The 111,558-nt window shown below is 62.0% G+C and carries 110 protein-coding genes, 5 tRNA genes and 2 pseudogenes (2 of these 117 running past the window's edge); 37 read left to right on the top strand and 80 right to left on the bottom strand.

Annotation, left to right across the window (positions count from 1 at the left end; all coding sequences use genetic code 11):
- The 9 genes from mltG to PSEMO_RS15640 form a co-directional block, all read right to left on the bottom strand.
- Window positions 1-1,012, bottom strand: the 5' portion of a protein-coding gene (mltG, locus tag PSEMO_RS15680) for an endolytic transglycosylase MltG (RefSeq protein WP_075803894.1). It extends 155 nt beyond the left edge of the window; the window shows 1,012 of its 1,167 coding nt (coding positions 1-1,012); its start codon is at window positions 1,010-1,012; the stop codon falls past the left edge of the window.
- A gap of 2 nt (window positions 1,013-1,014) precedes the next feature.
- Complete coding sequence (pabC, locus tag PSEMO_RS15675; protein ID WP_075803893.1) at window positions 1,015-1,830, bottom strand: aminodeoxychorismate lyase; 816 nt, start codon at window positions 1,828-1,830, stop codon at window positions 1,015-1,017.
- Window positions 1,830-3,074 (bottom strand): beta-ketoacyl-ACP synthase II, encoded by a 1,245-nt coding sequence (fabF, locus tag PSEMO_RS15670; protein WP_075803892.1) that lies wholly within the window; start codon window positions 3,072-3,074, stop codon window positions 1,830-1,832. Before fabF ends, pabC begins: the two co-directional genes overlap by 1 nt.
- A 106-nt stretch (window positions 3,075-3,180) precedes the next feature.
- A complete protein-coding gene (gene acpP / locus PSEMO_RS15665) occupies window positions 3,181-3,417 on the bottom strand; it encodes an acyl carrier protein (RefSeq protein WP_075803891.1) in 237 nt (78 codons plus the stop codon).
- 196 nt (window positions 3,418-3,613) lie between these two features.
- A complete protein-coding gene (fabG, locus tag PSEMO_RS15660; protein WP_075803890.1) occupies window positions 3,614-4,354 on the bottom strand; it encodes a 3-oxoacyl-ACP reductase FabG in 741 nt (246 codons plus the stop codon).
- Window positions 4,355-4,368: 14 nt separating this feature from the next.
- A complete protein-coding gene (gene fabD, locus PSEMO_RS15655) occupies window positions 4,369-5,307 on the bottom strand; it encodes an ACP S-malonyltransferase (RefSeq protein WP_075803889.1) in 939 nt (312 codons plus the stop codon).
- A gap of 127 nt (window positions 5,308-5,434) precedes the next feature.
- Window positions 5,435-6,445 carry a phosphate acyltransferase PlsX gene (gene plsX / locus PSEMO_RS15650; RefSeq protein ID WP_075803888.1) on the bottom strand — a complete coding sequence of 337 codons (1,011 nt, stop codon included), beginning with the start codon at window positions 6,443-6,445 and terminating at the stop codon, window positions 5,435-5,437.
- A gap of 3 nt (window positions 6,446-6,448) precedes the next feature.
- A complete protein-coding gene (gene rpmF, locus PSEMO_RS15645) occupies window positions 6,449-6,631 on the bottom strand; it encodes a 50S ribosomal protein L32 (RefSeq protein ID WP_009406838.1) in 183 nt (60 codons plus the stop codon).
- Window positions 6,632-6,644: 13 nt separating this feature from the next.
- A complete protein-coding gene (locus tag PSEMO_RS15640) occupies window positions 6,645-7,172 on the bottom strand; it encodes a YceD family protein (RefSeq protein ID WP_075803887.1) in 528 nt (175 codons plus the stop codon).
- Between the two features lie 96 nt (window positions 7,173-7,268).
- Here PSEMO_RS15640 and PSEMO_RS15635 point away from each other — a divergent pair, with 96 nt between their 5' ends.
- Window positions 7,269-7,847: a Maf family protein gene (locus PSEMO_RS15635; RefSeq protein WP_075803886.1), complete on the top strand. Its 579-nt coding sequence runs from the start codon at window positions 7,269-7,271 to the stop codon at window positions 7,845-7,847.
- Window positions 7,848-8,028: 181 nt separating this feature from the next.
- On the opposite strand, the gene PSEMO_RS15630 is transcribed toward PSEMO_RS15635, so the two are convergent.
- The 3 genes from PSEMO_RS15630 to rluC are packed head-to-tail and all read right to left on the bottom strand — an operon-like array spanning window position 8,029 to window position 10,643.
- Window positions 8,029-9,012, bottom strand: coding sequence for a S49 family peptidase (locus PSEMO_RS15630; protein ID WP_075803885.1), 984 nt, complete (start codon window positions 9,010-9,012; stop codon window positions 8,029-8,031).
- 7 nt (window positions 9,013-9,019) lie between these two features.
- Window positions 9,020-9,697 carry an HAD-IA family hydrolase gene (locus PSEMO_RS15625; protein ID WP_075803884.1) on the bottom strand — a complete coding sequence of 226 codons (678 nt, stop codon included), beginning with the start codon at window positions 9,695-9,697 and terminating at the stop codon, window positions 9,020-9,022.
- Window positions 9,687-10,643, bottom strand: coding sequence for a 23S rRNA pseudouridine(955/2504/2580) synthase RluC (rluC, locus tag PSEMO_RS15620; protein ID WP_075803993.1), 957 nt, complete (start codon window positions 10,641-10,643; stop codon window positions 9,687-9,689). The genes PSEMO_RS15625 and rluC overlap by 11 nt, the downstream gene beginning before the upstream one ends.
- Window positions 10,644-11,375: 732 nt before the next feature.
- Between rluC and rne the strand changes: the two genes are divergently transcribed.
- Window positions 11,376-14,555, top strand: a complete 3,180-nt coding sequence (gene rne, locus PSEMO_RS15615; protein WP_075803883.1) for a ribonuclease E — start codon at window positions 11,376-11,378, stop codon at window positions 14,553-14,555.
- A 187-nt stretch (window positions 14,556-14,742) separates the two neighbouring features.
- Here the strand turns inward: rne and murB are convergent, their stop codons facing one another.
- From murB to PSEMO_RS15575, 8 genes are all read right to left on the bottom strand, one after another.
- The gene (gene murB / locus PSEMO_RS15610; protein WP_075803882.1) at window positions 14,743-15,762 is read right to left on the bottom strand and encodes a UDP-N-acetylmuramate dehydrogenase; all 1,020 of its coding nucleotides are present in this window, start codon (window positions 15,760-15,762) and stop codon (window positions 14,743-14,745) included.
- Window positions 15,759-16,223 carry a low molecular weight protein-tyrosine-phosphatase gene (locus PSEMO_RS15605; protein ID WP_075803881.1) on the bottom strand — a complete coding sequence of 155 codons (465 nt, stop codon included), beginning with the start codon at window positions 16,221-16,223 and terminating at the stop codon, window positions 15,759-15,761. Before PSEMO_RS15605 ends, murB begins: the two co-directional genes overlap by 4 nt.
- Window positions 16,223-16,987, bottom strand: a complete 765-nt coding sequence (kdsB, locus tag PSEMO_RS15600) for a 3-deoxy-manno-octulosonate cytidylyltransferase (protein ID WP_075803880.1) — start codon at window positions 16,985-16,987, stop codon at window positions 16,223-16,225. Before kdsB ends, PSEMO_RS15605 begins: the two co-directional genes overlap by 1 nt.
- Window positions 16,984-17,169, bottom strand: coding sequence for a Trm112 family protein (locus PSEMO_RS15595; protein ID WP_045187141.1), 186 nt, complete (start codon window positions 17,167-17,169; stop codon window positions 16,984-16,986). The genes kdsB and PSEMO_RS15595 overlap by 4 nt, the downstream gene beginning before the upstream one ends.
- A 37-nt stretch (window positions 17,170-17,206) precedes the next feature.
- Window positions 17,207-18,217 carry a tetraacyldisaccharide 4'-kinase gene (lpxK, locus tag PSEMO_RS15590; protein WP_075803879.1) on the bottom strand — a complete coding sequence of 337 codons (1,011 nt, stop codon included), beginning with the start codon at window positions 18,215-18,217 and terminating at the stop codon, window positions 17,207-17,209.
- Window positions 18,217-18,648, bottom strand: coding sequence for an ExbD/TolR family protein (locus PSEMO_RS15585; protein ID WP_009406888.1), 432 nt, complete (start codon window positions 18,646-18,648; stop codon window positions 18,217-18,219). Before PSEMO_RS15585 ends, lpxK begins: the two co-directional genes overlap by 1 nt.
- Complete coding sequence (locus PSEMO_RS15580; protein WP_178392004.1) at window positions 18,645-19,280, bottom strand: MotA/TolQ/ExbB proton channel family protein; 636 nt, start codon at window positions 19,278-19,280, stop codon at window positions 18,645-18,647. The genes PSEMO_RS15585 and PSEMO_RS15580 overlap by 4 nt, the downstream gene beginning before the upstream one ends.
- Window positions 19,281-19,343: 63 nt before the next feature.
- Window positions 19,344-21,551 (bottom strand): DNA internalization-related competence protein ComEC/Rec2, encoded by a 2,208-nt coding sequence (locus PSEMO_RS15575; protein WP_075803877.1) that lies wholly within the window; start codon window positions 21,549-21,551, stop codon window positions 19,344-19,346.
- A 144-nt stretch (window positions 21,552-21,695) separates the two neighbouring features.
- On the opposite strand from PSEMO_RS15575, the gene PSEMO_RS15570 reads away from it, so the two are divergent.
- On the top strand, window positions 21,696-22,235 hold the full coding sequence (locus PSEMO_RS15570; protein WP_075803876.1) for a DUF2062 domain-containing protein: 540 nt from the start codon (window positions 21,696-21,698) through the stop codon (window positions 22,233-22,235).
- Here PSEMO_RS15570 and PSEMO_RS15565 read toward each other — a convergent pair.
- The 3 genes from PSEMO_RS15565 to PSEMO_RS15555 all read right to left on the bottom strand — a co-directional run bounded on the left by PSEMO_RS15565 (window position 22,203) and on the right by PSEMO_RS15555 (window position 24,680).
- The gene (locus PSEMO_RS15565; protein ID WP_075803875.1) at window positions 22,203-22,982 is read right to left on the bottom strand and encodes an ABC transporter permease; all 780 of its coding nucleotides are present in this window, start codon (window positions 22,980-22,982) and stop codon (window positions 22,203-22,205) included. The two genes, PSEMO_RS15570 and PSEMO_RS15565, sit on opposite strands and share 33 nt — an antisense overlap.
- The gene (locus tag PSEMO_RS15560; RefSeq protein ID WP_075803874.1) at window positions 22,979-23,911 is read right to left on the bottom strand and encodes an ABC transporter ATP-binding protein; all 933 of its coding nucleotides are present in this window, start codon (window positions 23,909-23,911) and stop codon (window positions 22,979-22,981) included. Before PSEMO_RS15560 ends, PSEMO_RS15565 begins: the two co-directional genes overlap by 4 nt.
- A 145-nt stretch (window positions 23,912-24,056) precedes the next feature.
- Complete coding sequence (locus PSEMO_RS15555; protein ID WP_075803873.1) at window positions 24,057-24,680, bottom strand: glutathione S-transferase family protein; 624 nt, start codon at window positions 24,678-24,680, stop codon at window positions 24,057-24,059.
- Between the two features lie 177 nt (window positions 24,681-24,857).
- On the opposite strand from PSEMO_RS15555, the gene PSEMO_RS15550 reads away from it, so the two are divergent.
- Entirely contained in the window at window positions 24,858-27,305 is a 2,448-nt protein-coding gene (locus PSEMO_RS15550) for an acyl-CoA dehydrogenase (RefSeq protein WP_075803872.1), read from the top strand.
- A gap of 76 nt (window positions 27,306-27,381) precedes the next feature.
- Window positions 27,382-27,792, top strand: coding sequence for a PA2817 family protein (locus PSEMO_RS15545; protein WP_075803871.1), 411 nt, complete (start codon window positions 27,382-27,384; stop codon window positions 27,790-27,792).
- A 208-nt stretch (window positions 27,793-28,000) separates the two neighbouring features.
- Here PSEMO_RS15545 and PSEMO_RS15540 read toward each other — a convergent pair.
- From PSEMO_RS15540 to PSEMO_RS15525, 4 genes are all read right to left on the bottom strand, one after another.
- Window positions 28,001-28,076, bottom strand: a tRNA-Gly gene (locus tag PSEMO_RS15540).
- Between the two features lie 4 nt (window positions 28,077-28,080).
- Window positions 28,081-28,156: transfer RNA gene (locus PSEMO_RS15535), tRNA-Glu, on the bottom strand.
- Window positions 28,157-28,260: 104 nt separating this feature from the next.
- Window positions 28,261-28,336 (bottom strand) — tRNA-Gly (locus PSEMO_RS15530).
- 2 nt (window positions 28,337-28,338) lie between these two features.
- A tRNA-Glu gene (locus PSEMO_RS15525) sits at window positions 28,339-28,414 on the bottom strand.
- A 331-nt stretch (window positions 28,415-28,745) separates the two neighbouring features.
- Here PSEMO_RS15525 and PSEMO_RS15520 point away from each other — a divergent pair.
- A complete protein-coding gene (locus PSEMO_RS15520) occupies window positions 28,746-29,513 on the top strand; it encodes a hypothetical protein (RefSeq protein ID WP_075803870.1) in 768 nt (255 codons plus the stop codon).
- 92 nt (window positions 29,514-29,605) lie between these two features.
- Here the strand turns inward: PSEMO_RS15520 and PSEMO_RS15515 are convergent, their stop codons facing one another.
- Together PSEMO_RS15515 and PSEMO_RS15510 are read right to left on the bottom strand one after the other, a co-directional pair.
- Window positions 29,606-30,094: a GAF domain-containing protein gene (locus tag PSEMO_RS15515; RefSeq protein WP_075803869.1), complete on the bottom strand. Its 489-nt coding sequence runs from the start codon at window positions 30,092-30,094 to the stop codon at window positions 29,606-29,608.
- On the bottom strand, window positions 30,091-30,981 hold the full coding sequence (locus tag PSEMO_RS15510) for an ATP-binding protein (RefSeq protein ID WP_075803992.1): 891 nt from the start codon (window positions 30,979-30,981) through the stop codon (window positions 30,091-30,093). The genes PSEMO_RS15515 and PSEMO_RS15510 overlap by 4 nt, the downstream gene beginning before the upstream one ends.
- Window positions 30,982-31,104: 123 nt before the next feature.
- Between PSEMO_RS15510 and PSEMO_RS15505 the strand changes: the two genes are divergently transcribed.
- Complete coding sequence (locus PSEMO_RS15505; protein WP_075803868.1) at window positions 31,105-33,423, top strand: hybrid sensor histidine kinase/response regulator; 2,319 nt, start codon at window positions 31,105-31,107, stop codon at window positions 33,421-33,423.
- Here the strand turns inward: PSEMO_RS15505 and PSEMO_RS15500 are convergent.
- Both PSEMO_RS15500 and msrB read right to left on the bottom strand, forming a co-directional pair.
- Window positions 33,416-33,895: a glutathione peroxidase gene (locus PSEMO_RS15500; protein WP_075803867.1), complete on the bottom strand. Its 480-nt coding sequence runs from the start codon at window positions 33,893-33,895 to the stop codon at window positions 33,416-33,418. The genes PSEMO_RS15505 and PSEMO_RS15500 overlap by 8 nt on opposite strands.
- A gap of 32 nt (window positions 33,896-33,927) precedes the next feature.
- A complete protein-coding gene (gene msrB, locus PSEMO_RS15495) occupies window positions 33,928-34,320 on the bottom strand; it encodes a peptide-methionine (R)-S-oxide reductase MsrB (RefSeq protein WP_075803866.1) in 393 nt (130 codons plus the stop codon).
- A 167-nt stretch (window positions 34,321-34,487) separates the two neighbouring features.
- Between msrB and PSEMO_RS15490 the strand changes: the two genes are divergently transcribed.
- Window positions 34,488-35,699 (top strand): pyridoxal phosphate-dependent aminotransferase, encoded by a 1,212-nt coding sequence (locus PSEMO_RS15490; protein ID WP_075803865.1) that lies wholly within the window; start codon window positions 34,488-34,490, stop codon window positions 35,697-35,699.
- A 212-nt stretch (window positions 35,700-35,911) separates the two neighbouring features.
- Window positions 35,912-36,799 carry a protease HtpX gene (gene htpX, locus PSEMO_RS15485; RefSeq protein WP_075803864.1) on the top strand — a complete coding sequence of 296 codons (888 nt, stop codon included), beginning with the start codon at window positions 35,912-35,914 and terminating at the stop codon, window positions 36,797-36,799.
- Between the two features lie 144 nt (window positions 36,800-36,943).
- On the opposite strand, the gene PSEMO_RS15480 is transcribed toward htpX, so the two are convergent.
- The gene (locus PSEMO_RS15480; protein WP_075803991.1) at window positions 36,944-37,597 is read right to left on the bottom strand and encodes a thiopurine S-methyltransferase; all 654 of its coding nucleotides are present in this window, start codon (window positions 37,595-37,597) and stop codon (window positions 36,944-36,946) included.
- 104 nt (window positions 37,598-37,701) lie between these two features.
- Between PSEMO_RS15480 and PSEMO_RS15475 the strand changes: the two genes are divergently transcribed.
- Window positions 37,702-38,469, top strand: coding sequence for a DODA-type extradiol aromatic ring-opening family dioxygenase (locus tag PSEMO_RS15475; RefSeq protein ID WP_075803863.1), 768 nt, complete (start codon window positions 37,702-37,704; stop codon window positions 38,467-38,469).
- 133 nt (window positions 38,470-38,602) lie between these two features.
- On the opposite strand, the pseudogene PSEMO_RS15470 reads toward PSEMO_RS15475, so the two are convergent.
- Window positions 38,603-40,307 (bottom strand): annotated as a pseudogene (locus tag PSEMO_RS15470) (DEAD/DEAH box helicase).
- Window positions 40,308-40,629: 322 nt separating this feature from the next.
- The gene (locus PSEMO_RS15465; protein WP_075803861.1) at window positions 40,630-41,382 is read right to left on the bottom strand and encodes a spermidine synthase; all 753 of its coding nucleotides are present in this window, start codon (window positions 41,380-41,382) and stop codon (window positions 40,630-40,632) included.
- Window positions 41,383-41,522: 140 nt separating this feature from the next.
- On the opposite strand from PSEMO_RS15465, the gene PSEMO_RS15460 reads away from it, so the two are divergent.
- Window positions 41,523-42,869 (top strand): class II 3-deoxy-7-phosphoheptulonate synthase, encoded by a 1,347-nt coding sequence (locus PSEMO_RS15460; protein ID WP_075803860.1) that lies wholly within the window; start codon window positions 41,523-41,525, stop codon window positions 42,867-42,869.
- Between the two features lie 132 nt (window positions 42,870-43,001).
- On the opposite strand, the gene PSEMO_RS15455 is transcribed toward PSEMO_RS15460, so the two are convergent.
- Window positions 43,002-43,751 carry a sulfite exporter TauE/SafE family protein gene (locus PSEMO_RS15455; RefSeq protein ID WP_075803859.1) on the bottom strand — a complete coding sequence of 250 codons (750 nt, stop codon included), beginning with the start codon at window positions 43,749-43,751 and terminating at the stop codon, window positions 43,002-43,004.
- Between the two features lie 111 nt (window positions 43,752-43,862).
- Between PSEMO_RS15455 and PSEMO_RS15450 the strand changes: the two genes are divergently transcribed.
- The 3 genes from PSEMO_RS15450 to PSEMO_RS15440 all read left to right on the top strand — a co-directional run bounded on the left by PSEMO_RS15450 (window position 43,863) and on the right by PSEMO_RS15440 (window position 45,926).
- On the top strand, window positions 43,863-44,825 hold the full coding sequence (locus PSEMO_RS15450) for a LysR family transcriptional regulator (RefSeq protein WP_075803858.1): 963 nt from the start codon (window positions 43,863-43,865) through the stop codon (window positions 44,823-44,825).
- 47 nt (window positions 44,826-44,872) lie between these two features.
- Window positions 44,873-45,334 carry a MarR family winged helix-turn-helix transcriptional regulator gene (locus PSEMO_RS15445; RefSeq protein ID WP_075803857.1) on the top strand — a complete coding sequence of 154 codons (462 nt, stop codon included), beginning with the start codon at window positions 44,873-44,875 and terminating at the stop codon, window positions 45,332-45,334.
- A gap of 172 nt (window positions 45,335-45,506) precedes the next feature.
- Window positions 45,507-45,926, top strand: coding sequence for an organic hydroperoxide resistance protein (locus PSEMO_RS15440; protein WP_075803856.1), 420 nt, complete (start codon window positions 45,507-45,509; stop codon window positions 45,924-45,926).
- A gap of 143 nt (window positions 45,927-46,069) precedes the next feature.
- On the opposite strand, the gene efp is transcribed toward PSEMO_RS15440, so the two are convergent.
- Together efp and earP are read right to left on the bottom strand one after the other, a co-directional pair.
- Window positions 46,070-46,639, bottom strand: coding sequence for an elongation factor P (gene efp / locus PSEMO_RS15435; RefSeq protein ID WP_008092676.1), 570 nt, complete (start codon window positions 46,637-46,639; stop codon window positions 46,070-46,072).
- 48 nt (window positions 46,640-46,687) lie between these two features.
- Window positions 46,688-47,806, bottom strand: coding sequence for an elongation factor P maturation arginine rhamnosyltransferase EarP (gene earP, locus PSEMO_RS15430; RefSeq protein ID WP_075803855.1), 1,119 nt, complete (start codon window positions 47,804-47,806; stop codon window positions 46,688-46,690).
- A 112-nt stretch (window positions 47,807-47,918) separates the two neighbouring features.
- On the opposite strand from earP, the gene PSEMO_RS15425 reads away from it, so the two are divergent.
- Window positions 47,919-48,347 (top strand): hypothetical protein, encoded by a 429-nt coding sequence (locus PSEMO_RS15425; RefSeq protein WP_075803854.1) that lies wholly within the window; start codon window positions 47,919-47,921, stop codon window positions 48,345-48,347.
- Entirely contained in the window at window positions 48,325-48,831 is a 507-nt protein-coding gene (locus tag PSEMO_RS15420) for a GreA/GreB family elongation factor (protein WP_075803853.1), read from the top strand. Before PSEMO_RS15425 ends, PSEMO_RS15420 begins: the two co-directional genes overlap by 23 nt.
- 132 nt (window positions 48,832-48,963) lie before the next feature.
- Here PSEMO_RS15420 and PSEMO_RS15415 read toward each other — a convergent pair whose 3' ends face one another.
- Complete coding sequence (locus PSEMO_RS15415) at window positions 48,964-49,890, bottom strand: LysR family transcriptional regulator (RefSeq protein ID WP_075803852.1); 927 nt, start codon at window positions 49,888-49,890, stop codon at window positions 48,964-48,966.
- 124 nt (window positions 49,891-50,014) lie between these two features.
- Here PSEMO_RS15415 and PSEMO_RS15410 point away from each other — a divergent pair, with 124 nt between their 5' ends.
- Window positions 50,015-50,764: a 3-oxoacyl-ACP reductase family protein gene (locus PSEMO_RS15410; RefSeq protein ID WP_075803851.1), complete on the top strand. Its 750-nt coding sequence runs from the start codon at window positions 50,015-50,017 to the stop codon at window positions 50,762-50,764.
- Between the two features lie 3 nt (window positions 50,765-50,767).
- On the opposite strand, the gene PSEMO_RS15405 is transcribed toward PSEMO_RS15410, so the two are convergent.
- A complete protein-coding gene (locus PSEMO_RS15405) occupies window positions 50,768-51,646 on the bottom strand; it encodes a LysR family transcriptional regulator (protein WP_075803850.1) in 879 nt (292 codons plus the stop codon).
- Between the two features lie 96 nt (window positions 51,647-51,742).
- On the opposite strand from PSEMO_RS15405, the gene PSEMO_RS15400 reads away from it, so the two are divergent.
- The 3 genes from PSEMO_RS15400 to PSEMO_RS15390 all read left to right on the top strand — a co-directional run bounded on the left by PSEMO_RS15400 (window position 51,743) and on the right by PSEMO_RS15390 (window position 55,764).
- Entirely contained in the window at window positions 51,743-52,930 is a 1,188-nt protein-coding gene (locus PSEMO_RS15400) for an MFS transporter (protein WP_075803849.1), read from the top strand.
- A gap of 96 nt (window positions 52,931-53,026) precedes the next feature.
- Complete coding sequence (locus PSEMO_RS15395) at window positions 53,027-53,413, top strand: hypothetical protein (RefSeq protein WP_075803848.1); 387 nt, start codon at window positions 53,027-53,029, stop codon at window positions 53,411-53,413.
- 224 nt (window positions 53,414-53,637) lie between these two features.
- The gene (locus PSEMO_RS15390) at window positions 53,638-55,764 is read left to right on the top strand and encodes a TonB-dependent siderophore receptor (protein WP_075803847.1); all 2,127 of its coding nucleotides are present in this window, start codon (window positions 53,638-53,640) and stop codon (window positions 55,762-55,764) included.
- Window positions 55,765-55,946: 182 nt separating this feature from the next.
- On the opposite strand, the gene PSEMO_RS15385 is transcribed toward PSEMO_RS15390, so the two are convergent.
- A tRNA-Ser gene (locus PSEMO_RS15385) sits at window positions 55,947-56,036 on the bottom strand.
- Between the two features lie 301 nt (window positions 56,037-56,337).
- On the opposite strand from PSEMO_RS15385, the gene PSEMO_RS15380 reads away from it, so the two are divergent.
- From PSEMO_RS15380 to PSEMO_RS15370, 3 genes are all read left to right on the top strand, one after another.
- Window positions 56,338-57,027: a crotonase/enoyl-CoA hydratase family protein gene (locus tag PSEMO_RS15380; protein ID WP_075803846.1), complete on the top strand. Its 690-nt coding sequence runs from the start codon at window positions 56,338-56,340 to the stop codon at window positions 57,025-57,027.
- Window positions 57,028-57,145: 118 nt separating this feature from the next.
- Complete coding sequence (locus PSEMO_RS15375; protein ID WP_075803845.1) at window positions 57,146-57,865, top strand: lysophospholipid acyltransferase family protein; 720 nt, start codon at window positions 57,146-57,148, stop codon at window positions 57,863-57,865.
- Window positions 57,866-57,931: 66 nt separating this feature from the next.
- The gene (locus PSEMO_RS15370) at window positions 57,932-58,903 is read left to right on the top strand and encodes a magnesium and cobalt transport protein CorA (RefSeq protein ID WP_075803844.1); all 972 of its coding nucleotides are present in this window, start codon (window positions 57,932-57,934) and stop codon (window positions 58,901-58,903) included.
- Here the strand turns inward: PSEMO_RS15370 and PSEMO_RS15365 are convergent.
- On the bottom strand, window positions 58,881-59,609 hold the full coding sequence (locus PSEMO_RS15365) for an amidotransferase (protein ID WP_075803843.1): 729 nt from the start codon (window positions 59,607-59,609) through the stop codon (window positions 58,881-58,883). The genes PSEMO_RS15370 and PSEMO_RS15365 overlap by 23 nt on opposite strands.
- Before the next feature lie 520 nt (window positions 59,610-60,129).
- Between PSEMO_RS15365 and PSEMO_RS15360 the strand changes: the two genes are divergently transcribed.
- Entirely contained in the window at window positions 60,130-60,924 is a 795-nt protein-coding gene (locus PSEMO_RS15360; RefSeq protein ID WP_075803842.1) for a c-type cytochrome, read from the top strand.
- 3 nt (window positions 60,925-60,927) lie between these two features.
- Here PSEMO_RS15360 and PSEMO_RS15355 read toward each other — a convergent pair whose 3' ends face one another.
- From PSEMO_RS15355 to PSEMO_RS15325, 7 genes are all read right to left on the bottom strand, one after another.
- Complete coding sequence (locus tag PSEMO_RS15355; protein ID WP_075803841.1) at window positions 60,928-61,716, bottom strand: transglutaminase family protein; 789 nt, start codon at window positions 61,714-61,716, stop codon at window positions 60,928-60,930.
- Window positions 61,713-62,663 (bottom strand): alpha-E domain-containing protein, encoded by a 951-nt coding sequence (locus PSEMO_RS15350; protein ID WP_075803840.1) that lies wholly within the window; start codon window positions 62,661-62,663, stop codon window positions 61,713-61,715. The genes PSEMO_RS15355 and PSEMO_RS15350 overlap by 4 nt, the downstream gene beginning before the upstream one ends.
- Window positions 62,664-62,666: 3 nt before the next feature.
- On the bottom strand, window positions 62,667-64,076 hold the full coding sequence (locus PSEMO_RS15345; protein WP_075803839.1) for a circularly permuted type 2 ATP-grasp protein: 1,410 nt from the start codon (window positions 64,074-64,076) through the stop codon (window positions 62,667-62,669).
- Window positions 64,077-64,280: 204 nt separating this feature from the next.
- The gene (locus PSEMO_RS15340; protein ID WP_075803838.1) at window positions 64,281-64,610 is read right to left on the bottom strand and encodes a ribonuclease E inhibitor RraB; all 330 of its coding nucleotides are present in this window, start codon (window positions 64,608-64,610) and stop codon (window positions 64,281-64,283) included.
- Between the two features lie 179 nt (window positions 64,611-64,789).
- Entirely contained in the window at window positions 64,790-65,026 is a 237-nt protein-coding gene (locus PSEMO_RS15335; protein WP_075803837.1) for a hypothetical protein, read from the bottom strand.
- A gap of 240 nt (window positions 65,027-65,266) precedes the next feature.
- Window positions 65,267-67,327 (bottom strand): LTA synthase family protein, encoded by a 2,061-nt coding sequence (locus tag PSEMO_RS15330; RefSeq protein WP_075803836.1) that lies wholly within the window; start codon window positions 67,325-67,327, stop codon window positions 65,267-65,269.
- A 227-nt stretch (window positions 67,328-67,554) separates the two neighbouring features.
- On the bottom strand, window positions 67,555-67,746 hold the full coding sequence (locus PSEMO_RS15325; protein ID WP_075803835.1) for a PLDc N-terminal domain-containing protein: 192 nt from the start codon (window positions 67,744-67,746) through the stop codon (window positions 67,555-67,557).
- A 161-nt stretch (window positions 67,747-67,907) separates the two neighbouring features.
- Here PSEMO_RS15325 and PSEMO_RS15320 point away from each other — a divergent pair, with 161 nt between their 5' ends.
- Window positions 67,908-68,807, top strand: a complete 900-nt coding sequence (locus tag PSEMO_RS15320; RefSeq protein ID WP_372239123.1) for a ZIP family metal transporter — start codon at window positions 67,908-67,910, stop codon at window positions 68,805-68,807.
- Here the strand turns inward: PSEMO_RS15320 and PSEMO_RS15315 are convergent.
- Entirely contained in the window at window positions 68,804-69,334 is a 531-nt protein-coding gene (locus tag PSEMO_RS15315) for a hypothetical protein (protein WP_075803833.1), read from the bottom strand. The two genes, PSEMO_RS15320 and PSEMO_RS15315, sit on opposite strands and share 4 nt — an antisense overlap.
- A 52-nt stretch (window positions 69,335-69,386) precedes the next feature.
- The gene (locus tag PSEMO_RS15310) at window positions 69,387-69,908 is read right to left on the bottom strand and encodes an ankyrin repeat domain-containing protein (RefSeq protein WP_075803832.1); all 522 of its coding nucleotides are present in this window, start codon (window positions 69,906-69,908) and stop codon (window positions 69,387-69,389) included.
- A 261-nt stretch (window positions 69,909-70,169) separates the two neighbouring features.
- Here PSEMO_RS15310 and PSEMO_RS15305 point away from each other — a divergent pair, with 261 nt between their 5' ends.
- Window positions 70,170-70,442 (top strand): DUF3509 domain-containing protein, encoded by a 273-nt coding sequence (locus PSEMO_RS15305; RefSeq protein ID WP_075803831.1) that lies wholly within the window; start codon window positions 70,170-70,172, stop codon window positions 70,440-70,442.
- Between the two features lie 80 nt (window positions 70,443-70,522).
- Here the strand turns inward: PSEMO_RS15305 and PSEMO_RS15300 are convergent, their stop codons facing one another.
- The 3 genes from PSEMO_RS15300 to aroC are packed head-to-tail and all read right to left on the bottom strand — an operon-like array spanning window position 70,523 to window position 73,384.
- Window positions 70,523-71,071, bottom strand: a complete 549-nt coding sequence (locus tag PSEMO_RS15300) for an acireductone dioxygenase (protein WP_075803830.1) — start codon at window positions 71,069-71,071, stop codon at window positions 70,523-70,525.
- Between the two features lie 38 nt (window positions 71,072-71,109).
- Window positions 71,110-72,255, bottom strand: a complete 1,146-nt coding sequence (locus PSEMO_RS15295) for an MFS transporter (RefSeq protein WP_075803829.1) — start codon at window positions 72,253-72,255, stop codon at window positions 71,110-71,112.
- Window positions 72,256-72,292: 37 nt separating this feature from the next.
- Entirely contained in the window at window positions 72,293-73,384 is a 1,092-nt protein-coding gene (gene aroC / locus PSEMO_RS15290) for a chorismate synthase (protein WP_075803828.1), read from the bottom strand.
- A 132-nt stretch (window positions 73,385-73,516) separates the two neighbouring features.
- On the opposite strand from aroC, the gene PSEMO_RS15285 reads away from it, so the two are divergent.
- Window positions 73,517-74,476 carry an alpha/beta hydrolase gene (locus PSEMO_RS15285; protein WP_075803827.1) on the top strand — a complete coding sequence of 320 codons (960 nt, stop codon included), beginning with the start codon at window positions 73,517-73,519 and terminating at the stop codon, window positions 74,474-74,476.
- A 97-nt stretch (window positions 74,477-74,573) separates the two neighbouring features.
- Window positions 74,574-75,371, top strand: coding sequence for a hypothetical protein (locus tag PSEMO_RS15280; RefSeq protein WP_075803826.1), 798 nt, complete (start codon window positions 74,574-74,576; stop codon window positions 75,369-75,371).
- Window positions 75,372-75,495: 124 nt separating this feature from the next.
- On the opposite strand, the gene prmB is transcribed toward PSEMO_RS15280, so the two are convergent.
- Window positions 75,496-76,404, bottom strand: coding sequence for a 50S ribosomal protein L3 N(5)-glutamine methyltransferase (gene prmB / locus PSEMO_RS15275; RefSeq protein WP_075803825.1), 909 nt, complete (start codon window positions 76,402-76,404; stop codon window positions 75,496-75,498).
- Between the two features lie 187 nt (window positions 76,405-76,591).
- Between prmB and PSEMO_RS15270 the strand changes: the two genes are divergently transcribed.
- The 5 genes from PSEMO_RS15270 (at window position 76,592) to PSEMO_RS15250 (ending at window position 79,212) form a co-directional block, all read left to right on the top strand.
- The gene (locus PSEMO_RS15270) at window positions 76,592-77,182 is read left to right on the top strand and encodes a cysteine hydrolase family protein (protein ID WP_075803824.1); all 591 of its coding nucleotides are present in this window, start codon (window positions 76,592-76,594) and stop codon (window positions 77,180-77,182) included.
- Between the two features lie 69 nt (window positions 77,183-77,251).
- Complete coding sequence (locus tag PSEMO_RS15265; RefSeq protein ID WP_075803823.1) at window positions 77,252-77,572, top strand: hypothetical protein; 321 nt, start codon at window positions 77,252-77,254, stop codon at window positions 77,570-77,572.
- Between the two features lie 37 nt (window positions 77,573-77,609).
- Window positions 77,610-78,167: a Smr/MutS family protein gene (locus PSEMO_RS15260; RefSeq protein ID WP_075803822.1), complete on the top strand. Its 558-nt coding sequence runs from the start codon at window positions 77,610-77,612 to the stop codon at window positions 78,165-78,167.
- A gap of 69 nt (window positions 78,168-78,236) precedes the next feature.
- Window positions 78,237-78,782 carry a GTP cyclohydrolase I FolE gene (gene folE / locus PSEMO_RS15255; RefSeq protein ID WP_075803821.1) on the top strand — a complete coding sequence of 182 codons (546 nt, stop codon included), beginning with the start codon at window positions 78,237-78,239 and terminating at the stop codon, window positions 78,780-78,782.
- 58 nt (window positions 78,783-78,840) lie between these two features.
- Window positions 78,841-79,212, top strand: a complete 372-nt coding sequence (locus PSEMO_RS15250) for a glutathione S-transferase N-terminal domain-containing protein (protein WP_075803820.1) — start codon at window positions 78,841-78,843, stop codon at window positions 79,210-79,212.
- Between the two features lie 100 nt (window positions 79,213-79,312).
- Here PSEMO_RS15250 and PSEMO_RS15245 read toward each other — a convergent pair whose 3' ends face one another.
- Entirely contained in the window at window positions 79,313-79,915 is a 603-nt protein-coding gene (locus PSEMO_RS15245) for a glutathione S-transferase family protein (RefSeq protein ID WP_075803819.1), read from the bottom strand.
- 137 nt (window positions 79,916-80,052) lie between these two features.
- Here PSEMO_RS15245 and PSEMO_RS15240 point away from each other — a divergent pair, with 137 nt between their 5' ends.
- Complete coding sequence (locus PSEMO_RS15240; protein ID WP_075803818.1) at window positions 80,053-81,246, top strand: benzoate/H(+) symporter BenE family transporter; 1,194 nt, start codon at window positions 80,053-80,055, stop codon at window positions 81,244-81,246.
- A 15-nt stretch (window positions 81,247-81,261) separates the two neighbouring features.
- On the opposite strand, the gene PSEMO_RS34295 is transcribed toward PSEMO_RS15240, so the two are convergent.
- The 3 genes and pseudogenes from PSEMO_RS34295 to PSEMO_RS15230 all read right to left on the bottom strand — a co-directional run bounded on the left by PSEMO_RS34295 (window position 81,262) and on the right by PSEMO_RS15230 (window position 84,750).
- Entirely contained in the window at window positions 81,262-81,966 is a 705-nt protein-coding gene (locus PSEMO_RS34295; RefSeq protein ID WP_372239122.1) for a methyl-accepting chemotaxis protein, read from the bottom strand.
- A gap of 207 nt (window positions 81,967-82,173) precedes the next feature.
- A pseudogene (locus tag PSEMO_RS34290) lies at window positions 82,174-82,347 on the bottom strand (HAMP domain-containing protein); the annotation flags it as partial.
- A gap of 990 nt (window positions 82,348-83,337) precedes the next feature.
- Window positions 83,338-84,750: an aminotransferase-like domain-containing protein gene (locus tag PSEMO_RS15230; RefSeq protein WP_075803816.1), complete on the bottom strand. Its 1,413-nt coding sequence runs from the start codon at window positions 84,748-84,750 to the stop codon at window positions 83,338-83,340.
- A gap of 114 nt (window positions 84,751-84,864) precedes the next feature.
- Here PSEMO_RS15230 and PSEMO_RS15225 point away from each other — a divergent pair, with 114 nt between their 5' ends.
- Window positions 84,865-86,025 (top strand): MFS transporter, encoded by a 1,161-nt coding sequence (locus PSEMO_RS15225; protein ID WP_075803815.1) that lies wholly within the window; start codon window positions 84,865-84,867, stop codon window positions 86,023-86,025.
- Here PSEMO_RS15225 and PSEMO_RS15220 read toward each other — a convergent pair.
- The gene (locus tag PSEMO_RS15220) at window positions 86,018-86,779 is read right to left on the bottom strand and encodes an SDR family oxidoreductase (protein ID WP_075803814.1); all 762 of its coding nucleotides are present in this window, start codon (window positions 86,777-86,779) and stop codon (window positions 86,018-86,020) included. The two genes, PSEMO_RS15225 and PSEMO_RS15220, sit on opposite strands and share 8 nt — an antisense overlap.
- 231 nt (window positions 86,780-87,010) lie before the next feature.
- On the opposite strand from PSEMO_RS15220, the gene PSEMO_RS15215 reads away from it, so the two are divergent.
- Complete coding sequence (locus tag PSEMO_RS15215) at window positions 87,011-88,015, top strand: NADP-dependent oxidoreductase (RefSeq protein WP_075803813.1); 1,005 nt, start codon at window positions 87,011-87,013, stop codon at window positions 88,013-88,015.
- Between the two features lie 93 nt (window positions 88,016-88,108).
- Here the strand turns inward: PSEMO_RS15215 and pyrF are convergent, their stop codons facing one another.
- Complete coding sequence (pyrF, locus tag PSEMO_RS15210) at window positions 88,109-88,810, bottom strand: orotidine-5'-phosphate decarboxylase (protein WP_075803812.1); 702 nt, start codon at window positions 88,808-88,810, stop codon at window positions 88,109-88,111.
- A gap of 175 nt (window positions 88,811-88,985) precedes the next feature.
- Between pyrF and PSEMO_RS15205 the strand changes: the two genes are divergently transcribed.
- The gene (locus tag PSEMO_RS15205; RefSeq protein WP_075803811.1) at window positions 88,986-89,153 is read left to right on the top strand and encodes a DUF2897 family protein; all 168 of its coding nucleotides are present in this window, start codon (window positions 88,986-88,988) and stop codon (window positions 89,151-89,153) included.
- Window positions 89,154-89,207: 54 nt separating this feature from the next.
- Here PSEMO_RS15205 and PSEMO_RS15200 read toward each other — a convergent pair whose 3' ends face one another.
- The 20 genes from PSEMO_RS15200 to serC form a co-directional block, all read right to left on the bottom strand.
- The gene (locus PSEMO_RS15200; RefSeq protein ID WP_075803810.1) at window positions 89,208-89,525 is read right to left on the bottom strand and encodes a ComEA family DNA-binding protein; all 318 of its coding nucleotides are present in this window, start codon (window positions 89,523-89,525) and stop codon (window positions 89,208-89,210) included.
- A 334-nt stretch (window positions 89,526-89,859) separates the two neighbouring features.
- Complete coding sequence (locus PSEMO_RS15195) at window positions 89,860-90,843, bottom strand: NAD-dependent epimerase/dehydratase family protein (RefSeq protein ID WP_256721143.1); 984 nt, start codon at window positions 90,841-90,843, stop codon at window positions 89,860-89,862.
- An 82-nt stretch (window positions 90,844-90,925) separates the two neighbouring features.
- Complete coding sequence (locus tag PSEMO_RS15190; protein ID WP_178392003.1) at window positions 90,926-92,953, bottom strand: polysaccharide biosynthesis protein; 2,028 nt, start codon at window positions 92,951-92,953, stop codon at window positions 90,926-90,928.
- 56 nt (window positions 92,954-93,009) lie between these two features.
- A complete protein-coding gene (locus tag PSEMO_RS15185) occupies window positions 93,010-94,029 on the bottom strand; it encodes an MraY family glycosyltransferase (protein WP_075803988.1) in 1,020 nt (339 codons plus the stop codon).
- A 105-nt stretch (window positions 94,030-94,134) separates the two neighbouring features.
- Window positions 94,135-95,280 (bottom strand): glycosyltransferase, encoded by a 1,146-nt coding sequence (locus PSEMO_RS15180; protein ID WP_075803809.1) that lies wholly within the window; start codon window positions 95,278-95,280, stop codon window positions 94,135-94,137.
- A gap of 12 nt (window positions 95,281-95,292) precedes the next feature.
- The gene (locus tag PSEMO_RS15175) at window positions 95,293-96,261 is read right to left on the bottom strand and encodes an NAD-dependent epimerase/dehydratase family protein (protein WP_075803808.1); all 969 of its coding nucleotides are present in this window, start codon (window positions 96,259-96,261) and stop codon (window positions 95,293-95,295) included.
- A 68-nt stretch (window positions 96,262-96,329) separates the two neighbouring features.
- The gene (locus tag PSEMO_RS15170; protein WP_075803807.1) at window positions 96,330-97,397 is read right to left on the bottom strand and encodes a hypothetical protein; all 1,068 of its coding nucleotides are present in this window, start codon (window positions 97,395-97,397) and stop codon (window positions 96,330-96,332) included.
- Window positions 97,394-98,473, bottom strand: coding sequence for a hypothetical protein (locus PSEMO_RS15165; RefSeq protein WP_075803806.1), 1,080 nt, complete (start codon window positions 98,471-98,473; stop codon window positions 97,394-97,396). The genes PSEMO_RS15170 and PSEMO_RS15165 overlap by 4 nt, the downstream gene beginning before the upstream one ends.
- A 59-nt stretch (window positions 98,474-98,532) precedes the next feature.
- Window positions 98,533-99,822, bottom strand: coding sequence for an O-antigen translocase (locus tag PSEMO_RS15160; protein ID WP_075803805.1), 1,290 nt, complete (start codon window positions 99,820-99,822; stop codon window positions 98,533-98,535).
- Window positions 99,819-100,949 (bottom strand): DegT/DnrJ/EryC1/StrS family aminotransferase, encoded by a 1,131-nt coding sequence (locus PSEMO_RS15155; protein WP_075803804.1) that lies wholly within the window; start codon window positions 100,947-100,949, stop codon window positions 99,819-99,821. The genes PSEMO_RS15160 and PSEMO_RS15155 overlap by 4 nt, the downstream gene beginning before the upstream one ends.
- Before the next feature lie 122 nt (window positions 100,950-101,071).
- On the bottom strand, window positions 101,072-101,476 hold the full coding sequence (locus tag PSEMO_RS15150) for a sugar 3,4-ketoisomerase (RefSeq protein WP_075803803.1): 405 nt from the start codon (window positions 101,474-101,476) through the stop codon (window positions 101,072-101,074).
- A 353-nt stretch (window positions 101,477-101,829) separates the two neighbouring features.
- Window positions 101,830-103,185, bottom strand: coding sequence for a Wzz/FepE/Etk N-terminal domain-containing protein (locus PSEMO_RS15145; protein WP_075803802.1), 1,356 nt, complete (start codon window positions 103,183-103,185; stop codon window positions 101,830-101,832).
- 193 nt (window positions 103,186-103,378) lie between these two features.
- A complete protein-coding gene (locus tag PSEMO_RS15140) occupies window positions 103,379-104,422 on the bottom strand; it encodes a Wzz/FepE/Etk N-terminal domain-containing protein (RefSeq protein WP_075803801.1) in 1,044 nt (347 codons plus the stop codon).
- 135 nt (window positions 104,423-104,557) lie between these two features.
- A complete protein-coding gene (locus tag PSEMO_RS15135; RefSeq protein WP_256721146.1) occupies window positions 104,558-104,749 on the bottom strand; it encodes a lipopolysaccharide assembly protein LapA domain-containing protein in 192 nt (63 codons plus the stop codon).
- 65 nt (window positions 104,750-104,814) lie between these two features.
- Entirely contained in the window at window positions 104,815-105,108 is a 294-nt protein-coding gene (gene ihfB / locus PSEMO_RS15130) for an integration host factor subunit beta (protein WP_075803799.1), read from the bottom strand.
- Window positions 105,109-105,332: 224 nt separating this feature from the next.
- The gene (rpsA, locus tag PSEMO_RS15125) at window positions 105,333-107,006 is read right to left on the bottom strand and encodes a 30S ribosomal protein S1 (protein ID WP_075803798.1); all 1,674 of its coding nucleotides are present in this window, start codon (window positions 107,004-107,006) and stop codon (window positions 105,333-105,335) included.
- Window positions 107,007-107,128: 122 nt separating this feature from the next.
- A complete protein-coding gene (cmk, locus tag PSEMO_RS15120) occupies window positions 107,129-107,818 on the bottom strand; it encodes a (d)CMP kinase (protein ID WP_178392002.1) in 690 nt (229 codons plus the stop codon).
- Window positions 107,815-110,022 carry a bifunctional prephenate dehydrogenase/3-phosphoshikimate 1-carboxyvinyltransferase gene (locus tag PSEMO_RS15115; protein WP_075803987.1) on the bottom strand — a complete coding sequence of 736 codons (2,208 nt, stop codon included), beginning with the start codon at window positions 110,020-110,022 and terminating at the stop codon, window positions 107,815-107,817. The genes cmk and PSEMO_RS15115 overlap by 4 nt, the downstream gene beginning before the upstream one ends.
- A gap of 74 nt (window positions 110,023-110,096) precedes the next feature.
- A complete protein-coding gene (pheA, locus tag PSEMO_RS15110) occupies window positions 110,097-111,191 on the bottom strand; it encodes a prephenate dehydratase (RefSeq protein WP_009407557.1) in 1,095 nt (364 codons plus the stop codon).
- Window positions 111,191-111,558, bottom strand: the end of a protein-coding gene (serC, locus tag PSEMO_RS15105) for a 3-phosphoserine/phosphohydroxythreonine transaminase (protein WP_075803986.1). Its footprint extends 718 nt past the window's final position; 368 of the gene's 1,086 nt are visible here — the last part of the coding sequence; its start codon lies off the right edge, out of view; the stop codon is at window positions 111,191-111,193. Before serC ends, pheA begins: the two co-directional genes overlap by 1 nt.

The raw sequence follows: 111,558 nt of genomic DNA, 5'->3' as shown, positions 1-111,558 counted from the left end.
AGTCGGCGCGGCGCTTCAACTGGTACTCGCGGACCGCCGAGTTGTGCGCGTCGAGATCGTCGGAGAAGACATGGCTGCCATCGCCACGGGCGACGAAGTACAGGCTGCTGCCGGGCACGGGGTTGAGCGCGGCATGGATCGCCTCACGACCGACCATGGCGATCGGCGTCGGCGGCAGGCCGCTGATCACATAGGTGTTGTAGGGCGTCGGCTCGCGCAGGTCGGCACGGGTGATCTTGCCGTTGTAGCGTTCGCCCATGCCGTAGATGACGGTGGGATCGGTCTGCAGTTGCATACCGATCTGCATGCGCCGCACGAAGACCCCGGCGATCTGCCCACGCTCCTGGGGTACGCCGGTTTCCTTCTCTACCAGCGAAGCCATGATCAGCGCCTGGTAAGGGTCACGATACGGCAGCTCGGCGGGGCGATCGGCCCACTCTTTCGCCAGCACCTCTTCAAGGCGCGCATAGGCTTGCTGCAACAGCTCGACGTCGCTCATACCACGCACGAACTTGTAGGTATCGGGGAAGAAGCGACCTTCAGGGAAGACGGTAGGGTGACCGAGCTCGTCCATCACCTCGGCATCGCTCATGCCGTCGAGGGTGTGCTTGATCTTTTCATGCTTGGCCAGCGCCGCGCGGACCTGACGGAAATTCCAGCCCTCGACCAGAGTCAGGTTGTACCGGACCACGTCGCCACGTCGCCAGGCGTCGAACAGGTCACGCACGGTCATGCCGGGGGTCATGCGGTATTCGCCGGTATGCAGGGCGGTGCCGGCCATGTTGAAGCGCCAGTAAAGGCGCAGCCAGAAGGCGTCCTTGATCAGACCCTGACCTTCCATGCGATAGAACATGCGGTTGGGATTGGTGCCGGTGGGGACATCCAGCAGTTCCACGCCACCCAGATGCAGCGACTGGTCAACCGAGGCACTGACTTTCCAGGCGGAATACCCAAGCACCAGGCCACCGAGGATCAGCACGACCTCCAGCAGCAGCAACAATTTACGTCTCAAAATCAGGCATCCAGTAGCGTACGGGCAATGGCCTGCAGTTTACGGGTGAGAGGCCCCGGCGACCAGTTCAGCGACGCAAATGAACGCACCGGCCAGACACCGTAGACACTGTTGCAGAGAAACAATTCATCAGCCTGCTCCAGGTCGTCGAGGCTCAGGTCGCGGACCTCGGCGACGATGCCTTCGCGGGCCGCAGCGTCCAGCAGCGCGGCACGCATGACGCCAGCCACGCCGCAGCGACTCAGGTCGGCAGTGAGCAGGCGCCCGCCACGCACCAGGAACAGGTTGCTGTAGACCCCTTCGATGACCCGGCCGGACATATCCAGCATCAATCCTTCAGCGTATTCAGTGCCCTGCCACTCGGCACGGGCCAGTACCTGCTCCAGGCGATTGAGGTGCTTGAGGCCGGCCAGGAGTGGCTGTTCGGCCAGGCGGGTACGGCAGGGGAAAAGGCTGACGCCCTGCTCGGCATTTTCAGCGGGATACACAGGTGCCGGATTACCCTGGAGGATTCGCCGCGGCATGGCGTCGGCGGCGGCGGCGTAGCCACGCTGGCTGTCGCCACGGGTCAGGATCAGCTTGAGCACGCCGTCGCCGAGCAAGGCGGCGTACCGACAGGACTCGTCGCGGATCAGCTGGAAATCGGCCTCGATGGCCAGGCGCCGGCAACCGGACGCCAGGCGATCAAGGTGGTAGTCAAGCAGCGAGGGCTTCCCCGCCTTGACGGCGATGGTCTCGAACAGACCATCGCCATAGGCCAGGCCGCGGCTTTGCAGCGCCAGGGTATCGGCGCTCTGCCCATCGACCCAGGCCTGCATCAGCCGGCGAACCGACGGAACACCAGCGAACCGTTGGTACCGCCAAAACCGAACGAGTTGGACAGCACCACGTCGATCGACATGTTGCGCGCTTCGTGCGGTACGAAGTTGAGGTCGCAACCGACATCCGGCTCGTCGAGGTTGATAGTTGGCGGCGCTACCTGGCTGTTGATCGCCAGAACGCTGAAGATCGCCTCTACCGCGCCCGCCGCACCCAGCAGGTGACCGGTCATGGACTTGGTGGAACTGACCGCCAGGTTGTAGGCGTGCTCGCCGAACACCGACTTGATCGCTGCCACTTCGGCCAGGTCGCCCGCAGGGGTCGAGGTGCCGTGGGCGTTGATGTAGTTGACCTGGCCCGGATCGATCTGCGCATCACGCAGGGCGTTGGCCATGCAGCGTGCAGCGCCGGCGCCATCTTCCGGTGGCGAGGTCATGTGGTAGGCGTCACCGCTCATGCCAAAGCCGACCAGCTCGGCGTGAATGGTCGCACCACGGGCCTTGGCGTGCTCCAGCTCTTCCAGGACCAGGGCACCGGAACCGTCGGACAGGACGAAACCGTCGCGACCCTTGTCCCATGGACGGCTGGCACGGGTCGGGTCGTCGTTGCGGGTCGAAAGCGCCCGCGAGGCACCGAAGCCGCCCATGCCCAGTCCGCAGGCGGCCATTTCGGCACCGCCGGCAATCATCACGTCGGCTTCGCCGAAGGCGATGTTGCGTGCCGCCATGCCGATACAGTGGGTACCGGTGGTGCAGGCCGTGGCGATGGCATAGTTAGGCCCCTGTACACCCAGGTGGATGGACAGGAAGCCGGAAATCATGTTGATGATCGAACCCGGCACGAAGAACGGCGAAATGCGCCGCGGGCCTTGATCATGCAGGGTACGGCTGGTTTCTTCGATATTGGTCAGGCCGCCGATACCCGAGCCCATGGCCACGCCAATGCGCTCACGGTTGGCATCGGTGACTTCCAGGCCGGCATTGCGCACTGCCTGGAAACCGGCCGCCAGGCCGTACTGGATGAACAGGTCGAGTTTGCGAGCTTCCTTGAGCGACAGGTACTGCTCGACATCGAAGCCCTTCACCGAACCACCGAAGCGGGTGGAATAGGCTGAAAGGTCAGTATGCTCGATCAGACCAATGCCACTGCGGCCAGCCAGAATGCCCTGCCAGGTGCTCGGTACATCGGTACCCAGTGGCGACAGCATGCCCATACCGGTGACCACGACGCGTCTACGCGACACAGCGCTCTCCTTTTTCTATATGTCTACATCTCTTGCAAAGAAAAAACCGCACGCCGGCAAAGGCAGTGCGGTTTTTCCCTGACAAGAAGCGACGACTACAAAAGTCTTAAGCCTGGTGGCTGTTGACGTAGTCGATAGCAGCTTGAACAGTAGTGATCTTCTCGGCTTCTTCGTCAGGAATCTCGGTTTCGAATTCCTCTTCCAGAGCCATCACCAGCTCAACGGTATCAAGGGAATCGGCACCCAGATCGTCAACGAAGGAAGACTCTGGCTTCACTTCTTCTTCCTTGACGCCCAGTTGCTCGGCAACGATTTTCTTGACGCGTTCTTCGATGGTGCTCATACCTTGTTTTCACTCCTAATGGACATATGTCAGGCAGCTGGCCGGTGTGTAAGTTTATAGAAAGGCGCCTGCTTTTCAAGCTCAACGCGCCCCTCCCCCATCACACCCACCGACTCCCCTGGAATTTGGTTGCAGCTTTATAACGGATTTTAGTCAGCTCGTATGACATTTTTTTAAAACAATCCGTCACATTTAACTACATGTACATCCCGCCGTTGACCGGAATGGTGGCGCCGGTCACGTAAGCCGCACCGTCGGAAGCCAGGAATGCGACCACCTTGGCGATCTCATCGGCCTGACCCAGACGACCCAGCGGAATTTGCGTCTGCAGCGCTTCGCGCTGTGCTTCAGGCAGCTCGCGGGTCATATCGGTGTCGATAAAGCCCGGAGTGACCGAGTTCACGGTGATGGAGCGGGAACCGACTTCACGCGCCAGCGCACGGCTGAAGCCTTCCAGGCCAGCCTTGGCAGCAGCGTAGTTGGCCTGGCCGGCGTTGCCCATGGCACCCACAACCGAACCGATGCTGATGATACGACCCCAACGAGCCTTGGTCATGCCGCGCAGGACGCCCTTGGACAGACGGTAGAGGCTGTTCAGGTTGGTGTCGATGACATCGAACCACTCGTCGTCTTTCATGCGCATCATCAGGTTGTCACGGGTGATGCCGGCGTTGTTGACCAGGATCGCCGGCGCGCCGAACTGCTCCTGGATCGTCGCCAGGACAGCCGCCACGGACTCTTCGCTGGTAACGTTGAGTTCCAGGCCGGTGCCGGTGATGCCGTGTTCCTTGAGGGTCTCGGCGATACGCTCGGCGCCGGACGCGGAGGTAGCGGTACCGATCACGGTAGCGCCCAGGCGACCCAGCTCCAGGGCGATGGCCTGGCCGATGCCACGGCTTGCGCCAGTGACCAGTGCAACTTTACCTTGCAGACTCATGCAAGCTCTCCTAATCAGGCCAGCGCCGCACGGGCGGCGGCGAAGGCATCCGGGGTATTGAGGTTGTAGGTGGTCACGGCGTCGGCGCAACGCTTGTTGAGGCCGGCCAGCACTTTACCAGGACCGCACTCGACCAGTTGCACCGCACCCTGGGCAGCCAGGGTCTGCACGCACTCGACCCAGCGGACCGGCTTGTACAACTGCTCCAGCAGGTCGCGCTTGAGGACTTCCAGATCAGCCGGCACGGCCGCGCTGACGTTCTGCACCACGGGAATGGCCGGGGCCTTCCACTCGATGGCGTTGACCGACTCGGCAAAGCGCTCGGCCGCCGGACGCATCAGCTCGCAGTGCGACGGCACGCTGACCGGCAGCGGCAGGGCGCGCTTGGCGCCGCGGGCCTTGCAGCCTTCCATCGCACGCTCGACCGCCGCCTTGGCACCGGCGATGACCACCTGGCCTGGCGAGTTGAAGTTAACCGCGCTGACCACATCGCCCTGGGCCGCTTCGGCACAGATGGCCACGACATCGGCGTCGTCCAGGCCGAGGATCGCCGCCATGGCGCCCTGCCCGGCCGGCACGGCTTCCTGCATCAGCTGGCCACGGCGCTCGACCAGCTTGACTGCATCGGCCAGGGTCAGGCTGCCAGCGGCGACCAATGCACTGTATTCACCCAGGCTGTGACCGGAGACATACGCCGGACGCGCGCCGCCTTCGGCTTCCCACACACGCCACAGGGCGATCGATGCGGTCAGGATGGCCGGCTGGGTTTTGTCGGTTTGATTGAGTTGCTCTTCCGGGCCGTCCTGGATCAGCGCCCAGAGATCGTAGCCCAGTGCCTCGGAGGCCTCACGGAAGGTATCGATGACCAGCGGATACTGGGCACCCAGCTCGGCGAGCATGCCGAGGGACTGCGAACCTTGACCGGGAAAGACGAATGCGAGGGATGCAGACATTGAACAAGCCCCTAGTGATCTTGTCGTCGAAAATGAGTGTCCAGCCGAAGCTGGACACAAGAAAACCGAAAGTTGGATGGTAACGAGAACCAAGCGGTCACATTTAACCACTTCCTGGCGATTATGCCTAAAGCAACAGATCCTCGAGGCGGCCGTGCAGGCGTTCGGGCAGGTTTTCCTGGATTTCGATCAGGGCCCGCTGGATCGCGCTCTGGAAGCCCTGCACACCGGCGGAGCCATGGCTTTTGATGACGATGCCCTGCAGGCCGAGGAAACTTGCGCCATTATGTCGCGCCGGCGCCAGGTCGGCCTTGAGGCGCTTGAGCAGCGGCATGGCCATCGCTCCGACCAGGCGCGAGGCCACGCCACCGCGGAACAGCGCCTCGATGCGCGCACCGATCATGGTCGCCAGGCCTTCGCTGGACTTGAGCAGGATATTGCCGACGAAACCGTCGCACACCACCACATCCGCCTCGCCGCGATACAGGCCGTCACCTTCGATGAAACCGATGTAGTTCAGGCCACGGGCCTGCTGCAGGAGGCTGGCCGCCAGCTTGACCTGCTGGTTGCCCTTGATGTCCTCGGTGCCGACATTCAGCAGCGCCACCCGCGGCCGGGAAACCCCCAGGGCCTGGGCCGCCACCGAGCCCATCACGGCGAACTGGTACAGGTGCTCGGCACTGCAATCGACGTTGGCGCCAAGGTCGAGCAGCTGGCAGTAGCCGGTCTGGGTCGGGATTGCCGCCACCATCGCCGGGCGATCGATGCCGGGCAGGGTTTTCAGCACATAGCGTGACAACGCCATCAAGGCACCGGTATTGCCGGCGCTGACGCAGGCCTGGACCTTGCCATCACGCAATAATTCGAGGGCGACGCGCATCGACGAATCGGGTTTGCCACGCAACGCCTGGGAAGGCCGCTCGTCCATGCCGATCACCTCGCTCGCCCCGACGATTTGCAGGCGCGCGCGATCCGCAGCCGACTGGCCAGCGATCAGATCTTCAAGGAGGGAGGGTTGACCGACGAGGGTCAGGTGCAGCGAGGGAGTAGCCGAGAGACAAGCAAGGCTTGCCTGGACAATGCTGCGGGGACCGAAGTCCCCGCCCATTGCGTCGATCGCAATGATCTGAGCGGACAAGGATTACTCGTCAGCGCCCTTGTCGATCACTTTACGGCCACGGTATACGCCTTCTGGCGAAACGTGGTGACGCAGGTGAACTTCACCGGTGGTTTTCTCTACGGACAGGGCGTTGGCTTCGAGGGCATCGTGCGAACGGCGCATGTCACGGGCAGAGCGGGATTTTTTGTTCTGCTGAACAGCCATAATTGATTAACTCCTAAACGTTTGGGTCACGCTTTAACTGCGCCAATACACTGAACGGGTTGGACCGCTTTACCTCGTCCTCGCTCGGTTCGGGCTCATCGGCGCCCGCCGGCTGCTGGCATTCTTCCGGATGATGAGCAGGCACGATGGGCAAGGCGAGCAACAGCTCTTCCTCGACCAGCGCCCGCAGATCCAAAGGATCCTCGCCCAGTTCCAGCACGTCATAACCTTTCGGCAACGACTGGGTATTCGCACCCTCCTTCACCACGGCGTAAGTACATTCGCTGTGGATCGGCAGGGTGACCAGCTCAAGACAACGCTGGCAAACCATCTTGACCGAAACATTCAGGTCGGTGTGGAAAACCACCGAACCTTGCTCGTCTCGCTCAAAATCGAATTTGGCCTGCACCGTACCGACAGTGTCGGAAAGCGGGTCGCAGAGTCTCTCCAAATCGGCGAGCGGTACGCTTCCTTCGATGGAAACGCCACGATCGGCCAATTTGCGCGGGTCAACGTGAGGTGGAATCGGGTCATTCAACATAGGCGCAGCATTCTAGGGATGCCCCCTGCCTCTGTCAAAGGAAATTCCGTCCCGGCCCAACATGTTAGAATCGGCGAACCTGCACTGGAGTACTTCATGCTACCGCTGATACTGGCTTCCAGCTCACCTTACCGGCGCGAATTGCTGGCGCGCCTGCACCTGCCCTTCGATTGCGCCTCGCCGGATATCGACGAACGGCGCCTCGAAGACGAACCCGCCGTCGACCTGGTGGAGCGCCTGGCCCGGGAAAAAGCCCTCGCCCTCGCCGACCGCCACCCTGCCCACCTGATCATCGGCTCCGACCAGGTGGCAGTGCTCGGTGAACAGATTCTCGGCAAACCGCACACCTTCGACAAGGCCTGCGAGCAGTTGCTGGCGGCGAGCGGCAATCATGTCACCTTCCTCACCGGCGTCGCCCTGCTCAACAGCGCAACCGGTGAATGCCAGGTGGATTGCGTGCCGTTCAGCGTGCATATGCGCGAACTCGACCTGGCGCGCATCGAGCGCTACCTGCGGATCGAGCAGCCCTATGATTGTGCCGGCAGCTTCAAGTGCGAAGGGCTGGGTGTGAGCCTGTTCCAGAGCACCCATGGCTGTGATGCGACCAGCCTGATCGGGCTGCCGCTGATTCGCCTGGTGGACATGCTTATAAAGGAAGGCGTGAGCGTGCCCTGAACCTCGACCACACCTCAACCCCTGTGGGAGCTGGCTTGCCAGCGATAGGGCCAGACCTGACAGCATCATTGCTCAAGCCGGCCTCATCGCTGGCAAGCCAGCTCCCACAGGGGTTTGTGCCTGGCCGGACGCCCAGTAAAAAGCCGACCCTTGAGGTCGGCTTTTTACTAGCAGCGCAGCATCAGCGCAGACTCGGCCCCTGGAAGCCCATCCACATCGCCAGATGCTCGGCAACGCTCGCCCCCAAACGCTTGGAGAAGCGATCGAACGGTGACTCCTCGATGGTGAAGTCCACCAGGTCCTTTTCCCCGACTACTTCACGCGCCACATACCCAGCGCTGCCCAGGGCATCCACCAGGCCCAGGCCCACGGCCTGCTCGCCAGACCAGATCAACCCGCTGAACAGCTCGGGATGCTCCTTGTCCTTCAGGCGTTCGCCACGCCCTTGCTTGACGCTGGCGATGAACTGCTTGTGGGTCGTATCCAGCACGCTCTGCCAGAATGCGGTTTCCTCCGGCTTCTGCGGCTGGAACGGATCGAGGAAGGCCTTGTGCTCGCCGGAGGTGTAGGTGCGACGCTCGACACCGAGCTTTTCCATGGCCCCGACGAAGCCATAGCCGGCCGCAGTCACCCCGATGGAGCCGACCAGACTGGCCTTGTCGGCGTAGATCTGGTCCGCCGCACTGGCGATGTAGTACGCGCCGGAAGCACCGAGATCGGTGATCACCGCATACAGCTTGATATCCGGATACTCGCCACGCAGACGACGGATCTCGTCATACACATAGCCAGCCTGTACCGGACTGCCGCCCGGGCTGTTGATGCGCAGCACCACGGCCCTGGTCTTCGGATCCTTGAACGCCGCACGCAGGCTGCCGATGATGTTGTCGGCGCTGGCCTCTTCCTTGTCGGCGATCACCCCGCGCACCTCGATCAGCGCGGTATGCCCATTGCCGCCGACCGCGTTCTTTTCCATCTTCGCCAACGGCGAGAACAGGAACAGCAGACCGAACAGATAGCAGAAGGTCAGCAGCTTGAAAAAGATCCCCCAGCGCCGCGCGCGACGCTGCTCCTGGACACTGGCCAGCAGGGTCTTTTCCAGCAATTTCCAGCTTTTCTGCTCTTCGCCGTCCTCGTCACGAGGCGCTTTCCACTCGTCAGCCATGCTTTACCTACCCTGGAAATACTGGTGCTGCCGCCCGGGCGAGCCAGGCCGGCAACTGTGAGAAGTGTTCGATAGACAACTGCGGCTGGTGAACGCTCAACGTCTCCAGCGACATCGCACCATAACCCACCGCTACCGAGTGCATGCCGGCGTTCTGCGCCATCAGCAGGTCGAACGACGAGTCGCCAACCATCAACGCCCGCGAGGCCGGCACCTGGCAGTGCGCGAGAATTTCCTCGAGCATCAGCGGGTGCGGCTTGCCGCGGGTTTCGTCGGCGGCGCGGGTGATATCGAAGAAGTTTTCCCAGCCATTGGCCTTGAGCACACGATCCAGCCCGCGCCGGGCCTTGCCGGTGGCCACCGCCAGGTGGTAGCCCTCGGCGCGGAAGCCATCCAGCGCCTCGACCACGCCAGGGAACAGCGGCGAAGGACGATCGTCCAGGGCCATGTAGATATCGGCGTAGTGCTGACGGAAAGCCATGACCTCGGCTTCGACCAGGTGCGGATACAAGGTGCTGATCGCCTCGGGCAGGGCCAGGCCGATGATGCCCTTGACCGCCTCGTCGCTGCACAGCGCATAGCCGGCACGCTCGGACGAGGCATGCATCGCCTCGACGATGCGGCCAATGGAATCGGCGAGGGTGCCGTCCCAGTCGAAGATCAGCAGGTCGTAATCACGTTGCACTCAGGCGCTCCACGGTCTGGGCCCACATTTCGTCCACCGGGGCCTCGAGTTTCAGCTCGCCGCCATCCGGCAGCGGCACGGTCAGGGCATAGGCATGCAGGAACAGGCGCTTGCCGCCCAGGTCACGGATCTCGCGAGTGAAGTCTTCATCGCCGTACTTGCTGTCGCCGGCAATGCAATGGCCGGCATGCAGGGCGTGAACACGAATCTGGTGGGTACGACCAGTGATCGGGCGGGCCTCGACCATGGTGGCGAAATCGCCGAAGCGGCGCAGCACGCGGAAGACGGTCAACGCCTCCTTGCCTTCGTCATTGACCTCGACCATGCGCTCGCCGGAACGCAGGTTGCTCTTGAGCAACGGTGCATTGACCTGCTTCTTGCTGGTCGCCCAATGGCCACGGACCAGCGCCATGTAGCGCTTGTCCACGCCATCACCGCGCAGCATGGTGTGCAGGTGGCGCAGCATGCTGCGCTTCTTGGCGATCATCAGCAGGCCGGAGGTGTCGCGGTCGAGGCGATGCACCAGTTCCAGTTCCTTGGCATCCGGACGCAACTGGCGAAACGCCTCGATCACGCCGAAGCTCAGGCCGCTGCCGCCATGCACGGCGATGCCGGCCGGCTTGTTGAGCACGATCAGCGCCTTGTCTTCGTAGACGATGGCCGCCTCCAGGCGCTGCAACAGGCCCTGGGCCACCGGCACCGGCTCGTCGCGCTCGGGCAGACGAACGGGCGGGACCCGCACGATGTCACCGGCCTGGATCTTGTATTCGGGCTTGATGCGGCCTTTGTTCACCCGCACCTCGCCTTTACGCAAGATGCGGTAAATCAAGGTCTTGGGAACGCCCTTGAGGACATTGACAAGGAAGTTGTCGATACGCTGGCCGGCAAGTTCCGGCGGGACTTCGATCAGCTGGACGCTGGAAGCCGGGGGGGTAGAGGTCGTCATTTGGCGGATCATAACAATTTTTTATGGAATTGAAGCACTTAATCATTGCTGCTATAGTCGCGAACGCCGCCAAAAGCGGCTGGCCAGCGGACCAATGGCTTCAAGCCGGCCCTGACCTACGCAATTCTCGAGGACGCGAGGCCGTCCGACGGGGCTTTCGCCAGTTTACAGAAATGCCTGGAATCGCCACCAGCGCCGATGAGAGAAGACCGATAAAAAACAACAAGAGCGGCTTTTTGACCCTCCCTTCCCGTTTTTTTTCGATGCCACTCTTCTCAGTGCCAACGCTTTCACGCAGTCATGGCGGATGCTTCGGAAATACCTGCCTTAGCCATAAACTGCGCGGGCTCCCGTACGGAGCCGGCGATAAATGCAACCCGTTGCGGATTCAGCGCGCGGCAGCACCCGATTATCAGGGATACGTGTAGGGTGGAGATGCACAACCGTCGGACCGTGTAGTACCGCGTCCAGGCTGCAACGCCGGACCTGGTCTCGAAACAGGATGCCTCCGGGCGTCCACGGACGAAGGCTGATTCCTCCTCCTGACTGACGTGCATATGACACAACAGCAAGCAGGACGCGTCGTCGCGGCTTCGGCAGCACTGGTCAACAGTCAACCGCAAGTCGCTGGACACGGGATGGCCCGCCACCCCTGACGCACCCTGACACCGACCGTGAGAAGTCGTGTGTGCCGAACGCCGTTTCCGGCAGCCCGGAAACCGACGGTATTACATGAAAAGAATGCTGATTAACGCGACTCAACCCGAAGAGTTGCGTGTTGCTCTGGTAGATGGCCAGCGCCTCTACGACCTGGACATCGAGTCCGGTGCACGCGAGCAGAAGAAGGCCAACATCTACAAGGGCCGGATCACCCGCATCGAACCCAGCCTCGAAGCCGCTTTCGTCGACTTCGGCTCCGAACGCCATGGCTTCCTGCCACTAAAGGAAATCTCCCGCGAATACTTCAAGAAGAACCCGGAAGGTCGGGTCAACATCAAGGAAGTACTGAGCGAAGGCCAGGAAGTCATCGTCCAGGTCGAGAAAGAAGAGCGTGGCAACAAGGGCGCCGCCCTGACCACCTTCATCAGCCTCGCCGGCCGTTACCTGGTGCTGATGCCGAACAACCCGCGTGCCGGCGGTATCTCCCGTCGCATCGAAGGCGAAGAACGCAATGAACTGCGCGAGGCCCTGAACGGCCTGGTCGCCCCGGCCGACATGGGCCTGATCGTGCGCACTGCCGGCCTCGGCCGCAGCAGCGAAGAAATGCAGTGGGACCTCGACTACCTGCTGCAACTCTGGACCGCGATCAAGGAAGCCTCCCAGGACCGCGCCGCACCTTTCCTGATCTACCAGGAAAGCAACGTCATCATCCGCGCCATCCGCGACTACCTGCGCCAGGACATCGGCGAAGTGCTGATCGACAGCATCGACGCCCAGGAAGAAGCCCTGACCTTCATCCGCCAGGTGATGCCGCAGTACGCCAGCAAGATCAAGCTGTACGAAGACAGCGTCCCGCTGTTCAACCGCTTCCAGATCGAGAGCCAGATCGAAACCGCCTTCCAGCGCGTGGTCGACCTGCCGTCCGGCGGCTCGATCGTGATCGACCCGACCGAAGCCCTGGTCTCCATCGACATCAACTCGGCGCGCGCCACCAAGGGTAGCGACATCGAGGAAACCGCCCTGCAGACCAACCTGGAGGCGGCCGAGGAAATCGCCCGCCAACTGCGTCTGCGCGATATCGGCGGCCTGATCGTCATCGACTTCATCGACATGACTCCGGCCAAGAACCAGCGCGCCGTGGAAGAAAAAGTCCGCGAATGCCTGGAAGCCGACCGCGCCCGCGTCCAGGTCGGCCGCATCTCGCGCTTCGGCCTGCTGGAAATGTCCCGTCAGCGCCTGCGTCCGTCCCTGGGTGAAAGCAGCGGCATCGTCTGCCCGCGCTGCAGCGGCACCGGCATCATCCGTGACGTCGAGTCCCTGTCCCTGGCGATCCTGCGCCTGATCGAAGAAGAAGCCCTGAAGGACCGCACCGCCGAGGTCCGCGCCCAGGTGCCGATCCCGGTCGCTGCATTCCTGCTCAACGAGAAGCGCAACTCGATCACCAAGATCGAACTGCGTACCCGCGCACGCATCATCATCCTGCCGAACGATCACCTCGAGACGCCGCACTTCGAAGTCCAGCGCCTGCGCGATGACAACCCGGAAGCCCTGAGCGCCCAGTCCAGCTACGAGATCGCTGCTGCCGAAGTCGAGGAAGCGCCGCAAGCCGCCGCGACCCGCACCCTGGTTCGCCAGGAAGCCGCCGTGAAGACCGCCCCGGCCCGTGGCAACGCCCCGGTGGCCGCCGAGCAACCTGAAGCCGCCGCGCCTGTCGCACCTGTGCACAGCGCACCGGAACCAAGCCTGTTCAAGGGCCTGGTCAAGTCGCTGGTCAGCCTGTTCGCCGGCAGCAAGGAAGAGCCTGCCGCTCCGGCTGCAGCCGCCGAGAAGCCAGCCGCTGCCGAGCGTCCGCAGCGCAACGAAGAGCGCCGCAACGGTCGCCAGCAGAGCCGCAACCGCAACGGCCGTCGCGATGAAGATCGCAAGCCGCGCGAAGAGCGTGCACCGCGTGAAGAGCGCCAGCCGCGTGAAGAACGCGCCCCACGTGAAGAGCGTCAGCCTCGCGAAGAGCGCGCACCACGTGAAGAGCGTCAACAACGTGCTCCGCGCGAAGAGCGTCGCCCTCGTGAGGACCGCCCGGTCCGCGAACTGCGCGAGCCACTGGATGCCGCTCCGGCTGCACCGGTCGTGCGTGAAGAGCGTCCTGAGCGTGCCCCGCGTGAAGAACGCGCGCCTCGCGAAGAACGTGCGCCGCGTGAAGAGCGTCAACCACGTGAAGAGCGTGCACCGCGTGAAGAGCGTCAGCCTCGCGAAGAGCGTGCTCCACGTGAAGAGCGTCAACCGCGTGAAGAACGCGCCCCTCGTGAAGAGCGTCAACCGCGCCCACCGCGCGAAGAGCGCCAGCCACGCCCTGCCGAGCAGGCTGCCGAAGCTGTCGAGGAGCAACTGCCGAACGAAGAACTGCTGCAGGATGACAACCAGGAAGGCGCCGAAGGCGAACGTCCGCGTCGTCGCTCCCGTGGCCAGCGTCGTCGCAGCAACCGTCGTGAGCGTCAGCGTGATGCCAATGGCGAGCTGATCGAAGGTAGCGAAGAGGCCGGCGAAGAAGGCCAGGAAGCTAGCGGTGCCGAACTGGCTGCCGGCCTGGCCGTCACTGCTGCTGTCGCCACCAGCGCCATCAGCGCCAACGCCGAAGCCGAGGCCCACGCCCAGGCCGAACGCGCTACCGCCACCGTCGAGGAAAGCGCGCCACAGGTCGAACCTGCGCCTGTGCAATCCCAGGCTGCCGAGATCGCCGAAGTCGCCGAAGCCGTGAAACCGGCCGAGGAAGTGGCTGAAGTGAACATCGCGCCAGTGGTCGAGCAACCGGCTGCCGTAGTCGAAGCGGTCGAACCGAGCGTCGAGCCGGTGGTCGAAGTCGTTCCACAGCCTGTCGAGCAGCCTGTCGAAGCGCCTGCCGCCGTGGTCGAAGCCGCGCCTGAGCCGGTGGTTGTCGAAGAGCAGCCGCAAGCCCAGGAGCCGGTGGTCGAGGTTCAGCCAGTGGTTGAAGCGCCAACGCCAGTCGTTGTCGAAGAAACCCCGGCAGTGATCGTCGAAGCGCCAGCCGCCGAGCCTGCTCCGGTTGAAGCACCTGCCGCGGTCCCATCGAACGGCCGTGCGCCGAACGATCCGCGTGAAGTCCGCCGTCGCAAGCGTGAAGCCGAAGCAGCCGCTGCTGCCGCGGCCGCCGCAGCGGCCGAGGCTGAAGCGCAGGTCACCGAGGAAGCACCGAAAGCCCTGGAAACCACCGAAGAGCAGAAACCGCACTTCTGATTTCCAAAGGCTGAAAAAAAGCCCCGCCAGTGAAGACTGGCGGGGCTTTTTATTACCTGGTCCGAAAGAACAACGGAGGACCCTGTGGGAGCTGGCTTGCCAGCGATTGCCATGGTGAATTCACTACCGCAATCGCTGCGGTTCGGCGCCCCGACAAGCCAGCTCCCACAGGTTCTGCGCAGGCCCTTTAATACAGATTCGGCTCCATCTCGAGCTCGACACCGAACCGCTCGAGAATGTCGCCCTGGATCTTCTGTGCCAGCTCATGCAACTGCTCGCCAGTCGCCTGGCCATAGTTCACCAGCACCAGCGCCTGCATCTTATGCACCCCGGCATCGCCATCGCGATAGCCCTTCCAGCCCGCCTGCTCGATCAGCCAGCCCGCCGCCAGCTTCACCTGGCCGTCAGCCTGCGGATAAGCCACGACACCCGGGTGCCCGTCACGGATACCCTGGGCCAGCTCGGCACTGACCACCGGGTTCTTGAAGAAGCTCCCGGCATTGCCCAGCACCGCCGGATCCGGCAGCTTCTCCGCACGAATGCTGCAGATCGCTGCACTGACGTCACTGGCCGTCGCCTGCTCTATGCCCCGCTCCGCCAGGCGCTGGCGCACCGGGCCATAGTCCAGATGCAGCGGCGCTACCCGACTAAGGGCGAAACGCACCCGCAGAATGATCCAGCGCCCCGGATTACGTTTGAAGTAGCTGTCGCGGTAGGCGAAATCACACTCTTGCAGGCTGAAGTCGCGCAGGTCACCGGTCTGGCGATCCAGCGCGGTCAGGCCGGCGAAGACATCCTTGATCTCCACACCATAGGCGCCAATATTCTGCATCGGCGCCGCTCCGACAGTGCCGGGAATCAGACTGAGGTTTTCCAGACCGACCAGGCCTTGGGCCAGGGTCCACTGCACGAACGGATGCCAGGTCTCCCCCGCCTCCGCCTCGACCACCACCCGCTCGCCATCATCCGAAAGCACGCGGATGCCGCGGCTGTTCATGCGCAGGACCAGCGCGGTGACGTCCCGGGTCAGCAACAGGTTGCTACCACCGCCAATCACCAGGACCGGCAGGTCCTCGGTGGCAGCGTAGGCCAGCAGCTGACGCACCTCGTCGTCATTACGCGCCTGGGCAAAATGGCGCGCCTCGGCATCGATACCGAAGCTGTTGTAAGGCTTGAGGGAAACCTGCGATTCAACCTTGGCGCTCATAGCCGCCCCTTCAATTCGATGACCAGGCCGCGACAGGCCGCCTCGATCAGGTCGAGCACATGCTCGAAGCCCTGCTCGCCGCCATAGTAAGGATCCGGGACTTCGTCCAGCGCCCCTTCGTAGCGGCGCAGGAACAGGTCCAGCTCGGCACTGGCATGACCCGGACGCATCGCCTGCAGGTTGGCCAGGTTGCTCTTGTCCATGGCCAGGATCAGGTCGTAGCGATTGAAGTCCTCGACGCCGACCTGCTGCGCCCGTTGCGCCGACAGGTCATAGCCGCGCAACTGCGCGGCACGCCGGGTACGGCTGTCCGGGGGATTGCCGACATGCCAGTCGCCAGTGCCGGCTGACGCCACCTCGATCACTTCGGCCAGACCGGCTTCGGTCAACTGATGGCGCAGCACGCCCTCGGCAGTCGGCGAGCGGCAGATATTGCCCAGGCACACGAAGAGGACGCGCATCAGACCTCCAGCAAGCGCCGTACGCGCTCGAGGTCTTCCGCGGTGTCGACACCCACTGGCGGCGCTTCCAGGGCGTCGGCGACGTGAATGCGCACGCCATGCCAGAGGGCACGCAACTGCTCCAGGGCCTCGGTCTTCTCCAGCCAGCATGGGCCCCAGCCGACGAAGTCCTGAAGGAAGCCGGCACGGTAGGCGTACATGCCGATATGGCGGCGATATGGCACGCCTTCCGGCAGTTGCTCGCGCGTTTGCGCCAGCGCATCGCGGGCCCAGGGCAGCGGCGCACGGCTGAAGGTCAGGGCCAGGCCATTGAGGTCGGCAACTACCTTGACCACATTGGGATTGAACAGCGCCTCGACCGACTCCAGCGGCTCGCCGAGGGTGGCGATACCGGCTTCCGGATGGGCAGCCAGGTTGGCGGCCACCTGGTCGATGATCGACGGCGGAATCAGCGGCTCATCGCCCTGCACATTGACCACGATGGCATCGGCAGGCAGGCCGAGCGCCGCGGCCACTTCAGCCAGGCGGTCAGTGCCGGATTCATGGTCGGCACGGGTCAGCAGGACCTCGGCGCCAAATGCCTTGCAGGCCTCGACGATGCTCGCGTCATCGGTGGCGATGACCACGCGATTGGCGCTGCTCTTGCGTGCCTGCTCCCAGACATGCTGGATCATCGGCTTGCCGGCGATCAGCAGCAGCGGCTTGTTCGGCAGCCGCGTCGAGCGCAGGCGTGCCGGAATCACCACGGTAAAGGCCAGGCTCATTTGTCCAGGCGCTCGTCGTCGCTCAGGGTGCGGGCTTCGCTTTCCAGCATCACCGGGATGCCGTCGCGAATCGGGTAGGCCAGGCCGGCGCCCTTGCTGATCAGCTCGGTCTTGTCGGCGCTGAGCTTGAGCGGGCCCTTGGTGATCGGGCAAGCGAGGATATCGAGCAGTTTGGTGTCCATGGTTGTTCCTCAGGCCGGTGGCCGAAAACGAAAAGAATCAGGGCTGCCGGACGTTCGGCAGCAGGCGTGACAGTTGCGCGTCGAGCCAACCCACGAAGGCCGGCGACGGCTGCGCGTCCACGGCAAGATACCACCAGTCATCCGCCGCGAAACTGCGGCATTTGACAGCATCCTTCTCGGTCATCACCAGCGGCAAAGACGGCGTGAAGGCCAGGGCTTCGGCGCTGAAGGCGGCATGATCGGCGAAGGGATGCTCGACCGGCTTCCAGTCCAGTCCGCGCAGGGTATTGAAGAAGCGCTGCGGGTTGCCGATCCCGGCCACCGCGTGCAGGGCCTGCCCGGCAGGGAAATGCGTCAGCGGGCGACGCTCGCCGCTGCGCAGATTGACCAGCGCAGTGGGCTGGAGGGTAAAGGCAAAACCGTCATCGCGATCGGCCGTGGCGCCGTTGTAGAGCAATGCATCCACCTCGGCCAGACGCTCGACCGGCTCACGCAGCGGTCCGGCCGGCAGGCAACGGCGATTGCCAAGGCCGCGGGCGGCGTCGATCAGTACCAGTTCCAGATCCCGGGCCAGGCGGTAATGCTGCATGCCGTCGTCGCAGAGGATCAGGTCCAGCGGCTCGGCCTCGAGCAGCGCGCGCACGGCCTGGGAACGGTCCGGATCGATCATCAGCGGCACGCCGCTGCGCTGCACGATCAGCAAGGGTTCATCACCCGCGTGTTCAGCCGGCTGCTCGGCCCGCACCCGCCACGGCAACTGCGGCGGCTTGGCCCCGTAGCCACGGCTGACCACGCCCACCTTGAGCCCGCGCTGGCGGCAATGCTCGATCAGAAAGAGGATCAGCGGCGTCTTGCCGGTGCCGCCGACGGTGATGTTGCCCACCACCAGCACCGGCACCGGCGCGCGATAGATCATGCCCTCGCCCGCCAGGAAGCGCTGGCGCTTGCCGCGCACCACCTTGCGGTACAGGGCTTCGAGGGGCGACAGCAGGGCGAGCAGCGGATGGCCCTTGTACCAGGCCTGCAGCAGACGGTCGGAGAAGGCCATCAGGGCGTCCCCGGCGCCGCCTCGACCGTGGTCATGCGCAGATGGCTGAAGCCGAGCTTGCCGGCCGCGTCCATCGCTGTGACCACCGCCTGGTGCGGGGTCTTGCCGTCGGCGCTGATCGCCAGCGGCAGCTTGGTGTCACCACCGGACTCCTTCTGCAGGGCCTCGGTCAGGGTCGCCAGGTCGCTCTTGGGCAGCAGGTGGTTGTTCACCGAATACACACCCTCGGCGCTGATGGTGATTTCCACCAGCTTCTGCTCGGACTCGGGCATCGGCGCGCCGCTGGACGCTTCCGGCAGCTCGACGCGCAACTGGGTTTCGCGGGTGAAGGTGGTGGTGACCACGAAGAACAGCAACAGGATGAACACCACGTCGATCAACGACGCCAGGTTGATATCCACGTTCTCGCGTTGCTTGCGCCGGAATTTCACGCCTTGCCCTCGGCCAGATCGACGTCACGGTCGCCCTGCAGTACTTCGACCAGCTTGATCGCCTCCTGCTCCATGCCCACCACCAGTTCATCGATGCGGCGCTGCAGGAAACGGTGGAAGAATACCGCCGGGATACCCACCATCAGGCCGGCCGCCGTGGTGATCAGTGCCTTGGAGATACCACCGGCAAGCACGGCGGCGTTGGCGGTCATGCCCGAGCCCATGAACGAGCTGAAGATGTCGATCATCCCCAACACGGTGCCGAGCAGGCCCAGCAGCGGCGCCATCGCAGCGATGGTGCCGAGGGCGTTGATATAGCGCTCCAGCTCATGGATGACGCGGGCCGCGGCTTCCTCGATGCACTCCTTCATGATCTCGCGACCATGACGGGAGTTGGCCAGGCCGGCCGCGAGGATCTCGCCCAGGGGCGAATCGGCGCGCAGTTCCTTGAGTTTATCGGTAGTCAGCTGCTTGTCCTTGATCCAGCGCCAGACCTGGCCAAGCAGGTGCGGCGGGGTCACGCGGGCAGCACGCAGGGTCCACAGGCGTTCGGCGACGATAGCCATGGCAGCGATGGAACTCAGAATGATCGGCAGCATCATCCAACCACCGGACTTGACCAATTCCCACACAGTAAGGACCCCCTCGGAAAAAGTCCTGCACTCTACCATAGGGGCCGTGACTGCCGAAGGTTGTCATGTCGGTTCGCGCCAGAATCTGCGCTGCTCGCGCAGGCCACGGGGGACACTGGAACTGCCGAGGCGCAGATGCACGGCGCCGAGCAGCGCAGTGTCGTAGGTGGCGATCTGCCTTGCGGCGTAACGGGCCATGACGAGGGGCGACGGATGACCGAAGCCGTTGTGGCGGCCACGGGAGATGAACACGCCACGCGGGCGCAGGACATCGAGGAAGCGCGCACTGGAGGAGGTGCGACTGCCGTGGTGCGGCGCCTGCAGCCAGTCCACCGGACCTGCCTGGGGGCCTTGCAGCCAGGCGTCCTCGGCGAAGCGGTCGATATCACCGGCCAGCAGCAGGGTTTCGCCGGAGGCTTCCACCTTCAATACGCAGGAATGCTGGTTGCTGTCATCTGCATCCGCCCACTGCCACAGGGAAAAGCGCACATCGTCCCACTCCCATGCCTCGCCGCTCGCGCAAGGATCCTCCGCCTCGCCCGGCTCGCCAGCGATCACCCGGCGCACTCGCAGGCCGCGCTGTACCGCCAGCGCACCTCCGGCATGGTCGGCATGGGCGTGGCTGATCAGCATCAGGTCCAGTTGGCCAACGCCAAGCTTGAGCAGGCTCGGCAGCACGACGCGCTCGCCAAGGTCCACCTCGCCGCGCACCGGACCGGCGTCGTAGAGCAGCGCATGCCCTCGGGTTCGCAGGAAGAAGGCCTGCCCCTGGCCGACATCCAGTTGCCAGACATCCACCTGCCCCGGCGGAAGCGCCTCGCGCGGGCTGAATCCGGCCAGCAACAACAAGGGCCAGCCCAGCACGCGCATCGGCAGGCCGGCGGGCAACAGCAGCAGAACGGCACCGATACAGACCAGCAGCCAGCTCCACAGCGGCAATGCCGGAGGAATCCAGGCCGGACGCCAGGCGGCCATCCCGCCGAGCAGATCGAACAGCCAGCCAAGCAGACCGCCCGCCAGCCACAGCAAGCCTTCGCCCACGACTGGCAGCGGCAACAGCACCGTTCCCGCCAGGGCCAGCGGCAATACCAGGATGCTCAACCAGGGCACCGCGAACAGGTTGGCCAAGGGCGCGCCAAGACTGACCGGCAAACCCAGCACCAGCAGTACCGGGAGCAAGCCGATGGCGATAAACCATTGCACCCGCCCCCAGGCCAGCCAGATCGGCCAGGCCCCCAGTCGACCGCTGAGCACCATCACCAATACCGCCACTGCGGCGAACGACAGCCAGAATCCCGGCAGCAAGGCGGCCAGCGGCTCGAACAGCAGCACGCCATTGGCCGCAATCAGCACTGGCCAGGCAACGCCCAGGTGGCGAAAGCGCAAACGCCAGAGCAGCACCACCGCCAGCATGATGCAGGCGCGCTGTACCGGGACCTGGAACCCGGCCAGCAAGCCATAGCCGAGGGCGGCGGCAAAGGCCAGGCCGCATGCCCAGGGTAGCCAGGGCTGGCGCCGCGGCCACCAGCCGAGACGAAACAGCATGACCACCAGGCCATAGACGAGCCCGGCGAGCAGGCCGATATGCTGGCCGGAAATCACCAGCAGGTGCACGGTCCCGGTGGCTTGCAGCACATTCCAGTCCTCCCGTGCCAGCCCGGCCCCGTCACCCAGGACCAGGGCGGCGAGCGCGGCCTCGCGACCCTGCGCATCAGTCGCCAGCAAACGCTGGCGGATGCCGTCGCGCCAGGCACCGCTGGCCGGCACCAGAAGCTCGCCGTCCTTGACCGAACCCAGGGCACCGATGCCGCGGGCCAGTAAAGCGGCTTCGCTATCCAGGGCATGGGGATTGAGCAGCCCCTGCGCACGCTTCAGGTTGACCGCCAGGCGCCAGTGCTCACCGCTGTTGACCGGCGGGCCGTCCTGCCACGTCAGCCGCACCCGCTGCGGCAGTTCGGCACGGCGCGACCGGGGATCCTGCAACTCGAAACGGACCCGCCCTCCATCCTGCTCCGGCAAACCCACCACCCGTCCCTCGATCCACAAGGTACGGCCATCCAGTTCACGCGCCAGACGATCATCCAGCGCACTCTGCGCCGACAGGCTGGCCCAGCACAGCCCGAAAAGGAAAAAAGCCAACGGGAAAACACGCCGCCACAGGCACAAAAACCCCAGCACCGCGAAGATCACCAGCGCACCGACAGACGGCAACACGGGCAGAAAGACCGGACACAGAAGCCCGGACAAGAGCGCCAACATCCTTGTGCGCATGAGCCCAACCCCGGAGAAACACAAACGACCCAGCAGGCTTAGTCCATGCCGGGGCAGGGCTCACTTATTAATTGTCACAAAGTCTGAATGGGCACAGTTTGTAATACGTGCATACTTGCCCCCTTTCGACCGCCGAGACCCCACATGCCGCGTCGACTTTTCAAACGCTACATGCCCGATCCGACGAGCATCCGGGAACACAAGTCCTTACGATTTCTCGGTCGGTTGCTGCATGACGCCAACCTCTGGCACCTGAATCGCCATTCCGTGGCCCGGGCCATGGGCGTGGGGATCTTCGCCGCGTTCATCCCGATGCCGCTGCAGATGCTCCTGGCCGCTAGCCTGGCGGTGCTGGTGCGCGGCAACATGCCGATCGCCGTCAGCCTGGTCTGGCTGACCAACCCCATCACCATGCCACCGGTGTTCTATTGCACCTACCAGATGGGCGCGTGGCTGATGGGCATCCCGCCGCGCACCCTGCCCGAGGAAATCACCTTCGACTGGATCACCGAGCAGCTGTCGACCCTGTGGCAGCCGTTCCTGCTGGGTTCGGTGGTGTGTGGCGTGCTGCTCGGCGCCCTCGCCTACTGTCTGACCATGCTCTATTGGCGCTGGTGGGTGGGCAGGCAGTGGCGCCGGCGCAAGGCCAAATCAGCTGCGCATTCCGCGCCCGCTGATCAGTAGGCGCACGCAGCCGAAATACAGCACGGCGGTCGCTACCAGCATGAAGGTAATGGCCACGCCGATCCTGATGTCGGACACGCCGAGGATGCCGTAGCGGAACGAGTTGACCATGTGCAGCACCGGGTTGGCCAACGACACGGTCTGCCAGAACGGCGGCAACAGGTTGATCGAGTAGAACACCCCGCCCAGGTAGGTCAGCGGCGTCAGGACGAAGGTCGGGATGATCGAGATATCGTCGAAGTTGCGCGCGAACACCGCGTTGATGAAGCCCAGCAGGGAGAAGATGGTGGCGGTCAGCACCACCACCAGCACGGTAATCCCCAGGTGGTGCACCTGCAGATGGGTGAAGAACAGCGACAGCATGGTCACGATCACGCCCACCGCCAGGCCGCGCAGTACACCGCCCAGGGTGTAGCCGATGAGGATGATGTGCGGCGACACCGGCGAGACCATCAGCTCCTCGATCGAGCGCTGGAACTTGCTGCCGAAGAAGCTCGAGACCACGTTGCCGTAGGAGTTGGTGATCACCGACATCATGATCAGCCCCGGCACGATGTACTCCATGTAGCTGAAGCCACCCATGTCGCCGATCTGCCGGCCTATCAGGTTACCGAAGATGACGAAGTACAGGACCATGGTGATCGCCGGGGGCAGCAGGGTCTGCGGCCAGATCCGCGTGAAACGGCGTACTTCGCGATAGACGATGGTGTTGAGGGCGACCAGGTTGGCGCGCAGTTCCGAGCTCATATCGCCACCTTGGACAGATTCTTTTCAACCAGGGACACGAACAGCTCCTCGAGACGGTTGGTCTTGTTGCGCAGGCTGGTCACCTCGATGTTCTGCAGGGCCAACTGGCCGAACAGCGCGGTGATGCCCACATCCTTGTCCACCTGGACTTCCAGGGTATGGGCATCGATCAGGCGGCACGGGTAGCCAAGCAGTTGCGGTGCCTGGGCCAGGTCATGCCTGAGGTCGAGGACGAAGGTCTCGACATGCAGCTTGCCCAGCAACTGACGCATGCTGGTGTTCTCGACGATGGTGCCGTGGTCGATGATGCCGATATTGCGGCACAGCTGCTCGGCCTCCTCGAGGTAGTGCGTCGTGAGGATGATGGTGATGCCCTTCTGGTTCAGCTCGGTGAGGAAGCTCCACATCGACCGGCGCAGCTCGATATCCACGCCGGCGGTGGGCTCGTCGAGGATCAGCAGGCGCGGTTCGTGGATCAGCGCACGGGCGATCATCAGGCGGCGCTTCATGCCGCCGGACAGCGAGCGGGACGGCACGTCGCGCTTGTCCCACAGGCCCAACTGGGTCAGGTACTGCTCGGCGCGCTCCCTGGCGAGCTTCGCCGGGATGCCGTAGTAACCCGCCTGGGTCACGACGATATCGAAGGTCTTTTCGAACTGGTTGAAGTTGAACTCCTGCGGCACCACGCCAATGCTGCGCTTGAGCGCGGCGGGCTGGCGATCGAGGTCATGGCCGAAGACGCTGACGCTGCCGCTGGTCTTGTTCACCAGGGTCGAAAGAATGCCGATGGTGGTGGATTTGCCGGCGCCATTGGGGCCGAGCAAAGCGAAGAAGTCACCTTCGGCGACATCCAGGTCGATGCCCTTGAGGGCCTGGAAACCGTTGCCGTAGGTCTTGGTTAGCTGCCGGATGGACAGGGCTGAACTCATAGCGGGTCTGTGTACCGTTGGAATTGTTCGGAAAATCAGGCGGTGCCGGACGTACCGGTCACGAGTAATGTGGCCATGGTGCTGGCCTTGGCCACACAAGTACAGTCAACACTATCGATATTAACTATCGAACCGGGCGAAGCGATCAGGTCAGCGCGGTCATCACCGCGGCCTGATAGGCCGGACGCTCGCGCAGGCGCTCGTACCAGGCGCGCAGGTGGCGCATCTCGGGACGCTCGATAGGCATCTCGAACCAGGCGTAGACGAAGCAGCCCAGGGGAATATCACCCATGCCGACTTCCGCGCCGGAAAGGTACGGCTGCGAGGCCAGGGCCTCATCGGCGATCGACAGCAGGTTGGCGCAGGACTTGTGCGCGGCGTTGATCGCCACCCAGTCCTGCTGCTCCGCCGGCGTGCGCAGGATGCCCCAGAACAGCGGGCGGAACGGCGTGGCCAGGGACGAGGTGGTCCAGTCCATCCATTTCTCCGCCTTGGCCCGCACCACCGGATCCTCCGGGTACCACGGCGTGCCCGGGGCGTGCTTGGCGCCCAGGTAGCGCACGATGGTGTTGGACTCCCAGAGCACCAGGTCGTCATCCTCGATGGTCGGCACCACGCCATTGGGATTGAGCGCCCGGTAATGTGGCTCGTTGACCACGCCAAAGGCACCGCCGGCATCCACCGCCTGGTAATTCAGCCCCAGCTCTTCCGCGCACCACAGCACTTTGCGTACGTTGCTGGAATTTTTCCGACCCCAGATCTTGAGCATTTTTTACATCCTGTTACCTGCAAGGGAGGCCCAGTCTACCCCAGCACGGCGCCCAGGCAATCGCCGCCGAACTCCTCCGGAAAGCTCCTGTCACTGTTCAGACGAGGCCGTTACGCCCAGAGCAACTACGCTCTGACGGATGTCCTGACACGTGAAAGGTTTCCAGGAGGAAAGACTATGTTGCTGTTGTGGTTGCTTGTGCTCGTACTCGGGGCCGCCTGGCTCGCCCATCGGCGGACACCGGCCCTGCCTGCCCTGGCCGTGGTGGCGGTGTACGTGATTGCCATGGGTATCTTCTCCCGGGCGCCGGGCTGGCTGACCTTCCTGCTGCTGCTGGTGGTCGCGGCCATCGCCCTGCCCCTTCTGCTCCCGGACCTGCGCCGCAAGTTCTTCAGCGCACCGCTGTTCGCCTGGTTCCAGCGCACCCTGCCGCCGATGTCGGTGACCGAGCGCGAGGCCATCGATGCCGGCACGGTGTGGTGGGATGGCGAACTGTTCAGCGGCCGGCCGAACTGGGACACCCTGCTGGGCTACTCGAAATCCGAACTGACTGCGGAAGAACAGGCCTTCATCGACGGCCCGACCGAAGAACTCTGCGCCATGGTCAGCGACTGGCAGATCGGCCAGGACATGGACCTGCCACCGCAAGCCTGGGAACACATCAAGACCCACGGCTTCTTCGCCCTGATCATTCCCAAGGAATATGGCGGCAAGGGTTTCTCCGCCTACGCCCACTCCCAGGTGGCAATGAAGCTGGCCACCCGCAGCGGCGACCTGGCGTCCACCGTGATGGTCCCCAACTCCCTCGGCCCGGCCGAACTGCTGCTGCACTACGGCACCGACGAACAACGCAACCATTACCTGCCGCGCCTGGCCCGCGGCGATGAGATCCCCTGTTTCGCCCTGACCGGACCGCTGGCCGGCTCCGATGCCGGTGCTATGCCGGACACCGGGATCATCTGCAAGGGCCAGTGGAAAGGCGAGGAAGTCATCGGCCTGCGCCTGAACTGGGAAAAGCGCTATATCACCCTGGGACCGGTCGCCACCCTGCTAGGCCTGGCCTTCAAGGCCCATGACCCGGAACATCTGCTCGGTGACCAGGAAGAACTGGGCATCAGCCTGGCGCTGATCCCCACCGATACACCCGGCGTCGAGATCGGCAAGCGCCACCTGCCCCTGGGCGCGGCCTTCATGAACGGCCCCAACGAAGGCAAGGACGTGTTCATCCCCCTGGACTACCTGATCGGCGGCCAGGAGATGCTTGGCAAGGGCTGGATGATGCTGATGAACTGCCTGTCGGTGGGTCGCTCGATCTCCCTGCCGGCAGTGGGCACCGGGGCGGCCAAGTTCACCAGCCTGGTCAGCGGCCAGTACGCGCAGATCCGCGAGCAGTTCAACGTGCCGCTGGCGGCGTTCGAAGGCATCCAGGAGTCCCTGGCACGCATCGGCGGCAACGCCTGGCTGATGGACAGCGCCCGCCTGCTCACCGCCAAGGCCGTGGACCTGGGCGAGAAACCCTCGGTGCTGTCGGCGATCCTCAAGTACCACCTCACCGAACGCGGCCGCGAATGCATCCAGCACGCCATGGATATCCACGGCGGCAAGGGCATCATCATGGGCCCGAACAACTACCTGGGGCGCAGTTGGCAGGGGGCGCCGATCTTCATCACCGTGGAAGGCGCCAATATCCTTTCGCGCAACCTGATGATCTTCGGTCAGGGCGCGATCCGCTGCCATCCATTCGTGCTCAAGGAAATGGCCCTGGCCGGACGCGAGGACCGTGACCAGGCGCTGCGGGAGTTCGACCAGTTGCTGTTGCAGCACGTCGGTTTCGCCGTAGGGAACGCGGCCAGTACGCTGGTGCTTGGCCTGGGCCTCGGGCATTTCGAGAAAGTCCCGGGTGATCCGCTGAGCCAGGGTTATTTCCGTGCGCTGAACCGCCAGGCTGCGGCCTTCGCCCTGCTTGCCGACCTGTGCATGATGCTGCTGGGCGGTGAGCTCAAGCGCCGCGAACGCCTGTCGGCGCGACTGGGCGATGTGCTCAGCTACCTGTACCTGGGTTCGGCAGCACTCAAGCGCTATCACGACCTCAACTCGCCCTCGCACCTGCAACCACTGCTGCGCTGGGCCATGGAGGAAAGCCTCGGCCAGGCGGAACAGGCGCTGGACCGTCTGCTCGACAACTTCCCCAGTCGCCTGCTCGGCTGTGCGCTGCGGGTGATCGTGTTCCCGTTCGGGCGCCGGCACACCGGGCCGAGCGACGAGCTGGACGCGGAGATTGCCGCCTTGATCGGTCGCGGCGCTGGCGATCCGGCACTGGAGGCCTTGCTCGCCGGGTGCTATCGCCCGACCGATCCACAGGACCCGGTCGGGGCACTGCAACACGCCAGCGCGTTGCTGACTGACAGCGCCGAGGCCCACAAGAACCTGCGCCATGCCTTGAAGAAAGGCGAATTCACGGTGAATGCCGGCGAATCGCTGATCGACGCGGCGGTGCGCAGTGGCGCTCTGGACACAGCGCAGGCGGAGAAACTACGTGCGGCCGAAGCGGCGCGGCGCAAGGTCATCGATGTCGATGCCTTCACCAAGGAGGAGTTGCTGCCGAGCGCCGGCAAGGTGCGCTGATCGTCATCCGACCGGGACATCGGGCGCGGGGAGCCGTATACTCCCGCGCCCGTTTTTGCTTTAGAGGATCGCCAGCATGGCCAATGCACACCTGGACTACCACCTCGTCCTGCTCAACCACCTGCGCAGCATCCTCGCCGCCCTGGGCGAAGCCGAGCAGGTCCCGGAAGAAAGCCACGGACTGTTTCTCGAGCGCTTCGACGAACTGCTGGAACAACTGCCGCAGGATCCACTGGAAAGCCAGTACCTGGGCCAGGACCTGATGTGCCAGGTCATTCAGCGTTATCCACAGATCGCCCACCTGGTCCCGCGGGACCTGTTGTGGTTCTTCGGCGGTGACTGCCTGCACTTCATGCCGGATGAAGAGCTGGACCTGTATCAGGAACTGGAAGAGCGCCGTTACGCCGCCGAGCAGAACGACGAGCCGTTCGACTGGAACCAGGAGAAGCAGTTGCTGAGCATGTCCGAGCAGGACAGCAAGCACTAAGCAACTGAGCAAAAGCACGACGCGGACCCTGTGGGAGCTGGCTTGCCAGCGATAGCGATGGTGAATTCACTACCGTAATCGCTGGCAAGCCAGCTCCCACAGGGTCCGCGCCGCATTTATGAATTGTGTTTTTCAGCAGAAACGAAAAAAGGACCCGAAGGTCCTTTTTTCTTGGCTACCCGACCCGAAGATCCAGTAGCGCCATATTTGGAGCGGGAAACGAGACTCGAACTCGCGACCCCGACCTTGGCAAGGTCGTGCTCTACCAACTGAGCTATTCCCGCATATTGGCGTCCCCTAGGGGACTCGAACCCCTGTTACCGCCGTGAAAGGGCGGTGTCCTAGGCCACTAGACGAAGGGGACTCTTCCTGAAACGACTTTCGTTCATTTCAGTGACCAGCATCAGAAGCATGGGCCTCGATACTGGATTTTTACAAGCCCCGCCGTTAAGCGAAGCCTTTGTAAACTGGAGCGGGAAACGAGACTCGAACTCGCGACCCCGACCTTGGCAAGGTCGTGCTCTACCAACTGAGCTATTCCCGCATTGGCGTCCCCTAGGGGACTCGAACCCCTGTTACCGCCGTGAAAGGGCGGTGTCCTAGGCCACTAGACGAAGGGGACACGCTACAACTTTTCACTCCCTGCCGCGTTTCGCTGTGTGCTTTACGCTGCAAGTGGCGCGCATTCTAGGGATGCTTTGAGAGGTCGTCAACCCCCAAATAGAAATTTATTTAAATCAATGACTTCGAAGCGTTTTCAGACTTCCGGGCAGCCCCCGCCCTCTTGTTTCCAGCAGCCATGCCGACACAGAAAAAGCGGAGATCCTGTTGTCCAACTGTGACTCACGGCAAATTGCCATCAATCCCCTGCCGGCTTCTGCCAAACTGCTCTATCCGGGCAAATGGGAAGCCACTACACTCAATCGGTATACCTGACTGACGAGGCGTGAACGGTGACACCACTAATGATTACCCTGCTTATAGTGGCGGGTATCGCCTTGCTGATCGTGATCGGCTACCTGAACAATGTGGTCGAGAACAACAAGCTGGAGCGCGCGCGCCTGAAGGTCGAGCTGGCCGACCGCCTGCGTCGCGTGGGCGAGATCACCGAAACCTTCCCCGGCCAGTTGATGAACCCGGCCCTCAAGCTGCTGCTGACCCGCCTCGAACTCAACCTCAACCAGCGCCAGTTGGCCCTGGACAAGAGCAACGATGCCATCCGCGCACGCATCGGCGAACTGGACACCCTGATCGCCCAGGGCGAATCGCTGCCGGTGACCAACCCGCCCTCGCCGATCCAGACCGAAGCCAAGGCCAAGGACATCCGTTTCCTCCTGGAGGCGCTGCACAGCCAGGTGGTGCGTGCCTGCCAGGAAGGTTTCCTGGCCACCAACGAAGCCAAGTACTGGGTCAAGGAAATCCGCCACATCCTCGTGGTGCTGCATATCGAGTTCTTCAATAACCTCGGCCAGGCGGCCCTGCAACAGAACCAGCCGGGGCATGCCCGCCTGGCCTTCGAGCGCGGCGTGCAGTACCTGCGCAAGCAACCGGAGCCCGCGCAGTATCGCGAGCAGCTGGAATATATGGAGAAGATGCTGAACCGGGCCAACGCCATGGTCCTGGACACCATCGAACCCAGCGCCGACGACGTCAACGCCCTGACCGAGGGCTTGAAGTCGGACGAGGAAGAGAACTGGAAGAAGAAGGTCATCTACGACTGAACAACCAGCCACAAGCTTCGAGCCTCAAGCTGCAAGAAAGCCGTCCGCGGTAACCGGGCTTTTTCTTGCAGCTTGAAGCTTATGGCTTGCCGCTAGAAGTTGCAGTCAGTCGCCTGCAGGAAAATCTCCACCAGGCGCTCCAGCCCCACCTGATCCGCCACAGCGAAGCGCGCCAGCTTCGGGCTGTCCAGATCCAGTACACCAATCAACCGGCCTTCCTTGACCAGCGGAATCACCAACTCGCTGTTGGAAGCGCTGTCGCAGGCGATATGCCCGGGGAATGCATGCACATCCTCGACACGCTGGGTCTCCAGGCTCGCCGCCGCCGCGCCGCACACGCCACGCCCGAAGGCGATGCGCACGCAGGCCACCTGGCCCTGGAACGGACCCAGGACCAGCTCGCCATCGCGGTTGAGATAGAAACCTGCCCAGTTCAAGTCCTCGACCTGGCTATAGAGGAAGGCAGAAAACTGCGCGGCGTTGGCAATGAAATCACGCTCACCGGAAAGCAGGGCCTCCAGTTGCGCCGCCAGCAGCGCGTAACCACCCAGGCCGGCGCCCGCCGCATTCAAATCGATCATCTATGTTGCTCCAGCAGTTTGAGTCCGACCCAGTAGCGGGCGAACTGATAGGCACAACGGCCATTACGGTTGTCGCGGCCGGTTGCCCAGCGGATCGCGGCCTTGTCCAGTTCTTCGTCGCGCGCCCAGGCCAGCCCCGGGCCCTTGGCCAACTGGCTGATCCAGTGCTCGACGACATCGAGGAAATGCTCCTGGCTGAACGGGTAGAACGACAGCCACAAGCCGAAACGGTCGGACAGGGCAATCTTGTCCTCCACGGCTTCGTTGGGATGCAACTCGCCGTCGACCATCTTCCAGTTTTCGTTGTCGCTTTGCTTTTCCGGCACCAGATGGCGGCGGTTCGAGGTGGCGTACAACAACACGTTGTCCGGCGCCTGCTCCAGGGAACCGTCGAGCACGCTCTTCAGTACCCGGTAATCGCCCTCCCCGGCTTCAAAGGAAAGGTCATCGCAGAACAGCACGAAGCGCTGCGGCAACTTGTGCAGTTGCTCGACCACCCGCGGCAGGTCGGCCAGGTGATCGCGCTCGATCTCGATCAGGCGCAGGCCGGCGCCGGCGTACTCGGCAAGCAAGGCGCGCACCAGCGACGATTTGCCGGTGCCCCGGGAACCCCACAGCAACGCGTGGTTGGCCGGCATGCCATCGAGGAACTGACGGGTATTGCGGCCCAACTGGTCACGCTGCTGATCCACCCCGATCAGGTCGGACAGGCGAATGTCCAGGCTCACGTCCAGCGGCAGGAGAAAACCGCTACGCCCGTCACGCTGCCAGCGCGCAGCCAGGCACGTGCTCCAGTCGATCTCCGGGCGAGACATCGGCAACAGGGGTTCGAGACGCGCCAGGACACTTTCGGCGCGATCGAGAAACGCATTCAAACGAGAGTCCACGAAGAATTCCTCGGTCAGATCAGTCAATAACGAGTGAACTGAATGTGTGACAGTACATGCCAGCAGCCGGGGTTGATCGGCTATGCTTGCGCAGCGCATGGAATGTGGAACTGGCTCGGGACCATGGATATCAAGTTCACCAATCGCCTGTCGTACAAGCAAGCCCGGTTGACCGTCCTCGTCGGCTTCATCCTGGGAACCTTGCTCAGTCTCATCCAGATAGGCATCGATTATGCCAGCGAAGACGCTTCCATCAACCGCGAGATGCAGGCCCTGCTGGATATCAGCCACAACACCGCATCGCGTATCGCCTATAACATCGACGCCGAACTGGCCCAGGAGCTGACCCTCGGCCTGCTGCAGTCCCCGGCGATCATTCGCGCCCGCCTGATCGATAACAACGACACGGTCCTCGCCGATATGCAGCGCCCCCGCGAGGAAAGCGCCTACCGGGCGATCAGCGACTTCCTGTTCGGCAACACCCGGGAATTCCGCAATCGCCTGTTTCTCAGCCACATGCCCAGCGAGTACCTGGGCACCCTGTACATCGACGTCGACACCTTCGCCTTCGGCAGCCGCTTCCTCAAGCGTGCGGAAGTCACCCTGCTCAACGGCTTCGTGCGCAGCCTGCTGCTGACCGGCCTTCTCCTGGCGCTGTTCTACATGATGCTGACCAAACCGCTGGTGCGGGTCATCAGCGCTCTGAGCCACAGCGACCCACAGAATGGCAAGCAAGGCAAACTGCCCTTTCCGGTCGGCCACGAACACGACGAAATCGGGGTACTGGTCAAGGTCGCCAACCAGCAGTTCGTCACCATGGCCACCGAGATCCAGCAACGGCGCACGGCAGAAAACCGCCTCACCGATTACCTCAACCAACTGGAAAACATCGTCTCGGCGCGCACCAACGAACTCAAGGCGAGCAACAATCGCCTCAGCCAGTCCAACCTCGAACTGGAAGACGCCCGCCGCCGCGCCCTCGACATGGCCCAGGCCCGCGCCGCCTTTCTGGCCAACATGAGCCACGAGATCCGCACCCCGCTCAACGGCCTGCTGGGCATGATCGCCCTGTCGCTGGACAGCCCGCTGACCACCGAGCAGCGCCAGCAGCTGTCGATTGCCCACGATTCGGGCAAGGTTCTGGTGGAACTGCTCAACGATATCCTCGACCTGTCCAAGTTCGACGCCGGCCAGCTGGAGTTGGAACGCATTCCCTTCGACCTCGGCGCGCTGGTGGAGGACACCGCCAACCTGTTGTCGCAGAACACCGCGCCCAACGTCGAACTGACCTGCCTGATCGATCCGAAATTTCCCTACCTGGTTCTTGGCGACCCGACCCGGGTCCGGCAGATCGTCAGCAACCTGCTGTCCAATGCCCTCAAGTTCACCCGTTTCGGCCGTGTCGACGTGCGCCTGACCACGCAAAACGGTGGCGTGCGCATCGATGTCTGCGATACCGGCATCGGCATCGATGCAGAAGCCCAGACCCGTATCTTCCAGCCCTTCACCCAGGCTGCCGCCGGCATCACCCGGCAGTACGGTGGCACCGGCCTCGGCCTGACCCTGACCAACAACCTCTGCGAGGCCATGCACGGACGCCTGAGCATCAGTTCAGAGAGCGGCTTTGGCAGCCAATTCAGCGCCGAACTGCCGCTCCCCGCCCATACCGCGGCGATCATGCCGGACCCGCTGCGCGGCCAGGTGGTGGCCATCAGCAATGCCAAGAGCGGCCTGGCCGAGCTGTTGCAGACCCTGCTGCCCCGCTGGGGTCTGCACTACAAGCGCCTGGATAGCCACGATCAACTCGATGGCGACAGCCCCGACCTGCTGATCACCGATGACCTGGACTGCGTCCTGACCCTGCGCCCGGCGAGCAAGGCGCCGATCCTGCTGATTACCGCCTACGGTAACTTCCTTCCGGGCGAGCAGGCGGCGAGCCTGGCGCCGCTGCAGCAACAGGCCCGGCCGCTGGCGCGCAGCGCGCTGTACCAGGCCTTGCGCCGGGTGCTTGCACGGGTGGACGAAGGAGCGTCAGTGGAACAGACCGACAAACCGGCCAGTACCGGCCGGGGACGGATCCTGCTGGTCGAGGACAACCCGGTCAACCAACTGGTGGCCAAGGGCATGCTGGCCAAGCTCGGCTGCGAAGTGAGCGTTGCCGCCCATGGCGCCGAAGCCCTGGAGCAACTGGAGGGCGGCCCGTTCGATCTGGTCCTGATGGACTGCAACATGCCGGTGATGGACGGCTACGAAGCCAGCCGGCGCATCCGCCAGAGCGGACGCTGGCCGAACCTGCCGATCGTCGCCCTGACCGCCAATGCCATGCCCGAGGAGCGCGAACGCTGCCGCGCTGCGGGCATGAACGACTACCTGGCCAAACCGTTCCGGCGCGAGGAACTGGAGGCCCTGATCGACCACTGGGCCTCGCCGCCGATCACTTGAGCAGCGCTTCGATGCTGGCGCTCAGGGCATCCGGCTTGGTGGTGGGAGCATAACGGCTGACGCTGCCGGTCTTCGGGTCCAGCAGGAACTTGGTGAAGTTCCACTTGATCCCCTGGGAACCGAGCAGGCCCGGCGCACGCTTCTTCAGCTCGACGAACAGCGGGTGGGCGCCCGGGCCATTGACGTCGACCTTGCGGAACAGCGGAAAGCTGACGCCGAAGTTCAGCTCGCAGAACTGCGAAATGGCCTTTTCATCCCCCGGCTCCTGCTTGCCGAACTGGTTGCAGGGGAAGCCAAGGACCACCAGGCCACGCTCGCGATAATCCTGCCAGAGCTTTTCCAGCCCCTTGTACTGCGGGGTGAAGCCGCACTGGCTGGCGGTGTTGACGATCAGCACCGCCTTGGCCGGAAAGTCCGCGAGGGTCTTCTGTTCGCCCTTGATGGTGGTGCAGGGAATCTCCAGCAAAGCCATAGGCCACTCCTTGATTGTTGAGAACCCGCGCTTCAGCGCGGTTGCAGTTCCAGACAGACGGAATTGATGCAGTAGCGCAGGCCGGTCGGCGGCGGGCCATCGGGAAACACATGGCCCAGGTGCGCGTCGCAGCGCGAGCAGGTGACTTCGGTACGGATCATGCCGTGGGACGTGTCGCGGATCTCGATCATCGCGCTGTCCTCGATCGGCTCGTAGAAGCTCGGCCAGCCGCAGCCGGAGTCGAACTTGGCGCGGGAATCGAACAGCGGCGCCTGGCAGCAGATGCAATGGTAGACGCCATCGGTCTTGGTCGAATTGTACTTTCCGCTGAACGGGCGTTCAGTGCCCTTCAGGCGACAGACCTGGTACTGCGCGGGGTCGAGCATCGCACGCCATTCTTCTAGGGTATTCTCAATCTTTTCCATGGGCAGGCCTCGGCAAATAAAAAGCCCGTGCTGCTTCTTTTCGTCGGCACGGGCGAGACGTATTATTGCGCCTCAATTCAGACATCAGTCTGGCACCCGGGTTACCCGCTTTTCAAACCTTTTAAAGGCGCGGCAGGCGGCGATATCTTCATTATCGGGATCACATCATGCAGGTCAGCAAATCGAACAAGCTCGCCAATGTCTGCTATGACATTCGCGGCCCGGTGCTCAAGCACGCCAAACGCCTGGAGGAGGAAGGCCATCGCATCCTCAAGCTGAACATCGGCAACCCGGCGCCCTTTGGTTTCGAAGCGCCGGAAGAAATTCTCCAGGACGTGATCCGCAACCTGCCGACCGCCCAGGGCTACAGCGACTCCAAGGGCCTGTTCAGCGCGCGCAAGGCAGTCATGCAGTACTGCCAGCAGAAGCAGATCGAAGGCGTCGGCATCGAGGACATCTACCTCGGCAACGGCGTGTCCGAGCTGATCGTGATGTCGATGCAGGCCCTGCTCAACAACGGCGACGAAGTGCTGATCCCGGCTCCCGACTACCCGCTGTGGACCGCCGCCGTGAGCCTGGCCGGTGGCCGTCCGGTGCACTACCTGTGCGACGAGGGTGCCGACTGGTTCCCTGACCTGGAAGACATCAAGGCGAAGATCACCCCGAACACCAAGGCCCTGGTGATCATCAACCCGAACAACCCGACCGGCGCGGTGTACTCCCGCGAAGTCCTGCTGGGCATGCTCGAGCTGGCACGCCAGCACAACCTGGTGGTGTTCTCCGACGAGATCTACGACAAGATCCTCTACGACGAAGCCGTGCACGTCAGCACCGCTTCCCTGGCCCCCGACCTGCTGTGCCTGACCTTCAACGGCCTGTCCAAGTCGTACCGGGTCGCCGGCTTCCGTTCCGGCTGGCTGATCATCTCCGGGCCCAAGCAGCACGCCCAGAGCTACATCGAAGGCCTGGATATCCTGGCCAACATGCGCCTGTGCGCCAACGTGCCGTCGCAGCACGCGATCCAGACCGCCCTTGGCGGCTACCAGAGCATCAACGACCTGGTCCTGCCCGCCGGCCGCCTGCTGGAACAGCGCAACCGCACCTGGGAGCTGCTCAACGACATCCCCGGCGTCAGTTGTGTCAAGCCAATGGGTGCGCTCTATGCCTTCCCGCGGATCGACCCGAAGGTCTGCCCGATCTTCAACGACGAGAAATTCGTCCTTGATCTGCTGCTTTCGGAAAAACTGCTGGTCGTCCAGGGTACCGCCTTCAACTGGCCAAGCCCGGACCACTTCCGCGTGGTGACCTTGCCACGGGTCGATGACCTGGAGCAGGCCATCGGACGTATCGGAAATTTCCTGAAGTCCTATCGGCAGTAACCTACAGTCATACCCGTGTAGGAAAAACGCGGGTATCGACACTCCTCTCGTCAGATTTTTCCACCCGCGGCTCTGGGCCGCGGGTTGGATTGGCGTGCCCGACGGTCAGACGCGTACACAGTTTGAAATAGTCGATCAGTTGAATCACCGGGGCGCGCACCTTATATAGCCGCATACGCTACATATCCATCCGTCAGGAGAACGTAACAACCATGATGCGCATTTTGCTGTTTGTAGCCACCAACCTTGCGGTCGTGCTGGTTGCCAGCATCACCCTGAGCCTGTTCGGCTTCAACGGGATCATGGCGGCTAACGGGGTCGACCTGAAACTCGACTCGTTGCTGGTGTTCTGTGCCGTGTTCGGCTTCGCCGGCTCACTGATCTCGCTGTTCATCTCCAAGTGGATGGCGAAGATGAGCACTGGCACCCAGATCATCAGCCAGCCGCGTACCCGCCATGAGCAATGGCTGCTGCAGACCGTCGAGGAGCTGTCCCGCAACGCCGGCATCAAGATGCCGGAGGTGGGTATCTTCCCGGCCTACGAGGCCAACGCCTTCGCCACCGGCTGGAACCGCAACGATGCCCTGGTCGCGGTCAGCCAGGGCCTGCTGGAGCGGTTCTCGCCCGATGAAGTGCGTGCCGTGCTGGCCCACGAGATCGGCCACGTCGCCAACGGCGACATGGTCACCCTGGCGCTGGTCCAGGGCGTGGTGAACACCTTCGTGATGTTCTTCGCGCGGATCTTCGGTAACTTCGTCGACAAGGTGATCTTCAAGAACGAAGAAGGCCAGGGCATTGCCTACTACATCGCGACCATCATCGCCGAGCTGATCCTGGGCATCCTCGCCAGCATCATCGTCATGTGGTTCTCGCGCAAACGCGAATTCCGCGCCGACGACGCTGGTGCCCGCCTGGCCGGCACCGGGGCGATGATCAACGCGCTGCAGCGCTTGCGTTCGGAACAGGGCGTGCCAGTGCAGATGCCAAGCACCATGAGCGCCTTCGGCATCAACGGCGGCCTGAAGAACGGTCTGGCCGGCCTGCTGATGAGCCACCCGCCGCTGGAAGACCGCATCGAAGCCCTGCGTCGCCGCGGTTAAGCGATACCCGTAACAGGAAAAGCCCGCTTCGGCGGGCTTTTTCATGGCACACCGTCAACCTCTGTGGGAGCTGGCTTGCCAGCGATAGCTGTGGTGAATTCACCGCCGCAATCGCTGGCAAGCCAGCTCCCACAGGTTAGGCGTTCAGCTTCTGAGAATGTAGGCCCGTTCCAACAGGCTACCGACACCCGCCTGCACGAACTTCCAGCTCTCCCCAAGAATGTCCTGCACCGCCTCCTCACTCACCTGCCAGCGCCCGGCATACAGCGCCTGCACCTCAGCATCCGCCACCGAGAACGGCGGGCCGTCCAGCTTCGACTGGTCATAGTCCATGGTCACCAGCACGCCACGGCAGCCCTTGGGCAATATTGCCCCCAGGTGCGCCACGTAGCGCCGGCGCATCTCCGGCGGCAAGGCAATCAACGCCGCACGGTCGTACAGCCCCACGCAATCAGCTACATCCTCGGCAGTCAGCGCGAAGAAATCCCCGCACCAGATCTCCACACCCTCACTGCGATAGCAACTGAAAGCACCGTGCTGATAGCGCTCCGGCTGCACCTGCTGTTCGGCAAAGAAATCCTCCACCGCCCGCTGCGACAGTTCCACGCCCAGCACCCGCAGCCCCTGCCCCGCCAGCCAGGCCAGGTCCAGGCTCTTGCCGCACAGGGGCACCAGCACCCGGCTGCCAGCGTCGATCATCAGGGTTGGCCAATACCGCGCCAGATAAGGATTGACCTGGTCCTGGTGGAAACCGATCTGATTGCGCTCCCAGCGCTTGTGCCAAAAATCCGCTTGCATGCTGACCTCGAAGATTTCGATCAAATACTGCGAAAACTTATATTGGAATTAGATCAATGATCTGCCTGAAGATAGTGGCCATCATACCTCTCAGGACACTCAGCATGCTTCCCAGCCTGTTCATTTCCCATGGTTCACCCATGTTGGCCCTGGAACCGGGCGAAAGCGGTCCGGCCCTGGCACGGCTGGCCGCCAGCCTGCCGCGACCCAAGGCCATCGTCGTGGTCTCGGCCCACTGGGAAAGCCACGACCTGCGGGTCGCCAGCGCAGCGCACCCGGCCACCTGGCATGACTTTGGCGGCTTCCCGCCTGCGCTGTTCGCCGTGCAGTACCCGGCGCCCGGCGATCCGGCGCTGGCCGAGCGTGTGGCCGGGCTGCTCCAGGAGGCGGGCCTGCCCGCCGGGCTGGATCCGAAACGGCCGTTCGACCACGGCGCCTGGGTACCGCTGTCGCTGATGTATCCGCAGGCGGATATTCCGGTGGTCCAGGTCTCGCTGCCCAGCCGGCAGGGCCCCGCCTTGCAGGAACGAGTGGGACACGCCCTCGCTTCGCTGCGGGCTGACGGGATTCTGCTGATCGGTTCGGGGAGCATTACCCACAACCTCGGCGAGCTGGACTGGCGTGCGACCGACAACGGCTCGACGCCATGGGCCCTGGCCTTCCGGGACTGGATGGTGGAGAAGCTGGCGGCTGACGATAGTGCAGCGCTGTTGGACTACCGCAGGCAGGCACCGTTTGCGGTGCGCAATCATCCGAGTGATGAGCATCTGCTGCCGCTGTACTTTGCCCGGGGGGCCGGGGAGCGGTTCGGGATCGAGCACCAGGGGTTCACCCTGGGGGCGCTGGGGATGGATATCTACAGGTTCGACTGATGCTTTTCTGTGTTTCTGATGGCCTCATCGCCGGCTTCCACAGGGATCTGCGTCGCCGCAACCATTGTGGAAGCCATCCAGACAGGCAAAAAAAATCCCCGAACCAGTCGGGGATTTTTCATTCAGCCGAGGATCAATCCTCGCGATAACGGCGCAGCTTCAGCTGCTTGCCGGCAACGCGGGTGTCTTTGAGCTTGGCCAGCAGACGGTCCAGACCTTCTTCCGGCAGCTCAACGAGGCTGAAGCTGTCACGCACCTGGATGCGGCCGATGGCTTCGCGGGCCAGGCCGCCTTCGTTGAGGATGGCGCCCAGCAGGTTCTTCGCGGCGATACCGTCACGCGCGCCCAGCGCGGTACGGCAACGGGCACGACCTTCGCCCAACGGCATCGGTGCGCGACGCTCGCGCTCACCACCGCTACGCTCGGAACGCTCGCCACCGGTACGCTCACGCGGCGTGTAGGACGGCACCAGCGGTTGCTCTTTCTCCACGGCTTCCAGGGTCAGGGCCTGACCGTTGGTGGCCTTGCGCAGCAGGGCTGCGGCCAGGGCACGCGGGCTGCAACCGATATCGGCAGTCAGGCGGTCCAGCAGGTCGCCATGAGTAGCTTCGGCATCGGCAACCAGCGGCGCCAGGCTGTTGGTCAGTTTCTTGATGCGTGCATCGAGAACGGCCTGAGCGTTCGGCAGGCGAACTTCGGCAACCTTCTGCCCGGTCACACGCTCGATCACCTGCAGCATGCGGCGCTCACGCGGGGTGACCAGCAGCAGCGCACGACCTTCGCGACCGGCACGGCCGGTACGGCCGATACGGTGTACGTAGGACTCCGGATCGTACGGCATGTCGACGTTGAACACGTGGGTGATACGCGGTACGTCCAGACCACGGGCAGCGACGTCGGTAGCGACGACGATGTCCAGGCGACCGTCCTTGAGCGAGTCGATCACGCGCTCACGCTGGTTCTGGGCGATGTCGCCATTCAGCGCAGCGGCCTTGTAGCCTTTGGCTTCCAGGGCGCTGGCCAGGTCCAGGGTGGCCTGCTTGGTGCGCACGAAGGCGATCAGGGCGTCGAACTCTTCCACTTCCAGCAGACGCAGGACAGCGGAAACCTTCTGGTCGGCATGGACCATCAGGTGCGCTTGCTCGATGGCGGTCACGGTCTGGGTCTTGCTCTGGATCTTGACGTGCTTCGGCTCGCGCAGGTGGCGCTCGGCGATGGCACGGATCGATGCCGGCAGGGTGGCCGAGAACAGTACGGTCTGACGGCTTTCCGGCATGGCCTTGAAGATCACTTCGAGGTCATCCATGAAGCCCAGCTTGAGCATTTCGTCGGCTTCGTCGAGAACCAGGTGGTTCACGGTGGCCAGGACTTTCTCGTCGCGACGCAGGTGGTCGCACAGACGGCCAGGGGTTGCCACGACGATTTGCGCGCCGTTGCGGATGGCTTTCAGTTGTGGGCCCATCGGGGCACCACCGTATACAGCTACCACGGTTACACCCGGCATCTGCTTGGCGTAGGTTTCGAATGCGGTAGCGACTTGCAGCGCCAACTCACGGGTTGGCGCCAGGATCAGGGCTTGCGGCTCGCGCTTGCTCGGGTCGATGCGGTTCAGGATGGGCAGGGCGAAGGCGGCGGTTTTACCGGTACCGGTCTGCGCCTGACCGATCATGTCATGACCGGCGAGAATGATCGGGATCGATTGTTGCTGAATGGCGGACGGCTCTTCGTAGCCGGTAGCCAGAACGGCAGCAACAATACTTGGATGAAGATCGAGAGCGGCGAAGCCGCCGGTTTCCTGGGTCATGGGTCTGCCTCTAAGTGCATCCGCAAAGACCCATGCTCCAAAGCTGCGCATGCCTTGTAAGACCCGAAGGTCACCCTGGCAGCTTTGTCGGCGGGGATTTGCGAAAACGATTGAAGATAAAGAAAAGAACGTCCCGGAAGCGTCCGCGAAGCGGACACGCAGCCGAAGTTGACTTCGGAGCACTGCCTTGAACGAGGTCCGTTAAAAGACCGGCGCGCACTATACCTGAATTCGTTCGTTCGGTGAGAGGTTTTTTTCGGAAAACGACAAGCGCAAGCCTTGGAACGACAAGCCCTGCCGATCTCCAAGGCCCCCAGGTTGCCTGACACGGGGGCTTGCTCGCTGAAACGATTTACTCAGGACGCCGGGCGGATCACCTCGATCAGGTATTGCAAGGAGTAACCCAGGCGCGGCGCCAGGGCTTCGGCACGGGCGCGCAGCCCGGCTTCGTCGAGGGTCTGGTCGAGGTCGGCGGGCACCAGCAGGATCACGTTGCCCTCCTTCACCGGCAGTTCCCAGTAGTGCCGGGAATACAGGCCGCGCAGCAAGGCCGCGCCCAGCGGTCGGCCATCGTCGCCGGCCCACTGGTTGATCACCAGCCAGCCGCCGGGATTCAGGCGCTTCTGGCAGTCTTCGAGGAAACCCCAGGCCAGATGACCGACGCCCGGACCGTGGTCGGTATACAGGTCGACGAAGATCAGGTCCGCCGGCTCGGCGCTGGGCAGCAGTTCCAGGGCATCGCCGACGCGGATGTAGAGGCGTGGATCGTCGTCCAGGCCGAGATACTCGATGGCCAGGCGCGGCACGTCCGGGCGCAGTTCGATGGCCTCGACGTCGTCCAGCGGCAGGAATTTCAGGCAGGCCTGGGTCAGGGTGCCGGCACCGAGGCCGAGAAACAGCGCGCTTTCCGGCTGTTCATGGCACAGCGCGCCGACCAGCATGGCGCGGGTGTAGTCGTACTCCAGCCAGCTCGGATCGGCGGTGAACACGCAGCTCTGCTCGATGGCCTCGCCGAACTCCAGGAAGCGGTAGTCCTCGACCTCGTACACGCTGATGGTGCCGAACTGGTCGTGCACCTGCGCCAGCAGCCGCTCTTCCCGCTCTGTCATGCTGTCTCCCGGCAACCCTGTGTGCCCCAAGCAAAAGCCGGCATTGTCCGTCAATGCGCGCAGTGCAACAAGGCGTGTCCCGGGTGATAGCATGGCAGGCATGCATTTTTGCCTCAGCCAATAAAACAACCGAGCCTGTGATGAGCCAACCCTGGAGTCCCGAAAGCTGGCGCGCCCTGCCGATCCAGCAACAACCCGTCTACCCCGACGCCGCCCACCTGCTCAAGGTCGAACAGACCCTGGCCAGCTACCCGCCGCTGGTGTTCGCCGGGGAAGCCCGCGAGCTGCGCCGGCAGTTCGCCGAGGTGACCCAGGGCCGTGCCTTCCTGCTCCAGGGTGGCGACTGCGCGGAAAGCTTCGCCGAGTTCTCCGCCGCGAAGATCCGCGACACCTTCAAGGTCCTGCTGCAGATGGCGATCGTCATGACTTTCGCCGCCGGCTGCCCGGTGGTGAAGGTCGGGCGCATGGCCGGGCAGTTCGCCAAGCCGCGCTCCTCCGGTGATGAAACCATCGGCGGCGTGACCCTGCCGGCCTACCGCGGCGACATCGTCAACGGCATCGGCTTCGACGAAAAAAGCCGCGTGCCGGACCCGGAGCGCCTGCTGCAGTCCTACCACCAGGCCACTGCCACCCTCAACCTGCTGCGCGCCTTCGCCCAGGGCGGTTTCGCCGACCTGCACCAGGTGCACAAGTGGAACCTGGACTTCATCGCCAACTCGGCCCTGGCCGAAAAATACAGCCAGCTCGCCGACCGCATCGACGAGACCCTGTCCTTCATGCGCGCCTGCGGCCTGGACACCGCACCGCAACTGCGCGAGACCAGCTTCTTCACGGCCCACGAAGCACTGCTGCTTAATTACGAGCAGGCCTTCGTGCGCCAGGACAGCCTGACCGGCGACTGGTTCGACTGCTCGGCACACATGCTCTGGATCGGCGACCGGACCCGTCAGCTGGACGGCGCCCATGTCGAATTCCTGCGTGGGGTAAACAACCCGATCGGGGTCAAGGTCGGCCCGAGCATGAACACCGAGGAGCTGATCCGCCTGATCGATATTCTCAACCCGGCCAACGACCCGGGGCGCCTCAACCTGATCGTGCGCATGGGTGCGGAGAAAGTCGGTGATCATCTGCCCAACCTGATCCGCAGCGTCGAGCGCGAAGGCCGCCAGGTGCTGTGGAGCTCGGACCCGATGCACGGCAACACCATCAAGGCCAGTAGCGGCTACAAGACCCGGGATTTCGCGCAGATCCTCAGCGAGGTGAAGCAGTTCTTCCAGGTGCACCAGGCCGAAGGGACCCATGCCGGCGGGATTCATATCGAGATGACCGGGCAGAATGTCACCGAGTGCATCGGTGGCGCGCGGCCGATTACCGAGGATGGCTTGTCCGATCGGTATCACACGCACTGTGATCCGCGGATGAATGCCGATCAGTCGCTAGAGCTGGCGTTTCTGATTGCCGAGACCCTAAAGCAGGTTCGCCGCTGAATACACCTGTGGGAGCTGGCTTGCCAGCGATTTGGCCGGCAATGACAAAAATGACAAAGATGTTGTCAGGTCTGGCCTCATCGCTGGCAAGCCAGCTCCCACAGGGTTTTGTGTTGTTCCGTGGATTTGGGTCTAGATTTTGAAGCCGAGCATCAGCGCGCAGACCACCAGGAATCCACAGAACAGCGAGCGCAGCATCTTCTCCGGCATCGCATGCGCCAGCTTCACCCCCCAACTGATGCTGAGCAGGCCACCTACCGCCAGCGGGATACCCATGGTCCATTCCACATGCTGGTGGAAACCGTAGGTCGCCAGAGTCACCGCCGTACTCGGCAAGGCCAGGGCCAGCGAAAGGCCTTGTGCGACCACCTGGGTCGTGCCGAACACACTGGTCAGCACCGGCGTCGCCACCACCGCGCCACCAACGCCGAACAAGCCCCCCATCACCCCGGAAAAACTGCCCAGCACACCCAGCCACGGCCAGGGATGACGCAGTTCACTGGAAGGCGGCGAAGTCTTCATGAACATCCTCACCACGTTCCAGGCCGCCAGGGCCACGAGAAACGCGACGAAACCAATGCGCATCGCCCGCGCATCCACACCCACGGCCCACAGCGAACCGAGCCAGGCGAAGACGAAACCGGCCGCCGCCAACGGCAACGCATGCCGCGCCTCGATGCGGTTGCGCTGGTGATAACGCCACAGCGCCAGCATCACGTTGGGCACCACCATGACCAGCGCCGTCCCCTGGGCCAGTTGCTGATCCAGGCCGAACAGCACCCCCAGCGCCGGAATCGCGATCAGGCCGCCACCAATGCCGAACAGACCACCCACGGTGCCCAGGGCCGCGCCCAGGACGATATACATCAACCACTCGATCATGCCGGCCTCACCCGCTATTCAATGGCAAGCATGCTACCGATGTGCGCCTAGCGGGGAAACGCATAGCAACGCACAATGGCTGTGCCAATTCCGCACAAGCAAACGATCACCATGAACCCCGATGCCCTGACCGAACAGCTCACGCTGTTTCTCGATGTCCTCGAAACCGGTAGCTTTTCCGCCGCCTCGCGGCGCCATCCGTTGACGCCGTCGGCGGTGGCGCGGCGCATCGACAACCTGGAGAACGCGGTAGGCAGCCGCCTTTTCGTTCGTAGTACCCATGCCGTACGCTCGACTCCGGCCGGCAACGCCTTTGCCGAGCGGGCCCGGCGGATCGTCGAGGAGCTGCGCCTGGCCCGGGCCGAAGCAGTCTCACTGAGCAACGCGCCGGAAGGCCTGATCCGCATCGATGCACCAGCGGCCTTCGGTCGACGTCACCTGGCGCCGGCCATCGCCGATTTCCTCGTCGCCTACCCCGGGCTCGATGTGCAACTGCGCCTGATCGACAGCTTCGTCGACATGCACGGCTCGCACCTTGGCGAGGTGGACCTGGTGCTGCGCGCCGGCCCGCTTGTCGATACCCGACTGGTGGCCACCCCGCTGGCCTATATGGTGCGCATCGCCTGTGCCAGCCCTGCTTACCTGCGCCAGCGCGGTGTGCCGGCGAGCCCGGCCGAGTTGACCGAACACGACGGCCTGGACTGGGATGGCCTGGCCCCGCCCTTCGCCTGGCGCTTCGAATTGGAAGGACAGATGCGCCTGTTCCGCCCATCGCGGATGCGCATGACCGCCAACAACGCCGAAACCCTGCTGTTCGGCGCGCTCGCCGGCCTGGGCATCGCCCACCTGCCGACCTGGCTGATCAGCGAGTATCTGCTGCGTGGCGATTTGCTTCCGCTGTTCTGCGAAAACGGCCTGCCCGCTACCGAGACCAGTAGGGTCTATGCGCTTCGTCTTGAACATGAAACGAACTCTCGCAGCCGTTTGCTGCTCGAATTCCTCAAGAGCCGTTTTAGCCCGGTGCCGCCCTGGGATCTCGCGCTGCAAAGCGAACTAAGCTGGCGATCGCGCTAAAAACTTGCGTGCTAACATTCAAGGGCCAGACGATTACAAGGATCTGCATGAACGCCGATACCCAAGCTCCCGACCGTTGCGACGAACTGCTCCTGGATAACCAGGTGTGCTTTGCCCTGCATTCCACTTCGCTGCTGATGACCAAGGTCTACAAGCCCTTGCTGCAGGCTCTCGGGCTGACTTATCCACAGTACCTGGCGATGCTCGTGCTGTGGGAAGAGGACGCCCTGACCGTCGGCGAAATCAGCCAGCGCCTGCTCACCGATCCGGGTTCCCTCACCCCGCTGCTCAAGCGCCTGGAGGCCGAAGGCCTGCTCAAGCGCACCCGCAGCCGCGAGGATGAGCGGGTGGTGATCGTCGAACTCACCGAGGCCGGACGTGAACTGCAGCAGCAGGCACGCAAGGTTCCGCATTGCATTCTCGGCGCCAGCGGCCAGTCGATGGAGCAACTGCAGAGGCTCCAGGCGCAATTACTGGCGTTGCGCGAACAACTGCAAAAGAGCCTCTGATGGCTCTGCGACGGGGCTTTTGAGGCAAGCGCCTGCCCTGTCGCCTGGCCTGACCGGAAAAAGTCATAAAATTTATCTTGCGCACTAAATATTTGTGAACTAACTTAATCCTCGTACCCAGATGGCACCCTTCTCCGGTGCCAAACACTTATCAAGGTTCGAGGACATTTCCATGAAAGCGCTCTACACCGCACACGTAACCTCCACTGGTGGCCGCGATGGTCGTGCCGTTTCCAACGACGGCATCCTCGACGTGAAACTGGCCACCCCGAAAGAACTCGGCGGTGCCGGCGGCGCGGCGACCAACCCGGAACAACTGTTCGCCGCCGGCTACTCGGCCTGCTTCATCGGCGCCCTGAAATTCGTTGCCGGCCAGAGCAAACGCCAGTTGCCTGCGCAAACCGCGATCACCGCCGAAGTCGGCATCGGCCAGATCGAGGGCGGCTTCGGTCTCGATATCGACCTGCGCATCAGCCTGCCGGGCCTCGAACAAGCCGACGCCCAGGCCCTGGTCGACGCCGCGCACAAGGTCTGCCCGTACTCCAACGCCACCCGCGGCAACGTCGATGTACGCCTGCACGTAAGCGTTTGATGAAGCGAGCTGTAAGCTTCAAGCCGTAAGCTGCAAGAAACAGCGGTCCGCGCCGCTCTTGCTTGAGGCTTAAAGCTTGAGGCTTGGAGCTCAGAAATGAAAAAACCCGGCCGAGGCCGGGTTTTTCGTGGACGCCAGGAAGATTACTTCTTGGAACGGCCCTTGAAGCTGTTGTCGCGAGTGTCGATGTCGATCCACTCGTCGATCTGGATGAAGTCGGCAACCTGGATCTCGGTACCGTTCTTCAGTTTGGCAGGCTTCATGACCTTGCCGGAGGTGTCGCCACGAGCAGCGTTCTCGGTGTAGACGACCTGACGGCTGATGGTGGTCGGCAGCTCTACGGAAACCAGGCGGCCTTCGAAGAAGACGGCTTCGCAGATGTCTTCCATGCCTTCTTCGATGTACGGCAGAACGGCGTCGATGTCTTCGGCGTTCAGTTCGTACATGGTGTAGTCGGAAGTGTCCATGAAGGTGTACGAGTCACCGCTGATGAACGACAGGGTCGCTTCTTTGCGATCCAGGATCACGTCGTCCAGCTTGTCGTCCGCACCGTATACGGTTTCGGTCTTGTAGCCGGTCAGCAGGTTCTTCAGCTTGGTCTTCATGATCGCGCTGTTACGGCCCGATTTGGTGAACTCAGCTTTCTGAACCAGCCACGGGTCGTTGTCGATACGCAGTACGGTACCGGGTTTCAGCTCTTTACCAGTTTTCATTACGAAGTATCCGAATCTGGATGGATTTATAAAAATCGAGGCCGCGTATCATATCCAATTTCGGTAAAACTGTACCAGCGCCTTGGCAAGGTCCGGCCGAGCGGCCTGCTCCGCGCACCAGCCACGGGCGTGCACGGCCAGTTCATGCCAGTGCGGCAGCAGCTGTTTCCACGCCTCGCCCATGTCCCGATCCATGTTCCAGGCCCGCCACAATTCCACCAGCGCTGCCGCGGCGGCAGGCGCCAGGCCCTGGGTGTAGCGGTCGAGGAACGCTTCGAGCTTTTCCCAGTGGGCGTACTCCTCCTGCACATAGATATGCCAGAGCAGCGGCTGGCCGGCCCATTGCGCGCGGACGAAGGAGTCTTCGCCACGCACCGCGTTGAAATCGCAGCTCCACAGCAGGCGGTCGTAATCGTCCTGGCTGACGAAGGGCAGGATCTGCACGGTCAGGGCGCCGCGCCTGTGGATATCTCCGACAGCGAGGTTATCCACAGCCAGCCAGGCTTTTACATCGCCGAGTACCCGCCCTTCCGGGACCAGCACATGGTTGGGCCGGGCGTCTTCGGCGAGGGCATCGAACCAGCTGGCAAGTCCGGGATTTTCATAGGCAAACAGGGAAATCAGCCGAGCCTCGGGCTGAGGATGGATCTGCAGACCATTCAGAAATGCCTGACGATCAAAGGCGCCGCGCCGCTCCAGCAATCCCGATTCGCGCAGCAAACCACCGGTGCGTTCGGTGAAGCCGGGGAAGAAGAACACCTTGCGCAACCCGTTGGCCTGCGGCGACGGCAGGCCATGGCAACCTTCGACCCAGTCCTCGGCGCTGAGGTAATCCAGGTTCAGCCACAGGGCCGGGGCGGTGCGTTCGGCCATCGCCTCGACATAGGCCGCCGGCAACTGGCAGGCGAAGGCGCCGATCACCACGTCGGCTACCGCCACCGGTTGCCACTCTGCCAACCAGCGGCGTACCTCGACGCCATCGCGGACCTGGCACAGTGCCTCGCCGTCCGCCTCCGGACACAGACGTACGAAGGCCTTTGGCTCATCGACCCACAGGCGCACCGCCAGCCCGTGCTCGGCCACCAGTTGCCGGGCCAGGCGCCAGGTCACGCCGATATCACCGTAGTTGTCGACGACGCAGCAGAAGATATCCCAGGTCGGTTTCATGGCAGGCCCTCTTGCGCCGCGAACAAATAATCGTCGATTGTCCGGGTTATCGGGCCCTGAAAAAAGATCCGTCGTGCGACAATCCCGTCCCTGTCCTGGCCAGGAGGCTGTCATGTCCTACCGAACCCGTCCTCGTACCTTCAAGATTTCTCCGAAAATCCTGCCGCTGGCCCTGGGTGTCGCCCTCGGACTGTGGCTGGGTTTCATCGCCATCGGCCTGACCCTCTGGGGTGTCTGGCAGTTCGTGCCCGAGGTGCGCGAACCGGTGACGGCGGTGATCAGCCAGCCGCTGACGCCCCCTGCCCCGCCGCAACCACCCGCAGCACGGCGCCCGGGTGCGCAGGAACAGTCGCCGGAGCAGAACCACATGTTCGAGCAGTACCAGCAATCCTTGCAGACACAGCAGATCGAGGATGCCGTCGAGAGCGCGGAGAGAAACCCGCGCAACCTGTCCAACCCCAAATGCCAGTTCTGGCTGCAACAGAACCGCACTGCACCTACCGAGAAAAGCCGGGCCAATGTCCTTGAATTCTGCCGCTGAACCGAACAAGCACGAGCTGCTGCAGGCCATCGTCGAGCGCCTGGGCATCGACCTGGACATGATCCAGCGTGCCGCGCAAACCGCGTATGAAGCGGCCACCGCGGAAGAGAACATCGCCGAGAACAAGTACGACACCCTGAGCCTGGAAGCGTCCTACCTGGCCACCGGACAGGCCCGGCGCATGGAAGAGATTCGTCAGGCGCGGGCGGCTTATCAGCAGTTGGTCGTGCGTGAGTACGACGCCGAACGCGGCATCCAGGTGAGCAACCTGGTGTTGCTGGAGGATCAGGACGGGCGCCGGCAGTGGCTGTTTCTCGGGCCCGAGGCGGCCGGGTTGAAGATTGGCGAGGGGGATGGGCTGGTGACGGTGATTACCCCGAGATCGCCGCTGGGGCAGCAACTGTTGGGCAAGTTTGAGGACGATGAGCTGGATTTGGTGGTGGGTAATGGGCGGCAGGTGTTGGCCGTTATTTCTGTGAGATAGAGGTTGTTCTTCCGGGCCTAATCGCTGGCAAGCCAGCTCCCACAGGTACAGCAGTGCTCTCAAGAACAGTGGTGAACCTGTGGGAGCTGGCTTGCCAGCGATTAGGCCCGAGAGAGCAAAGCAAATTCCGGATCAGCCCAACGCATCAAACCGCCCCGCCAACCCCTGCTCCAGAAACTTCTCCCTCACGAAATCCACGAACACCCGGGTCTTCCCCGGCAGCAGCTTGTGCTGCGCGTAGTACAACGAGATATTCCCGTCATCCACATACCAGTCCGGCAACACCCGCACCAGGCTGCCGCGCTGCAGATACGGCACGGCAAACGGCATGCTCACCAACGCCACCCCCAGGCCCTGCTCCGCCGCCGCACAGGCCGCTTCGGAATCGGTCATGGTCATGCGCTGACGCAAACTCAAGGGACTCTGCTCCTGCCAGCGGCTGGTCAACGGCCACGAACGCACCCGCCCGGTCTGCGGCGAGCGGATCAGTATCCCGTCCGCCCTGGCCAGGTCCTCCGGCGTGCGCACCTCGCCGCAGCGCGCCAGATACCCGGTCGACGCCACCAGGATCCGGTGCGCCGGCGCCAGCTTGCGTGCCACCACCCCGGGCGGCAGGTCGAAACCACCGCCGATGGCCGCATCGAACCCCTGGGCAATCAGATCCACCTGACGGTTATCGAAGTGCCAGTCCGGCGTGATCGCCGGATAACGCCCCAGGAATTCTCCCAACAGCGGCAGGATGTAGAGCCGCCCGAACACCGTCCCCATGCTGACCTTCAAGGTCCCCGCCGGCTGCCCTTCGGCGCTGGCCAGGTTGTTCACCGCATGCTGGATGGTCTGGAAACTGTCCCGCACTTCGGCAAGAAAACGCTGCCCGGCCTCGGTCAGGGTCAGACTTCTGGTACTACGCTGGAACAACCGCACGCCCAGGCGCGCCTCCAGACCGGCGACATTCTTGCCCACCGCAGCCGGGGTAAGGCTCAGGCGCCGTGCGGCTTCAGCGAAGCTGCCGACCTCGGCGCTACGGATAAAACACTCGATGCTGCTGAAGCTTTCCATCGGGGATTCCATACCAAAGGTTTATTAAGACTATAGCGATTACCGGCTTATCGGGCGCTAATCCCAGGCAGATACTCGGTTCCATTCACAAGGCATCCAGCCTTGTTCTTTCGGAGCATCAAGCATGTCGACTCAACACAACCTCAGCGGCAAAGTGGCACTGGTCCAGGGCGGCTCACGCGGTATCGGCGCGGCCATCGTCAAGCGTCTGGCCGAACAGGGTGCGGCAGTGGCCTTCACCTACGTCAGCTCGCAGGCCGTTGCCGAACAGCTGCAGGACGAGATCCGCCAGAACGGCGGCAAGGCCCTGGCCCTCAAGGCCGACAGCGCCGACGCGGCCGCCGTGCAGCAAGCGGTGGACCTGACCGCCGAACACTTCGGCCGCCTCGATATCCTGGTCAACAACGCCGGCGTGCTGGCCATCGGCGATATCGCCGAGTTCAGCCTCGACGACTTCGACCGTACCCTGGCGGTCAACGTGCGCAGCGTCTTCGTCGCCAGCCAGGCCGCGCTCCGGCATATGGGCCAGGGCGGGCGGATCATCAATATCGGCAGCACCAACGCCGAACGCATGCCCTTCGCCGGTGGCGCCACCTATGCCATGAGCAAGTCGGCGCTGGTCGGCCTGACCCGTGGCCTGGCCCGCGATCTCGGCCCACGCGGCATCACCATCAACAACGTGCAGCCCGGCCCGGTGGACACCGACATGAACCCCGCCGACAGCGAATTCGCCGACAGCCTGATGGGCTTGATGGCGGTCGGGCGCTACGGGCATGTGGAAGAGATCGCCAGCTTCGTCGCCTACCTGGCCGGCCCGGAATCCGCTTACATCACCGGCGCCAGCCTGACCATCGACGGCGGTTTCGCCGCCTGATGTTCACCGCGCCGCCAGATGCCGTTCCAGCAACTGGATAAAGGCACTGGCGGCCGGGGTCGGGGTTTTCGACCAGATGGCATACACATGACGCACCGGCGCATCGCTGATCGGCAGCACCTTCACCCGCTGGAAACCGGCGGCCACCCGCTCGGCCACCAGCCCCAGGGCCAGACCGCGCTGGACGAACTTCTCGATCAGGTTGGTGGTGCCCACTTCGAACTGCACCCGGTGGCGCAGACCGGCGGTGGCGAAGGCTTCATCGGTCTGCCGACGCGCCCCGGTGCCGGCCTGGAAGTCCACCAGCGGCTGGTCCTCCAGTTGCGCCAACGACAGGCGCCTGTGGATAACCAGCGGATGCTCCCGCGGCAACACCGCCACCAGCTCCTCCTTGGCCAGCAGGCGATGCTCGACCCCCTCCAGCGACTCTCCCGGCCAGACCCCGATAAACGCCACATCCAGGCGCCGCTCGCGGACATCGCCGATCATCAGCTCGCTCTTGCCCATCAGCCAGCGGATATCCACCTTGGGGTATTCACGGTGAAAGCCGGCCAGCAGGTCGACCAGGTCCAGCTCGGTCAGCGAACTGATCTCGCCGATGGACAGGCGCCCGCGGACTTCACCGGTGGCCGCAGCCACCTCGTCGGCGATCCGCCGCGCTGCATCCAGGGCGATACGGGCATTGGGTACGAAGGCTTCGCCGGCGGTGGTCAGGCGGACCCAACGCGAACTGCGCTCGAACAACTGGGTGCCCAACTGTTCTTCCAACCGGGCGATCTGATGACTCAGCGCCGACTGCACGACATGGCAACGCTGCGCTGCCTTGGTGAAGCTGCCGGTTTCGGCGACGGCCAGGGCGTATTCGATCTGCTTGAGGTTCATTTATCCATCTGCTTTCGAGATTGATCCGATGAAAACTATGCGTTGGCGTCATGCTAGTCGATTTCCGATACTGTCGGCTCTTGAAAGGAGACACCCATGAGTTCCACACCTGCCCTGAGCCGCGCCCTGATCCTGCTGATGGCCACCGCCACCGGCCTGGCGGTGGCCAGCAACTATTACGCGCAACCGCTGCTGCACAGCATCGCCGAGCATTTCGGCCTGAGCACCGCCAGCGCCGGCTGGATCGTTATCGCCGCGCAACTCAGCTACGGCGCCGGCCTGTTCCTGCTGGCGCCGCTGGGCGATCTGTTCGAGCAGCGCCGCCTGATCGTCAGCATGATCAGCATCGCCACCGTCGGCCTGTTGATCAGCGCCTTCTCCCCCAGCCTGCCGTGGTTGCTGCTGGGCACCACCCTGACCGGCCTGTTCTCGGTGGTGGCCCAGGTCCTGGTGCCGATGGCCGCCGGACTCAGCGACCCAAGCGAACGCGGCCGGGTGGTCGGCACCCTGATGGGCGGCCTGCTGCTGGGCATTCTCCTGGCCCGTACCGCCGCCGGCTTCATGGCCAGCCTCGGCGACTGGCGCAGCATCTATATGCTCGCCGCCGCACTCATGGCCCTCAGCGCCATCGCCCTGTACCGCGCCCTGCCCCAGCGCCACCAACATGCCGGGCTGGCCTATCCGGCGCTGATCGGCTCGGTGTTCCGCCTGTTCGCCGACGAGCCGGTGCTGCGTCTTCGCTCGTTGCTCGGGGCGATTTCCTTCTGCCTGTTCGCCCTGTTCTGGACACCCCTGGCGTTTCTGCTGAAGGCCGAGCCCTACCAATATTCTGATGGCGTGATCGGACTGTTCGGACTGGCCGGTGCCGCCGGTGCCCTGGCCGCCAACTGGGGCGGGCGCCTGGCCGACAAGGGCAAGGGCGCGCAAGGCACAACGGTCGGCTTGTTGGTGCAGTTGCTGTCCTGGGTGCCACTGGCCTTCGCCCCGACCTCGCTGGCAGCGTTGCTGGCCGGCGTGCTGCTGCTTGACCTGGCGGTGCAACTGGTCCACGTCAGCAACCAGAACGCGGTGATCGCCCTGCGCCCGGAAGCGCGCAACCGCCTGAACGCCGGCTATATCACCTGCTATTTCATTGGCGGCGCCACAGGTTCGCTGCTCGGTACCCAACTGTTCCAGGCCTGGGGCTGGAACGCCATCGTCATCGCCGGGCTGGGCATCGGTGTCGCCGGCCTGCTGATCTGGTGGCTGGCCGGCAGGAAAGTGATGCAGGTCAGAACCGTCTGACGGACGTCCTACCCTCCGTCGCCTGGCGATTGACTTGGGGGTATCCGGAGAGCTGAGTAGGCGCTGGTCAATAGCCCTCTCAACCTGGATACCCTTATGACAAGACTCACGGTTCAATCCGGCGATTTCTTGCAAGGTGACGGCGAGTACCGCAATGGATCGCTCACACTCAAGACCGCCGCGAGCCCCTCACCGGGCGAAAAAATCGCACTCTCACGCATCAAGGACATGAAGGTCGCCAACCAGGAAACCAGCCGCAATCTTGGCAGCGCCCTCGGCTGGGGCTTCGCCGGCTGCCTGATGGCCGGGCCGCTGGGCCTGCTGGCCGGGCTCTGGCTGGGCAGCAAGGATGAGGAAATCACCTTCCTCGCCACCTTCAAGGATGGTCGCAAATTACTGGCCGTGACCGACGGCAAGACCTGGTCGAAACTGGACGGCACCTGGCGCCGCCGCACCCAGCCGCCGCAACCGGCAAAATCCTGAATTTGCGCCCTCCTTCTTCGTTCTTCCTGTAGGCAGCATCACGGCAAATCGGGGCACCGCAACGCGGTCGCCCCTGCTAAGATGCGCCCGCGCTCCGGCGCCCTCTGGCGCAATGCCAGTCCCCCTTCGCCCGTGCCTTCTTCTCGCCGTACCGGGTCTTCAGCCAATGGCAGCTCCGAACACTAACGGTGCGCCCGCTGCGGGCCCCCAAGGAGTTTTGCCGCATGTCCTTGCAACGCCCCCGCCTGCCGCTCAGCCTGCTTACCGTCGGCCTGGCCCTGAGCACCCCGTACGCCCTTGCCGAAGACAGCGTCGTCCTCGCCCCGGTGAAAGTGTCCGACACCTGGAGCGATGGCTATCAGCCGCGTCAGGCCCAGGTCGCCGGATTCTCTTCAGCACCGCTGCTGGATACCCCGGCCTCGGTCTCGGTGTTCACCGAGCAGCTGTTGCAGGACCGCCAGGTCCGTTTGCTCAGCGAAGTGCTGCAAAGCGATGCCTCGGTGGGCGAGTCCTACGCGCCGATCGGCTACTACGAGAACTTCAATGTGCGCGGCTTCAGCCTCGACGCGGCGCACAGCTACAAGATCAACGGCCAGACCATCACCGGCGAGCAGAACGTGGCGCTGGAGAACAAGCAGCAGGTTGAGCTGCTCAAGGGGCTGTCCGGCTTGCAGAGCGGCGTGTCGGAGCCCGGCGGGGTGATCAACTACGTGACCAAGCGTCCGGAGGATGTGCGCTCGGTGACCCTGTCCAGCAACGAGCAGGGCGAACGCTATATCGCCACCGACCTCGGCGGCTGGTTCGGCAGCGAGCGCCAGTTCGGCCTGCGTGCCAACCTGGCCCATGAGGACATCCGCAGCTATGTCGACCATGCCGACGGCAAGCGCGACTTCGCCTCCCTGGCCTTCGACTGGCAGATGAACCCGGATGCCCTGCTGCAACTGGATGTCGAGTACCAGCACCGCGAGCAGTACTCGGTGCCGGGCTATCAGTTGCTGGGCGGCACCAGCGTGCCCCATGGCATCGACCCGAAGGACCGCCTGGCCTGGCAGGATTGGGCGCGGCAGGTGCAGAGCGACTCGCTGAACCTGGGTGGACGGTTCGAGTATCGCTTCAACGATGCCTGGACCGGGGCGGTGAGTGCGTCGCGTAGCCGGGTGGTGATCGATGACTACAGTTCGTTTGCCTGGGGCGGCTACGGCAGCCTGGGCAACACCTTCAGCCCTGAAGGCAATTACGACATCTACGACTACCGCAGCCCGAATGACACCCGACGCATCGACGAAGCCCAGGCCACCCTCACCGGGCGCTTCGACGCACTTGGCGTGAACCATGAACTGACCCTCGGGACCAGCGCACAACGGCGTACGGTCGACCAGCGAGGTTACTTCAACGAATGGGTAGGCAACGGCAATATCTATCAGCCGACGCCCGCCTTCCCTTCGGCGCCGGGCACGCCAGCCCCTTCCGAGCGCCGCCTGGACAGCCGCCAGTACGGCGTATTCTTCAGCGACCGGATCAGTTTCAACGAACAATGGCAGACCGTCATCGGTGCTCGTGAAGTGCGCCTGGACGAGGAGTCTTTCGACGCGTCTGGCGTTTCGGATCGCCATACTCGGCAGTATGAGCTGCTACCCAATGCCGCCGTCATCTACAAACCCCGGCCGGACATTTCGATCTACACCAGCTACAGCAAAGGGCTGTCGTCTGGCGGGGCTTCGCCATGGTTTGCGGGGAATTACCCGGACATCCTCCCGCCCACCACTTCGCATCAGATCGAACTGGGCATCAAACGCGACTGGCAACGCATGAGTTTCAGCGCTGCCGTGTTCCAGCTTCGCCAGGCCTATCAATACACCCAGCCGGGCGGTGACTATGTGCAACAGGGCCAGCAGAAGAACATCGGCCTGGAACTGGGCGCCAGCGGCTGGCTGACCTCGGACCTGCAGATCAACGCCAGCGTCGCCGCGACCCGTGCCCGCGTCGAAGACAGCGGCACCGACACGTACGACGATCACCAGGCCCTGAACGTGCCGCGTCTGCGTGCAGCCTTGCAGGCCGACTACAGCATCCCCGGCGTGCCTGGCCTGGCCCTGCTCGGCGGCATGCGCTACAGCGCCAGCAAATACGCCAACCAGGAGGGGACGGTGGAAGTCGGCGGGTATACCGTGTTCGACCTGGGCAGCCGCTACAGCACCAAGATCGCCGGGTACGACACGGTGCTGCGCCTGACGGTGGATAACCTCTTCGACAAGCGCTACTGGCGGGATGTGGGGGATTACCTGGGGGACAACTATCTGTTCCAGGGGGCGCCGCGGACGGCGCGTGTTTCGGCTTCGGTCAGTTTCTGAGAATTGTGGGGCTCTTTCGGGCCCTATCGCTGGCAAGCCAGCTCCCACAGGTTAGTGTGCACCGCTGAACCTGTGGGAGCTGGCTTGCCAGCGATGAGGCCCGAGAGAACAACACTAAAACCCCGGAATGCAAAAAGCCCCCGGAAACTCACGTTTCCAGGGGCTTTTCGGTACATCGAAAGTGGCGGTGAAGAAGGGATTCGAACCCTTGATACAGTTTCCTGTATACACACTTTCCAGGCGTGCTCCTTCAACCGCTCGGACACTTCACCGGATCTCTTCAAGCCTTTCAGCCTGTCGAGGCGCGCTAATTTAGTCGAAACCTTTTCAATTGGCAAAGGTTTTTTTCAGAATTTTCAGATATTTATGCCGAAGCCCGGAAATCCGCGAGGCGACATGGCAATTTGGCCAATCCGTGGTGTGCTTTGACAGGTTCTGCCGCGGTTTCGCCAGAAGACGCGGCCGCCAGCCTGAACGGTGACCGCACGGTCAGTCATCGTGCTTTACCTGACCGCAGCGGCTGGGTAACGTCGTGCCACTTTCTCGCCACTTGTCCTTATAAGGAAACCCGTCATGAGTGAGCTGATCAACTACCACCTCGATGATGGCATCGCCACCCTGACCCTGAACAACGGCAAGGTCAACGCCATTTCGCCCGACGTGATCGCCGCCTTCAACGCTGCCCTGGATCAGGCGAAAGAAGACCGCGCCGTGGTCATCGTCACCGGCCAACCAGGCATTCTTTCCGGCGGCTACGACCTCAAGGTCATGACCTCCAGCCCGCAAGCCGCCATGGCCCTGGTCACCGCCGGCTCGACCCTGGCCCGGCGCATGCTCTCCCACCCCTACCCGATCATCGTCGCCTGCCCCGGCCATGCCGTGGCCAAGGGCGCCTTCCTGCTGCTGTCAGCCGATTACCGCATCGGCGTCGAGGGCCCGTTCAGCATCGGCCTGAACGAAGTGCAGATCGGCATGACCATGCACCACGCCGGTATCGAACTGGCCCGCAATCGCCTGGACAAGGCAGCGTTCCAGCGCTCGGTGATCAACGCCGAGATGTTCGACCCGGCCAGCGCCATCGCCGCCGGCTTCCTCGACAAGGTGGTGCCTGCCGAACAACTGGCCGAAACCGCCCTGGCCGCCGCCCGCCATTTGAAGAAGATCAATATGCTGGCGCACAAGAACACCAAGCTGAAAGTGCGCAAGGACCTGCTGGAAACCCTCGACGACGCGATCATCCGCGACCAGGAACACTTCGCCTGATCACGAGGGCCGGACACGCCACGCTGTCCGGCCCTCGTCGCATTTCCCCAAACAGTCCGTTTGCCGCCATCGGAGTACACCCGTACACTGCCTCGCGTTTTGTCGAGTGAGTCATCCGATGCTCTTTCTTCCTCGCATGCTCCTGCTGGGCATCCATTTCATCCTGGTGGGCCTGATCGGCCTGGTGATCGGCCTGTGCCGTCCGTTCAATCCGGATAACAGCCGCCTGTATGCGCGCCTGTACGCCTGGCCGGCCAGCTGGCTGCTGCGCCTGGAGATCAAGGCCGAGGTCGGCCCGCTGTTCGACCAGCCACCCGGCTGCGTGATCATTGCCAACCACCAGTCCAACTTCGACCTGTTCGTGCTCGGTCATGTGGTGCCGCCGCGCACCGTGTGCATCGGCAAGAAGAGCCTTGGCTGGATTCCGCTGTTCGGCCAGTTGTTCTGGCTCGGCGGCAACGTGCTGGTGGACCGCGGCAACGCCTACCAGGCCCGCCGCGCCCTGCAGACCACCAGCCAGACCCTGCAGAAGGACACCTCGATCTGGATTTTCCCGGAAGGCACGCGCAACCCCGATGTTGAGCTGAAGCCCTTCAAGAAAGGCGCCTTCCATATGGCCATCGACGCTGGCGTGCCGATCGTGCCGGTGTGCGCCAGCCGCTATGGCAAGCGCCTGAACCTCAATGGCTGGCGCAAGACCCAGGTGGAAATCCGCTCGCTGCCGCCGATCTCCACCGCCGGCCTGACCCAGCAGGATATTCCGGCACTGATGGAGCAATGCCGGACCCAGATGCAGGCCTGCATCGATCAGATGGAACGGGAACGCACTCGCAGCTGAGCAGTTGCCGTTTCGCCGAGGTCAGACCAAGCTGTCTGACACGTCAAACGGAGGATTCGCGCAACCATGGGTCGAGTCGTAGCAGCAGCGGTGTACAGCGCCGGGCGCAAGGTCACCAATATCAGCATCGATGAAGGGGCCGAATGGGCGAGCAAGCCCGGGCACTTCGTGTGGATCGGCCTGGAAGAGCCCAACGCCCAGGAGCTGGCCAACCTGCAATGCCAGTTCAACCTGCATGAACTGGCCATCGAGGACGCCCTGGAGAAACACAGCCGGCCGAAGCTGGAAACCTTCGGCGACGCACTGTTCATCGTCACCTATTCGCCGGTGCGCCAGGACGGCAAGCTGGAATTCATCGAAACCCATATCTTCGCCGGCAAGGGCTACATCATCACCTGCCGCAATGGCCATTCGAAGTCCTACGCCCTGGTGCGCCAGCGCTGCGAAGCGCGGCCGCTATTGCTGGAGCACGGGGAGGATTTCGTGCTGTATGCCCTGCTGGACTTCGTCACCGAGAACTACCAGCCGGTCAGCGAAGCCATTCACGGCGAGATCGAGGAACTGGAACAGAGCGTGCTCGCCGGCTCGCTGGTGGAAGAGGATATCCGCCGCATCCACAACCTGCGCCGCGACATCCTGCGCCTGCGCCGCTATGTGGCGCCGATGGTCGAAGTCAGCGAGGAACTGCAGCGCCTGACCTTCCCCTTCATCGACAAGAACATGCGCCCGTACTTCCGCGATGTGCAGATTCACGTGACCCGGCAGATGGAAGACCTGGCGGGGATCCGCGACCTGGCCAGCCAGACCATCGAGATCGGCATGCTGCTGGAGTCGTCACGGCAGAGCATCGTGCAACGCAAGTTCGCCGCCTGGGCGGCGATCCTCGCGTTCCCCACGGCGATCGCGGGAATCTACGGCATGAACTTCCAGAACATGCCGGAGCTGAGCTGGCACTACGGCTATTTCGCCGTGCTGGGCGGGATCGCGGTGGGCTGCGCCGCGCTGTTCGCCAGCTTCAAGCGTTCTGGCTGGCTTTAGGCTGGGCGACGAATCGCATCATCCATTCAGCGACGGTCTGGCCCTGGTGATCCACGCCCAGGCTGTCGATGCCCTTCTGGTAGACCTCGCTGCCGAGGCTATCCTGGCGCAGGTCGAGCAGCGCGCGGGAATAGTCGTGGATGAACTCCGGGTGGCCCTGGAAGCACAGCACCTGGTCGCCGATGTGGTACGCCGCGTACTGGCAGAAATCGCTGGAGGCGATCACCGTGGCGTTTTCCGGTAGCGCGGTGACCTGGTCCTGGTGACTGATCAGCAGGGTCAGTTCTTCCACCTGCGGGCTCATCCACGGGGCGCGGGCCGCCATCACGTAGCGATGGGTACCGACACCCCAACCCTGGGTGGCGCGCTCGGTCTTGCCGCCGAGCAACAGCGCCAGCAACTGGTGGCCGAAACACACGCCCAGCAGCTTGTCGCCACGCTGGTAGCGATCCAGGAGGAATGCCTTTAGCCGGGCGATCCACGGATCATTACCGAACGAATCCGCCTTGCTGCCCGTCACAAGGTAGGCATCGAAGACTTCATCCTCCGGTGGATAGTGGCCGTTCATCACGTTGTAGACGCTGAATTCGGCGGCGATCGGCTGGCGGGTAAACAGTTGCTCGAACATCCGTCCATAGCCCTGATACTGCTCGACCAGCTCGGGTCGCAGGACGTCGGTTTCCAGGATGCAGATGCGTAACGACATAGACTTGGCCCTGAACGACAGTGGTGAAAAACACCGGTGAAGCCTGCCGCGAATATTGGTATCAAGCAAGTATTCCCTCGGACGAACGGTCATTTCCTTGTAATCCGCGCGTGTACCCGATGCATGTGTCTAGTCAGGGAGGTCGTACGCAGATGGCATAAGGCCTCATAAACGAATGGTCTTTGTCGACCAAAGTACAGACGAAAGCGTTCTAAATCGGCGGTAACGTTGAGGCATTCCAGGTTGTATACCCATTGATAGCAGGTCCGAAACAAGTGCCCCCAGAGACACCCACCGGACCGGAGACACGGATGCCATCCGGCTTGCAGGAATAACAACAAAAAGGCAGATAGCCATGTTCAAACAACACAAGGTACGTCAGGCGGGACTTATTCTGTTCGCCACCACACTGCTGCTGATCCTGCCCAACCTGACGCGCCTGTTCGGTTGAGCGATCGCCTTCCAGTGTCATTTCAGCTCTGGTGTATGCTGCCGACCCTCACTGGTTGGAGACTCGTCCATGCGCCGTTGCCTCATCTTCCTGCTTGCCCTGGCGAGCCTGCCGCTGCACGCCGCGCAACTGACCCTGGAACTGGGCAGCACCCGCAAGCAGTGGGATAGCGAGGCGCTGCTCACGCATCCGCAGGCCCGGGATATCCGCATCGACCAGGACGTTTCCTACAAGAAGACCATGGATTATCGCGCCGTGCCGCTTGCTGCGCTGCTCGAGGGCATCACGCCGGATGATCACCTGCAAGCCGTGGCCCTCGACGGTTTCGCCGCGGAAATGCCTGCCGGGCCGCTACTGAAATCGGGACCGGCACGCGCCTGGATCGCCGTGGAAGATCCGGCAAAACCCTGGCCGCCGCTGGGCCAGGACAAACCGGGGGCCGGCCCTTTCTACCTGGTCTGGACCAACCCAAAGGCCGGCAATATCAGCCCCGAACAATGGCCTTACCAGGTGGCGACCATCCGCCGTCTTGAGCCGGTCGCGACGCGGTTCCCCGCCCTGCTGCCGGCCAAGGATGCCAGCGCCACGGTCACCCGCGGCTTTGAACTGTTCCAGAAAAACTGCCTGGCCTGTCATCGCCTCAATGGCGCCGGTGACGCCCAGTTCGGTCCGGACCTGAACCGGCCGTACAACCCGACCGAGTACTTCCGCCCGGAATTCCTCAAGCGCTATATCCGCAATCCGCAAAGCCTGCGCCAGTGGCCCCAGGCGCGCATGCCGGAGTTCACCGCCGAGGTGCTGCCGGACGCCGATCTCGACGCCCTGCTCGCCTATCTCGGCCATATGGCCCGGCACAAGCGCTGACGGCTACTGGTTGAACCCGGAAGTCACCAGCACATTGGCGTGCATCTGCTCGTAGCCGCCGCCGCGACGCATGCCGCGCACCGGGCAGGCGTCCAGGTAGTCCAGGCCCACCGCCAGCTTCAGATGGCGCTCCGGCACGGCGAGCTGGTTGGTCACGTCGAAGCTGTACCAGGCGTCGTCCAGCCAGGCCTCGGCCCAGGCGTGGCTGGCCATGTGCTGGTTGTCGTTGTCGAACAGATAGCCCGAGACGTAGCGGGCCGGCACCTGCAGGCTGCGGGCGCAGGCGATGAAGGCGTGGGCGTGATCCTGGCAGACACCAGCCGCACCGGCAAAGGCCTGGGCGGCACTGGTGTCCACCGCCGTGGCGCCGGGACGATAGGCGATATGGTCATGCAGCGCGCCCATCAGGCCGATCAGCGCGCCGCGATCGCGATACTCACCGCAGTGCTGGCTGGCGAAGGCGCGCAAGGCTTCGTCGGCTTCGGTCAGGCGGGTGGAGCGCAGAAAGGGCAGCGGTGACTGGCTGTCCTGTTCGGCTTCCAGGTCCGGGTCGATTTCCACCTCGCCACGGGCAGCGATCAACAGGTCGGCATGCGGCTCTTCCAGGCTGAGGACGTGCAGGATATTACCGAACGGATCGCGCCGGGCCTGGACCGGGCGCGGCAGGTCCAGTTGCCATTGCAGTACCTGCTGGCGCTGGTTGTCCGGCGGGGTCAGGCGCAGGTACTGGATGCTGGTGCGCACCTGATCTTCATAGTGGTAAGCGGTTTCGTGGCTGATTGTCAGTCTCATACGACCTCCAGGTAGGCACTGTGGATGGCGTTGCCCAGTTCGCGCACCAGCGGAATGTAGTGGTTCAACCAGGGATGCAGGCCTTGCGAGAGCACTTCGTCGATGCCGGTGTAGCGCAGGCGGGCATCCACCTCCGCCGCCAGGCGCTGGGCCGGACGGCCGTTGCTGCCCTGCAGGCTGGCGAGGATCTGGTCGATTTCTTCGGTGCAGGCGCGCAACGAACGGGGCACATCGGCACGCAGGAGCAGGAGTTCGGCTACATGGCGCGCCGTGGGGGCGTCGCGGTAGATCTCGGTATAGGCCTCGAACGAGGACAGGGCGCGGAGCAAGGCGCTCCATTGGTAGTAACCCCGGGCGGAGCTGTCGCTGACACTCTCCGCCGCCTCGCCGAACATCTCGTAGCGGGCGTCCAGCAGGCGCAAGGTGTTGTCGGCGCGCTCGATGAAGGTCCCGAGGCGAATGAAGCGGAAAGCATCGTTGCGCATGATGGTGCCGTAGGTGGCGCCACGGAACAGGTGCGAGCGCTCCTTGATCCACTCGCTGAAGCGGCTCATGCCATAACGGCCCAGGCCCTGCTCGGCGATGCCGCGAATCTCCAGCCAGGTGGCGTTGATGTTCTCCCACATGTCGGCGGTGATCTTGCCGCGCACGGCGTGGGCACAGGCCCGCGCCGCACCGAGGCAACTGTAGATGCTCGCCGGGTTTTCCGGATCGAGGGCGAAGAAGTGCAGCAGGCGCTCGGCGTGCAACTCACCGTGGCGCTCCAGATAGTCGTCGAGCGTACCGGTGATGCGCAGGGCCAGGGTCATTTCATCGAGGCCATCGCCACTGCCATCCTGGGGCATCAGCGACAGCGAATAGCTGACATCGAGCATGCGCGCGAGGTTTTCCGCGCGCTCCAGGTAACGTGACATCCAGTACAGGTCGGAAGCGGTTCTGCTGAGCATGGTTCAGTCCTCCACCACCCAGGTGTCCTTGGTGCCGCCGCCCTGGGACGAGTTCACCACCAGCGAGCCTTCGCGCAGCGCCACCCGGGTCAGGCCGCCGGGGACCACGCGGGTCTCGCGTCCGGACAGGACGAACGGCCGCAGGTCGATATGCCGCGGCGCGATGCCGTTCTCGACGAAGGTCGGGCAGGTCGACAGCGACAGGGTCGGCTGGGCGATATAGGCCGCCGGGCGGGCCTTGATGCGTTCGGCGAAGGCGGCGATCTCGGCCTGGGTCGAGGCCGGCCCGACCAGCATGCCGTAGCCGCCGGACCCCTGGGTTTCCTTGACCACCAGCTCCGGCAGGTTGGCCAGTACGTGGGACAGCTCGGCAGGGTTGCGGCATTGCCAGGTGGGCACGTTCTTCAGGATCGGCTCCTCGTCGAGGTAGAAACGGATCATCTCGGTGACATAGGGGTAGACCGACTTGTCGTCGGCCACCCCGGTGCCGATGGCATTGGCCAGCACCACGTTGCCGCAGCGATAGGCAGACAGCAGGCCGGGCACGCCGAGCATGGATTCCGGGTTGAAGGCCAGGGGGTCGAGGTAGGCATCGTCGAGCCGGCGGTAGATCACATCCACCGGTTTCGGACCGCCCGTGGTACGCATGAACACCCGCTCGTCGCGGACGAACAGGTCGGCGCCCTCCACCAGTTCCACACCCATCTCCCGGGCCAGGAACGCATGTTCGAAGAAGGCGCTGTTGAAGCGCCCCGGAGTCAGCACCACGACGCTGGGGTTATCCAGCGGACTGGAGCTTTTCAGGGTTTCCAGAAGCAGGTTGGGATAATGATCGATGGGCGCGATGCGCTGGGCGGCGAACAGCTCGGGAAACAGCCGCATCATCATCTTGCGGTCCTCGAGCATGTAGCTGACCCCGCTGGGGGTGCGCAGGTTGTCTTCGAGGACGTAGTAGCTGCCATCGCCATCGCGCACCAGATCGACCCCGGAAATATGCGCGTAGAGGTCGCGGTGCAGGCTCAGGCCCTGCATGGCCAACTGGTACTGGTCATTGGCCAGGACCTGTTCGGCGGGAATGATCCCGGCACGCAGGATGCGCTGCTCGTGGTACAGGTCGGCGAGGAACAGGTTCAGCGCCTTGACCCGCTGGATACAGCCGCGCTCCACCACCCGCCATTCGCTTGCCGGGATGGCCCGGGGAATGGTGTCGAAGGGGATCAGGCGCTCGGTGCCCTGCTCGTCGCCGTAGAGCGTGAAGGTGATGCCGGCGCGATGGAACAGCAGGTCGGCCTCGCGGCGCCGCTGGGCCAGCAGTTCCGGCGGCGTTTGCCCCAGCCAGCGGGCGAATTCCCGGTAATGCGGACGGAGCTGACCGTCGGCGGCGTACATCTCATCATAGAAACTGCGAATCATGCCGAACTCCTTGTCACCCGTGCCCAAGGAGTATCGCAAAGCCCGTGCCAGCGACAATAAGGCTTATGAATCAAGCAGTTGCGAAGAGTCGAAAAAGATGCCGCACCAGACTTGTGCAGCTATCGCCACGCTTGTGGGGCGCACGCTTCATTGCGAAGCGCGGGTGAAACCGGGGCCGCGCCAGGCGCCGCCCCGGCAGGGGTTTCAGGTCAGCACACGCTCTTGCTTGACGCCCCAGCCCTGGGCTTCGCCACCCAAGGGCCTGACCACAGCCTCGAAGTCATGCTCGAACTCGTCGATCCCGCCATGGGTGGCGTACATGATCTTTTGCAATTCCAGCTGCCAGCCTTCGTCGCTTTCATGCACCGAGGCACACAGCGACTCGCCACGAAACTTGCCTGCAGCCCTGCGCGCCCGTTCCTCGTCCGGGAATACCGCGTAAAACTCGATGGGATGGATTTGGGTGAAGTCGAAACCGCCCTCTTTCATGCGGCGCAGCACGATGCTGCTGATGTCTTCGTACAGGTTGCTCATTGAATCGTCCTCCTCAATCACGATGGATAGACTTTCGGCGCTGTAACGCCACCCCCAATGCACCCGTGTCGGGTGGGGGTCTCGAGCGGATGTAACGACGGCAACGGCCGTCGCCGGAAAAAACGACGACCGTGTTTGCAGCGTAGCGTCAGGCTGGGCAGATCGCCAGCTGTGACGATTCAGGGCCTTTCGGCGATGCCGGTGATTTCCACGCCGTTCTGCTCTTTAAGCCACTTGGCGGTCGGACAGGCGGCGCGGTCCTGGAAGTCATTGAGGTCGAGTTCGTCCATGATCGGGAAGAGGTGGCCCCTCACCCGCCGCGCAGCGTCTTCGATGCTCGGGCGGTGTTCGCAAGCGAGCAGCAGCGAGGTGCGTTCGCCCTTCTGGTCCACAAAGGTGATTTCCCACTCTTTCATCTGGCGTTGTCCTCGAAGGGAAGTACAAGGTATTTCCGGCCTACCTTCCGTTGACCTTGGGCGGGGGGCGTTGTTCCGGTTTTTTGATCCTGCCTCAAGCCATAAGCCTCAAGTCATAAGAAAAAGCTCGACGGCAGCGCTATCGCTTTTTTCTTATGACTTGCAGCTTGAAGCTTGCCGCCAAAAAACAAGACCCCGGCAATGCCGGGGTCCTGGGTTTTCAGCGCGGACAGCGGTCAATCAGTCCGGAATGCCATGCACCACGCCGGCCGTGTTATCCAGCAAGCTCTTGGTCGCAGTCTGGATAAAGGCTTCGAGCTTCTGCGCCATGATGGCCTTGTCGGCATCGTCGATGCGCTCGGCGCTGAACTTGCGACCGAGCTGGTAGCGCCACATCATCGGGGCCGAATCCTTGGACTCCATGAGAATGCGGTCGCCCTGGATCAGGAACACGTTCTGCTCGCTGCCGGATGGCTTGACCATACCGATGCCCTGGTCGCCTTCCGGCAGGTTGAGCAGGTCGCGGCCCCAGCACTGATGACGGGTTTCGCCACCGAGACGACCCATGATGGTCGGCACGATGTCGATCTGCGTACCGACGGTATGGTTGCGCTTGCCGAACTTCTCCTGGATGCCCGGCGCGATCAGCAGCAGCGGCACGTTGAAGCGCCCCAGGTCCATTTCGGTGACCTGCTGGGTGTTGCCAAAGCCGTGGTCGCCGACGATGACGAACAGGGTTTCCTTGAAGTACGGCTCCTTGCGCGCTTTCTCGAAGAACTGGCCCAGGGCCCAGTCGGAATAGCGCATGGCCGTCAGGTGCTCGTCCAGACGGCCCTGGCCAGTGACCGGCTCGACCGGCAGGTTCTTCGGCAGCGCATATGGCGTGTGGTTGGACAGGGTCTGCAACAGGGCATAGAACGGCTTCTTGCCGTAGTTGTGGGCCAGCTCCTGGGCACCGCGGTCGAACATGTCCTGGTCGGACACGCCCCAGGTCGGGTCGGAGAACACCGGGTTGACGTAGTCGTTGCGGCCGATGAAGGTGGTCATGCCCTGGTTGCCGAAGAAGCCGGACTGGTTATCCCAGGCGAAATCACCGTTGTAGACGTAGACGTCGTCATAGTCGCGGGCACTGAGCAGCGCCGGCAGGCCGGACAGCTTGTGACCACCTTCCGGGGTCTGCATCAGGTATTCGAAGCCCGGCAGGTTGGGGAAGCAGGCCATGGTGGCGAACATGCCCTGGTGGGTATGGGTGCCGTTGGAGAAGAAGCGGTCGAACAACAGGCCTTCCTCGGCCAGCTTGTCGAAATACGGGGTGATATTGCCCTCGGCGCCAAGCGCGCCGACTGAGTGGCCAGCGAAGCTTTCCATCAGGATCACCACCACGTTCTTGATCGGCAGGGTGTTTTCCGCCGGCGGGGTGAAATCACGTCGAACCGCTGCACTGTCGGCATCCACCAGCTTGTCGTGTGGGGTCAGCAGCATGTCGCGCACGGTCTGCTGGGCCACTTGCGGATCGAGGGTGGCCTTCCAGATGTTGTCGCGATCTTCGGAGAAGCGGCTTTTGGCGGCGTCGATCAGGGTCAGGGTACCGTTCAGACCGAGCTGGTTGATGAAGTTGGAATCGGTGGTGTAGGCATCACCCCAACGCATCGGCGGGCCCTGGCGCAGGGTACCGCGGGCGGCGATCACGGCCACCAGCAGGATCATAAAGAACACTACGCCACGCACGTACCACGGCGCCACGCTGCGCACGCCGGCGACGTTGCTCTGGTACTGGCCGCGCGGACGGGTCAGGCGGTCGATGGCCTTGAACGCCAGGCTCATGATCACCGTGCCGGCGACCCAGGCCAGCAGGTAGCGAACCACCGGGAAGCCGTACCAGAGCATGCTGGACACGGTCTTCGGGTCTTCCTTGATGTACTGGAACACCAGGCCGTTGAGACGCTGGTGGAACTCGCGATAGAAGTCCATCTCCACCAGGCCGAGGAACAGCGTGGCACTGCCGGCGACGGTCAGCCACAGGCGGAACAGGCCGCGGGCCGCCATGGCCCGGGCGCTGAGGATGGCCAGCAGCAGCGGGATGCTCAGGTACACCACCACGCGCAGGTCGAAGCGCAGGCCGTTGAAGAAGCCTTCGGCAACGGTCGAGTACGGGGTGTCGCCGATCATGTCGCTGTTGTAGACCAGCAGCGCGAACCGCACGGCGCTCAGCATCAGCATGATCACCAGGCCGCACAGGAGGGTGTAGAGCAGGTGTGATTTGACCGTCGGTTGCAGGCGCGAGGCGTCCGTTTTAGCCATGAAGTGGAGGATCCCTGGGATTCTGGTTATAGAAAGCACATCGACGCAAAACGGCGCCGCTCCGGGGAAGAGGTTCCGGAGGGTCAGCGATTGGACGAATGGGTAAAAACGCGCGCGATTGTCTTCAATCGATTGTGAAAATTTCGTTGAAGCGGCGTGAACGCGGATCAGGCTAGCCGGGTTGCCCGGCTAACACAAATCCGCGTGTGAATCGGCCTGTTGCCGACCTAGATCCGCACGTTGCCCCGCGGCCCGGCGATGGCCCAGATGATCAGACCGAGGACCGGCAGGAGGATGATCAGGAGGATCCACAAGACCTTGGCGCCGCCGCCGGCGCTGCTCTTGACCACGTTGAGGATCGCCCAGATATCCAGGGCCAGGATAATCAGGCCGGCCAGGCCATTGAACATCGAACCCATGTTGAAACTCCCAGTAAACGCTACCCAAAGAATAGATGGCTATCGGCCTTATAGACGCCCTTGCATCGTTGGCGTTCCGATCGCTTCGTTACACTCGCTTACATAAGTCTTGCCGGAGAGTCTTCATGCCACCATCCCAGAACCCCAGCGCCCCTGCCTCGATGTACAGCGCGTGGCTGCAACAGGTGCAAGCCACGCCCTGGCTAAGTGCCGGCCTGGGCCTGAGCCTGCTGGCAGTGTTGTGGTTGATGGGCGCCAGTGCCTGGAATGCGATCCATGGCGACCATCAGGAAAACCTGCACATGGCCATGCTCGGCGGTTTGGCCGGGTTTTCCGCCACCGCGCTGGGCGCGATCCTGGCCGTGGTGCTGCGCGAGGTCAGCTCCCGCACCCAGGATGTGATGCTTGGCTTCGCCGCCGGAATGATGCTCGCCGCCAGCTCGTTCTCGCTGATCCTGCCGGGGTTGGACGCGGCCCGCGAGATCACCGGCAACGGCCCGTTCGCCGCCCTGACGGTAGTGGTCGGCATGGGCCTGGGGGTGCTGCTGATGCTCGGCCTGGACCGCTTCACTCCGCACGAGCACGAAAGCACCGGCCCCTGCGGCCCCGAGGCGGAAAGGATCAACCGAGTCTGGCTGTTCGTGCTGGCGATCACCCTGCACAACCTGCCGGAAGGCATGGCGATTGGCGTGAGCTTTACCACGGGCGACCTGAATGTCGGCCTGCCGCTGACCAGCGCCATCGCCATCCAGGACATCCCCGAAGGCCTGGCCGTGGCCCTGGCCCTGCGTGCCACCGGGCTGTCGAGCCTGAAAGCGGCGCTGGTGGCGATCGGTTCAGGGGTGATGGAGCCCATCGGCGCGGTGATCGGCCTGGGCATTTCCAGCGGGTTCGCCCTCGCCTACCCGATCAGCATGGGCCTCGCGGCGGGGGCGATGATCTTCGTCGTGTCCCACGAAGTGATTCCGGAAACCCACCGCAACGGCCACCAGACCTCGGCAACCCTCGGCTTGATGGGCGGTTTCGCGGTGATGATGTTCCTCGATACGGCGCTCGGTTAAACGTGAACCGCCACCCGCAGCGCTTCCAGGGCGGGCGCTGCGGCGATGTTCAGCTCGGCGCACAGCTCCAGCACCCGCGGCAGGTCGTTGCCGCAGACCAGGACCATCTGCAGTTCATCGTCGAGCAACTGGCTGAGGTTCATCAGCACATAGCCGCCGGCTTCCTTGTTCATGCTGCCCATCTGCACCTGGATGCGGTTCAGCGCGGTCAGCGCCTCGACCTTGGCCAGTTGCTTGGGCTTGATATTGAACGGCACGCTCTTGTCGAAGGAGGCGACGATGCTGGCGAACAGGTCTTCGTAGGCGTCGGCCTGGAACAGCACGGTATCCGGCAGGCTGCCGACCACGACCCATTCGCCCAGGGGAATCGGGAAGGTGTCGTCGTAGTTGATGTCGGGATTGGCGGCGAGGAAGCCTTCCGGGTCGGCGTAGGCCTGGGCCGCTTCGTCGGCGATGCGCTCGATATCCTGGTCGGACAGGCAGCCGGAGCTGATCTTGCCGATGAGTTCGACGAGTTGTTCTTTCATGGGGAGGCCCTGTGACACCTGTAAAAAGGCGCCAAGGATAGCCGCCCGGGGGTCAGCCGGCCAGCGCCAGCAGGCGCGCGGCGGTTTCGCTCGCGCCCATGGCCCGGGCCGAGGCCAGAGCGTCAGCGCCACGGGTATCGCGCCGGGTCGGGTCGGCGCCCTGTTCCAGCAGGTAGTCGAGGATGGCCACGCGGTTGAACATCGCCGCCATCATCAGTGCCGTGCGCCCGTCGCCGGCGGCGGCATCCGGGTCGCCACCCTGTTCCACCAGCAGGCGGACCATCTCCAGGTTGCCCTTGAACGCCGCGCCCGCTACCGGGAGCTGGCCGTTGTCGTTGGCGATTAGCGGATCGGCGCCGTGCTCCAGCAGCACCCGGGTTGCCTCGAGATGACCGTGATAACTCGCCAGCATCACCAAGGTATCGCCCTTGTGATTGCGCAGATTGGCTGGCAGACCGTTTTCCAGCAGGCGGCGAAGCATGTCGGCATCGCCCTGGCGAGCGCGGTCGAAGACCTGTTCGGCGAAGGCCTGCTGTTCATCGGCGTTCATGCTGGCGGGTTGCTGGTCGGACATCGGGAACCTCCTGAACGGCACAAGGCCAAATCGTCTGTCAGGGGTTGATCCGCGATTCGCGGGAATAATTCCATCGGCGTGCCAGGAAAATCGCACCTTGCAAAATGCACTGTGCAAATTGCACGACCTTGCACGATGCACGACAGTGTCTTTGGTTCAATTTTTTAAATCATTGATTTATAACGATTTTTTAATCCTGAAAAGCTGGCACGCACGCTGCACCCATCACTCCATGTCTGCCAACCACAGCCAGGAGCTGATATGGACCTTATTCAGGAAAAATTCGCCTCGGTATTCTCCGCCTACCAGGTCGCCACTCAGGCCCGCCCCGACGGTGGCATCCTGCTGACCCTGCGCGCTGCCGATGGCAAGCAGACTCGTCGTTGCCTGTCCTATGCCCAATTGCACAACGCCGAGCAGCTGTCCTGGGCGATCAGCGCGATCCGCCGTGACCTGGCCGAGCAGGCCAGTGAATTGCCGGTGATTTCGATGCTGCAGAGCCAGCAGCGCTTTGCCCTGCCGACCTACCGCTAAAAGCATCGCTGGCAAGCCAGCTCCCACAGGTCCGCTTACACCGCTAACCCTGTGGGAGCTGGCTTGCCAGCGATGAGGCCTTAGAAGGTGTCATCCAGCCCCGGGTACGCCAGAGCACTTTCATCCCCAGTCAGCTGAGCCTTCTGACCTTCCTTGCTCAGGAACCGCACCAGCACAAGGTTCGGCTGCTCGCCCATATCGAACCACTGCGCCACCCCAGCCGGCACCACCAGCAGATCCCCCCGCTCCCCGATCAGCCCATAGACGTACTCGCCGATCCGCATATTCACCAGTCCACGCCCACTGACGAAAAACCGCACATCGTCCCCCGCATGCGTGCGCTCATCGATCAGCCCGGCGCGCAGCTCATCCTTCTGCTGATGCTCCGGATTGACGCTCAACACCTCGACCAGCGCCGCCGAAAACTCGCCACGCAAGGCCTCGACCTGACCGCCCAGACTGGCGATCACCTCGGCCTCGGGCGTGCCCGGCCGGATCCGCTGCACCACCTCGCGCTGCTCGAACCGCACGCCCTGCTCGGCCAGGGTCGCGGCGATATCGTCGGCGTGGGTGAGGACCTTGTTCGGACTGTCGGGGCTGGACTGGTGATAAACGCTGAGGATGCTCAAGGGGCAACTCCTGATCTTTCGAAATCTGGGAAAGGACGCTAGGCCGCGTCCTCTTTCAAGCGGGTGACAATGATAACGGCTGCAGCCAGCGCCGCGACGCTGGCAATACTAAAGGTGAGGGTCGGGCCCAGGGTCTTCCAGCTGTAGCCCGCATACAAGGCGCCCAAGGCACCGCCGGTGCCGGACAGCGCCGCATAGAATGCCTGTCCCTGCCCTTGCTGGCGCGCGCCGAAGCTGCGCTGGACGAAGGCGATGCATGAGGCATGGAAAGCACCGAAGGTCGCCGCGTGCATCAACTGGGCAAGCAGCAACACCGCCAGATGCTCGGCGAACGCCCCCAGCAGCAACCAGCGCAGCGCCGCCAACAGGAAGCTGGCCAGCAATACCCGACGCAGCGAGAAACGCGCGAGAATCCGGCTCATCACCACGAACAGCAGCACCTCCGCCAGCACTCCTAGGGCCCAGAGCATGCCGATGATGCCGCGGCTGTAGCCGAGGCTTTCCAGGTGCAGGGTCAGGAAGGTGTAGTACGGACCATGGCTGAGCTGCATCAACGCCACGCAAACATAGAACGCCAACACGCCGGGCCGGCTCAGTTGCTTGAGAAAACCACCGCCGGCCGGCCGCCCGGCATGTTCCACCGGCTGCGCATTGGGCACCCACAGGCTGGCGCAGACGATACCGGCCATGATGCACACCAGCGCCACCGGATAGACATCCAGGCTCAGCCATTCGAACAGCCGGCCCAGGCCGACCACGGTGAGGATGAAACCGATCGAACCCCACAGGCGGATCTGACTGTAGCGTCCGGTCTGGCCCTGCAGGTGGGCCAGGGTGATGACCTCGAACTGCGGCAGCACGGCGTGCCAGAAGAAGGCATGCAGTGCCATCACCAGCGCCAGCCAGGCGTAGCTCTTGTCGACGAAGATCAGGGCGAAGCTGGCCAGGGTACAGAGCGCCCCCACCCGCACGATCAGCAGGCGCTGGCCGCTGCGATCCCCGAGCCAGCCCCAAAGATTGGGCGCCACGCAGCGCATCAGCATCGGGATGGCGACCAGCTCGCCGATTCGCGCACTGGAAAAACCGAGGTGGTCGAAGTACAGCGCCAGGAATGGCGCGGTGGCACCCAGCAGGGCGAAATAGAACAGGTAGAAACTGGACAGGCGCCAGTAAGGCAGCGCCACGGCTAAAGGGCCGTGGCGCGCGGGGTGGTGCGGGGCATCAGAGCTGGCCCAGTACCGGCGTGCTGACCCGGACATCGGCGTTCTGCCCGCGATGACGCAGCAGGTGATCCATCAGCACGATGGCCATCATGGCTTCGGCGATCGGCGTGGCGCGAATGCCTACGCACGGGTCGTGACGGCCCTTGGTGATCACGTCCACCGGGTTGCCGTCCTTGTCGATGGAGCGGCCCGGGGTGGTGATGCTGGAGGTCGGCTTCAGCGCCAGGTGGGCGACGATTGGCTGGCCCGAGGAAATCCCGCCAAGGATGCCGCCGGCGTTGTTGCTGAGGAAGCCTTCCGGGGTCAGCTCGTCGCGGTGCTCGGTGCCACGCTGGGCGACGCAGGCGAAACCGGCGCCGATTTCCACGCCCTTGACCGCGTTGATGCTCATCAGGGCATGGGCCAGTTCGGCGTCGAGACGGTCGAAGATCGGCTCGCCGAGGCCCGGCATCACGCCTTCGGCGACCACGGTGATCTTCGCGCCGACCGAATCCTGGTCACGGCGCAACTGGTCCATGTAGGCCTCCAGCTCCGGGACCTTGTCCGGGTCGGGGCTGAAGAAGGCGTTTTCTTCCACCGAGTCCCAGGTCTTGAACGGGATCTCGATCGGGCCGAGCTGGCTCATGTAGCCGCGAATGCGGATGCCCTGGCTGGCCAGGTACTTCTTGGCGATGGCGCCAGCGGCCACGCGCATGGCGGTTTCCCGCGCCGAGCTGCGGCCGCCGCCACGGTAGTCGCGCTCACCGTACTTGTGGTGGTAGGTGTAGTCGGCGTGGGCCGGGCGGAACAGGTCCTTGATCGCCGAGTAGTCCTTGGACTTCTGGTCGGTATTGCGGATCAGCAGGCCGATGGCGCACCCGGTGGTGCGGCCTTCGAACACGCCGGAGAGGATCTCGACCTCGTCGGCTTCCTGGCGCTGGGTGGTGTGGCGGCTGGTGCCGGGCTTGCGCCGGTCCAGGTCGCGCTGCAGGTCCTCGAGGGAAATCTCCAGGCCCGGCGGGCAGCCATCGACAATGGCGACCAACGCCGGACCATGGCTTTCGCCAGCGGTGGTGACAGTGAACAGCTTGCCGTAGGTATTGCCGGACATGCAGACGCTCCGCGAAATCAGCCTGATTTGAACAAGGCCGCCAGTATACGCAGGCTAACCAATCAGTTCATCCCCGATGCAGAACCTTCCTCTGCCGCTTCGGTCTTACTGGCATCCCCCCATGTGTGTTCGATGATGCCGCGCCTCGCCGCCCTCCTCCTGCTGTTCGTCTCCTGCTTCGCCCAGGCTGCCCCGACGGTGTTCCAGCGTCCGGTCAGCCTCGATACCGGCCAGGGCATCCTGCGCGGCAGCCTGCTGTTGCCGCGCACCGAGACGCCACCGCCGGTGGTGCTGATCATCGCCGGCTCCGGGCCCACCGACCGCGACGGCAACAACCCGGCCGTGGGCCGTATCGATATCCTCAAGCGCCTGGCCCTGCAGCTGGCGCGCAACGGCATCGCCAGCGTGCGCTACGACAAGCGCGGGGTTGCCGAAAGCCTGGCGGCGACCCCGGACGAACGCAATCTGAGTGTCGAGCGCTACGTCGCCGACGCCGTGGCCTGGAGCCGCACGATCAAGACCGATCCGCGCTTCGGGCCGCTGATCCTGCTGGGCCATAGCGAGGGCGCGCTGATCGCCAGCCTGGCCGCCGGGCCGGCGGGTGCCAACGGGGTGATCGCCCTCGCCGGCAGTGGTCGGCCGATCGACCAGGTGCTGCGCGAGCAATTGGCGGAGCAACTGCCACCCAAGGAGCTCACGCGCGCCCAGACGCTGATCGACCAGCTCAAAGCCGGCCAGCAGACCAAGCAGATACCCGCACCACTGAAAGACGTTTTCCGCCCCAGCGTGCAGCCCTACCTGATTTCCCTGTTCCGCCAGGACCCGGCGGCGGCCTTCGCGGCCTTGAAAGTGCCGGCGCTGATCATCCAGGGCCGCAACGATATCCAGGTCAGCCCGGCCGATGCCCGCGCCCTGCATACCGCCAAACCCGATGCGGAACTGGCCCTGATCGACGGCATGAACCATATGCTGCGCATCAGCCCGCCGGGCATCGGCCAGCAGCGCGACGCCTACACCAATCCCGAACTGCCCCTGGCCAGCGCCCTGGGCGAGCGGATCGTCGCTTTTGTGCGCCAGTTGACACCGGGTTGAGCAAATTGCCCTCCAGTCCTTGCCGCGCCGGCCGATAGACCGATTGCAGGCAACGCCATTGCAGGCTGCCTGGCGCGCATAAAAGAGGACCTCCGTGATGACTGATGCACCCACCCAGGACGCTGCCGAAGCGACCGACGAGCCGGCTGCGCCGGAAGCTGCCCCGCTGCCCTGGGCGGACCTGGCCCCGGAGCATTTCCAGCTGCTGCGCCTGGCGCCGCTGCCCACCGACCGCGCCAGCGGTCCGCGCCCGCTGCGCTTCGTCCAGTACGGCTATGCCGAACGGCACAGCAAGGAGCACAGCCTGCTGCGCATGGAGATCCGCCTGCCCGGGCAGAAGACCCGCAAGGAACAGAACGTCCTCGATATCCGTGTCGATCACGCCCAGCGCCTGGTGACCATCGGCCCGGACAGCGGCCTGCAGGTCGAGCCGCTGAACCGCGGGATCGGCCGCTTCCTCGTGGCCCAGGGCGTACAGTGGGCGCAGCGGCGCTGGTCGGGCTACCAGCTCGAAGGCGGCCTGCTGGCGAACAAGGATGCGCTCAACGAAGACACCCGCCTGCGTCGCGACCATGTACTGCAGGCCAGTGGCGTGCAGGTGGAATACGCCGATGCCCAGCATCTGAAGGGTAGTTACGCGCAAACCCAGGTCGGCCAGCTCAAAGGCGGCTGGAACACCGACAAGCTGCAGCGGGTGGACATCATCGATGCCGCCAGCATGCTCCAGCAGGCCGAGCAGAAGCTGCACGAGAAGGAAGCGCAACTGCGCGAGCGGGATGAACGGGTGGCCAAGTTCAAGCGCGAGGACAGCGGTCTGCGCTTTACCATCACCTGCCTGGTGGCGTTTGCCGTGTTCCAGGCCGGGTTGCTGATCTGGATCGCAACCCACCGCTAAAAAGCATCGCTGGCAAGCCAGCTCCCACAGGTTTACCGCTGCCCCTAAGGGCGGCGCGGTCCCTGTGGGAGCTGGCTTGCCAGCGATTGCAATAGTGCAGCCGACACAGGACCTAGGTAATTTCTTAGACCCGCGAGGCGAACAACGCCTGATGCTGGCGGCACTGCTCCGCCGTCAGCATGAACACCCCATGCCCACCGCGCTCGAACTCCAGCCAGGCGAAGTCCACTTCCGGGTACAGCTGCTCCACATGCACCTGGCTGTTGCCCACCTCGACGATCAGCAGACCTTTCTCGGTCAGGTGCTCCGCCGCCTCGGCCAGCATGCGCCGGACCAGGTCCAGGCCATCGTTGCCACAGGCCAGGCCCAGCTCGGGTTCGTGGTGATATTCCGCTGGCATGTCGGCGAAGTCCTCGGCATCGACATACGGCGGATTGGACAGGATCAGGTCGAAACGCTGCCCCGGCAGGCCGGCGAAACCATCACCCTGGACGGTGTAGACGCGCTGGTCCAGGCCATGCCGCTCGATATTCTGGTTGGCCACTTCGAGGGCTTCGAAGGACAGGTCGGCCAGGACCACTTCGGCGTCGGGGAAGACCTCGGCACTGACGATACCGATGCAGCCGGAACCGGTGCACAGGTCGAGAATCCGCGCAGGCTCCGCCGCCAGCCAGGGCTCGAAGCGCTTTTCGATCAGCTCGCCGATCGGCGAACGCGGTACCAGCACGCGCTCGTCGACAATGAACGACATGCCGCAGAACCACGCCTCACCAAGCAGATAGGCGGTGGGCACGCGGTCTTCGATCCGGCGCTTGAGCAGGCGCTGCAGGTTGACCAGTTCGTCGTCTTCGAGGCGGCAGTCGAGGTAGCTGTCGGCCACTTCCCATGGCAGGTGCACCGCGCCCAGCACCAGCAGGCGGGCTTCGTCCCAGGCGTTGTCGGCACCGTGCCCGAAGAACAGGTCGTGTTCATGGAAACGGCTGACAGCCCAGCGAATATGGTCGCGCAATGTGCGCAGGCGGGAAGTGATCACGGCAGACTCCTTGGAAGACGACCGGCAAGTCTACCAGCCCCGCGCCAGGATTGGCCGCCACGGCGAAAATGAGCCAATCGCTGACATGGCTGGGAGCCAATAACTGCGCCACTTGTGCGCGAAGCGATTCACATCGGCGGCCAAGCAAGGGAGAATAGCCAAAAAGCCCTAGCCAAAGGAGCCCTTAATGTCTGTTCCAACGACGATGTTCCACCTCAGTGGACGCGGCTACCCGCCAGCCAAGCTGAGCAATGCCAGCCTGGTGATTATCGATGCGCAGAAGGAGTACCTCAGCGGTCCCCTGGCGCTGTCGGGCATGGACCACGCCGTGGCGAACATCGGCAAACTGCTCGAAGCGGCACGCAAAGCCGGTCGTCCGATCATCCATGTGCGTCACCTGGGTACCGTCGGCGGCCTGTTCGACCCGCAAGGCCCGCGCGGCGAATTCATCCCGGGCCTGGAGCCGCAGGGCGATGAAATCATCATCGAAAAACGCATGCCCAACGCGTTCAAGAACACCAAGCTGCATGAAACCCTGCAGGAACTCGGGCACCTGGACATCATCGTCTGCGGCTTCATGAGCCACTCCAGCGTCAGCACCACCGTGCGCCGGGCCAAGGACTACGGCTACCGCTGCACCCTGGTGGAAGATGGCTGCGCCACTCGCGACCTGCCGTTCAAGGACGGCGTGATCCCCGCCGCACAGATCCAGCAGAGCGAAATGGCGATCATGGCCGACAACTTTGCCTGCGTGACTCCGGTCGACAGCCTGATCTGACCCGGCTGGCGTACGGAACCACCTCGACGATTTCCGGTCAAAAGCCGGATCTTTACTGAGGAGATCGGCATGAAAATATCCGACGGTTTCGACGCCAAACGCCTGCGCCCGCGTCAGCCGGGCGCCTGGGGTGCGCGTCTGGCCGCGATCTTCGCCATGCTCCTGACCACCCTCGGCGTGCTCCTGACCATGGCCGGCGCCGCCAGCCTGCTCGGGCGCCCCGCCGCCCTGGGCGAGCTCAATGACAATCCCGCCGCCGCCAGCCTGATCCTGGTTGGCGGCTTGTTCGTGCTGTATCTCGGCATCTGGGTCTGGCGCCGCCGCCGCTTGCGCCTGCGCCGGGGCCGCGAACTGAACCTGTCCCCGCACCTGATGAAAAAACACGACTGACTGCGTAGACTCTGCGCGGTTCTGGCGGAGGCTTTACATGCAAGACGATGATTTTTCCCTGTTCAAGAGCGAGATGCGCGGCGTCAAGCAGATCAAGCATGACCGCGCCGACACCGGCAAACCCAAGGCCGACCGCAAGCAGCTCGCCAGCCTGAGGCAGAACGCCACGGTGCGCAGCGACCAGACCGTGGTCGATGGCCTGTCGGACCAGTTCGTTATCGATGTCGGGCCGGAAGACGACCTGCACTGGAGCCGCGACGGCGTGCAGGAAAGCCAGATGCGCAAGCTGAAGATCGGCCAGATCCCCTTCGAAGGCAGCCTCGACCTGCACGGCATGAGCGTGGAGAAGGCCCGGGAGATCCTCTGGGACTTCCTCGCCGAGGCCACCCGCTTCGAAATTCGCTGCGTGCGCGTCACCCACGGCAAGGCCGTGCGTCTGGACGGCAAGCGGCCAATGATCAAGAGCCACGTCAACACCTGGCTGCGCCAGCACCCGCAAGTCCTCGGTTTTACCTCGTGCCAGGCCCGTCACGGCGGCACCGGCGCGGTGTACGTGATGCTCAAGCGGACCATGCTCGAAGGACGCGACGAGTAACGCCGCACTTGCGGCGGCGCCACAGCCGCCGTACCCTTCGCGTTTGCGAAATACACCACAGGTAGATCCATGTCCCTGGAACAGCATTACACCGCGATCCTTGGCCAACTCGGCGAGGATGTCTCCCGCGAAGGCCTGCTCGACACGCCGAAACGGGCCGCGAAGGCCATGCAGTACCTTTGCCGCGGTTACAACCAAACCCTGGAAGAAGTCACCAACGGCGCACTGTTCAGCTCCGACAACAGCGAAATGGTCCTGGTCAAGGACATCGAGCTGTACTCGCTGTGCGAACACCACCTGCTGCCGTTCATCGGCAAGGCGCATGTCGCCTACATCCCGAGTGGCAAGGTGCTGGGCCTGTCCAAGGTGGCACGGATCGTCGACATGTATGCCCGTCGCCTGCAGATCCAGGAAAACCTCAGCCGCGAAATCGCCGAGGCGGTGCAGCAGGTCACCGGCGCGACCGGCGTGGCCGTGGTCATCGAAGCCAAGCACATGTGCATGATGATGCGCGGTGTGGAGAAGCAGAACTCGTCCATGATCACTTCGGTGATGCTCGGCGCCTTCCGCGACAATGCGGCGACCCGCAGCGAGTTTCTCAGCCTGATCAAGTGATCGGGTGCGTTGTTCGAGCCGACCTCTTCAGGTCGGCTTTTTATTGCGAGGAATCACCATGATCGTCAAAGCCCTGCGGGTCGGCCTCGGCCAAATGATCGTCTTTTTCGACTGGATCAGCCGTCCGGCCAAGCTCAAGCGTGACCCGGCGGCGCAAGCCCGGGTCGAGGAACAGGCACGCGGCCTGACCCTGTACCAGTTCCATGCCTGCCCGTTCTGCGTGAAGACCCGCCGCACCCTGCACCGCCTGAACGTGCCGGTGGCGCTGCGGGATGCGAAGAACAACGAGCAGGACCGTCAGGCGCTGCTCGAAGGCGGCGGCAAGATCAAGGTGCCGTGCCTGCGGATCGAGGAAGATGGCAAGACTACCTGGATGTATGAGTCCAAGGTGATCATCGAGTATCTGGACAAGCGATTCTCGGCGGTGTGAGTACTGGCCTCATCGCTGGCAAGCCAGCTCCCACAGGATCGCGGTGCATGCAATTCCTGTGGGAGCTGGCTTGCCAGCGATAGGGCCAGCAGCTTCAACATCAACCCAGCATGGTTACATGCCGCGGATGCTCCGCCACCCGCGCCAGCCACTCCCTGACCTTCGGATACACCGCCAGGTCGAAGCCGCCCTCATGGGCTACATGGGTGTAGGCATACAACGCCACATCGGCGATCGAGTACTGGTCCCCCACCAGGTACGGCGTCACTTCCAGTTGCCGCTCCATCACTTTCAGCGCCTTGTGCCCGCCCTTGTGCAGCTTGCGGTATTCCTCCAGGCGCTCGTCCGGCAGCCCCAGGTAGAACTGGATAAAACGCGCCACGGCAATGTACGGCTCATGACTGTACTGCTCGAAGAACTGCCATTGCAGGACCTGGGTGCGCAAGCGCGGCTCGCTGGGCAGGAACTCGCTGCCGTCGGCGAGGAAATTGAGAATCGCGTTGGACTCCCACAGGCAGGTGCCATCTTCCAGTTGCAACACCGGTACCTTGCCGTTGGGGTTCATCGCCAGGAATTCCGGGGTCTGCGTCTCTCCCTTGAGAATATCCACCGGCAGCCAGGTGTACGGCAGATCAAGCAGATGCAGCATCAGCTTGATCTTGTAGCAGTTGCCCGACTGGTAATCCCCATAGACCTTGTACATCGTGCCCCTCCCCTCTTTTACGCCAAACGGAATCGCTGACTGTACGGCTAAATGCAACGCTCGCTGTACCGCACTCGCGGGCAGTACGCACGGTAGTCTGAAAAATCTGCTTACACCCGAAGAACAAGGAATTTCCCATGCCCAACGCCACTTCCGCACACCTGCGGCCGCTGGCCGACTCGTCTCCCTCGGCGGTAGTCGCCGGCTTTATCGCCATGCTCACCGGCTACACCAGCTCGCTGGTGCTGATGTTCCAGGCCGGCCAGGCCGCAGGACTCACCAGCGCGCAGATCTCCTCGTGGATCTGGGCCCTGTCCATCGGCATGGCAGTGTGCAGCATCGGCCTGTCATTGCGCTACCGCACACCAGTGACAGTGGCCTGGTCGACCCCCGGCGCGGCGCTGCTGATCACCAGCCTGGGCGGCGTGACCTACGGCGAGGCGATCGGCGCCTATATCACCTGTGCGGTGCTGGTGGTGATCTGCGGCCTGACCGGCAGCTTCGAGCGTCTGGTGCGGCGCATCCCGGCGTCCCTGGCCGCGGCCTTGCTGGCGGGGATCCTGTTCAAGATCGGCAGCGAGATCTTCGTCGCGGCGCAACACCGCACCACGCTGGTGCTGGGGATGTTCTTCAGCTACCTGCTGGTCAAGCGCCTGTCACCGCGCTATTGCGTGCTGGCGGCGCTGCTGGTGGGAACCGGACTGTCCGCCGTGCTCGGGCTGCTGGACTTCAGTCATTTCAAGCTGGAGGTGGCAACCCCGGTGTGGACCACGCCGAGCTTCTCCCTGGCCGCGACCATCAGCATCGGCATCCCGCTGTTCGTCGTGGCGATGACCTCGCAGAACATGCCCGGGGTCGCCGTGCTGCGCGCCGACGGTTACCAGGTGCCGGCCTCGCCGTTGATTTCGGTCACCGGCATCGCTTCGCTGCTGCTGGCGCCGTTCGGCTCCCACGGGGTCAACCTGGCGGCGATCAGCGCGGCCATCTGCACCGGCCCCCACGCCCATGAAGACCCGAACAAACGCTACACAGCGGCGGTCTGGTGCGGGATCTTCTACGGCATCGCCGGGACCTTCGGCGCCACCCTCGCTGCCCTGTTCGCCGCGCTGCCCAAGGAGCTGGTGCTGTCCATCGCCGCCCTGGCCCTGTTCGGCTCGATCATGAACGGCCTGAGCGTGGCGATGAACGAGGCCAAAGAACGGGAAGCGGCGCTGATCACCTTCATGGTCACCGCCTCCGGTTTCACCCTGTTCTCCATCGGCTCGGCCTTCTGGGGCATCGTCGCCGGGGTGCTGACCCTGCTGATCCTCAACTGGCGCAAAAACGCCTGACAGACGCTTGCGGACTCAGATCCGGAAGTGTCCGACCATTCCCTTCAGCTCCGCCCCCAACTGCGCCAGCTCGATACTCGAGCTGGCGTTGCCGCGCATGGCCATGGCCGACTGATCGGCGCTGCTGCGGATCTGGGTGACACTGCGGCTGATCTCCTCGGCCACCGAGCTCTGCTGCTCGGCTGCGGCGGCGATCTGCTGGTTCATCTGCTGAATCAGCGACACCGCGCTGGCGATGCTGCCGAGGGCGCTTTCGGTCTGCAGGGCATCGGCCACCGCCAGCTTGACCAGCTCGCCGCTGTCCTGGATCTGCGCGACCGAAGCCTGGGCGTTGCTGCGCAGGCTGCTGACCAGGCGTTCGATCTCACCGGTGGATTGCTGGGTACGCTGGGCCAGCGCGCGCACCTCGTCCGCCACCACTGCAAAGCCACGGCCCTGCTCGCCGGCCCGGGCCGCTTCGATAGCGGCATTGAGTGCCAGCAGGTTGGTCTGCTCGGCGACGCTCTTGATCACTTCCAGCACCGAGCCGATGTGCTGGATCTCTGCGCTGAGGCTTTCGATGCTGTGGCTGGCGGAATCCGCCGCACTGGCCAGGCGCTCGATGCGCTGCATGCTCTGGCGCACCACCTGCTGGCCGCTCTCCACCTTGCCGTCCGCCGATTGCGCGGCCTGGGCCGCTTCCTCGGCATCGCGGGCGACGCTGTGCACCGTAGCGGTCATCTGCTGCATGGCGGTGGCGACCTGGTCGGTCTCGTCCTTCTGGCTGCTGACTTCGCGGTTGGTCTGCTCGGTCACCGCCGACAGGGTGTGGGCGCTGCTGGCCAGCTTGTCGATGCCGGTCTGCAGGCCACTGACGATGCCGCTCAGGCCGCTGCCCATCTGCTGCATGGCCAGCAGCAACTGGCCAACCTCGTCACGGCGGTCGACGACGATCTGCCCGCGCAGATCACCGGCGGCAATTTCCTGGGCCCGGCCGATGACCCGGCGCAGCGGCTGGACGATGGCGCGGGTGATCAGGATGGCCGCCACCACACCGACCAGCAGCGCCGCGAGTGACGACACGAGGATCAGCAGGGCATTGCGCTTCAGCTCGCTCTGCATGCTGGCATCGATCGCCCCGTTGATCTGTTCGACCCGGGTCGTGACCTGGTCGGCGCGCTCCTGCAACTGCTTGCGCAATTGCGCCTCGCGAGCCAGCAGGTCGGTGTATTCACCCAGCTTCTCGCCAAAGCTGGCGATATGGGTGATGACTTCGCCGAGTACGCTCTGGTAGCCGGGATCCTGGATCACCCCCTTGAGCTGATCGGCCAGTTGCGCGGCCTGTTCGGCCTGTTCGATACGGCCCTGGCGCAGGTCTTCGGCGCCCTTGCGGTTCTGCTCCAGGCGCACCCGCGCTTCATCCATGGCTTGCAGCATCAGGCGCGCCACCTGGGCGACCTGGCCGGCCTGCTCGACGAACTCGGCGCCCTTCTGGCCCTGGGAGTCCTTCAGGGTCCAGGTGCCGTCATCCGCCAGCCCGGACTGCAGCACATCGAGGTTGTTGGCTACACTGGACACCGACCAACTGGCCATGTCCAGGGCCAGCTCCTTGGACTGGGTCAGCTCGACGAACTCATCGAAGGCCTTGCGGTAATCGGCCAGTGCGCTGCCGACATCGCTGCCGCCCAGCTGGGGCAACAGCGCGATCTGGCCTTCCAGCGCTTCCACGCCCTTGCGCAGGGCCTCGGCCTCCTTGGGATCGGAACGCTGGGCGTAACGCTGTTCATGCAGGCGCAAGGCCAGGACACCATTGTTGAACGCGGTGACCTGCTTGAGCCCGTCAAAGCGTTGGCCCAGGCCATACAGCGCAGCGATCCCGATTGCCGCCACCACCGCCGTCAGCAACAGCACGAGGGTGAATCCCAGCCCCAGCTTGCGGGCCATGCCCAGATTGGCAAAACCGCCATTCGTGCCTGACTTCATTGCGCGCTGCCCTCTCCTGCTGCCCTTGGAAAACCCCGGATATCCAGGAACGCAGAGTGGCAACGGCGCCGGGCGCTGCACAAGCCACCCCTGTCGCAATCATGGCAAAAAGCTACGAGGCCGTCGTTTTCAGGATGCTGGAGGTCGCCGCGACGATGCTTGCGCCACCGCCTGGAAAAAGCCCTGGGCGCGGTGATCCCGGGCGTAGGCGACATTGATGCGCAACCAGTCGCTGTCGCGGCCTTGCGGGTCGAAGGCCGAACCCGGCGAGAGCAGCACGCCCTGCTCCTGGGCGATGCGCTGCAGGCCGGCAAAGTCGACACCCGGGTAGCGGGTCCAGACGAACATGCCACCGTAGGGTTCGGCGAAGACTTCCCAGCCATGGGCTTCGAGCAGGCGCAGGGCACTGGCCATATGCTCGGCCAGACGCAGGCGCAAGCGCTGCACGCTCTTGCGGTAGACCCCGCTGCCGAGCAACTGCGCTACCACCTGTTCGGCAAAACGCGAGGCGCCGATGCCAGTGATCATCTTTACCTCCGCCAGACGTGCGACCAGCGCGGGCTCTGCCACCAGGTAACCGACCCGCAGCGAACTGCTGAGGGTCTTGGAAAAGCTCGCCAGGTAGATAACCCGCTGTTGACTGTCGAGGGTGATCAGGCGGGTCGCCGGGCCTTCCTGGAAATCGGCGTAGATATCGTCCTCGACGATGCGCAGATCGTGCTCACCGGCCAGTTCCAGCAGGCGCTGGGCGGTACGCGGGGTGAGGCTGGTGCCGGTGGGGTTCTGGTACAGGCTGTTGATGAACAGGTAGCGCGGACGGTGTTCGCGCAGCAGCGCAACCATCACCTCGAGATCCGGCCCTTCGGGCGTGCGCGGCACCTCCAGCAGGCGCACACCATGCAGGCGCAGCAGGTTGTAGAGGTTGTAGTAACCGGGGCTTTCCACCAGCACCGCATCTCCGGGCTTGAGCAGGGTGCGCACCAGCAGGTCCAGGGCCTGGCTGGCGCCCTGGGTGGCGAGGATCTGCTCGGGCTGCACCTGGATGCCGATCAGGGCCAGGCGCTTGCGCACCTGCTGGCGCAAGGCGGTCAGCCCCAAGGGCGGGCCATAGCCGAACAGGTCCTGCTCGGCACCGCGACTGACCTGGCGAATCGCCAGGGCGATCTCCTCGCTCTGCCGCCAGTTGCCCGGCAACCAGCCGCAACCCAGGCGCAGCAGGTCTTCCTGCTCGTCGCTGAACAGCCGCCAGCGCCCCTCGGCGCCTTCGTCCCAGGCCGGTTCCTCGGCGAACGGCGCCTGGCCCCTGCGCTCGGCGACGAAAAAACCGACACCGTGGCGGGCTTCCAGCCAGCCCAGCGAGACCAGGCGGTCGTAGGCTTCGATGGCGCAGGACTGACTGACACCCTGCTCGCGTACTACCTGGCGAATCGACGGCAGTCGCGTACCGGGACGCAGGCGCTGGCTGCTGATCCAGTCGCGCAGGCCGTCAGCCAACTGTTGCACCAGGGGAATGGAACGTTGCCGGTCGAGATTCAGCTGCATGGCGAAAGTGTTCGTCTGTTTTGACCGAACAGTTAATCACAAAAGCCCCGGGGCTGTGCCTTTTCCCTCCGTGGCGCGGCTCGGACAATCGGCGGGCCATCCAAGGAGTTCGTCATGATCAGCCGTCACGCCCCCGCCACCCTGGCCTTCGCCTTGTGCCTGGTGACCTTCGCGGTCAATCTCCAGGCCCCGCTCTACACCGCCTATGCGGCCCTTTCCGGGCAGGGCGCGGCGGCGACGGCGGTGGCCTTTTCCGGGTATGTGATCGGCGTGTTGCCAGTGCTGTTGCTGCTGGGCGGGCTGGCAGACCGGGTCGGACACAAGCGCCTGATCCTCGCGGCGCTGGCGTTGTCGATACTGGCCACCCTGCTGATGCTGCTGGCACCCGGCCTGACCCAACTGGCCTTCGCCCGCACCTTGCTGGGTGTCGGTACGGCGTTGGCGTCAGCCACCGGCACCGCCTACATGTGCGAACTGATGCAGGACGGCGACGCCCGCGCCGCAGCCAATCGGGTGACTGCAAGCACGTCATTGGGTTTTGGCCTGGGGGCTGCGGTGACCAGCCTGTTCCTGTTGCAGGGCCCGAGCCTGGCGCCGGGGAGCTTTCCCTTGCATTTGGCCCTCGCTGCGTTGGCGTTCGTGGCGGTACTGGGCCTGCCCGATCCGGTACAGCGGCGCAACACCGCCCTGCTGCGCTTGCCGTTTTATCCACAGGGCAGCCTGCCCTACGGCCTGGCGATCCTGCTGGCCTGGGCCTGTGTCGGCCTGGTGATCGCCCTGATGCCGTCGATCCTGGCCCGGCACCAACTGGCCAATTGGTCGGGGCTGTCGACCTTCTGCGTGATCAGTTGCGGCCTGCTGTTCCAGCCGCTGGCGCGGCGCATGACCTCGGCGCGCTCGACCTTGCTTGGCCTGCTGGTGCTGCCGTGCAGTTATGTCCTGCTGGCCTGGGGCGCCCACGGCGGGATGCTCGTGGCGGTACTGCTGGGCGCGATCGGCGCCAGCAGTGCCTGCTACGGGTTTATCTATCTGGGAGGATTGTCAGCGGTGAATACCTTGGCCGGCTCGGAAAAAACCCGCGCCAGCGCCGGATTCTTCCTGCTGGCCTATCTCGGCTTCAGCCTGCCGGTGATCTTTACCGGATTACTTGCCGACCGCTTCGGCGCCGGCACCGCGCTGGCACTGTTCGGCGCCCTGCTGCTGACCGGCTGCGTGCTGGTGGCTGGCGCGCTGGTGCGCGCCAGTCGTAACGCCACGCTCGCCGCGATCAGATAGCCGTCGCCCCACCGTCCACGGCCAGGGCCTGGCCGGTGGTGAACGCGGCACCATCGCTGCACAGGTAAAGCACGGCGGCCGCGATTTCCTCGACCTTGCCGATGCGCCCGACCGGGTGCATCGCTGCGGCGAACTCGGCCTTGCGCGGGTCGGCCTCGTAGGCGCGGCGGAACATATCGGTGTCGATCACCGCCGGACACACCGCGTTGACGCGGATCTGCTTCTTCGCGTATTCGATGGCGGCAGACTTGGTCAGGCCGATCACCGCATGCTTGGAGGCCGCATAGATGCTCATCTTCGGTGCCGCACCCAGGCCGGCCACCGAGGCGGTGTTGACGATCGCCCCGCCGCCCTGGGCCAGCAGCAGCGGCAACTGGTACTTCATGCACAGCCACACGCCCTTGACGTTGACGCCCATGATCGCATCGAACTCCGCCTCGCTGCCGTCCGCCAGACGGCCCTGCTCGATCTCGATGCCGGCGTTGTTGAACGCATAATCGAGGCGGCCGAAGGTTTCGATAGTGCGGGCCATTAGGTGCTGCACCTCGGTGTCCCTGGTCACGTTGCACGCCACGAAGATCGCCTCGCCACCCGCCGACCGAATCTCCTCCACCGTGGCTTCGCCACCGGCCACGTCGAGGTCGGCGACCACCACCTTGAGCCCTTCCCGGGCAAATGCGAGGGCCGTGGCCCGGCCGATACCGGCGGCGGCACCGGTGACCAGGGCAACCTGGCCGCTGAACGTCATACTCATCGATAGCTCCTGCAACAGGGGTGAGGACAATGGCCGAGAGTCTAGTCAGGCTACAGGGCGCTTGGGCAGCATCATCAGGACGCCGGTTGGAGCACCATGCGACGCGATGATTATCCACGCCCTGGTTTATCATCCCGCTGGATAGTCGGATATTCGTGGCTCAGGACGAACTTGCCGAACGGGCAGCGAACGTCTATCACAAGACTTTTGCCCAACCTTCGCGAGGCTTCCATGACTGCCCAGACCAACCGCCGCTTCCTGCTCGCCAAACGCCCGGTGGGCGCCGTGACCCGAGACGATTTCAGCTTCGAACAGGTACCGGTGGGCGAACCCGCCGACGGCCAGGTACTGGTGAAAAACCTCTACCTGTCGCTCGACCCGGCCATGCGTGGCTGGATGAACGAAGGCAAGTCCTATATCCCGCCGGTCGGCCTGGGCCAGGTGATGCGCGCGCTGGGTGTCGGCGAGGTGATCGCCTCGCGCAATCCCAAGTTCGCCGTGGGCGACCACGTCAATGGCGCGTTGGGCGTGCAGGACTACTTCCTCGGCGAACCGCAAGGCTTCTATAAGATCGACCCGAAGCTGGTGCCGCTGCCGCGCTATCTCTCCGCGCTAGGCATGACCGGCATGACCGCCTACTTCGCCCTGCTCGAAGTCGGCGCGCCGAAGGAAGGCGAGACCGTGGTGATCTCCGGTGCCGCCGGGGCGGTGGGCAGCATTGCCGGGCAGATCGCGAAGATCAAAGGTTGCCGCGTGGTGGGTATCGCCGGTGGTGCGCAGAAGTGCCAGTACCTGAAGGATGAACTGGGCTTCGACGGGGTCATCGACTACAAGGCCGAGGACGTGCTCGAAGGCCTCAAGCGCGAGTGCCCGAACGGCGTGGACGTGTACTTCGACAACGTCGGCGGCGACATCCTCGATGCCGTGCTCAGCCGCCTGAATTTCAAGGCGCGGGTGGTGATCTGCGGCGCGATCAGCCAGTACAACAACAAGCAGGCGGTGAAGGGGCCAGCCAACTACCTTGCGCTGTTGGTCAACCGCGCGCGCATGGAAGGTTTCGTGGTGATGGACCATGTCGCGCAGTATGGCGCAGCGGGTCAGGAGATCGCCGGCTGGCTGGCCAGCGGCAAGCTGAAGAGCAAGGAGGATGTGGTCGAGGGGCTGGAGACCTTCCCCGAGACGCTGCTCAAGCTGTTCAGCGGGGAGAACTTCGGCAAGCTGGTGCTGAAGGTCTGAGAACAGCGGGAAGCTTCAAGCTTTAAGCAGCAAGAAAGAGCGGCCGGAGTGATGACCGCTTTTACTTGCCGCTTGCAGCTTATGGCTTATAACTCAACCGCGGATTTCCGCGACCACCGCCGCCAGCGCCTTGGCCGGGTCGGCGGCCTGGCTGATCGGGCGACCGATCACCAGGTAGCCGGAGCCAGCGTCCAGCGCCTGGCGCGGGGTGAGGATGCGGCGCTGGTCGTCCTGGGCGCTGCCCGCCGGACGAATGCCCGGGGTCACCAGTTGCAGCGACGGGTGCGCGGCCTTGAGGGCCGGGGCTTCGAGAGCCGAGCAGACGAGGCCGTCCATCCCGGCTTTTTCCGCCAGCGCGGCCAGGCGCAGGACCTGCTCCTGCGGCTCGATGTCCAGGCCGATGCCGGCCAGGTCCTCACGCTCCATGCTGGTCAGCACGGTCACGCCGATCAGCAGCGGCTGCGGACCGCTGCGCTTGGCCAGCTCTTCGCGGCAGGCCGACATCATGCGCAGGCCGCCGGAGCAATGCACGTTGACCATCCACACGCCCATCTCGGCCGCAGCCTTGACCGCCATCGCCGTGGTGTTGGGGATGTCGTGGAATTTCAGGTCGAGGAAGACCTCGAAACCCTTGCTGCACAGGGTTTCGACGATGCCGGAAGCGCTGCTGGTGAACAGCTCCTTGCCGACCTTCACCCGGCACAGCGCAGGGTCCAGCTGATCGGCCAGCTTCAGGGCGGCGTCACGGGTGGGAAAATCCAGGGCGACAATCAGGGGCGTCTGGCAGGCGGACATGGGCAGGGTCTCTTGGCAAGTCGAAAACGGCGCGCATTGTAAACGATGCGAAGGCGCAGCGGGGGCCGGTGATCGTGAATCAGGGTTGAATGCTGCAGCCTATAATTGAACCATCTGTGCCAAGTTTTACTCGATATTACAGATACGGACTCATTGCCGTATGAAGGAGAACGTCATGCCCTGGTATGCCTGGTTGATTCTGTTGGTGGCGCTCGGTTCGATCGTCGGTGGCCTGATGATGCTCAGGGACACCGCGAAGAAGCTGCCGTTGACGGACGAGCAGTTGAGAAAGATCCATGAGCGCAATGCGGAGATGGATGCGAAGGAGGCGCGGGATCGTTAGCGACCATCGCTGAAAAGGCCGATCGACAGGATCGGCCTTTCATCTCTGCTGACCTCAGTTCACGGTCAGCTTGTCCCGGTTGCGATCCAGCAAGGCTTTACCGATTCCCTTTATCTCCAGCAGTTCGTCAATCGAGGCAAAGTCACCGTGCTCCTCGCGATAGGCCACGATGGCCTCTGCCTTGCTCTTGCCGATACCGCTCAACTGGCTTTGCAAGGCCATGGCGTCTGCCTTGTTCAGGTCGAGCCTGGCTGACTCGGCTTGCGCAGAAGTCACGCCTGCAGATGCCGGATTGCCTGGCGCCGCATTCAGTGGCAGGGAAAGGATGCCGAACAGGGCGATCAGGAGTGAGGCGAGATAGGTTTTGCGCATGGGTGAAGCTCCTTGGGTTTGAATGAAGGTGGCAGCGTTTCCTTGGCCGCCTTTCAAACCTAGTCGTTCACCGTACAGGGTCAAATATGTATTCTTTACCAAATCTTGAATCTACCCGAGCGCGAGGCCATGCCCCACAAAAACCGATCTACTCTTGCATCCTGCACCTGACCAACGCAGCAAACGCTTGAGGCCATTCTGATGAAAAGCCCAGCCAGGCAGTGAAGCCAACTTCAGAAAAGTAAACCATTAGCTCGCCAGAGCTGAAGCCATTGATCCAACCCAGACCGTCATGGATCACAGCGCCCAGGCGCATCTGTGGCTACCGGGCCGCTCAAGCCGTCTGCGCATATCGCCGACCAGCTTCTGCCAACGCCGAACTCACATCGACTCGCGGCGTCCACCCCAACAGAGCCCGGCTCTTGGAAGAGTCCAATTGCAAAGAGCAACACAGTTGCGTATGGATGTTGCGCTTGCCTACAGCTGTGGCCAGTACCGCCAGGAGAGGCGAAGGAACAGGCAGCAACAAAGACTTTTTCCCCATGCCTTGCGCCAGCAGCCTAAGCATGTCAGCGGTGGAAACATCCTCACCATCACTGATCAGAAACAGCTCGTTTGCAGCCGCAGGATGACGCGTACAGGTGATGATGAAGTCGACCAGGTTGTCGAGCGCGACAAGACTCCTCTGATTCCTCAAGCTGCCGAATGGCATCGGTATACCAGAGGAGACCAGCTTCAGCAGGCGCTTGAAGTTACCCGGTGCGTGAGCAGCATAAACCAGCGGCGGGCGAATGATCACAAGCTCCATTGCTGAACCCGCACACAGATGCTTCAAGGCTTCTTCAGCTTCGTATTTCGTCCTTGCATAATCCGCATGGGGTGCAGGCGACGAAGTTTCGGAGAACGGCTGCGTATCAGTGACATTACCGTTAACGCCGATTGAGCTGATGAAAATGAAGCGCTTCACGCCCTGCCTGATGGCACTTTGGGCCAATGCCACTGCGCCATCGACATTGATGCGACGAAATGCAGCTAAGGGATCAGTACTGGAGTCATTCAAAACGTGGGCACGAGCTGCCAAATGGATGACGACATCAACACTCTCAAGCGCTGCAGCCCAGTTGGTCTCCGCTCCAATGTCACCAACGGCATGCAGTAATCCATCAGTTGGAGGACTCCCGGCAAGGGAGCGTACAGCTCCAGTTACGACCGTGGAGGCATCGGCTTGCAGCCGCGCGAAAACCGCGCTACCAACAAAACCATTCGCTCCGGTTACCAACACTCGCATGGTTTTCTCCCCGAAATGCTCTTCGACCAAGAACGGATTCGTTTATATGTAAAAGCAATCGCCAGCCCAGATGGACTGACGATAGAGTCGTGTTGAAAAACCAATTGAAACATCACGGATTATGGCGGCGCTGCATATGAATCCAGTCGACGATATCGCCTTCGGGTGCATAGCCACTTACCGTTTCCCGTAGCAACTGGCGAATCCGATCGTAGTCGTCATCGGCGATGGCAGACAGCAGGGCATTCAGCCTGTCCTTGAGAACATCCCAAGAGAGATAGTCCTCGGTTGCAGTCATGATCATCGGATGGCGTGTCGCAGCGACATTGTCACCGATCAGGAGCTCTTCATAGAGCTTCTCGCCTGGACGGAGGCCGCTGAAGACGATGGCAATATCGCCATGAGGGTTGCGCTCGGAACGTACGCTCAGCCCAGACAGATGTATCATTTTCTCTGCCAACTCGACGATCTTGACTGGCGCGCCCATGTCCAAGACAAAAACATCACCACCTTGCCCCATCGAACCCGCCTGGATGACAAGTTGCGCAGCTTCAGGAATAGTCATGAAGTATCGCGTGATATTGGGGTGCGTAACAGTCAGTGGTCCACCGGAGCGGATCTGCTTGTAGAACAGCGGAATGACAGAACCAGACGACCCCAACACGTTGCCAAAACGAACCATGGTGAAGCGCGTCTTGTTGACTTGAGAAACGTTCCCCTGATCAGCGAACAATACCGGCGCCAACTCCCGACTTAATGCTTGCAAGGTCATTTCCGCCAGGCGCTTGGTGCTGCCCATAACGTTGGTCGGGCGAACCGCCTTATCCGTGGAAATCAGCACGAAGTTTTCAACTGCCGCCTGCAGGGCAGCTTGAGCAGTATTCAGGGTTCCGATCACATTGTTTAACACGCCTTCCGCAATGTTGTGCTCCACCATGGGAACATGCTTATAGGCGGCCGCGTGATAAACGGTATCTACACTCCACGTTTTCATGATATCGAACAACTGTGGCTGATTGCGTACCGATCCCAGGATCGGAATCAAACGCACAGGCAAGGACTCGCGGGAGACACGCTGCTCAAGTTCGGAAAGAATTGAATAAAGGTTAAACTCACTATGTTCGAACAACAGCAGGGTTTTGGGACCTTGATTCAGTATCTGCCGACACAGTTCTGAACCAATGGAACCTCCGGCTCCCGTGACCAGAACAGCTTGCCCCGCGATACAGCGCTCAAGCAAGTCCTCTTGCGCGGGAACCGCGTCACGCCCCAGCAGGTCTGCAATGTCGACCTCTTGAATGTCATCGACTTTGACCCGACCACTGGCAAGATCCATGAACCCGGGGATGCTTCTCACGTGCAGCGGGAACCCCTCTAGAAATCCGAGGATCTCACGTCGGCGTCCGCGTGAAGTTGATGGAATCGCCAACAGGATTTCCTGGGCGCCGGTCATATCGATCATGCGTTGAATATGGCGCGGCTTGTAGACCTGAAGCCCAGAAATGACCCGATCAGCGATACTGCTATCATCGTCGATGAAGGCAACCGGTCGCATCACTTTGCCCAAACGCAATGCGGCAACCAATTGGTTCCCCGCTGCGCCGGCTCCATAGATTGCAACCTTCGGCAAGCCGTCGTCGCGATTGGTGGTAAAGGGTACGTGCTGTACCGCGCTATACCAATCCCCGAGGAAATATTGGCGCATGGCAAGGCGCAGGCCCCCTACCATTATCAAGCTCAGCCACCAGAAGTTGAAAATAATAGAGCGCGGCACGACATTGTTGTGCCCACTGTACCAATACACCACCACCGCGAGGATGAGCGAAGCAAGAGAGACGGCCTTGATGATAGTGATCAGTGCGTCGTTGCCAAAGTAGCGCATTACAGCACGATACATTCCGAAGCGAACGAATAACGGAATTGCGATGACTGGCGCAGCTAGGAACAGCCAAAGGTGATCCTCCACGGGATTGGCCAAGTCGTCGATCCCAAGGCGCACCACGAATGCAAGCCATAGCGCACCCCAGACCAGAATCACGTCCGTCATAACCTGCAACAATCGCTTCTGGCGCCTGGGCAGCCCAAGCAACGATGCGCGCATTCTATCCAAAACCCTGTCGAACACCTGTACCGCTCCCATGTTGAATCTTTGTCACGTCGGGTATCCCAATTGATACGCCGCAGTCATCCCGCTGACTATTTTGTTTCGAGGCTGCCAGCTTTGTAGAGAAAAGCCAGCACCGTCAAGGGCGCATATGCCACGAGCAACCCGAGGAAACCATCAAGATCGAACAGCATGACGCAGACCGCTATCGGTAACAACCATAGAAGATTGAGCGCGGCGACCCCGAGGGTGACCGGCAGGTGCTTGCCGTGTTGACGGGACGCAAATTGATAGCCATGACTACGATGCGCTTCGTAGACCTTATCTCCCCGGGCCAGACGGCGTACGAGGGTCAAAGTCGCATCGACAATGAACACCCCCAACAAAATCAGCCAGCACCAAAACAGCTGGGACGAAGCCCACGCGGCTTGTAACGACAGAACTCCGAGAATGATCCCGAGGAAGCCGCTGCCTGCATCTCCCATGAAAATTCGTGCGGGGGGAAAATTCCAAAAAAGAAAACCTCCAACGGCTGCGGCGAGCATCAATGGCAGGGTTATAAGTTGGTCGAAACCAGACAACCAATACAACAGACATGCACCAAGACAAACACAGACAGCCTCGACGCTGGCGATACCATCAATACCGTCCATGAAGTTGTAAAGGTTAAGCATCCAAACCAAATAGAGGGAGCCGATGAGATAGCCGAACCACCCCATATCTACGCTCATGCCGAACAACGCTATCGGCGGCAACGCCTGCAGCCATAGCAATACCCACACCGCAGCGCTGAAGTGTCCCAAAAGACGCCAACGTGCGGCGATATGACCATGATCATCGAGAAATCCTAGCAGCGCGACAGCAACCCCGGCCCCCAGCAAAGCCCAACCGATTGCGATATCGATATTGTCCGTGGCCAACAGAGCCCCGGTTGCCAGAGAAAAGGCGACAACAATTGCCACCCCCCCGCCACGAGGGGTAGGCACGGAATGGGAACTGCGTGCATTGGGGACATCCATCAAACTATGCGAAAGTGCATATCTTCGAAGCGCCCAAGTCAGCAATAACGAAATCAATAACACAATGATTGAATAAACTAACCAACTAGTCATGTATCTCAAAAGCTCCGCAGAATTACGTGGATACACCATATCCCTTAGTGAAATGCTCTCCGGGCCTACCCCGTCAGAATCTGACGACGCCCCCCCGGCGCAGCGTCAATGCAATGCTGCACGAATAAAACTGGCAAACTCATGGACAATCAATGACTGCGAGAAATCCCCATGAGCCCGCTCATTAGCACGGGCCGACAAGCGGGCTCTCATGTCTTTGTCGGTGTACAGAGTCTTCATCGCTGCACCGATCTCCTCCAGCGCGCCCGGCGCATGGAACAGACCGGAGCCCCCCTCCTCCACCGCATCCGATAACCCATAGATCCGGGAAGCGATTGCGGGTAAGCCGACACCTGCGGCCTGGATGGTTGCAGAGCTGAAACCCTCGCGATAGCTGGGAATACAAAATACATCTGCGGCAGCCATATAACCCTCTGGATCGTAGGTGAAACCAACGCGGTGATATCGATCGGTAAAGTCGCTCATGATGACTGTCAATTCGCTCTCGATCCCCTCTTCATCTTCAGGGCCGATGACAAGCAAATGAGCATCGGGCATCTCGGCAGCTACCCGACAAAAAGCACGGGTCACATCGAGCGCGCCCTTGACTCGGGTTAGTCGAGCCATGAAGAGGAATACCACCGCGTGATCATTGATACCCAACTCCTTACGGTACTTCTCGCGTACCACGGGATTCGGTCTGAAACGCTGGACATCAACACCACTGATGGATCCCTTGCCGAAAACCGTTATCTTTCGAGGGGTGACGACACCTTCTTCGATTAGAAACTGACGTTGAGAAGGGCTATCAGCCATCACGTGAGTAGCGCAGAGTGCAAGAACATTATCAAGTTTTTTTAGCCCCCAGCGTACAACGCCGCCATTAGTGAACCACACCTGCCCCGTGAACATATGAAACCGGTGGGGAACACGCGCCATAAACCCAGCGACCATCGCCAGCAAACCCGCTTTGGGCATAATGGAAAATACGCAGTCAAACTTTTCCCTGGCGAAGATTCGATAGAGTAGCCACAACGTTCTCACATCGCTGAATACTGAAGGTTTTCGCTCGATGGGCAAGCGTATGAAGCGAACATGCTCATTGAAGAGTCCATCCATCTGATGGTTTTCAGCATTCGCCATCAATGTCACCTCATGATCTCGGGAGAGCTCACGAATATGCTCCAGCATGAAGACTCGGAGCGCGTAAGGCACTGTTGCTACAATACAAATCTTCTTCTTGATCGCCATGAAAACTCACCACTAATCGCTTGAGCCTGGGAGAACGTTACCCCTCAGCACATCTGGGACACTCTCGGGAATCGGATACTCAAAACGGAAGCCAAGCACTTCGCGAATATGCCGGTTTGCGTACCCACCCTTCTTCACTAACGCATCAACACGCTGGGGAGTCAGCGGCAACCGTACCGAGGACGGAATAATACGCATGAGGAATCGCAGCACGGACTCCGGAATCTGCAGCGAGGGTTTTTTTCGACCCGTAAACTGCGCAAAGGCATCGATCACGTCCTTCTGGGCACAATCATTAGCGATGATGAACGTATGACCTGCTGCCCGTGAATCATTACCACAGGCTATCAGGGCGCTGACTACATCGTTGACGTGCACATAGGTCGAAACATTGGACGCAGCCTTGCCAATATAGAAGAACCAACCTTTCCCGACCATCCTCGCCAACTGGAAGAAGGACTGATTGGGCATACTCTGTCCGATTACCACAGTGGGACGAACGATAGTGAAGGTAAAAAGCGGTTCGATAGCGGCCAAGGCAACCACCAACTCATCGGCAATTGTCTTGGTCACCTCATATTCCCCAACCGGCGCGGGATCAAAGGACTCATCAATCTGTGCAAGATCTGCCTGACGGCCATAAGCGCCTGTGCTGCTCAATTGCACCCAATGAACGGGGATGCCTGTACGCTTGATGCGTCGCTGCACAGCAGCGAGCAAGCTAGTGGTGCCCTTGACGTGCAAGCGATGCATAAGGGCTGTATTAGCGATCTCGCCGGCACAGTGATAGAGCACATCGCAGTTCGCGACGAAACTATCGAGACTTGCTGAATCTTCAGTCAAGTCCCCTACCACGACCGCGACGTCTTGCTCAACCCGCCCCTTTCGCGAGAGCAATGTGACGACATCACCCCTAGAGACCAAAGCCTTGCAGAGCAGCTTGCCAATAAAACCGCTACCGCCTGTCATAGATACGTTCATTACATCAGTCCATTTTCACTGGATATTTTTCGCCCTGGCGACACAATCCAAAACAGCCATGAGCGCCATCAGCCTGATAGCACCCTGTCCTGAGCCCAGACACACTCCGCGTATTTTTTTCTCTGATAGACAATAGCGAAGGCAATCAAGACCCCCAAATAGTTGTACATTCGCAAGCGCGCCGCCGTCCCCAGATTGTCATTACCCAACAGCCAGATGATCGAATAAACAATAAAGAATACGAAAATGAAGTCGACAAAGCGGTTAGAGAACCGACGATTTCTGACCAAATAAACCAGCGCAACAAAGAAAGGAAGGCTTTCGACTAAAAAAATCAATATCGCCGTCAAATTCGGATAAAACAGCCCAAGCATCTGACCAGAAAAACTATGAATAAATTCAGGAATGAATGTGTATATTGATTCGAAGCGAATCCCTAAATCACTTCCACCTTGAAGCGCATTGAACAACTCGCGATACTTCATCAGGGGCTGAAGATATCCAAGCGCGAACAGTACGTTCAGCGCAACCAGTATCGGCAGGACATAAACGAGCAAAGGCAACTTACTGAAGCGCACGAACCTGAATGTTATAAATGAAACTGCAAATGCAAATCCAAGGTACCCGCGTAAGAGGAACATCACGTAGCTGAGTATCAGAATCGCGAGGGCAGACAACCACCGATTGATCTGATGCGGGGACTCCAACGAGCTGCGGACCAGCGCCAGGCCAACTAGAAACACGAATAACATCAGGACATCCCTATAGATATCCATGGTGTAATAAAAAAGAGTAGGATAACAACTGACACCAAGCACCAACAACAAACAGACCTTACGATCGGCGGCAGCACCACGAACCAGTGCAAGTCGCCCCACCAGCAGAGGGATGGCGATAACACCGAGCAACATCATGAAAAAACTGACTCCTTCCCTAGAATATAGCCCGATGCTATTCAGCGAACGAAGCACGTCCGGCCAGATACTGGAAGTAACCAAATCTGCTCCTCGCGCATACGCATCATAGTAATCGCCATCATTCCCACCCGAGAATAATTTTTGCGGACTCACTATAAATATCGTAAACACAATGATCTTAACGAAGACCATAATCGCAAAGAGCAGAACGTAGATCAAACCAACGTCCCCCAGTAGTTTACATACTGCTGCGCGACAGTGAGAGGTGAGTGGTACTTCACCACAAATTCGCGCGACGCCACTGATCGCTCAGGAATGGTGTGACGCTCGTCAAGAATACGCTCGAGCACGGCCGTTAGCCCCAGCTGTTCAGCTGGCAAGTTATAAATAGGCGGCAAAGTCCCCCCATACAGGATGGCCGACTCAGGCTCCGCACCTCCCGCTACAACCTTGCCTTGGGCCATGGAATACAAGGCGTTCATCGCCAAGCTATGAGAGAAAACCTGGTCAACTGAAACGTGGGTTTTCGCGAGGACTTCCATATACTTATCGAATGGTAGGTGCCCCTCGATCAAGCATTCCACATCATTCGGGTACTTTCGTTTGAGCTCATCGAAGCTCTTCTCCACCAGAAATGTCCCTTTGAAGCCCCGGCGATTCAACCCATGGAAGAAACACAGCTTGCTTCGACTGGCGTCATTCTCAACGAATTTGATCTTGCTGGCATCAATCGGAATCGGGATAGGTTGCGAAACCTTATCTGCATAACCGGCGGCACAAAATGTAGAGTAATATTCATACATGATAGGTATCACGCCATCGATACATTTCATGTAGGCGTGCATTGCCGAAAGGTGATTCTTTCCACGCATGTAATACGGACCACCACGATCGTACTTTTCATGCCACGGGATAGGGCTATATCGCATAGCCTCTTCCGAATACCTGACAAAGAACGGATCATCCCCGGAACCGGACAAAGTTACTATTTTATTGTGTTGTTTCAGATAACGAACAAAAAACAAATTCAACGCAGGAAAGCGGGGAACAATATAGAAATTTATAATATGAACGACATCGTAGCCCTTGAAGGCTGGCAGCTTTACCAGCGGCAGCAATAACTGTCGAGCCTTGTAGCTGTAGATATTGGAGCCGTAACCAAGATTGATGTCAGACTCGAATTTTTTCCAAAAGTCACTCGCCGCTGCCAGCGTCACGTCGTGGCCCAGCCTTACCAGTGCGTTCTTCAGCTCCTTGTGCAGTCCGCTGTACTCACCAATGAGCAATATCTTCACGCTTTAATACTCCCTGAAGCAATGGATGAAAGGACACCGCCTGTCACGTCATTACTGGACTAAGACTTTCCACCAGCGAATCGATTATCGTCATCCGCCTTCAAAGAAAACACCTTGTGTCTCTTCAGCACTACGAAAACAAAAATAAAGTACAACAGGTAGTTCATGGCATGGGCCATGGTCGCCCCCACCGCACCGTATTGATCAAACACCACGACCCAGCCATAGAACGACGCACCAAACAACAGTTCACCGATAATATAAGGCTTCCAGAGTGCTCGCGCGGTCATGACGTAGGCAAGTACCCAGCTCAAGACCTTTAGCGTGTCACCTATGATCTGCCAGAAAAAAAGATCTCGCATCTCATAGAATTCAGAACTGAACAGGATGACCACCACCCAGTCTCTCAGCGCATACAGGACGACGCCTATCACGATCGTTGCAGGAACAATAAACTTGTAGCCCAGCAGTACTTCCGACGTCAGTTCGCGAGCAGACTTGATCTCTGAAAATCGCGGCAGGAAATACACACTCAACGTCGTAGTCAGCACCATCAGGTAAGCGGTACTCAGACGCCAACTGGCCTCCCAGTATCCTGCCGCCACCCAACCATGATGCTCTCCAAGGTGGTTACGCACGAGAATCTGCGAGAGCGGCACTACAATCGCCGAGACCAGCGCCATCAAGGTGAACTTGCCCAGATTCAGCGCAGTCGTCTTGTCGATCCGGCCAAATAGAGAAGCGATACGGAACCAGGGCGCTTTGATGCAGAGGAGCAGGGTCACAAAAAACGCGAGAGACTGATAGATGGCCAACGCTACCAATGCGCCATAAAGCCCGAACATCACGGTCATGACCGCAGTCACGAGCAAGGCGAAAACACTGCCTGAAATGTTCGCCAGCACGTAACGGGGAATGTCCTTCTTGCCGTTCAGAATCGCCAGAAGCATGGCGTTCAGGGTAAACAGCAGCAGCGACGCAGCGAACCAGAGAAACACGCCGCCGTAAGCCTCATCCTTGAGGAACCAAGCTGCCAGACTCCGGTTGAACAGCGCGATCAAAAGCCCGACGACGACAGAGCTGAAAAATACGATGGTGCCCGCCGTAGACCAGACCCGGTGCTGCTTTTCTTCATCACCATCGTATTCAGCCGTGTACTTCGTCACGCCAGTATTGATCGCCCCGGAACCAAAGGTGGTGATCATCTGCACGGCATTCTGAAACTGACCCAATGCCGCGTAACCGGCCGGCCCCACGTAGACCGCCAGGATCTTGTTGATACCCAGCAAGGTGAGCAGTTTGAAAAGAACGGCTATGCCGTTTAACAAACTAGTCTTCAGAAATGTCATTTAACACTGGCCACGCTGAAGCTGTTGCAGGCAGCCACGACCTGCTCGGCCTCCTCGCCGGACAGCGTTGGCCCCATGGGCAAGCTGAGCACTTCTTCATGCAGACGCTCGGTCAACGGGAAAGACAGCGTGTTCCACTCCGCATACGCCTGTTGTTTATGTGGCGGAATCGGATAATGGATCAGCGTCTGTACACCGTTGTCCGACAGATGCTTCTGTAGCGCCTCACGATGTTCGCTGCGAATCACGAACAAGTGCCAAGCGTGCTGATGGTAATCAAGCACACTGCCGGCATCGACCACAGGTAGCTTGATCAGCGGATTATCGATGCCTTGCAGATACTGCTGTGCGATTTCCCGGCGACGCTGGGTTTGTTCGTCCAATGACTTCAGCTTGACACTCAACACGGCAGCCTGAAGTTCGTCGAGCCGACTGTTGACACCCTTGAAAAGATTCTTGTACTTCTCATGGGAGCCGTAATTACGCAGTGCCCGCAATGTTTCCGCCAGCTTGGCATCATTGGTGGTGATCGCCCCGCCATCACCCAAGGCTCCCAGGTTCTTCCCCGGATAGAAACTGAAGCCTGAGGCATCACCCCAGTTGCCCGCGCGACGACCGCCGATGGCGGCGCCGTGGGATTGTGCCGAGTCCTCCAGCAACAGCAGATTTTTGCGCTTCGCCAGGCTGCTCAATGCAGGCATGTCTGCCAATTGACCATAGAGATGCACCGCGAGGATAACCCGGGTCTTGTCGGTGATGGCCGCCTCGGCAGCTATTGGACACAGGTTGAAGCTTCCCTCGTTCGGCTCGACCAAAACCGGCACCAGTTGGTTCTGGCTGATTGCCAGAATGCTGGCAATATAGGTATTGGCTGGAACGATCACCTCATCACCTTCGACCAGCAAGCCAAGCTGCTTCCATGCTTGCAGAGTAAGGATCAGTGCGTCGAGCCCGTTGGCGACGCCAATGCAGAACTGCGTACCGCAAAACTCGGCGAATTCGCGCTCAAAGCTTGCGAGCTCCTTGCCGGAGATGTACCAGCCTGAATCAATTACACGAGTGCAGGCTTCAATCATTGCCTCGCGATCGAGTTTGTTAATTGATTTCAAATCGAGGAATTCAACCATGGGATACCATCCTGATAACTTTTCCGGTTTTCCTGGGCAAGGATCAATCGCCAGGGAGCGCGTCGACAAGTGCCCGCACCGGGTACTTGATGAGCGCATGTAGAGGGGACGACGCCAGTTCCTCAGGCACTGCCAACGGCCTGCAGGAACTGCTCGTAACTGCGAATGTAATCGCTCTCATCGTAGTAGTCGTTGGCCAGGACCAGCAGAACGCAGTCCTCGGTAAAATCGTGCATCTCGTGCCAGACCATCTTGCCGACATGCAGCACTTTGGCCGGAGAGTCCAGTATGACCTCCTCCGAACGACGGCCATCATCCATGATCATGCGGCAGCTCCCGGCGACGCAGACTGCCATTTGCTCCAGTTCCTTGTGGGCATGGAAACCGCGCGCGACGCCTGGCTGGGTGCCAGTGAGGTAGTAGACACGTCGGATATCGAACGGAATGTTCCTGTTCGCCTCAAGAACGTTCAGGTGACCACGCTCATCGCCGAGAATCTGAACTTCAACAAGATTAATCAGATTCATTTTTCCGCCCCAGCTTCCATCCTGGCAACCTCTTTTTGATAATCATTTACATTCCACGCATTCTGCCTCTCTACGCCTTGGGGGCTAATCCGTCCCAATGCTAGCGGCGTCCATTGGATGGCGGACGCGCCCGACATATAAGTCCAGCCTTGATGGAAGTCGTACCGCAATGCGTCTGAAATACGGCGAGCCGTATAGACATTGATGTCATACGGCCACGCCTCAGCATGTTTGAGCCGGCCAGAAAACCAGGCCGTTACCTATAGGCCTGTCGATTTATGGCCGCAGGGATTATACGTATCTAACCCACCGAGCGCATTGTAAAAACACAGCCCACGACGGCAAACGCACACTCACTCGATCCTTACCGTTTCCGCCGGACGCAAGAGCGGGTCCTGAGCCTCCAGCACACGAGGAGGAGCAGACCTCAGAGAGCGGATCCGCATGTACTGGACCTGAAAGCGAGCAAATGCGACCAAAAGCCCCAGCCCCAAGCCAGTAATAAGACCTGCGAGTACGATCAAAGCACGGCGCGGCTTGACCGGGCTCTCCGACGGTAGCGCGCGCTGATCGATCGAAACCAGTTGAACCTGACTAAAATCGGTGCTCAAGCTCTGAAGGCGGGCAGCTTCAGCGTGCAGAGGCTGAACGTTGTCGAGGAACAGATCCTCATTGAGGCGTGCCTTCAGCCCCTCAACCTCTCGGTTGACCTGCAACATTTGCAGTTCCTTAGCGATTTCCGAGGTACGCGCTGTCACAAAGTCATCGGATTTGCGCGCGCGAAGCGTGGCCAGTTCTGCCTCCAGCGCGTCGGTCCCCATGAAATAGAGAGGCGCCTGCTGGCTGTTGACCTCAGTCTTGATGACACTACCGGAACCGGGCATCGCCTCCTCAGCCAAGGAGGACTGCGTAGCAGGTTTCCTGATACCCAGACTACGAGCAACCGAGATGGCCTCACTCAAAACCGCGACGCGATCAGCGCGCAGCAACTTGAGTTGCATCCTCAGCGCGCTCAATTCGTCCTGGAGGCGGGCCCTCTTCACATCATCAGCTTCGGTCAGCGCGGCGATCCTGGCTTCTTTGTCCATCTGGTAGTTTGCACGGGCCGCATCGATCTTGCCCTGGATTTCAGCCAGTCGATTCTTGATCAATTTACTGACATCAGCCGAGATATGCTTGCGCTCAACATCAATAACATAGTCGACAAACTTGTTGAGGATGAAGGCACCATCCACCCCTCTTGGATAATCAAGGGTCAGATTGACAGCTCGGGCAAAGTCGGCAGCGTCCTTGCCCACATCAAGGGCATCCAAAGCAATGACGCTTCTGTTGAACGCATCGAAGCTCTGCTCGATCGATTGGTTCGGAATAATATAAGGGGAAAAGAGCTGCTGGTTATCACGGAAGAAGCTCAAACGCATCTCATACGAACCTAGCGAAGAGGCAATCCTCGCCAACGCAGCAGCGGGTGGGAGGGTGTAGACCTCCGATCGATTAAGGGCATCGAGTTCGTTGATCGGTGCGGGCTTCAGGATGCTGTGGGCCTGAAAGATGGGTGTGCTGAGCATGGCATAACCAACGGAGCAAGCCCCGGCCACTAGCACAAACCCTCCAACGATCAGTTTCTGCCTCCAGAGCGACTGGAATAGCGCCCAAAAGTCCAGCTCGTCCCCGGAGGATCTGTCGGGTACCTCAAAATAGCCGCTCAATCTAATGCCCGCCTTCGAAAAATTGATTATTCGGACGCACGCTCCCAAGCAGTAATTTTTCGAAGAAGATCAGGGCCGCCAGAATTCGTCCTTGAACTGTAATCCATGCTTGGAATCCCGTCGCATCCGAGTTCCTGCGGCAGTGTGACATCAATCCCTTGCATTTCAAGACTTGACAAATCTAACCAACTACCTATTTCCGGCTCATCTCATACAACCAGCGACCCAGCGCAACTATCACACCCAATACGCCGCCCAACAACAATCCGATTGCCAGAATCAAACCGATCTTTACCCGCACTGGTGTATCGGGAATTTCGATAGGCCCATCCTGGCGGTAGACAGATACATTCTCCGGCGCAACCTCAAAGCTGTTGAACAGACTGTATTTGACCTGCAGGGCGCGCAAGCCCGGAATGAATGGATCATCCGACTGACGGCGCTGCAGATTCTCGATTTCGGCTCGCAGGGCACGAGAACCGCGCATATAGGTCAATTGCCCGCCCATATCCGCTGACACTTCTCCCCCCAGACCACCCGACAGGATCGGTGGATTCTCGAGACCAATGCTTTGCGCGATCTTCAAAGCCTCTTGCAACTGGATAACGAGATCCTCGCGAGATCTTTGCCCCCGCTCACGTAATGCCACAATTTGCTGATTCAAATTGCGAGCACGCACTTCCGCTTCACGTGAGGCGTTCTTGATAACTTCCTTCCTGGCGGTATCTTCTGCACTCTGGATGTAAAGGTGAACCCAGTCGGAAATGACGGCAGGATCTTCGCCGCGGAGGGTCAACGAATATCCGTCAGGAGACGCTTTTGCATCCCCAGACACTACCAGGCTTTGTGAAAATTCAGAATACAGGCTGTCGAGCGGAGCTTTTCTTTCGGAATCACTCAATGACGGCAGGTAGTAGCGGGTAAAAAAATCACGCCTGAGGGACTCTGCCTGCAAATTGCGCAGAAAAACGTCATAAACATCTTTCACGCTAAAAGGTATCAACTCACTCTCGCGCGTCCGTCCATAGTTCAAGTCGGCAATGCCATTCTGCGTGGGGGGAAGCACAAATACCTTCGCTTCGTAGAGCGTCCGCTCTGAGAAAATATAACCTGCAGCCGCCAGTACCCCCAGGAAGGAAAACACCAAAATAATGATTTTTGAGCGCCACAATACCCAGACAACATCAAGAATATTGGCCTCCTGCTCTGAAAAAACCTTGCTGACGTCATTTTGCATCTATCAACTCATTCCCATCTCGGTTGGCATTTAATTATTATTAGTTATAGATTACTGAAACAAAATACTGATCAAATCCCTGAAAACAGCCAACCTCTACAACAAGCATTAACTGACTGCTATCAATCACGAAAATCAGTCAGACCGCACCCTGCCCTTGCGAAGCCGCAACCCCGCTAGAAAAACAGCGCCACTCAACGCCCCCAAAACAAACGCTAAAAGCACTAGCACTGATACAGGCAACACAGGGGAAGACCAACCAACAATCGCCAGACTGACTGGCTGCTGGTTTTCGATGGCGAAAATAAAGGCTACAAGACCAACCACCAACGTCAGTACGACCAAGAAAAAACGGCTAAAGTTCCGCACAGGCTACTCCTTCCGTCGCACCATTAGTCATGAACCTCCTCCTCGTTAACCCGATCCCGCAACTCCTTCCCCGGCTTGAAATGCGGCACGAACTTGCCATCAAGCTCCACGGACTGCCCGGTCTTCGGGTTACGCCCCACCCTAGGCGCACGATAATGCAGCGAGAAACTGCCAAACCCGCGGATCTCGATACGATCCCCCGTGGCCAGGCATTGGGACATCTGCTCAAGCATGGTCTTGATTGCCAGCTCCACGTCCTTGGACGAGAGCAACCCCTGATGGGTGACAATGCGTTCGATCAGCTCCGACTTCGTCATGTTTTTCCCTTCTGTATCAAGCAGCTAGGTCATTGCCTCCATTGGTTGTAGCACGGCTTGATGAATTTGAACAGTACGCTTCTTGACTTGCACGAAATCCCGAGAGTCGAAAAATGCCGACCCGCCCCGCAAAGCCAGCAGCTACGGGGGGCTACGCTTAACCGACTGAAATTTCAGGCATAAAAAAAGGCGACCGAAGTCGCCTTTTTTTGATCAAGCAGAACTTAGTTCTGTTTGGCCTGTGCCGCACGCAGCAGGTCGCCCAGAGTGGCGCCAGTGGCTTCTGGAGCCTTGGCGATGCTCTGCATGACTTCTTTCTCTTCCTCAACGTCTTTCGACTTGATGGAGAGGCTGATATTGCGGGACTTGCGGTCAACGCTGATGATCTTGGCTTCGATCTCTTCGCCTTCCTTCAGGACGTTACGCGCATCTTCAACGCGGTCACGGCTGATTTCGGAAGCTTTCAGAGTGGCTTCGATATCGTCGGCCAGGGTGATGACGGCGCCTTTGGCGTCGACTTCTTTGACAACACCCTTGACGATGGCACCCTTGTCGTTGATGGATACGTAGTTGGAGAACGGATCGTCTTCCAGCTGCTTGATGCCCAGGGAGATGCGCTCGCGCTCCGGGTCAACCGACAGGATGACGGTTTCCAGCTCGTCGCCCTTCTTGAAGCGACGTACGGCTTCTTCGCCGACTTCGTTCCAGGAGATGTCCGACAGGTGAACCAGGCCGTCGATGCCGCCGTCCAGACCAATGAAGATACCGAAATCGGTGATCGACTTGATAGTGCCGGAGATCTTGTCGCCCTTGTTGAACTGGCCAGAGAAGTCTTCCCATGGGTTCGACTTGCACTGTTTGATGCCCAGGGAGATACGACGACGCTCTTCGTCGATGTCCAGAACCATGACTTCCACTTCGTCGCCAACCTGAACGACTTTCGACGGGTGGATGTTCTTGTTGGTCCAGTCCATTTCGGAAACGTGCACCAGGCCTTCAACGCCTTCTTCCAGCTCAGCGAAGCAGCCGTAGTCGGTCAGGTTGGTGACGCGCGCCATGACGCGGGTGCTTTCTGGGTAACGAGCCTTGATAGCAACCCATGGGTCTTCGCCCAGTTGCTTCAGACCCAGCGAAACGCGGTTGCGCTCGCGATCGTACTTCAGAACCTTGACATCGATCTCGTCGCCAACGTTGACGATTTCCGATGGGTGCTTGATACGCTTCCAGGCCATGTCGGTGATGTGCAGCAGGCCGTCCACGCCGCCCAGGTCGACAAATGCGCCGTAGTCGGTGAGGTTCTTGACGATACCCTTGACCTGCTGGCCTTCCTGCAGCGATTCCAGCAGAGCTTCGCGCTCGGCGCTGTTTTCGGCTTCCAGGACGCTGCGACGGGAAACGACAACGTTGTTGCGCTTCTGGTCCAGCTTGATGACCTTGAATTCCAGCTCTTTGCCTTCGAGGTGGGTGGTGTCGCGCACTGGGCGGACATCAACCAGGGAGCCCGGCAGGAACGCACGGATACCGTTAACGTCGACAGTGAAGCCGCCTTTAACCTTACCGTTGATAACGCCCTTGACCACTTCTTCGGCGGCGAAAGCTGCTTCCAGAACAATCCAGCACTCGGCGCGCTTGGCTTTTTCACGGGACAGTTTGGTTTCGCCAAAGCCGTCTTCCACCGCGTCCAGCGCAACGTGAACTTCGTCACCGACCTTGATGGTCAGCTCGCCAGCTTCGTTGTAGAACTGCTCGAGCGGGATGACGCCCTCGGATTTCAGACCAGCGTGGACAGTAACCCAGTCACCGTCGATATCGACAACGATACCGGTGATGATCGCACCTGGTTGAAGGTTGAGGGTTTTCAGGCTTTCTTCAAAGAGTTCTGCAAAGCTTTCGCTCATTTTAATTCCTGTAGATTCGGGCGATAAATCCGCCCATCAGCCACACTCCAGACAATGTGGGTTTCGTTCATAGTAAGGGTCGCCTGCAGGACGTTGACTGGTAATCCTGCAGCCTTCCCGGGTCATCCGGTGATGTCGCGCAGGGCGACTTCACTCAGAATGCGTTCCAGCACCTGCTCGATGGACAGCTCCGTGGAATCCAGCTGTATCGCGTCGGCCGCCGGCTTGAGCGGGGCCACCGAACGCTGGGTATCACGCTCATCGCGTGCACGAATCTCATCCAGCAGACTCGACAGACTAACATCATCGCCTTTCGCCTTCAACTGGAGGTAACGGCGACGTGCCCGCTCCTCCGCGCTGGCGGTCAGGAAAATCTTCAGCGGCGCATCGGGAAACACCACGGTGCCCATGTCCCGGCCATCGGCGATCAGGCCCGGCGCCTCGCGGAACGCACGCTGGCGCTGCAGCAGCGCCTCGCGTACCGCCGGCAGCGCGGCGACCTGGGAGGCACCGGCACCGACCTGCTCGTTGCGGATGTCATTGCTGACATCGTCGCCCTCGAGAATGATGCGCTGCAACTGGCCTTCGTCCGCGGCGAGGAACTGCACGTCCAGATGGGCGGCCAGGGCCTTGAGCAGTTCTTCGTTGGTCAGGTCGACGCCGTGATTGCCCGCGGCGAACGCCAGCAGGCGATACAAGGCGCCGGAATCCAGCAGGTTCCAGCCCAGGCGACGGGCCAGCAGGCCAGCTACCGTGCCTTTGCCCGAGCCGCTCGGGCCGTCGATGGTGATGACCGGCGCTTGCAGGTTCACGATTTGCCCTCTTCAGCAACGCGGATGCCGACTTCGGCGCACAGGGCGAGGAAGTTCGGGAACGAAGTGGCGACGTTGGCGCAGTCATGGATGCGGATCGGCGCGGTGGCGCGCAGCGAAGCGACGCTGAAGGCCATGGAGATGCGGTGGTCCCCATGACCATGGACTTCGCCACCACCGATCACGCCGCCATCGATGATGATACCGTCGGCAGTCGGCTCGCACTTCACGCCCAGGGCCAGCAGGCCATCGGCCATGACCTGGATACGGTCGGATTCCTTGACCCGCAGCTCTTCGGCGCCGCGCAGCACGGTGCGCCCTTCGGCACAGGCGGCAGCGACGAACAGCACGGGGAATTCATCGATCGCCAGCGGCACCAGGTGCTCGGGGATCTCGATGCCTTTCAGCTTCGCGCCGCGAACACGCAGGTCAGCCACTGGCTCGCCGCCGACTTCACGCTGGTTTTCCAGGGTGATGTCGCCGCCCATCAGGCGCAGGATGTCGATCACGCCGGTACGGGTCGGGTTGATGCCGACGTGCTCCAGCACCAGCTCGGAACCCTCGGCAATCGACGCCGCCACCAGGAAGAACGCCGCCGAGGAGATATCCGCCGGCACTTCGATATGGGTCGCGGTCAGCTTGCCGCCGGAGACCAGCGAAGCGGTCGGACCGTCGACATTCACTTCGTAGCCGAAGCCACGCAGCATGCGCTCGGTGTGGTCGCGGGTCGGGGCCGGCTCGGTGACGGTGGTCTTGCCTTCGGCGTACAGGCCGGCCAGCAGCAGGCAGGATTTGACCTGGGCACTGGCCATCGGCAGCGTGTAGGTCAGCGCCTTGAGCGCGTGCCCGCCACGAATGGTCATCGGTGGGCGACCCTGCTCGGCGGTTTCGATGACCGCACCCATTTCCCGCAGCGGGTTGGCGACGCGATTCATCGGGCGCTTGGACAACGAGGCGTCGCCGGTCAGCACGGTGTCGAAGCTCTGCGCAGCCAGCAGGCCGGAGAGCAGGCGCATCGAGGTACCGGAATTGCCCAGGTAGATCGGGCCAGGTGGCGGCTTCAGGCCATTGAGGCCGACGCCGTGAATCGTCACGCGACCATGGTGCGGACCTTCGATCACTACACCCATGTCACGGAAGGCCTGCAAGGTCGCCAGGGCGTCTTCGCCCTCGAGGAAGCCTTCGACTTCAGTGGTGCCCTCGGCCAGGGAGCCGAGCATGATCGAACGGTGGGAAATCGACTTGTCGCCAGGAACACGAATGCGTCCGGACAGGCGTCCACCAGGTTGTGCCAGGAAAATCAGGTCGTTGGAGTTCATAGCGTCCACATAGGCCCGGCGGGCCAGGATTTTACTGAAATGCTCGCGGGCAACCCGGGCGCGTGTGAAAACGCCCAACAACTGGTGCCCATCCCCTGCATCGACCGCATCGCGCAAAGCGTCGAGGTCGCTGCGAAAAGTGTCCAGTGTGCGCAGGACCGCCTCGCGATTGGCGAGAAAAATGTCATGCCACATGACCGGGTCGCTGCCTGCAATCCGCGTGAAGTCACGGAAACCGCCGGCAGCGTAGCGGAAGATATCGAGGTTTTCATTGCGCTTGGCCAAGGAATCGACCAGACCGAACGCCAAGAGATGAGGAAGATGGCTGGTCGCAGCCAGGACTTCGTCGTGACGCTCGACCTGCATATGCTCGACATCCGCGTCCAGCGCACGCCACAGGCGGTCGACCACGGCCAGCGCCTCGGCATCGGTCTCGGCCAGCGGCGTGAGGATCACCTTGTGCCGACGGAACAGCTCGGCATTGGAGGCCTCCACCCCGCTCTGTTCGGAGCCGGCGATCGGGTGACCGGGCACGAAGCGCGCCAGGCGCTCCGGCATGACCGCACGGGCAGCGCGGACCACGTTGCCCTTGGCGCTGCCGACATCGGTCAGCACCGCCTGGCCGAGATCCATGCTGGCCAGACGGGCCAGCACCTTCTCCATGGCCAGGATCGGCACCGCCAGCTGGATCACGTCGGCACCGACGCAGGCGGCCTCGAGGTCGTCCTCGCAGCGGTCGACCACACCCAGCTCTACCGCCAGCTTGCGCGACTGCGGATCCAGGTCGACGCCGACCACCTCGCGGCACAGGCCGCTTTCGCGCACGCCCTTGGCGAAGGAACCACCGATCAGGCCCAGGCCCACGACGACCAGGCGGCCGATCAGCGGACCGCCTCTTTGCGTTTCGACTTCAATCACTGCGCTTGGACCCTGTTCAAAACATCACGCTTCATCACGCCTCAAAGCACCGCTTTCGGGTAGGAACCCAGCACTTTCAGGGCGACCGCTTCCTGGCTGATCTTCTCCAGCACGGCCTTGATCAGCGGATCGCGGTGATGGCCGACGAAATCGATGAAGAAGACGTAGGTCCATTTACCGCTGCGCGACGGACGGGTCTCGATACGGGTCAGGTCGATACCGTTCTCATGGAAGGGCACCAGCAGTTCGTGCAGCGCGCCCGGCTTGTTGCTCATCGACACGATGATCGAGGTCTTGTCGTCGCCAGTCGGCGGGACTTCCTGGTTGCCGATCATCAGGAACCGGGTGGAGTTGTCCGGACGGTCCTCGATCTTCTCGGCCAGGCGGGTCAGGCCGTACAAGCCGGCCGCCATGTCGCCGGCAATGGCCGCGGAGTTCCACTCGCCCTTGACCCGCTTGGCCGCCTCGGCATTGCTCGCCACCGCGACGCGCTCGACGTTCGGGTAGTGCGCGTCCAGCCACTTGCGGCACTGGGCCAGGGACTGGGCGTGGGAATAGATGCGGGTGATGCTGTCGGTCTTGGTGTTCTCGCCCACCAACAGGTGGTGGTGGATACGCAGCTCGACTTCGCCGCAGATGACCATGTCGTGTTCGAGGAAGCTGTCGAGGGTGTGGTTGACCGCGCCCTCGGTGGAGTTTTCCACCGGCACCACGCCGAAGTTGACCGCACCGGCGGCCACTTCGCGGAACACTTCGTCGATCGCCGCCATCGGCTTGCTGATCACCGCATGCCCGAAGTGCTTCATCGCCGCAGCCTGGGTGAAGGTACCCTCAGGGCCGAGGTAGGCCACTTTCAGCGGCTGCTCCAACGCCAGGCAGGAGGACATGATTTCGCGGAACAGACGGGCCATTTCCTCGTTGCCGAGGGGCCCCTGGTTGCGCTCCATGACCCGCTTGAGCACCTGCGCCTCACGCTCGGGCCGGTAGAACACCGGCACCTCGCCTTCGGCCAGGGAACCCATCTTGACCCGCGCCACTTCCTGAGCACAGCGGGCACGGTCGCTGATCAGTTCGAGGATCTTCTCGTCGAGGCTGTCGATGCGTACCCGCAGCGCCTTGAGTTCCTGTTCGGACATCAGGAATGTTCCTTCTCGAATTCGGCCATGTAGCCCACCAGCGCTTCCACGGCCTCCAGGCCCAGGGCGTTGTAGATCGAGGCACGCATGCCGCCGACCGAACGGTGACCCTTGAGGTTGAGCAGGCCGCGGGCGTCGGCACCGGCGAGGAAGGCCTTGTCCAGGCGCTCGTCGGCCAGGCGGAACGGCACGTTCATCCACGAACGGGCGTTGACGCTGATCGGGTTGCTGTAGAAATCGCTCTTGTCGATGAAGCCGTACAACAGCTCTTTCTTGGCCCGGTTGCGCTGCTCCATCGCGGCGACACCGCCCTGCTCCTTCAGCCACTGGAAGACCAGGCCGGACAGGTACCAGGAGTAGGTGGCCG

This window comes from Pseudomonas putida (assembly GCF_001941965.1).
GTDB classification, from domain to species: domain Bacteria; phylum Pseudomonadota; class Gammaproteobacteria; order Pseudomonadales; family Pseudomonadaceae; genus Aquipseudomonas; species Aquipseudomonas putida_L.
The sequence above is the reverse complement of the archived record's forward strand: the minus strand, read 5'-3'. Positions and strand labels throughout refer to the sequence as shown.

What these genes read in the sequence shown, in the direction of transcription:
- pabC (WP_075803893.1), bottom strand. Translation starts at nt 1,830, where the DNA reads ATGCAGGCCTGGGTCGATGGGCAGAGCGCCGATACCCTGGCGCTGCAA.
- acpP (WP_075803891.1), bottom strand. Translation starts at nt 3,417, where the DNA reads ATGAGCACCATCGAAGAACGCGTCAAGAAAATCGTTGCCGAGCAACTG.
- fabG (WP_075803890.1), bottom strand. Translation starts at nt 4,354, where the DNA reads ATGAGTCTGCAAGGTAAAGTTGCACTGGTCACTGGCGCAAGCCGTGGC.
- fabD (WP_075803889.1), bottom strand. Translation starts at nt 5,307, where the DNA reads ATGTCTGCATCCCTCGCATTCGTCTTTCCCGGTCAAGGTTCGCAGTCC.
- rpmF (WP_009406838.1), bottom strand. Translation starts at nt 6,631, where the DNA reads ATGGCTGTTCAGCAGAACAAAAAATCCCGCTCTGCCCGTGACATGCGC.
- PSEMO_RS15640 (WP_075803887.1), bottom strand. Translation starts at nt 7,172, where the DNA reads ATGTTGAATGACCCGATTCCACCTCACGTTGACCCGCGCAAATTGGCC.
- PSEMO_RS15635 (WP_075803886.1), top strand. Translation starts at nt 7,269, where the DNA reads ATGCTACCGCTGATACTGGCTTCCAGCTCACCTTACCGGCGCGAATTG.
- PSEMO_RS15630 (WP_075803885.1), bottom strand. Translation starts at nt 9,012, where the DNA reads ATGGCTGACGAGTGGAAAGCGCCTCGTGACGAGGACGGCGAAGAGCAG.
- rluC (WP_075803993.1), bottom strand. Translation starts at nt 10,643, where the DNA reads ATGACGACCTCTACCCCCCCGGCTTCCAGCGTCCAGCTGATCGAAGTC.
- rne (WP_075803883.1), top strand. Translation starts at nt 11,376, where the DNA reads ATGAAAAGAATGCTGATTAACGCGACTCAACCCGAAGAGTTGCGTGTT.
- murB (WP_075803882.1), bottom strand. Translation starts at nt 15,762, where the DNA reads ATGAGCGCCAAGGTTGAATCGCAGGTTTCCCTCAAGCCTTACAACAGC.
- PSEMO_RS15605 (WP_075803881.1), bottom strand. Translation starts at nt 16,223, where the DNA reads ATGCGCGTCCTCTTCGTGTGCCTGGGCAATATCTGCCGCTCGCCGACT.
- kdsB (WP_075803880.1), bottom strand. Translation starts at nt 16,987, where the DNA reads ATGAGCCTGGCCTTTACCGTGGTGATTCCGGCACGCCTGCGCTCGACG.
- PSEMO_RS15595 (WP_045187141.1), bottom strand. Translation starts at nt 17,169, where the DNA reads ATGGACACCAAACTGCTCGATATCCTCGCTTGCCCGATCACCAAGGGC.
- lpxK (WP_075803879.1), bottom strand. Translation starts at nt 18,217, where the DNA reads ATGGCCTTCTCCGACCGTCTGCTGCAGGCCTGGTACAAGGGCCATCCG.
- PSEMO_RS15575 (WP_075803877.1), bottom strand. Translation starts at nt 21,551, where the DNA reads ATGCGCACAAGGATGTTGGCGCTCTTGTCCGGGCTTCTGTGTCCGGTC.
- PSEMO_RS15570 (WP_075803876.1), top strand. Translation starts at nt 21,696, where the DNA reads ATGCCGCGTCGACTTTTCAAACGCTACATGCCCGATCCGACGAGCATC.
- PSEMO_RS15565 (WP_075803875.1), bottom strand. Translation starts at nt 22,982, where the DNA reads ATGAGCTCGGAACTGCGCGCCAACCTGGTCGCCCTCAACACCATCGTC.
- PSEMO_RS15560 (WP_075803874.1), bottom strand. Translation starts at nt 23,911, where the DNA reads ATGAGTTCAGCCCTGTCCATCCGGCAGCTAACCAAGACCTACGGCAAC.
- PSEMO_RS15555 (WP_075803873.1), bottom strand. Translation starts at nt 24,680, where the DNA reads ATGCTCAAGATCTGGGGTCGGAAAAATTCCAGCAACGTACGCAAAGTG.
- PSEMO_RS15550 (WP_075803872.1), top strand. Translation starts at nt 24,858, where the DNA reads ATGTTGCTGTTGTGGTTGCTTGTGCTCGTACTCGGGGCCGCCTGGCTC.
- PSEMO_RS15545 (WP_075803871.1), top strand. Translation starts at nt 27,382, where the DNA reads ATGGCCAATGCACACCTGGACTACCACCTCGTCCTGCTCAACCACCTG.
- PSEMO_RS15515 (WP_075803869.1), bottom strand. Translation starts at nt 30,094, where the DNA reads ATGATCGATTTGAATGCGGCGGGCGCCGGCCTGGGTGGTTACGCGCTG.
- PSEMO_RS15505 (WP_075803868.1), top strand. Translation starts at nt 31,105, where the DNA reads ATGGATATCAAGTTCACCAATCGCCTGTCGTACAAGCAAGCCCGGTTG.
- PSEMO_RS15500 (WP_075803867.1), bottom strand. Translation starts at nt 33,895, where the DNA reads ATGGCTTTGCTGGAGATTCCCTGCACCACCATCAAGGGCGAACAGAAG.
- msrB (WP_075803866.1), bottom strand. Translation starts at nt 34,320, where the DNA reads ATGGAAAAGATTGAGAATACCCTAGAAGAATGGCGTGCGATGCTCGAC.
- PSEMO_RS15490 (WP_075803865.1), top strand. Translation starts at nt 34,488, where the DNA reads ATGCAGGTCAGCAAATCGAACAAGCTCGCCAATGTCTGCTATGACATT.
- htpX (WP_075803864.1), top strand. Translation starts at nt 35,912, where the DNA reads ATGATGCGCATTTTGCTGTTTGTAGCCACCAACCTTGCGGTCGTGCTG.
- PSEMO_RS15480 (WP_075803991.1), bottom strand. Translation starts at nt 37,597, where the DNA reads ATGCAAGCGGATTTTTGGCACAAGCGCTGGGAGCGCAATCAGATCGGT.
- PSEMO_RS15475 (WP_075803863.1), top strand. Translation starts at nt 37,702, where the DNA reads ATGCTTCCCAGCCTGTTCATTTCCCATGGTTCACCCATGTTGGCCCTG.
- PSEMO_RS15465 (WP_075803861.1), bottom strand. Translation starts at nt 41,382, where the DNA reads ATGACAGAGCGGGAAGAGCGGCTGCTGGCGCAGGTGCACGACCAGTTC.
- PSEMO_RS15460 (WP_075803860.1), top strand. Translation starts at nt 41,523, where the DNA reads ATGAGCCAACCCTGGAGTCCCGAAAGCTGGCGCGCCCTGCCGATCCAG.
- PSEMO_RS15455 (WP_075803859.1), bottom strand. Translation starts at nt 43,751, where the DNA reads ATGATCGAGTGGTTGATGTATATCGTCCTGGGCGCGGCCCTGGGCACC.
- PSEMO_RS15450 (WP_075803858.1), top strand. Translation starts at nt 43,863, where the DNA reads ATGAACCCCGATGCCCTGACCGAACAGCTCACGCTGTTTCTCGATGTC.
- PSEMO_RS15445 (WP_075803857.1), top strand. Translation starts at nt 44,873, where the DNA reads ATGAACGCCGATACCCAAGCTCCCGACCGTTGCGACGAACTGCTCCTG.
- PSEMO_RS15440 (WP_075803856.1), top strand. Translation starts at nt 45,507, where the DNA reads ATGAAAGCGCTCTACACCGCACACGTAACCTCCACTGGTGGCCGCGAT.
- efp (WP_008092676.1), bottom strand. Translation starts at nt 46,639, where the DNA reads ATGAAAACTGGTAAAGAGCTGAAACCCGGTACCGTACTGCGTATCGAC.
- earP (WP_075803855.1), bottom strand. Translation starts at nt 47,806, where the DNA reads ATGAAACCGACCTGGGATATCTTCTGCTGCGTCGTCGACAACTACGGT.
- PSEMO_RS15425 (WP_075803854.1), top strand. Translation starts at nt 47,919, where the DNA reads ATGTCCTACCGAACCCGTCCTCGTACCTTCAAGATTTCTCCGAAAATC.
- PSEMO_RS15420 (WP_075803853.1), top strand. Translation starts at nt 48,325, where the DNA reads ATGTCCTTGAATTCTGCCGCTGAACCGAACAAGCACGAGCTGCTGCAG.
- PSEMO_RS15415 (WP_075803852.1), bottom strand. Translation starts at nt 49,890, where the DNA reads ATGGAAAGCTTCAGCAGCATCGAGTGTTTTATCCGTAGCGCCGAGGTC.
- PSEMO_RS15410 (WP_075803851.1), top strand. Translation starts at nt 50,015, where the DNA reads ATGTCGACTCAACACAACCTCAGCGGCAAAGTGGCACTGGTCCAGGGC.
- PSEMO_RS15405 (WP_075803850.1), bottom strand. Translation starts at nt 51,646, where the DNA reads ATGAACCTCAAGCAGATCGAATACGCCCTGGCCGTCGCCGAAACCGGC.
- PSEMO_RS15400 (WP_075803849.1), top strand. Translation starts at nt 51,743, where the DNA reads ATGAGTTCCACACCTGCCCTGAGCCGCGCCCTGATCCTGCTGATGGCC.
- PSEMO_RS15395 (WP_075803848.1), top strand. Translation starts at nt 53,027, where the DNA reads ATGACAAGACTCACGGTTCAATCCGGCGATTTCTTGCAAGGTGACGGC.
- PSEMO_RS15390 (WP_075803847.1), top strand. Translation starts at nt 53,638, where the DNA reads ATGTCCTTGCAACGCCCCCGCCTGCCGCTCAGCCTGCTTACCGTCGGC.
- PSEMO_RS15380 (WP_075803846.1), top strand. Translation starts at nt 56,338, where the DNA reads ATGAGTGAGCTGATCAACTACCACCTCGATGATGGCATCGCCACCCTG.
- PSEMO_RS15375 (WP_075803845.1), top strand. Translation starts at nt 57,146, where the DNA reads ATGCTCTTTCTTCCTCGCATGCTCCTGCTGGGCATCCATTTCATCCTG.
- PSEMO_RS15370 (WP_075803844.1), top strand. Translation starts at nt 57,932, where the DNA reads ATGGGTCGAGTCGTAGCAGCAGCGGTGTACAGCGCCGGGCGCAAGGTC.
- PSEMO_RS15365 (WP_075803843.1), bottom strand. Translation starts at nt 59,609, where the DNA reads ATGTCGTTACGCATCTGCATCCTGGAAACCGACGTCCTGCGACCCGAG.
- PSEMO_RS15360 (WP_075803842.1), top strand. Translation starts at nt 60,130, where the DNA reads ATGCGCCGTTGCCTCATCTTCCTGCTTGCCCTGGCGAGCCTGCCGCTG.
- PSEMO_RS15355 (WP_075803841.1), bottom strand. Translation starts at nt 61,716, where the DNA reads ATGAGACTGACAATCAGCCACGAAACCGCTTACCACTATGAAGATCAG.
- PSEMO_RS15350 (WP_075803840.1), bottom strand. Translation starts at nt 62,663, where the DNA reads ATGCTCAGCAGAACCGCTTCCGACCTGTACTGGATGTCACGTTACCTG.
- PSEMO_RS15345 (WP_075803839.1), bottom strand. Translation starts at nt 64,076, where the DNA reads ATGATTCGCAGTTTCTATGATGAGATGTACGCCGCCGACGGTCAGCTC.
- PSEMO_RS15340 (WP_075803838.1), bottom strand. Translation starts at nt 64,610, where the DNA reads ATGAGCAACCTGTACGAAGACATCAGCAGCATCGTGCTGCGCCGCATG.
- PSEMO_RS15335 (WP_075803837.1), bottom strand. Translation starts at nt 65,026, where the DNA reads ATGAAAGAGTGGGAAATCACCTTTGTGGACCAGAAGGGCGAACGCACC.
- PSEMO_RS15330 (WP_075803836.1), bottom strand. Translation starts at nt 67,327, where the DNA reads ATGGCTAAAACGGACGCCTCGCGCCTGCAACCGACGGTCAAATCACAC.
- PSEMO_RS15325 (WP_075803835.1), bottom strand. Translation starts at nt 67,746, where the DNA reads ATGGGTTCGATGTTCAATGGCCTGGCCGGCCTGATTATCCTGGCCCTG.
- PSEMO_RS15320 (WP_372239123.1), top strand. Translation starts at nt 67,908, where the DNA reads ATGTACAGCGCGTGGCTGCAACAGGTGCAAGCCACGCCCTGGCTAAGT.
- PSEMO_RS15315 (WP_075803833.1), bottom strand. Translation starts at nt 69,334, where the DNA reads ATGAAAGAACAACTCGTCGAACTCATCGGCAAGATCAGCTCCGGCTGC.
- PSEMO_RS15310 (WP_075803832.1), bottom strand. Translation starts at nt 69,908, where the DNA reads ATGTCCGACCAGCAACCCGCCAGCATGAACGCCGATGAACAGCAGGCC.
- PSEMO_RS15305 (WP_075803831.1), top strand. Translation starts at nt 70,170, where the DNA reads ATGGACCTTATTCAGGAAAAATTCGCCTCGGTATTCTCCGCCTACCAG.
- aroC (WP_075803828.1), bottom strand. Translation starts at nt 73,384, where the DNA reads ATGTCCGGCAATACCTACGGCAAGCTGTTCACTGTCACCACCGCTGGC.
- PSEMO_RS15285 (WP_075803827.1), top strand. Translation starts at nt 73,517, where the DNA reads ATGATGCCGCGCCTCGCCGCCCTCCTCCTGCTGTTCGTCTCCTGCTTC.
- PSEMO_RS15280 (WP_075803826.1), top strand. Translation starts at nt 74,574, where the DNA reads ATGACTGATGCACCCACCCAGGACGCTGCCGAAGCGACCGACGAGCCG.
- PSEMO_RS15270 (WP_075803824.1), top strand. Translation starts at nt 76,592, where the DNA reads ATGTCTGTTCCAACGACGATGTTCCACCTCAGTGGACGCGGCTACCCG.
- PSEMO_RS15265 (WP_075803823.1), top strand. Translation starts at nt 77,252, where the DNA reads ATGAAAATATCCGACGGTTTCGACGCCAAACGCCTGCGCCCGCGTCAG.
- PSEMO_RS15260 (WP_075803822.1), top strand. Translation starts at nt 77,610, where the DNA reads ATGCAAGACGATGATTTTTCCCTGTTCAAGAGCGAGATGCGCGGCGTC.
- folE (WP_075803821.1), top strand. Translation starts at nt 78,237, where the DNA reads ATGTCCCTGGAACAGCATTACACCGCGATCCTTGGCCAACTCGGCGAG.
- PSEMO_RS15250 (WP_075803820.1), top strand. Translation starts at nt 78,841, where the DNA reads ATGATCGTCAAAGCCCTGCGGGTCGGCCTCGGCCAAATGATCGTCTTT.
- PSEMO_RS15245 (WP_075803819.1), bottom strand. Translation starts at nt 79,915, where the DNA reads ATGTACAAGGTCTATGGGGATTACCAGTCGGGCAACTGCTACAAGATC.
- PSEMO_RS15240 (WP_075803818.1), top strand. Translation starts at nt 80,053, where the DNA reads ATGCCCAACGCCACTTCCGCACACCTGCGGCCGCTGGCCGACTCGTCT.
- PSEMO_RS34295 (WP_372239122.1), bottom strand. Translation starts at nt 81,966, where the DNA reads ATGACCGCTACGGTGCACAGCGTCGCCCGCGATGCCGAGGAAGCGGCC.
- PSEMO_RS15230 (WP_075803816.1), bottom strand. Translation starts at nt 84,750, where the DNA reads ATGCAGCTGAATCTCGACCGGCAACGTTCCATTCCCCTGGTGCAACAG.
- PSEMO_RS15225 (WP_075803815.1), top strand. Translation starts at nt 84,865, where the DNA reads ATGATCAGCCGTCACGCCCCCGCCACCCTGGCCTTCGCCTTGTGCCTG.
- PSEMO_RS15220 (WP_075803814.1), bottom strand. Translation starts at nt 86,779, where the DNA reads ATGAGTATGACGTTCAGCGGCCAGGTTGCCCTGGTCACCGGTGCCGCC.
- PSEMO_RS15215 (WP_075803813.1), top strand. Translation starts at nt 87,011, where the DNA reads ATGACTGCCCAGACCAACCGCCGCTTCCTGCTCGCCAAACGCCCGGTG.
- pyrF (WP_075803812.1), bottom strand. Translation starts at nt 88,810, where the DNA reads ATGTCCGCCTGCCAGACGCCCCTGATTGTCGCCCTGGATTTTCCCACC.
- PSEMO_RS15205 (WP_075803811.1), top strand. Translation starts at nt 88,986, where the DNA reads ATGCCCTGGTATGCCTGGTTGATTCTGTTGGTGGCGCTCGGTTCGATC.
- PSEMO_RS15200 (WP_075803810.1), bottom strand. Translation starts at nt 89,525, where the DNA reads ATGCGCAAAACCTATCTCGCCTCACTCCTGATCGCCCTGTTCGGCATC.
- PSEMO_RS15190 (WP_178392003.1), bottom strand. Translation starts at nt 92,953, where the DNA reads ATGGGAGCGGTACAGGTGTTCGACAGGGTTTTGGATAGAATGCGCGCA.
- PSEMO_RS15185 (WP_075803988.1), bottom strand. Translation starts at nt 94,029, where the DNA reads ATGACTAGTTGGTTAGTTTATTCAATCATTGTGTTATTGATTTCGTTA.
- PSEMO_RS15180 (WP_075803809.1), bottom strand. Translation starts at nt 95,280, where the DNA reads ATGGCGATCAAGAAGAAGATTTGTATTGTAGCAACAGTGCCTTACGCG.
- PSEMO_RS15175 (WP_075803808.1), bottom strand. Translation starts at nt 96,261, where the DNA reads ATGAACGTATCTATGACAGGCGGTAGCGGTTTTATTGGCAAGCTGCTC.
- PSEMO_RS15160 (WP_075803805.1), bottom strand. Translation starts at nt 99,822, where the DNA reads ATGACATTTCTGAAGACTAGTTTGTTAAACGGCATAGCCGTTCTTTTC.
- PSEMO_RS15155 (WP_075803804.1), bottom strand. Translation starts at nt 100,949, where the DNA reads ATGGTTGAATTCCTCGATTTGAAATCAATTAACAAACTCGATCGCGAG.
- PSEMO_RS15150 (WP_075803803.1), bottom strand. Translation starts at nt 101,476, where the DNA reads ATGAATCTGATTAATCTTGTTGAAGTTCAGATTCTCGGCGATGAGCGT.
- PSEMO_RS15140 (WP_075803801.1), bottom strand. Translation starts at nt 104,422, where the DNA reads ATGCAAAATGACGTCAGCAAGGTTTTTTCAGAGCAGGAGGCCAATATT.
- ihfB (WP_075803799.1), bottom strand. Translation starts at nt 105,108, where the DNA reads ATGACGAAGTCGGAGCTGATCGAACGCATTGTCACCCATCAGGGGTTG.
- rpsA (WP_075803798.1), bottom strand. Translation starts at nt 107,006, where the DNA reads ATGAGCGAAAGCTTTGCAGAACTCTTTGAAGAAAGCCTGAAAACCCTC.
- pheA (WP_009407557.1), bottom strand. Translation starts at nt 111,191, where the DNA reads ATGTCCGAACAGGAACTCAAGGCGCTGCGGGTACGCATCGACAGCCTC.